Source organism: Nocardioides sp. Root682 (assembly GCF_001427795.1).
Classification (GTDB): domain Bacteria; phylum Actinomycetota; class Actinomycetes; order Propionibacteriales; family Nocardioidaceae; genus Nocardioides.
This window is the reverse complement of record NZ_LMHJ01000005.1, coordinates 228,894-317,822: the sequence shown is the minus strand read 5'-3', so window position 1 is coordinate 317,822 and position 88,929 is coordinate 228,894. Positions and strand designations below refer to the sequence as shown.

General features: G+C 69.4%; 93 protein-coding genes, 1 tRNA gene and 1 pseudogene (1 of these 95 cut by a window edge). 60 read left to right on the top strand and 35 right to left on the bottom strand.

Annotated features, from left to right (window positions below; translation table 11 throughout):
• Positions 1–169: 169 nt before the first annotated feature.
• The 3 genes from ASD84_RS24305 to ASD84_RS24295 form a co-directional block, all read right to left on the bottom strand.
• A complete protein-coding gene (locus ASD84_RS24305) occupies positions 170–508 on the bottom strand; it encodes a hypothetical protein (protein ID WP_056716863.1) in 339 nt (112 codons plus the stop codon).
• A 97-nt stretch (positions 509–605) separates the two neighbouring features.
• The gene (locus ASD84_RS24300) at positions 606–1,145 is read right to left on the bottom strand and encodes a DinB family protein (protein ID WP_056716860.1); all 540 of its coding nucleotides are present in this window, start codon (positions 1,143–1,145) and stop codon (positions 606–608) included.
• 32 nt (positions 1,146–1,177) lie between these two features.
• Entirely contained in the window at positions 1,178–1,675 is a 498-nt protein-coding gene (locus ASD84_RS24295; RefSeq protein ID WP_200954712.1) for an SRPBCC family protein, read from the bottom strand.
• Positions 1,676–1,716: 41 nt separating this feature from the next.
• Between ASD84_RS24295 and ASD84_RS24290 the strand changes: the two genes are divergently transcribed.
• The gene (locus ASD84_RS24290; protein ID WP_056716858.1) at positions 1,717–2,331 is read left to right on the top strand and encodes an acVLRF1 family peptidyl-tRNA hydrolase; all 615 of its coding nucleotides are present in this window, start codon (positions 1,717–1,719) and stop codon (positions 2,329–2,331) included.
• Between the two features lie 18 nt (positions 2,332–2,349).
• Here ASD84_RS24290 and ASD84_RS24285 read toward each other — a convergent pair whose 3' ends face one another.
• Positions 2,350–2,814 (bottom strand): GNAT family N-acetyltransferase, encoded by a 465-nt coding sequence (locus ASD84_RS24285; RefSeq protein WP_056716856.1) that lies wholly within the window; start codon positions 2,812–2,814, stop codon positions 2,350–2,352.
• 99 nt (positions 2,815–2,913) lie between these two features.
• Here ASD84_RS24285 and ASD84_RS24280 point away from each other — a divergent pair, with 99 nt between their 5' ends.
• From ASD84_RS24280 to ASD84_RS24270, 3 genes are read left to right on the top strand one after another with little or no spacing between them, the layout of a single operon-like run.
• Positions 2,914–3,831, top strand: coding sequence for an ATP-binding cassette domain-containing protein (locus ASD84_RS24280; protein WP_056716853.1), 918 nt, complete (start codon positions 2,914–2,916; stop codon positions 3,829–3,831).
• Positions 3,828–5,402: an ABC transporter permease gene (locus tag ASD84_RS24275; protein WP_056716851.1), complete on the top strand. Its 1,575-nt coding sequence runs from the start codon at positions 3,828–3,830 to the stop codon at positions 5,400–5,402. Before ASD84_RS24280 ends, ASD84_RS24275 begins: the two co-directional genes overlap by 4 nt.
• Before the next feature lie 10 nt (positions 5,403–5,412).
• Positions 5,413–6,318 (top strand): phosphotransferase, encoded by a 906-nt coding sequence (locus ASD84_RS24270; RefSeq protein WP_056716849.1) that lies wholly within the window; start codon positions 5,413–5,415, stop codon positions 6,316–6,318.
• A gap of 29 nt (positions 6,319–6,347) precedes the next feature.
• Here ASD84_RS24270 and ASD84_RS24265 read toward each other — a convergent pair whose 3' ends face one another.
• Entirely contained in the window at positions 6,348–7,301 is a 954-nt protein-coding gene (locus ASD84_RS24265) for a neutral zinc metallopeptidase (RefSeq protein ID WP_235531253.1), read from the bottom strand.
• Positions 7,302–7,378: 77 nt separating this feature from the next.
• Here ASD84_RS24265 and ASD84_RS24260 point away from each other — a divergent pair, with 77 nt between their 5' ends.
• Complete coding sequence (locus ASD84_RS24260) at positions 7,379–8,977, top strand: ABC-F family ATP-binding cassette domain-containing protein (RefSeq protein WP_056716848.1); 1,599 nt, start codon at positions 7,379–7,381, stop codon at positions 8,975–8,977.
• A 57-nt stretch (positions 8,978–9,034) separates the two neighbouring features.
• Here the strand turns inward: ASD84_RS24260 and ASD84_RS24255 are convergent, their stop codons facing one another.
• Genes ASD84_RS24255 through ASD84_RS24240 form a run of 4 tightly spaced genes read right to left on the bottom strand, consistent with a single transcriptional unit; the run spans position 9,035 to position 14,149 of the window.
• Positions 9,035–11,578, bottom strand: a complete 2,544-nt coding sequence (locus ASD84_RS24255) for an ABC transporter permease (RefSeq protein WP_056716845.1) — start codon at positions 11,576–11,578, stop codon at positions 9,035–9,037.
• 1 nt (position 11,579) lies between these two features.
• Positions 11,580–12,359, bottom strand: coding sequence for an ABC transporter ATP-binding protein (locus ASD84_RS24250; protein WP_056716843.1), 780 nt, complete (start codon positions 12,357–12,359; stop codon positions 11,580–11,582).
• A 31-nt stretch (positions 12,360–12,390) separates the two neighbouring features.
• Complete coding sequence (locus tag ASD84_RS24245; RefSeq protein ID WP_056716841.1) at positions 12,391–13,464, bottom strand: S-adenosylmethionine:tRNA ribosyltransferase-isomerase; 1,074 nt, start codon at positions 13,462–13,464, stop codon at positions 12,391–12,393.
• On the bottom strand, positions 13,451–14,149 hold the full coding sequence (locus ASD84_RS24240) for an SDR family oxidoreductase (protein WP_056716839.1): 699 nt from the start codon (positions 14,147–14,149) through the stop codon (positions 13,451–13,453). The genes ASD84_RS24245 and ASD84_RS24240 overlap by 14 nt, the downstream gene beginning before the upstream one ends.
• A gap of 99 nt (positions 14,150–14,248) precedes the next feature.
• Between ASD84_RS24240 and glpK the strand changes: the two genes are divergently transcribed.
• The 3 genes from glpK to ASD84_RS24925 are packed head-to-tail and all read left to right on the top strand — an operon-like array spanning position 14,249 to position 18,290.
• A complete protein-coding gene (gene glpK / locus ASD84_RS24235) occupies positions 14,249–15,766 on the top strand; it encodes a glycerol kinase GlpK (RefSeq protein WP_056716838.1) in 1,518 nt (505 codons plus the stop codon).
• Entirely contained in the window at positions 15,766–17,532 is a 1,767-nt protein-coding gene (locus tag ASD84_RS24230) for a glycerol-3-phosphate dehydrogenase/oxidase (protein ID WP_056716835.1), read from the top strand. The genes glpK and ASD84_RS24230 overlap by 1 nt, the downstream gene beginning before the upstream one ends.
• Positions 17,532–18,290 carry an SDR family oxidoreductase gene (locus tag ASD84_RS24925; protein WP_082574253.1) on the top strand — a complete coding sequence of 253 codons (759 nt, stop codon included), beginning with the start codon at positions 17,532–17,534 and terminating at the stop codon, positions 18,288–18,290. The genes ASD84_RS24230 and ASD84_RS24925 overlap by 1 nt, the downstream gene beginning before the upstream one ends.
• Here the strand turns inward: ASD84_RS24925 and ASD84_RS24220 are convergent.
• Positions 18,176–19,087 carry an SURF1 family protein gene (locus tag ASD84_RS24220; protein ID WP_056716829.1) on the bottom strand — a complete coding sequence of 304 codons (912 nt, stop codon included), beginning with the start codon at positions 19,085–19,087 and terminating at the stop codon, positions 18,176–18,178. The two genes, ASD84_RS24925 and ASD84_RS24220, sit on opposite strands and share 115 nt — an antisense overlap.
• 68 nt (positions 19,088–19,155) lie before the next feature.
• Between ASD84_RS24220 and moaA the strand changes: the two genes are divergently transcribed.
• A complete protein-coding gene (moaA, locus tag ASD84_RS24215; RefSeq protein WP_056716827.1) occupies positions 19,156–20,148 on the top strand; it encodes a GTP 3',8-cyclase MoaA in 993 nt (330 codons plus the stop codon).
• 38 nt (positions 20,149–20,186) lie between these two features.
• Here moaA and ASD84_RS24210 read toward each other — a convergent pair whose 3' ends face one another.
• The 3 genes from ASD84_RS24210 to ASD84_RS24200 all read right to left on the bottom strand — a co-directional run bounded on the left by ASD84_RS24210 (position 20,187) and on the right by ASD84_RS24200 (position 21,754).
• On the bottom strand, positions 20,187–21,110 hold the full coding sequence (locus tag ASD84_RS24210; RefSeq protein ID WP_056716825.1) for a type IV toxin-antitoxin system AbiEi family antitoxin domain-containing protein: 924 nt from the start codon (positions 21,108–21,110) through the stop codon (positions 20,187–20,189).
• Positions 21,111–21,282: 172 nt separating this feature from the next.
• On the bottom strand, positions 21,283–21,471 hold the full coding sequence (locus ASD84_RS24205) for a hypothetical protein (RefSeq protein WP_056716822.1): 189 nt from the start codon (positions 21,469–21,471) through the stop codon (positions 21,283–21,285).
• Positions 21,461–21,754: a DUF3099 domain-containing protein gene (locus ASD84_RS24200; RefSeq protein ID WP_235531252.1), complete on the bottom strand. Its 294-nt coding sequence runs from the start codon at positions 21,752–21,754 to the stop codon at positions 21,461–21,463. Before ASD84_RS24200 ends, ASD84_RS24205 begins: the two co-directional genes overlap by 11 nt.
• Before the next feature lie 37 nt (positions 21,755–21,791).
• Here ASD84_RS24200 and ASD84_RS24195 point away from each other — a divergent pair, with 37 nt between their 5' ends.
• The 3 genes from ASD84_RS24195 (at position 21,792) to fabI (ending at position 23,617) form a co-directional block, all read left to right on the top strand.
• Complete coding sequence (locus ASD84_RS24195) at positions 21,792–22,007, top strand: dodecin (protein WP_056716818.1); 216 nt, start codon at positions 21,792–21,794, stop codon at positions 22,005–22,007.
• A 94-nt stretch (positions 22,008–22,101) separates the two neighbouring features.
• Positions 22,102–22,812 carry a beta-ketoacyl-ACP reductase gene (locus tag ASD84_RS24190; protein WP_200954710.1) on the top strand — a complete coding sequence of 237 codons (711 nt, stop codon included), beginning with the start codon at positions 22,102–22,104 and terminating at the stop codon, positions 22,810–22,812.
• 1 nt (position 22,813) lies between these two features.
• A complete protein-coding gene (fabI, locus tag ASD84_RS24185) occupies positions 22,814–23,617 on the top strand; it encodes an enoyl-ACP reductase FabI (RefSeq protein ID WP_056716813.1) in 804 nt (267 codons plus the stop codon).
• On the opposite strand, the gene ASD84_RS24180 is transcribed toward fabI, so the two are convergent.
• Positions 23,546–24,295: a TIGR02206 family membrane protein gene (locus tag ASD84_RS24180; protein WP_056716810.1), complete on the bottom strand. Its 750-nt coding sequence runs from the start codon at positions 24,293–24,295 to the stop codon at positions 23,546–23,548. The two genes, fabI and ASD84_RS24180, sit on opposite strands and share 72 nt — an antisense overlap.
• A gap of 38 nt (positions 24,296–24,333) precedes the next feature.
• On the opposite strand from ASD84_RS24180, the gene ASD84_RS24175 reads away from it, so the two are divergent.
• Complete coding sequence (locus tag ASD84_RS24175) at positions 24,334–24,837, top strand: SixA phosphatase family protein (RefSeq protein WP_056716935.1); 504 nt, start codon at positions 24,334–24,336, stop codon at positions 24,835–24,837.
• On the opposite strand, the gene ASD84_RS24170 is transcribed toward ASD84_RS24175, so the two are convergent.
• Positions 24,834–25,835, bottom strand: a complete 1,002-nt coding sequence (locus tag ASD84_RS24170; RefSeq protein ID WP_082574242.1) for an IS481 family transposase — start codon at positions 25,833–25,835, stop codon at positions 24,834–24,836. The genes ASD84_RS24175 and ASD84_RS24170 overlap by 4 nt on opposite strands.
• A 215-nt stretch (positions 25,836–26,050) precedes the next feature.
• Here ASD84_RS24170 and ASD84_RS24165 point away from each other — a divergent pair, with 215 nt between their 5' ends.
• A complete protein-coding gene (locus ASD84_RS24165; RefSeq protein ID WP_056716808.1) occupies positions 26,051–27,544 on the top strand; it encodes a SidA/IucD/PvdA family monooxygenase in 1,494 nt (497 codons plus the stop codon).
• On the opposite strand, the gene serB is transcribed toward ASD84_RS24165, so the two are convergent.
• Positions 27,519–28,766 carry a phosphoserine phosphatase SerB gene (gene serB / locus ASD84_RS24160; RefSeq protein WP_056716806.1) on the bottom strand — a complete coding sequence of 416 codons (1,248 nt, stop codon included), beginning with the start codon at positions 28,764–28,766 and terminating at the stop codon, positions 27,519–27,521. The genes ASD84_RS24165 and serB overlap by 26 nt on opposite strands.
• Before the next feature lie 29 nt (positions 28,767–28,795).
• Positions 28,796–29,545, bottom strand: coding sequence for a hypothetical protein (locus ASD84_RS24155; RefSeq protein ID WP_056716805.1), 750 nt, complete (start codon positions 29,543–29,545; stop codon positions 28,796–28,798).
• Between the two features lie 33 nt (positions 29,546–29,578).
• Here ASD84_RS24155 and ASD84_RS24150 point away from each other — a divergent pair, with 33 nt between their 5' ends.
• The 4 genes and pseudogenes from ASD84_RS24150 to ASD84_RS24135 all read left to right on the top strand — a co-directional run bounded on the left by ASD84_RS24150 (position 29,579) and on the right by ASD84_RS24135 (position 32,613).
• A complete protein-coding gene (locus tag ASD84_RS24150) occupies positions 29,579–30,376 on the top strand; it encodes an ABC transporter ATP-binding protein (protein WP_056716802.1) in 798 nt (265 codons plus the stop codon).
• 9 nt (positions 30,377–30,385) lie between these two features.
• Positions 30,386–30,850 carry an NfeD family protein gene (locus tag ASD84_RS24145; protein ID WP_056716800.1) on the top strand — a complete coding sequence of 155 codons (465 nt, stop codon included), beginning with the start codon at positions 30,386–30,388 and terminating at the stop codon, positions 30,848–30,850.
• An 11-nt stretch (positions 30,851–30,861) separates the two neighbouring features.
• Positions 30,862–31,752: pseudogene (locus tag ASD84_RS24140) on the top strand (SPFH domain-containing protein); the annotation flags it as partial.
• 39 nt (positions 31,753–31,791) lie between these two features.
• Positions 31,792–32,613 carry a sulfite exporter TauE/SafE family protein gene (locus tag ASD84_RS24135; RefSeq protein ID WP_056716797.1) on the top strand — a complete coding sequence of 274 codons (822 nt, stop codon included), beginning with the start codon at positions 31,792–31,794 and terminating at the stop codon, positions 32,611–32,613.
• A gap of 18 nt (positions 32,614–32,631) precedes the next feature.
• Here ASD84_RS24135 and ASD84_RS24130 read toward each other — a convergent pair whose 3' ends face one another.
• The gene (locus ASD84_RS24130) at positions 32,632–32,997 is read right to left on the bottom strand and encodes a DUF4267 domain-containing protein (RefSeq protein ID WP_056914096.1); all 366 of its coding nucleotides are present in this window, start codon (positions 32,995–32,997) and stop codon (positions 32,632–32,634) included.
• A 36-nt stretch (positions 32,998–33,033) separates the two neighbouring features.
• On the opposite strand from ASD84_RS24130, the gene ASD84_RS24125 reads away from it, so the two are divergent.
• Positions 33,034–33,489 carry a DUF4190 domain-containing protein gene (locus ASD84_RS24125; RefSeq protein ID WP_056716794.1) on the top strand — a complete coding sequence of 152 codons (456 nt, stop codon included), beginning with the start codon at positions 33,034–33,036 and terminating at the stop codon, positions 33,487–33,489.
• Positions 33,490–33,513: 24 nt separating this feature from the next.
• On the opposite strand, the gene ASD84_RS24120 is transcribed toward ASD84_RS24125, so the two are convergent.
• Positions 33,514–34,470: an alpha/beta hydrolase gene (locus tag ASD84_RS24120; protein WP_235531250.1), complete on the bottom strand. Its 957-nt coding sequence runs from the start codon at positions 34,468–34,470 to the stop codon at positions 33,514–33,516.
• A gap of 104 nt (positions 34,471–34,574) precedes the next feature.
• Between ASD84_RS24120 and ASD84_RS24115 the strand changes: the two genes are divergently transcribed.
• The 4 genes from ASD84_RS24115 to ASD84_RS24100 all read left to right on the top strand — a co-directional run bounded on the left by ASD84_RS24115 (position 34,575) and on the right by ASD84_RS24100 (position 38,411).
• On the top strand, positions 34,575–35,324 hold the full coding sequence (locus ASD84_RS24115) for a PP2C family protein-serine/threonine phosphatase (protein ID WP_156392283.1): 750 nt from the start codon (positions 34,575–34,577) through the stop codon (positions 35,322–35,324).
• A 112-nt stretch (positions 35,325–35,436) separates the two neighbouring features.
• Positions 35,437–36,558: an LLM class flavin-dependent oxidoreductase gene (locus ASD84_RS24110; RefSeq protein ID WP_056716930.1), complete on the top strand. Its 1,122-nt coding sequence runs from the start codon at positions 35,437–35,439 to the stop codon at positions 36,556–36,558.
• The gene (locus ASD84_RS24105; protein ID WP_056716791.1) at positions 36,558–37,229 is read left to right on the top strand and encodes an FMN reductase; all 672 of its coding nucleotides are present in this window, start codon (positions 36,558–36,560) and stop codon (positions 37,227–37,229) included. The genes ASD84_RS24110 and ASD84_RS24105 overlap by 1 nt, the downstream gene beginning before the upstream one ends.
• Positions 37,230–37,259: 30 nt before the next feature.
• Complete coding sequence (locus ASD84_RS24100) at positions 37,260–38,411, top strand: acyl-CoA dehydrogenase family protein (RefSeq protein ID WP_056716788.1); 1,152 nt, start codon at positions 37,260–37,262, stop codon at positions 38,409–38,411.
• Between the two features lie 42 nt (positions 38,412–38,453).
• Here the strand turns inward: ASD84_RS24100 and ASD84_RS24095 are convergent, their stop codons facing one another.
• Positions 38,454–38,981 (bottom strand): YbhB/YbcL family Raf kinase inhibitor-like protein, encoded by a 528-nt coding sequence (locus ASD84_RS24095; protein ID WP_056716786.1) that lies wholly within the window; start codon positions 38,979–38,981, stop codon positions 38,454–38,456.
• A 69-nt stretch (positions 38,982–39,050) separates the two neighbouring features.
• On the opposite strand from ASD84_RS24095, the gene cobA reads away from it, so the two are divergent.
• The 4 genes from cobA to ASD84_RS24075 are packed head-to-tail and all read left to right on the top strand — an operon-like array spanning position 39,051 to position 42,757.
• Positions 39,051–40,283, top strand: a complete 1,233-nt coding sequence (gene cobA, locus ASD84_RS24090) for a uroporphyrinogen-III C-methyltransferase (protein ID WP_056716784.1) — start codon at positions 39,051–39,053, stop codon at positions 40,281–40,283.
• 7 nt (positions 40,284–40,290) lie between these two features.
• Positions 40,291–41,094: a TrmH family RNA methyltransferase gene (locus ASD84_RS24085; protein ID WP_056716782.1), complete on the top strand. Its 804-nt coding sequence runs from the start codon at positions 40,291–40,293 to the stop codon at positions 41,092–41,094.
• Between the two features lie 60 nt (positions 41,095–41,154).
• Positions 41,155–42,264, top strand: coding sequence for a dihydrodipicolinate reductase (locus ASD84_RS24080; RefSeq protein WP_056716781.1), 1,110 nt, complete (start codon positions 41,155–41,157; stop codon positions 42,262–42,264).
• 1 nt (position 42,265) lies between these two features.
• On the top strand, positions 42,266–42,757 hold the full coding sequence (locus tag ASD84_RS24075; RefSeq protein ID WP_056716779.1) for a carboxymuconolactone decarboxylase family protein: 492 nt from the start codon (positions 42,266–42,268) through the stop codon (positions 42,755–42,757).
• A 24-nt stretch (positions 42,758–42,781) separates the two neighbouring features.
• Here the strand turns inward: ASD84_RS24075 and ASD84_RS24070 are convergent, their stop codons facing one another.
• From ASD84_RS24070 to ASD84_RS24060, 3 genes are read right to left on the bottom strand one after another with little or no spacing between them, the layout of a single operon-like run.
• Entirely contained in the window at positions 42,782–43,696 is a 915-nt protein-coding gene (locus ASD84_RS24070) for an alpha/beta hydrolase (RefSeq protein ID WP_056716777.1), read from the bottom strand.
• A 37-nt stretch (positions 43,697–43,733) separates the two neighbouring features.
• Positions 43,734–44,354 carry a peptide deformylase gene (gene def, locus ASD84_RS24065; protein ID WP_082574240.1) on the bottom strand — a complete coding sequence of 207 codons (621 nt, stop codon included), beginning with the start codon at positions 44,352–44,354 and terminating at the stop codon, positions 43,734–43,736.
• Positions 44,355–44,383: 29 nt separating this feature from the next.
• Positions 44,384–45,907, bottom strand: a complete 1,524-nt coding sequence (locus tag ASD84_RS24060) for a hypothetical protein (RefSeq protein ID WP_056716775.1) — start codon at positions 45,905–45,907, stop codon at positions 44,384–44,386.
• A 178-nt stretch (positions 45,908–46,085) separates the two neighbouring features.
• Here ASD84_RS24060 and ASD84_RS24055 point away from each other — a divergent pair, with 178 nt between their 5' ends.
• From ASD84_RS24055 to ASD84_RS24030, 6 genes are all read left to right on the top strand, one after another.
• On the top strand, positions 46,086–47,648 hold the full coding sequence (locus ASD84_RS24055) for a hypothetical protein (RefSeq protein ID WP_056716773.1): 1,563 nt from the start codon (positions 46,086–46,088) through the stop codon (positions 47,646–47,648).
• A 68-nt stretch (positions 47,649–47,716) separates the two neighbouring features.
• The gene (locus ASD84_RS24050; RefSeq protein WP_056716771.1) at positions 47,717–49,081 is read left to right on the top strand and encodes an acyl-CoA dehydrogenase family protein; all 1,365 of its coding nucleotides are present in this window, start codon (positions 47,717–47,719) and stop codon (positions 49,079–49,081) included.
• Complete coding sequence (locus tag ASD84_RS24045; protein ID WP_056716770.1) at positions 49,081–50,295, top strand: acyl-CoA dehydrogenase family protein; 1,215 nt, start codon at positions 49,081–49,083, stop codon at positions 50,293–50,295. The genes ASD84_RS24050 and ASD84_RS24045 overlap by 1 nt, the downstream gene beginning before the upstream one ends.
• A gap of 106 nt (positions 50,296–50,401) precedes the next feature.
• A complete protein-coding gene (locus tag ASD84_RS24040) occupies positions 50,402–50,914 on the top strand; it encodes an RNA polymerase sigma factor (protein WP_082574238.1) in 513 nt (170 codons plus the stop codon).
• Positions 50,907–51,515 carry a hypothetical protein gene (locus ASD84_RS24035; protein WP_056716767.1) on the top strand — a complete coding sequence of 203 codons (609 nt, stop codon included), beginning with the start codon at positions 50,907–50,909 and terminating at the stop codon, positions 51,513–51,515. Before ASD84_RS24040 ends, ASD84_RS24035 begins: the two co-directional genes overlap by 8 nt.
• Positions 51,516–51,528: 13 nt before the next feature.
• Positions 51,529–52,074: a carboxymuconolactone decarboxylase family protein gene (locus ASD84_RS24030; protein WP_056716766.1), complete on the top strand. Its 546-nt coding sequence runs from the start codon at positions 51,529–51,531 to the stop codon at positions 52,072–52,074.
• Here the strand turns inward: ASD84_RS24030 and galK are convergent.
• Complete coding sequence (gene galK / locus ASD84_RS24025; RefSeq protein WP_056716764.1) at positions 52,049–53,188, bottom strand: galactokinase; 1,140 nt, start codon at positions 53,186–53,188, stop codon at positions 52,049–52,051. The genes ASD84_RS24030 and galK overlap by 26 nt on opposite strands.
• Positions 53,189–53,229: 41 nt before the next feature.
• Here galK and ASD84_RS24020 point away from each other — a divergent pair, with 41 nt between their 5' ends.
• Complete coding sequence (locus tag ASD84_RS24020; protein WP_056716762.1) at positions 53,230–53,790, top strand: nucleosidase; 561 nt, start codon at positions 53,230–53,232, stop codon at positions 53,788–53,790.
• Positions 53,791–53,799: 9 nt separating this feature from the next.
• Here the strand turns inward: ASD84_RS24020 and ASD84_RS24015 are convergent, their stop codons facing one another.
• Entirely contained in the window at positions 53,800–54,393 is a 594-nt protein-coding gene (locus ASD84_RS24015) for a LysR family transcriptional regulator substrate-binding protein (RefSeq protein WP_056716760.1), read from the bottom strand.
• 37 nt (positions 54,394–54,430) lie between these two features.
• On the bottom strand, positions 54,431–54,706 hold the full coding sequence (locus tag ASD84_RS24010; RefSeq protein WP_056716757.1) for a hypothetical protein: 276 nt from the start codon (positions 54,704–54,706) through the stop codon (positions 54,431–54,433).
• Positions 54,707–54,853: 147 nt separating this feature from the next.
• Between ASD84_RS24010 and ASD84_RS24005 the strand changes: the two genes are divergently transcribed.
• Positions 54,854–54,942 (top strand) — tRNA-Leu (locus ASD84_RS24005).
• Positions 54,943–55,146: 204 nt separating this feature from the next.
• On the opposite strand, the gene ASD84_RS24000 is transcribed toward ASD84_RS24005, so the two are convergent.
• Positions 55,147–56,010, bottom strand: coding sequence for a class I SAM-dependent methyltransferase (locus tag ASD84_RS24000; RefSeq protein ID WP_235531249.1), 864 nt, complete (start codon positions 56,008–56,010; stop codon positions 55,147–55,149).
• Positions 56,011–56,058: 48 nt separating this feature from the next.
• Entirely contained in the window at positions 56,059–56,622 is a 564-nt protein-coding gene (locus tag ASD84_RS23995; RefSeq protein WP_156392281.1) for a hypothetical protein, read from the bottom strand.
• Positions 56,623–56,780: 158 nt separating this feature from the next.
• Between ASD84_RS23995 and ASD84_RS23990 the strand changes: the two genes are divergently transcribed.
• Positions 56,781–57,302, top strand: coding sequence for an ester cyclase (locus ASD84_RS23990; RefSeq protein WP_056716753.1), 522 nt, complete (start codon positions 56,781–56,783; stop codon positions 57,300–57,302).
• A gap of 86 nt (positions 57,303–57,388) precedes the next feature.
• On the top strand, positions 57,389–58,720 hold the full coding sequence (locus ASD84_RS23985) for an amidase family protein (protein ID WP_056716751.1): 1,332 nt from the start codon (positions 57,389–57,391) through the stop codon (positions 58,718–58,720).
• Between the two features lie 3 nt (positions 58,721–58,723).
• Here the strand turns inward: ASD84_RS23985 and ASD84_RS23980 are convergent, their stop codons facing one another.
• Positions 58,724–59,401, bottom strand: a complete 678-nt coding sequence (locus tag ASD84_RS23980) for a hypothetical protein (protein WP_056716750.1) — start codon at positions 59,399–59,401, stop codon at positions 58,724–58,726.
• A 41-nt stretch (positions 59,402–59,442) separates the two neighbouring features.
• Here ASD84_RS23980 and ASD84_RS23975 point away from each other — a divergent pair, with 41 nt between their 5' ends.
• Positions 59,443–60,789, top strand: a complete 1,347-nt coding sequence (locus ASD84_RS23975; protein ID WP_056716748.1) for a M20/M25/M40 family metallo-hydrolase — start codon at positions 59,443–59,445, stop codon at positions 60,787–60,789.
• 27 nt (positions 60,790–60,816) lie between these two features.
• Here the strand turns inward: ASD84_RS23975 and ASD84_RS23970 are convergent, their stop codons facing one another.
• Entirely contained in the window at positions 60,817–61,053 is a 237-nt protein-coding gene (locus ASD84_RS23970; RefSeq protein WP_414858609.1) for a DUF5703 family protein, read from the bottom strand.
• Between the two features lie 8 nt (positions 61,054–61,061).
• Positions 61,062–62,015: an aldo/keto reductase gene (locus ASD84_RS23965; protein ID WP_056716744.1), complete on the bottom strand. Its 954-nt coding sequence runs from the start codon at positions 62,013–62,015 to the stop codon at positions 61,062–61,064.
• Positions 62,016–62,087: 72 nt separating this feature from the next.
• On the opposite strand from ASD84_RS23965, the gene ASD84_RS23960 reads away from it, so the two are divergent.
• A complete protein-coding gene (locus tag ASD84_RS23960) occupies positions 62,088–62,930 on the top strand; it encodes an undecaprenyl-diphosphate phosphatase (RefSeq protein ID WP_056716742.1) in 843 nt (280 codons plus the stop codon).
• Positions 62,931–62,945: 15 nt separating this feature from the next.
• Here the strand turns inward: ASD84_RS23960 and corA are convergent, their stop codons facing one another.
• Positions 62,946–63,926 carry a magnesium/cobalt transporter CorA gene (gene corA, locus ASD84_RS23955; RefSeq protein WP_056716740.1) on the bottom strand — a complete coding sequence of 327 codons (981 nt, stop codon included), beginning with the start codon at positions 63,924–63,926 and terminating at the stop codon, positions 62,946–62,948.
• 94 nt (positions 63,927–64,020) lie between these two features.
• Between corA and ASD84_RS23950 the strand changes: the two genes are divergently transcribed.
• The 4 genes from ASD84_RS23950 to mshC are packed head-to-tail and all read left to right on the top strand — an operon-like array spanning position 64,021 to position 67,345.
• Entirely contained in the window at positions 64,021–64,737 is a 717-nt protein-coding gene (locus ASD84_RS23950) for a histidine phosphatase family protein (protein WP_056716738.1), read from the top strand.
• A gap of 23 nt (positions 64,738–64,760) precedes the next feature.
• Entirely contained in the window at positions 64,761–65,315 is a 555-nt protein-coding gene (locus ASD84_RS23945; RefSeq protein ID WP_056716736.1) for a DUF3090 domain-containing protein, read from the top strand.
• Between the two features lie 9 nt (positions 65,316–65,324).
• Positions 65,325–66,068, top strand: coding sequence for an SCO1664 family protein (locus tag ASD84_RS23940; RefSeq protein ID WP_056716734.1), 744 nt, complete (start codon positions 65,325–65,327; stop codon positions 66,066–66,068).
• A 41-nt stretch (positions 66,069–66,109) separates the two neighbouring features.
• Positions 66,110–67,345: a cysteine--1-D-myo-inosityl 2-amino-2-deoxy-alpha-D-glucopyranoside ligase gene (mshC, locus tag ASD84_RS23935; RefSeq protein ID WP_056716732.1), complete on the top strand. Its 1,236-nt coding sequence runs from the start codon at positions 66,110–66,112 to the stop codon at positions 67,343–67,345.
• Here mshC and ASD84_RS23930 read toward each other — a convergent pair whose 3' ends face one another.
• Positions 67,346–68,188 (bottom strand): PAC2 family protein, encoded by an 843-nt coding sequence (locus ASD84_RS23930; RefSeq protein ID WP_414858608.1) that lies wholly within the window; start codon positions 68,186–68,188, stop codon positions 67,346–67,348. It abuts the gene before it with no gap.
• A gap of 131 nt (positions 68,189–68,319) precedes the next feature.
• On the opposite strand from ASD84_RS23930, the gene metH reads away from it, so the two are divergent.
• Together metH and ASD84_RS23920 are read left to right on the top strand one after the other, a co-directional pair.
• Positions 68,320–72,051, top strand: a complete 3,732-nt coding sequence (gene metH / locus ASD84_RS23925; protein WP_200954709.1) for a methionine synthase — start codon at positions 68,320–68,322, stop codon at positions 72,049–72,051.
• A gap of 1 nt (position 72,052) precedes the next feature.
• Positions 72,053–72,691: an HAD family hydrolase gene (locus ASD84_RS23920; protein ID WP_235531248.1), complete on the top strand. Its 639-nt coding sequence runs from the start codon at positions 72,053–72,055 to the stop codon at positions 72,689–72,691.
• Here ASD84_RS23920 and ASD84_RS23915 read toward each other — a convergent pair.
• Entirely contained in the window at positions 72,660–73,646 is a 987-nt protein-coding gene (locus tag ASD84_RS23915) for a RecB family exonuclease (protein WP_082574234.1), read from the bottom strand. The genes ASD84_RS23920 and ASD84_RS23915 overlap by 32 nt on opposite strands.
• 68 nt (positions 73,647–73,714) lie before the next feature.
• Between ASD84_RS23915 and ASD84_RS23910 the strand changes: the two genes are divergently transcribed.
• The 4 genes from ASD84_RS23910 (at position 73,715) to arc (ending at position 78,422) form a co-directional block, all read left to right on the top strand.
• Positions 73,715–74,458 carry a GTPase domain-containing protein gene (locus ASD84_RS23910; RefSeq protein ID WP_056716727.1) on the top strand — a complete coding sequence of 248 codons (744 nt, stop codon included), beginning with the start codon at positions 73,715–73,717 and terminating at the stop codon, positions 74,456–74,458.
• Positions 74,459–74,467: 9 nt separating this feature from the next.
• Entirely contained in the window at positions 74,468–75,592 is a 1,125-nt protein-coding gene (locus ASD84_RS23905; protein ID WP_056716725.1) for a site-2 protease family protein, read from the top strand.
• A 9-nt stretch (positions 75,593–75,601) separates the two neighbouring features.
• Positions 75,602–76,555 (top strand): tRNA (adenine-N1)-methyltransferase, encoded by a 954-nt coding sequence (locus tag ASD84_RS23900; RefSeq protein ID WP_056716723.1) that lies wholly within the window; start codon positions 75,602–75,604, stop codon positions 76,553–76,555.
• 97 nt (positions 76,556–76,652) lie between these two features.
• The gene (gene arc / locus ASD84_RS23895) at positions 76,653–78,422 is read left to right on the top strand and encodes a proteasome ATPase (protein WP_056716921.1); all 1,770 of its coding nucleotides are present in this window, start codon (positions 76,653–76,655) and stop codon (positions 78,420–78,422) included.
• 30 nt (positions 78,423–78,452) lie between these two features.
• Here the strand turns inward: arc and ASD84_RS23890 are convergent, their stop codons facing one another.
• A complete protein-coding gene (locus tag ASD84_RS23890; protein WP_056716721.1) occupies positions 78,453–79,292 on the bottom strand; it encodes a DUF1206 domain-containing protein in 840 nt (279 codons plus the stop codon).
• A gap of 93 nt (positions 79,293–79,385) precedes the next feature.
• On the opposite strand from ASD84_RS23890, the gene dop reads away from it, so the two are divergent.
• The 11 genes from dop to ASD84_RS23835 all read left to right on the top strand — a co-directional run.
• A complete protein-coding gene (gene dop / locus ASD84_RS23885; protein ID WP_056716719.1) occupies positions 79,386–80,894 on the top strand; it encodes a depupylase/deamidase Dop in 1,509 nt (502 codons plus the stop codon).
• A gap of 17 nt (positions 80,895–80,911) precedes the next feature.
• Complete coding sequence (locus tag ASD84_RS23880) at positions 80,912–81,109, top strand: ubiquitin-like protein Pup (RefSeq protein ID WP_056716716.1); 198 nt, start codon at positions 80,912–80,914, stop codon at positions 81,107–81,109.
• Positions 81,110–81,116: 7 nt separating this feature from the next.
• Positions 81,117–81,998, top strand: a complete 882-nt coding sequence (gene prcB, locus ASD84_RS23875; protein WP_056716715.1) for a proteasome subunit beta — start codon at positions 81,117–81,119, stop codon at positions 81,996–81,998.
• Between the two features lies 1 nt (position 81,999).
• A complete protein-coding gene (prcA, locus tag ASD84_RS23870) occupies positions 82,000–82,803 on the top strand; it encodes a proteasome subunit alpha (RefSeq protein WP_056716712.1) in 804 nt (267 codons plus the stop codon).
• A 9-nt stretch (positions 82,804–82,812) separates the two neighbouring features.
• On the top strand, positions 82,813–84,174 hold the full coding sequence (pafA, locus tag ASD84_RS23865) for a Pup--protein ligase (protein WP_056716710.1): 1,362 nt from the start codon (positions 82,813–82,815) through the stop codon (positions 84,172–84,174).
• Positions 84,175–84,207: 33 nt separating this feature from the next.
• The gene (locus ASD84_RS23860) at positions 84,208–85,335 is read left to right on the top strand and encodes an FKBP-type peptidyl-prolyl cis-trans isomerase (protein ID WP_056716708.1); all 1,128 of its coding nucleotides are present in this window, start codon (positions 84,208–84,210) and stop codon (positions 85,333–85,335) included.
• Positions 85,336–85,359: 24 nt separating this feature from the next.
• Positions 85,360–86,322 carry a helix-turn-helix transcriptional regulator gene (locus ASD84_RS23855; RefSeq protein ID WP_056716706.1) on the top strand — a complete coding sequence of 321 codons (963 nt, stop codon included), beginning with the start codon at positions 85,360–85,362 and terminating at the stop codon, positions 86,320–86,322.
• Positions 86,319–87,338 (top strand): helix-turn-helix transcriptional regulator, encoded by a 1,020-nt coding sequence (locus ASD84_RS23850; RefSeq protein ID WP_235531247.1) that lies wholly within the window; start codon positions 86,319–86,321, stop codon positions 87,336–87,338. Before ASD84_RS23855 ends, ASD84_RS23850 begins: the two co-directional genes overlap by 4 nt.
• A gap of 77 nt (positions 87,339–87,415) precedes the next feature.
• The gene (locus ASD84_RS23845) at positions 87,416–87,652 is read left to right on the top strand and encodes a Sec-independent protein translocase subunit TatA (protein WP_082574266.1); all 237 of its coding nucleotides are present in this window, start codon (positions 87,416–87,418) and stop codon (positions 87,650–87,652) included.
• A 70-nt stretch (positions 87,653–87,722) separates the two neighbouring features.
• Complete coding sequence (tatC, locus tag ASD84_RS23840) at positions 87,723–88,490, top strand: twin-arginine translocase subunit TatC (protein WP_156392278.1); 768 nt, start codon at positions 87,723–87,725, stop codon at positions 88,488–88,490.
• Between the two features lie 25 nt (positions 88,491–88,515).
• Positions 88,516–88,929, top strand: the 5' portion of a protein-coding gene (locus ASD84_RS23835) for a diacylglycerol kinase (RefSeq protein ID WP_082574226.1). It continues 456 nt past the right edge of the window; the window shows 414 of its 870 coding nt (coding positions 1–414); it begins with the start codon at positions 88,516–88,518; its stop codon lies off the right edge, out of view.

Here is an 88,929-nt window from a genome sequence, read left to right as displayed (position 1 = left end):
CCCACTGCTCGACCGACCTACGCGAACCAATCCCAGACACTGGTCTCATCACAACGCTCCTCAAAGGTTTACGTTGCTTAGACCGATTGAACCTGCCGCCGAATTCACGACACGTTCGTCAGGTACGACGCGCCGAAACGAGCACGCGCCCAGGCGATCGTGCGCGCCATCAGCGGCGAACCGCGCGCGTGCCCTTCTTCAGGGCGGCGGCGCCCGCGCCGACACCACGACGGATAACCCGCTGCGGCTTGCGGTTCGCCAGGTCGACGAGGGAGTCGGCGATCCCCCAGGTGAGCTTGCCCTCGGACAGCTCGACCAAGGTCTCCAGCGGAAGACCAAGGGTGAGGTCCTCCAGCTCCTGACGCTCCTTCTCGGTGGCCACCGGAGGGAGCTGGCGCACGATCATCGCCTTGAACGCGCGACCGGGCATCGTCGAGGCCAGTTCGAGCACGGTGGACTGACGCGTGAAGGGCCGGACGATCTTCGACGGGCTCGGGTCGTGGGGCATGGGGTCTCCTGTCAGGGCATGGGGCCGCGGCGCGGCACGGCGCAACGTACCGCGGATCCTGCCCGCGGAGCGGCGTGGTCAGAACTCTGTGGGATGGCTATTCGCCGGTGGCTCCGTCGATGGACTCGCGAAGCAGGTCGGCGTGGCCGTTGTGACGGGCGTACTCCTCGATCAGGTGGCACAGGATCCAGCGCAGCGAGATCTGGTTCCCGTACTCCTCCTCGGCGGAGAGGGTGGCCAGGCCCTCCGGACCGGCCAAGGCATTTGCGATGACCCGGTCGGAGACCGCGATCGACTCGTCGAACCAGGCGAACAGCTGCTCGGGGGTGGCATCGGCGGCAGAGGTGAAGGACCAGTTCCGGTCATCCGGGTCCCGCTCGTCGAACCACGACGGCTTGGCGACACCACCCGCGAAGAACTGGTTCAGCCATCCCGCCTCGACCACGGCCAAGTGCTTCACCAGGCCCGCCAGGGTCATCGTCGTCGGTGCCAGAGAGGTCGCGAGCTGATCGACCGTCAACCCCGAACACTTCCACCGCAGCGTGTCCCGCTGGTAGTTCAGGAACCCCAGCAGCGTCGCTGCTTCGTCGGAGTTCACGGGTGGGTCGGTGCGGTCCTCGGCGCGGAAGCTCGTCATCCAGCCGAGATTACCCACGGACAGTCGCCGGATCAGGCGAACCGTTCGTCGGTGTAGCGCCTCAGGTTGGCCAGGAACCGGCGGAAGGTCGCGTTCATCACCGGCTTGCCCAAGGGCATCCCCAGGCGCGAAGGGCCGCGTACGTCGAGCGCCAGCGTCCAGGTGAGCCGGCAGCCGTCGGCGGTCGGTACGACGTCGTACCGCTCGGCGAACGCCTTGACGGTCCGCGTCGACGACTGGTTGAACCGGAACGACATCGTGGTGGGCGGGTCCCAGGAGAGGAACTCCTCGTCACCGATCAGCCCGCCCCGCATCGTCACGGTACGGCGGGTCCCGACTCCGATCGGCTCGGGCGTCGTCCACACGACGCCGGTGATCACCTTCGCCCACCGCGGCCAGGCGCCGGCGTCGGCGAGCACCTCGAAGACCTGTTCCGGCGTGATGGCCAGGTCGACACTGTTCGTGTAGCGGTACGGCGCCGTGTCGACGAAGTCGATCCCGACGGGGGAGCTGGGGTGCATCGTGGGCATGCACCGAGACTAGAACAGGTTCTCGTCTGTAGCGTCGTCCCGTGCCCGACGTCTTCGTTCCCGTTGCCCGCTGGCCGCGGTGGGTCGCCAACTTCGCGGCATCCCACGGCGAACCGGCGCTGAGCGTCATCGACGGCGCCCTGGTCGGGGAGGCGCCCGACGGTTCGCACTTCTCGGCCCACCTCCCCTTCTCCATCGGGTACGACGACCTGCCAGACCCCGCGACCTTCGGGACTGCCGTTGCGCCACCCGGACGGTGGGGAGTGCTCCTGGTGCGCAAGGGCGGCTTCGCCGTGGCGAGCCTCGCGGGCCCGACGCTGGGGGAGTCGAAGGTCGGCCAGCGCCACGTGCAGGGGCGCACCAAGGCCGGCGGGCAGTCGCAGCAGCGCTTCGCACGCCGCCGCGGCAACCAGGCCCGCGCTGCCTACGAGGCTGCCGCCGACCATGCGGCGCGCATTCTGGGCACGGTGGACGTGGTCGTGGCGGGCGGCGACCGCACTGCAGTCAGCGAGGTGCTGACCGACGCGCGCCTCGGCAACGTGCAGGTCGTGGGTGCGTGGCACGCCGTACCGGACCCGCGCCGGGCCGTGCTCGACAAGGTCATCGCCGACGCGCAGGCGATCCAGGTCGAGGTCGAGAACGCACCGCCCTCCTGAGACTGCTCCGCAGATCCCTCAGAGAGCCAGGGTCAGGAACACGCTGTTCGGGTCCAGGACGTAGCCCTCGAACGGGCCGCACTCCGTGAAGCCGCGCGTGGCGTAGAGCGTCCGAGCCGGCGCGAAGTAGTCCTCGGCACCGGTCTCGAGGCTGATCCGGTGGTGGCCGCGTTGCCGGGAGGTCGCCAGGACGTGGTCGAGGAGGCGGGCGGCGACACCACGGCGGCGTGCGGCTGTCGCCGTGCGCATCGACTTCAGCTCGGCATGGTCGTCGGTCAACCGCTTGAGCGCGGCGCAGCCGAGCAGGATCCCGTCTTCGCGTGCGGTCCAGAACGAGACGCCCGGCTGGGCGAGTGCATGCGGGTCGAGCGCATGCACGCTCTCGGGAGGCGACGTCGCATACATGTCCGCCAGGTGCTCCTCAAGGAGCGCGAGGACGTCACCGCGGTGGGGATCGTCGAGCTCGATCTGCATGACGGTCATTCTCCCGATCGACCAAAGGTCCGCGGCCTCGGGAGTCCTTGGTCCCGACTCCGCCCTGTCGCGCCCGATCGCCGCGAGCTCGGGTCTAGCCTCGAAGTCGTGGACAACGAACACGTCGGCGCGGCGATCGAGATCCGCGGCCTGGTCAAGACCTTCGGCAGCTTCCGGGCGCTCGACGAGCTGGACCTCACCGTCGAGCCCGGCGAGGTCCACGGCTTTCTCGGGCCCAACGGAGCCGGCAAGTCGACTGCGATCCGGGTGATCCTCGGTCTGCTGCGCAAGGACAGCGGTGAGGTGCGGTTGCTCGGCGGCGACCCGTGGGCCGACGCTGCGGAGCTGCACCGCCGCCTGGCCTACGTGCCCGGTGATGTGAGCCTCTGGCCGAACCTGAGCGGCGGGGAGACCATCGACCTGTTGATCCGGATGCGTGGTGCAGATCCCGCGACCTCCCGTCGCGACGAGCTGATCGAGCGCTTCTCGCTCGACCCGACCAAGCGGGGCCGGGCCTACTCCAAGGGCAACCGCCAGAAGGTTGCGCTGGTGGCGGCGTTCGCCACGAACCCCGACCTGCTGATCCTCGACGAGCCGACGTCGGGGCTGGACCCCCTGATGGAGCAGGTCTTCAACGACTGCGTGGCCGAGCACACGGCGCGCGGAGCCACGGTGTTGCTGTCCAGCCACATCCTGTCCGAGGTCGACCGGCTGGCGGACCGGGTGACGATCATCCGTGAGGGACGTGTGGTCGAGTCGGGGCGGATCAGCGACCTGCGCCACCTGAGCCGGAGCAAGATCGTCGCCACCCTCACTGGCGCGGTCCCGGACCTGGCGGGAACCGCAGGCGTCCACGACCTCTCCGTCGACGGCCGTCACCTCAGCTGCACCGTGGACCCGGACGGCCTGCCCGTGGTGCTCACGGCGCTCACGCAGGCCGGGGTCGAAGCGCTCACCAGCACCCCGCCCACGCTCGAGGAGCTCTTTCTCGACGCCTACCGCGACCGGGCGGGCGCTGCCCGATGAGTCGCCCGTACCGCCCCGCGACGACCGGCTGGCCACTGCTCCTGCGGATCGCGCTGCGCCAGGACCGGATCCTGGCGCCGGTGGCCATCGGAGTCCTGGTACTGATGAGCGTCGCCTCGGCGGCAGCGACGCCGGGCCTGTACGCCGACGAGGCGGACCGGGTGCACGCGGCGCTGGCGATCAATGCCAGCCCGGCCATCGTCGCGCTCTACGGTCCGGTCCTCGACGTCACCAGTGTCGGCGAGCTCTCGATGACCAAGATGACCGTGCTCTACGCAGTGTTCGTCGCGGTGCTGTTCGTGGTGCTCGTGCGCCGCCACACGAGGGTGGACGAGGAGAACGGCCGCACCGAGCTCGTGGGCGGGACCGCCGTCGGACGCGACGCGCCGCTCGCCGCAGCGCTGCTGGAGGCCGTCGTGCTGGCCCTGGCGCTCGGTGTCCTCATGGCCGGTGGCAACGCGCTCTCCGGTCTCGACGCAGTCGGTTCGCTCGCCTTCGGCGCCGTCTGGGCCGGTACGGCGCTCGTGGCCTCGGGGATCGCAGCCGTGGCCGCTCAGCTGTCCGCCAGCGCGCGTACCTGCGCGGCCTTCGCAGCCGGAGCCGTCGGGGTCGAGTTCGTGGTGCGAGCAGTCGGCGACACGGGGCCCGGATGGCTGAGCTGGTGCTCGCCGCTGGGCTGGAACACCCAGGTCCGTGCGTACGGCGACCAGCGGTGGTGGTTGTTGCTCCTCTATCCGGCGCTGTCCGTCGTGCTGGTCGGCGTCGCAGTCACGCTGCGTGGTCGTCGCGACCTCGGCTCCGGGCTGGTGGCGGCCCGTCCGGGCCCGGCCACCGGCTCGCCCAGGCTGGCCGATGCACTGTCCCTGTCGATCAAGGTGCACGCGACCACGATCGTGCTGTGGAGCGTGGCCGCCGGGGCGATGGGCGTGGTCTTCGGCATGATCGCGCCGGGCATCGGCGACCTGCTGGACTCCGAGACCGCCCAGTCGATCATCGACGAGCTCGGCGGCGCCCTGGTCGCCGCGATCCTCTCCGTCGTGGCGGTCGTGCTGAGCTACTTCGCGGTGACGGTCGTCAACCACGCGGGACGCGACGAGGCCGACGGCCGGGCCGAGATCGTGCTGGCCACCGCCACGAGTCGCACCCGGTGGTTCGCGGCATCCGCGGTGGTCGCGCTGGTCGGTACCGCCTGGCTGCTCGTCGTGACTGGCGTCGGTCTGTGGATCGGGTACGTCGCGGCTGACGGCCCCGGCATCGGCAACCTGCTCGTCGCGGCACTGGCCTGGGTGCCCGCCGCTTGGGTCGTGGGCGCGCTCGCCGTACTCACCCTTGCCCTCGGGGTGCGGTGGACAGGGCTGGTGTGGGCCTGGCCGGCCGGCTTCCTGACCCTCACCCTCATCGGTGACCTGGTCGACCTGCCGGGCTGGGTGAAGGGTCTGTCGCCGTACTCCCACGTCCCGTCCGTGCCCGCGGACAGCTGGAGCTGGGGGAGTGCCGGTGGCCTGACCGCGGTGACCGCTGTGCTGCTCGCTGTGGCGTGGTGGCGGTTCCGCGAGCGCGACATCGGCTAGTTTCAGCCTCATGTGGCGGCCGGAGCCGGACTGGGTGGCGCTGCCGGGTGGGTCCGGTACGTCGACGGTGGGCGTGTGGCGGACGGCGCTCGGCGGTCGTCCCGTCGTGGTCAAGCGCCTCGGCGCACCGCAGCCCGGCGATCCCGCCGTGCTGTCCGATCGCGGGCACATCGGGTACTGGCGCCGCGAGGCCGACGTGCTGCTGACCGGCCTGGCCAGCGGCACTCCCGGCCTCCGGGCGGCCGGCGCCTCGGTCGAGGAGGACGAAGAGGGCGTCACGATCGTCCGCGACTGGGTGGAGGACGCGGCCTCCAGCGGCCTGTTCCTCGCGATGTCCGTCGGCCGCTTCGCCGGCGCCCAGCTGGGGCACCCCCAGTTCCTCGCCGAGCACCTGATGGCGGACCGGCTGGCCCGGGTCGCGCGACGTGGCGGTTGGCCGACCCTGGCGCGGACCACGGTCGCCGACGTCGCCGACCATCTCTGGACCCACCGCGAGACCATGCTGACCCTGCTCGACGGGCTGCCGCAGGTCGCCCAGCACGGCGATCCCACGTCGCTGAACCTGCCGGGACGCTCAGGTGACGAGGCGCTGGCCATCGACTGGGGAACGGTCGGCCACGGTCCGGTCGGCGGCGACCTGGGCTACCTCTCGCTGTCGGCCCGCGAGGAGTTCGAACCTCTGCTCGACGCCTACCTGCTCGGCCTGTCCGAGGGGATCGCGCACCGCGACGACGTGGTCCTCGGGGCCCGGATCGTCGCTGTCTACACGGCCCTCAGCCGCGCCGAATGGGCGCTGGCCCGGGTCGCCGGGGGAGAGGGCGCTCTCGCTGGCAAGTACCGCCACCCCGCCGTCGCGCCCCACCTGCGGGCGCTGCAGCGCACGTTCGGGCACATGGAGGCTTTGCTCGAGCTCTGAGCGCAGGAGACGCGCTCGGACCAGACAGTTCAGACCCGGTCAGCGGAGAACGTGTCGCAGGCGTCCAGGCTGCCTTGCTCGTAGCCGACCATGAACCACTTCTTGCGCTGTTCCGAGGAGCCGTGCGTCCAGGCTTCCTCGTTGACCCGGCCGCCGCTGCGCTTCTGGATGTAGTCGTCGCCCACGGCCTTAGCAGCCGCGATCGCCTCGTCGATGTCCTGCTGGGTCAGGTCGAGGATCAAGACCTCACCCGACGCGTCCTCTGTCTTGGTGGCGTGGTTGGCCCACAGCCCGGCGTAGCAGTCGGCCTGGAGCTCGAGGCGTACGCCGTCGCTCTGCGGACCGGTGCCGCCCTTGACCTGGCCCATGAAGCCGAGCAGGTTCGAGATGTGGTGGCCGTACTCGTGGGCCAGCACGTAGAACTCGACGAAGCTGCCGTCGGGGCCGCCGAGCTGGCCCTCCAGCACGTCGTCGAAGAAGGTCGTGTCGAGGTAGATGCTCTCGTCGGACGGGCAGTAGAACGGGCCGACGTTCGAGGTCGCGGCGCCGCAGCCGGTGTCCACGGAGCCGGAGAAGGTGACCATCGCCTCCTCGGGCCGGAACTTGCCGCCGAGCTCGGAGTCCCAGTAGTCGGTGAGGGAGTTCTCGATCGCGACGCGCGCGCAGTCCTGTGAGTTGTTGGCGTCCTCGCCGGTCTTGCAGTCGGCGTAACGGTCGCCACCTTCCTGGGCGTCACTCAGCCGGGTGGGCGAATAGACCTGGGCTGCGCCACCGAGTCCGAGGTCGACGCCTGCACATCTCGCCACCAGGAAGAGGATCACCAGGATGACGAGCGTGCCGATGCCGCCGCGGCCGGTCGGGATGGGCAGTCGCATGCCGCCGCCACCGAGGCCACCGCCACCGAGGCCGCCACCTCCACCGCCACTCCCTGCATCACGAACACGGGACTGGTCGAGGCGGGCCTTGGGATTGAATCGCACCACGGCAGCACCCTAGGGCAAGAAGAAGGCCGCTCGGCGTTTTCAGTGCCGTCGTCGCGTCGTGGGAGACTCGGGCAGTCATGATCACGGTGCACCAGATCGAGGTCCGCGTCGGTGCCCGTCTCCTCATGGAGAACGTGAGCTTCCGCGTCGGCCCCGGCGACAAGATCGGCCTCGTCGGCCGCAACGGCGCTGGCAAGACGACCCTCACGAAGGTCCTTGCCGGTGACGTCCTGCCTGCTTCCGGAACCGTCGGCAACAAGGGCGAGCTCGGCTACCTGCCGCAGGACCCCCGCGTCGGTGACCCGGAGGTCATCACCCGCGACCGGATCCTCTCCGCACGAGGCCTCGACGACGCCGTACGACGTCTTCGCGCGGCCGAGGTCGAGATGGGCTCCGAGGACCCGGACGTGCTGGAGAAGGCGATGCGTCGCTTCCAGCGGGCCCAGGACGAGCTCGACGCCGGTGGCGGCTATGCCGCCGAGACCGAAGCCCTCCAGATCGCGCAGAGCCTCGGCATCCCCGACCGCCTGATGGACCAGCCGCTCGGCACCCTGTCCGGTGGCCAGCGCCGGCGCGTCGAGCTCGCGCGGATCCTGTTCTCGAGCGCCGAGGTGCTGATCCTCGACGAGCCGACGAACCACCTCGACGCCGACTCCATCAACTGGCTGCGCGAGTGGATGAAGACCTACAAGGGCGGCTTCATCGTGATCTCCCACGACAACGCCCTGCTCGAGGAGACCGTCAACAAGGTCTTCCACCTCGACGCGAACCGTGGCGTGATCGACATCTACAACATGGGCTGGAAGAACTACCTCGTCCAGCGCGAGACCGATGAGGCCCGTCGCAAGCGCGAGCTGATGAGCGCCCAGAACAAGGCCAAGACGCTCACCGACCAGGCCAACAAGATGCGCGCCCGCGCCTCCGGTGCCAGCGCTGCACAGCAGATGCTCAAGCGGGCCGAGAAGCTGCTCGGTGGCGTCGAGGGCGAGCGCCAGTCCGACAAGATCGCGGCGATCAAGTTCCCCACGCCGGCGGCCTGCGGGAAGACGCCGCTCATGGCCAAGGACCTCTCCCGGTCGTACGGCGCCCTGGAGATCTTCACTGCCGTCGACCTGGCCATCGACAAGGGCTCGCGCGTGGTGATCCTCGGTCTGAACGGCGCCGGCAAGACCACGATGCTGCGGATCCTCGCGGGCGTCGACGAGCCCGACACCGGGCACGTCATCGCCGGCCACGGGCTCAAGGTCGGCTACTACGCGCAGGAGCACGAGACCCTCGACGTCGGTCGCACCGTGCTCGAGAACATGCAGTCCGCCGCGCCGGCCCTGACCGACACCGAGGCACGATCCGTGCTCGGCTCGTTCCTGTTCAGCGGTGACGACGTGCACAAGCCGGCCGGCGTGCTCTCCGGTGGCGAGAAGACCCGGCTGGCGCTGGCCTCCCTCGTCGTCTCGCAGGCGAACGTGCTGCTGCTCGACGAGCCCACGAACAACCTCGACCCGGCTTCTCGTGAAGAGGTCCTCAACGCGATCCGTCGCTACGAAGGTGCCGTCGTCCTGGTCACCCACGACGAGGGAGCGGTCCACGCCCTCGAGCCCGACCGGGTGCTGATCCTCCCGGACGGTGTCGAGGACCTGTGGAGCCAGGACTACGCCGACCTGGTCGAGCTCGCGTAGGTCTCGAGACGGTTGCTGCGCAACCTCCTCGACCACCGCGGCTTCGCTGCGCTCGCCTCACTCGGTAGAGATGGCCTCCAGGACGTTGAGCCGGGAGGCCCTGATCGCCGGGATCACGGCCGCCAGCACCCCGACGACGACGGCGATCACGAGGAACGCCACGAGCTGACCCAGGGGCAGGCCCAGGCTGGTCAGGTCGTCGGACAGCGCGTTCTGGAGCAGGATCCCGATGGCCAGGCCGAGCGCCATGCCGAGCACGGCGCCCAGCACGGCGATCCCGATCGACTCCAGCGTGATCATGCGGCGCAGCCGGACGCGACTCATGCCGATCGCGCGGAGCAACCCGATCTCGCGGGTCCGTTCGATCACGCTGAGGCCCAGGGTGTTGATGATGCCGATCACCGCGATCACGATCGCGAGGGTCAGCAGGCCGTAGATCATGTAGAGCAGCTGGTTCACCTGGCCGCGGATCTCCTCGGAGAAGCCCGCCTTGTCGTAGACCCCCACGATGGGCGCGGACTTCGCGGCGGCGTCGACGTCGTCGCGCACCGTCGCCGCGTCGGCGCCGGGTGAGAACAGGATGCTGATGGACGTGTCCTGACGCAGCACGCCAGCGGCGACGAGCTGGTCGAGCGGAACGTTGACCTCGCCGACCACCTCCGAGTCCTCCACGACGCCGACGACGGTCGGGGTGAGCGTCGTACCGCCCTGGAACCCGAGGTCGAGGGCGTCACCGACCTTGACGCCGTTGTCCGTCGCAAAGCTCTCGGTGACGAAGGCCTCGGCGCCGGAGAGCCGCTGCCGGCCGTCGACGACCTTGAGGTGGTAGACGTCGTCGAACTTGTCGTCATTGCCGGTCAGGTAGATCGACTCGTCGTCGTACTGCGCGGTGGTGAACTGCTGGCGGCTCATCGTGCCGACGCCGTCGACCCCGGCGATCCGGTCGCCGACCTCGGTGGAGAACGGCAGGAAGTTGGTGCTCTGCACGAGCAGGTCGGCGGTGAACTGCTCGTCGACGACGTCGTCGACGGACTTGTTCAGGGACGCCGCGAGGACGCCGATGGTCGAGACCAGGGCCAGACCGATCATCAGGGCCGAGGCGGTTGCGCCGGTACGTCGCGGGTCGCGCAGGGCGTTCTCGCCTGCCAGCTGCCCGGCGGCGCCGAACAACCGGGCGAAGATGGCCCGGCACAGCGCGAGGACCGGCTTGCCCACGACGGAGCTGAGGGCGGCGACGGTGAGGATCCAGAGCACTGCACCGACACCGATCCATGCGGCGTCGGATCCCGGAGCTCCCCGGACACCTGCGATCGCGACGCCGGCACCGATCACGAGGACGATCGTCCCGATGACGGTACGACGGTGCAGGGACGCGCGTTCGACCGAGATGTCGGCTCGCATCGCCGCGACCGGCGCGATCCTGCTCCCGCGCCGGGCAGGCAGGTAGGCGGCGACCATCGTCATGCCGATGCCGACCGCGTAGCTGGTGATCACCGTCCCGGAGGTGAGGTCGAGCGCGTTGCTCGCGATGTCGAGCCCGATCGACCGGAAGATCCCCGCCAGGCCGCGGGCGAGGAGCAGGCCGAGGCCGATCCCGAGCGTCGAGGCGACGAGGGCGAGGACGAACGCCTCCAGGAGCACCGACCGGGTGACCTGGGCGCGGCCGGCTCCGAGTGCGCGCAACAGCGCGAGCTCACGGCTGCGCTGGGCCACGAGGATCGAGAAGGTGTTGACGATGATGAACCCGCCGACGATCACCGCGATGATCGCGAACACCAGCAGGAACGTCTTGATGACCCCGAGGAAGCCACCGACCGCGTCCTGGGACTCGGCGGCCACCTGGTTGCCGGTGACGGCCTCGAAGCCCTGCGGGACGACCTTTCCGGCTGCCTTCGCGAGGTCCTTCTGGGTCACCCCGTCGGCCGCGGTGAGGCTGATCCGGTTGTAGACGTCCTTGCCGCCGAGGAAGAGCTGTTGCGCCGCCTCGGTCGAGAAGATCAGCAGGGTCGCGCCCGCCGTACCGCCGCCGTTGAACTCGGCGGTGCCGACCAGCTTCGCCGTGCGCTCCAGGGTCCCGAAGGGGGCGAGTAGCTTGACGTCGTCGCCGACCTGGTAGTCGCCGGCCTTGACGGCTGCCTCGTCGAGGACGATCTCGGCGGTCCCCGTGGGCCAGCGCCCCTCCTCGAGGATCAGGGCCGAGTCGCCGTCCATGTTCGGGCCGTCGTGGTAGTTGAAGGCCAGCGTGGGTGCGCCTGTGCCGCCGACCAGGGTGCCGTCGCTCGCCAGCAGGCTCATGCCGAAGCCGACGACGTCCCCGTCGGCGCGGGCCACCTCGGGCAGAGCAGCGAGCTCCGCGACGACCGCGGGGGACAGCGACTGGTCCGTCTGGCCGGAGAACCCGCCGTCGAACTCCTCGGTGTCCTGCGCACGCACGGCTCCGTCGGGGGTGGAGCCGTAGATGATGGAGTCGAAGGTCGACGAGAGTCCGTTGCTGAAGACCAGGACGCCGGACAGGAACGCGACACCGAGCACGATGGCGAGTCCGCTCATGAAGAGCCGGACCTTGCGGGCAAGGATGTTGCGCAGCGTGAGCCGCAACATGTCAGGCCTTTCCGCGCGCAGCGGCAGCCTGCAGGGCAGTCATGTGCTCAAGAATCTGCTCGCGGTCGGGCTTGTTGATCTCGTCGACCACCCGGCCGTCCGCGAGGAACACCACCCGGTCGCAGTACGACGCGGCGACGGCGTCGTGGGTGACCATCACGATGGTCTGTCCGAACTCGTCCACGCTGCGGCGCAGGAAGGACAGGACCTCCGCGCCGGAGGTGCTGTCGAGGTTGCCGGTGGGCTCGTCGGCGAACACGATCGACGGCTTGCTCACCAGCGCTCGCGCGCAGGCAACTCGTTGCTGCTGGCCGCCGGACATCTCCGCGGGGCGGTGCTTGAGGCGATCGCGCAGCCCGACCGTGTCGACCACGGTGTCGAACCAGGCCTGGTCGGGCTTGCGGCCGGCCAGGCTCAGTGGCAGCAGGATGTTCTCCTGGGCCGTGAGCGTCGGGATCAGGTTGAAGGCCTGGAAGACGAAGCCGACCTCCTCGCGTCGCAGCGTGGTGAGTGCCTTGTCCTTGAGGCGGGACAGCTGCGTCTCGCCCACCATCACCTCGCCCGCTGTGGGGGTGTCCAGTGCGGCCAGGCAGTGCATGAGGGTGGACTTCCCCGACCCCGAGGGGCCCATGATCGCGGTGAACTGGCCCTGGGCCAGCGTGATCGTCACACCGTCGAGCGCGCGGACCTCGGAGTCGCCGGACCCGTAGGTCTTGTGGAGATCGATGGCGCGGGCCGCGGCCGGGAGGCTGGGGGAGACCTGATGGGGGGCGGTCGTCATGGCACCACCTTGCCCGATGACCGTTCGCGGGTCATCGGGATTTCCCCTGACTCCTCCCTGAGGTCGGCAGCAACAGGCAGGAATCGCCGAACTCGTGCCAGAGGTAGCCCGATGCGGCGGCTGCCGTGTAGGCGCGCCGGGTGAGCTGGGTGCCGGCCACGGCCTCCACCAACAGCAGGTGGGACGCGTTCGGATCGTGCCAGCCGGTGACGAGGCCGTCCGTCACGCGCGGTGGGTCGGCCGGGCTGATGATCCGGCTGGTCCAGCCGGATGCGGGTACGACGTGAGGCCCGTCCCGGTCGACCTCGACCGCCGACTCGAGGGCACGGGTGGCTGTGGTCCCCACCGCGATCACCCGCCCGCCGGCAGCACGGACGGCGTTCACGGCGGCCGCCGTCGCGGGCGGCACCTCGAAGCGCTCCGCCTGCGGTGCCTCACCAGCCTCCTGCGAGGAGACCCCGGTGTGCAGGGTGATCGGAGCGACCAGCACGCCCTTCGCGACGAGCCTGGTCACCAGGTCCGCGCTGAACGGCCGACCTGCCGAGGGCATCTCCGCGCTGCCCGGGCGTTGCCCGAAGACGGTCTGGTAGTCGGCCAGCGGGTAACGGGCGTCGAGGTAGCCGTAGGCGATCGGTCGGCCGAGACGCCGCGCCACGGCCAGGGGGTCCCCGACGGCGGCTGCTCGCCACAACCGGTTGCCGGCACCGGTGGGCGAGGACCCGGGAGCCGGGTACGGCTCGAGCAGCTGGACTGTGGCCGCCCCGCCCACGAGGTCGATCCGGTCACCGGCCTGCGCATCGAGTACCGCTCGTGCGGCATCGGGCGGGCGTCGTACCTCGACCACCCAGGTGGCGTCGTCGAGCGGCGTGGCCAGGTGGAGGACAACGGGTCCGTGCCGGTCGGACACGGCGTCGACCGCGGCGGCGACGGTCGCGGAGTTGTTGACGACCACGACGTCACCGGGATCGAGGTGCTCGTCCAGCCGGTGGAAGCGGGTGTGGGTGATGCCCCGGTCGGTGGCCACCAGCAGCTGGACCTGGTCGCGGGCGAGTCCGCGGCGCTCGGCCGGCGCCGGCGCGAACTCCTGCGCCTCAAGCTGCGACATCACGGGCCCGGTACCGACCGGACGGCGCCGGACCGTCGAGCAGCGCCAACAGGTGCGGTACGACGGTCTCGGGCAGCGGACGGTCGGAGATGTCCTCGCCGGGGAACCAGTCCTGGTGCATCTGCGTGCGCATGTCGCCCGGGTCCACGGCGTAGGCGGTGATCGTCGGGTTCTCGGCTGCGACGGTCAGGGTGAGGTGGTCCAGGCCGGCCTTCGACGCGCTGTACATGCCCCAGCCGGCGTAGTGCTCCAGCGCCGCGTCGGAGGAGATGGACAGCAGGGTCCCTCCCGATGCTGCGAGGTGGGGGATCGCGAGGGTCGTCAGCGCGAGGGGTGCGCCGACGTTCTGCCGCCAGACGTGGCCGATGTCCTCGATGGTGAGGTCGGCGAGCAGCCGGTGGGGGTTGTCCCCGGACACCGGGCCGAGGATGCCCGCATTGTTGACGAGCAGGTCCAGCTGTCCGTGCTTCTCAACAGCAGCCATGAGGTCGTTGCGGTGGTCCTCGTCGGCGATGTCACCCTGCACGGCCGTCACCGTCCCGGGTGGGGCTGCTGCGGCGGTCGCCGCGAGTCGGTCGGGGTTCCGGCCGTCAGTGATGACGTGCCAGTCCTGATGGGTGAGAGCGAGGGTCAGCGCGCGGCCGAGGCCGGCGCTCCCGCCGGTGATGATGGCGATCCTGGTCATGCGTCCATGGTTGAACCTCAACTGCAGTTGAGGTCAAGCAGGTGGCCTGATCGTGCGTGTTCCGAGCACGTGCGGGGCGTGACGTGTCAGAGTTGGCGCATGGCGAGGTACGTGGGGGCGATCGACCAGGGCACCACCAGCACGCGCTTCATGGTTTTCGACCACGCGGGGCGCGAAGTGGCCCGGCACCAGCTCGAGCACCAGCAGATCCTGCCGCGCGCCGGCTGGGTCGAGCACAACCCGGTGGAGATCTGGGAGCGCACGTCTGCCGTGGTGCAGACGGCCCTCGGCAAGGCACGCCTTGATGCCAGCGACCTGGCTGCCGTCGGCATCACCAACCAGCGCGAGACGACGATCGTGTGGGACCGCCGGACCGGCCGTCCGCTGCACAACGCGATCGTCTGGCAGGACACGCGCACGGACGCGATCGCCGCCGCACTGGACCGCGACGGCCGGGGTGACGTGATCCGCCACCGCGCGGGCCTGCCACCGGCGACGTACTTCTCCGGCGGGAAGCTGCAGTGGATCCTCGACGAGGTCCCGGGCGCACGCGAGCTCGCCGAACGCGGCGACGCCCTGTTCGGCACCCCGGACACCTGGGTGCTGTGGAACCTCACCGGAGGACCGGACGGCGGCGTGCACGTCACCGACGTGACCAACGCGAGCCGGACCATGCTGATGGACCTGGAGACGCTGGACTGGGACGACGAGCTGCTGGGCTTCTTCGGCGTCCCACGCGCGATGCTCCCCGAGATCCGCGAGTCGTCCGCGACGACGCCGTACGGCACGACCCGGCTGCACGGACCGTTCGGCGGCGAGGTGCCGATCACCGGCATCCTCGGCGACCAGCAGGCCGCGACCGTCGGTCAGGTGTGCTTCGCCCCCGGCGAGGCCAAGAACACCTACGGGACCGGCAACTTCATGCTGCTCAACACCGGCACCGAGATCGTGCGCTCGAAGGCAGGGCTGCTCACCACTCCCGCCTACCGGTTCGGCGACGAACCCTGCGTGTACGCGCTCGAGGGATCGATCGCGGTGACCGGGTCGGCCGTCCAGTGGCTTCGCGACCAGCTGGGCATCATCAGCGGTGCCTCGGAGTCCGAGTCGCTGGCCGGTCAGGTCGAGGACAACGGGGGCGTCTACTTCGTGCCTGCGTTCTCGGGCCTCTTCGCGCCGTACTGGCGGTCCGACGCCCGGGGCGCCATCGTCGGCCTGTCGCGCTTCAACACCAACGCCCACGTCGCCCGGGCGACGCTCGAGGCGATCTGCTACCAGTCGCGGGACGTGATCGAGGCGATGTCGTCGGACTCCGGGGTCACCCTCGAGGTGCTCAAGGTCGACGGCGGCGTCACCGCCAACAGCCTGTGCATGCAGATCCAGGCCGACGTGCTCGGCGTACCGGTGAGTCGACCGGTGGTTCCCGAGACCACCGCTCTCGGCGCCGCCTATGCCGCCGGGCTCTCGGTCGGCTACTGGGCCAACACCGACGAGCTCCGCGAGAACTGGCAGGAAGACACCCGCTGGGAACCGCACTGGAGCGAGGAACAGCGTGCCGCGGGCTACGCCCAGTGGCAGAAGGCCGTACAACGAACCCTTGACTGGGTGGAGGTCAACTGATGAATCCCGCTCCACTCTCGCCGCGCGGCCGCTCTGCGGCCCTCAAGCGGATGGCCAACCAGCACCTCGACGTCCTGGTGATCGGCGGGGGAGTCGTCGGCTCCGGCGCCGCCCTCGACGCCGCCACCCGTGGCCTCGCGGTCGGGCTGGTCGAGGCTCGCGACTTCGCCTCCGGCACGTCCAGCCGCAGCTCCAAGCTGATCCACGGCGGCCTGCGGTACCTCGAGATGATGGACTTCCGCCTCGTCGCGGAGGCGCTGAAGGAGCGCGGCCTGCTCATGCAGCGGCTCGCGCCCCACCTCGTGCGCCCGGTGCCCTTCCTCTACCCGCTCACCGGTCGCGGCTGGGAGCGCTGGTACGCCGGCTCGGGGGTCGCCCTGTACGACGCGATGTCCAAGGCCAGCGGGTACGGCGACGGCGTGCCGTTGCACAAGCACCTCACCCGCCGCGGGGCACGCAAGGCGTTCCCGTCGTTGCGCAAGGACGCCCTCGTGGGGGCGATCCGGTACTACGACGCCCAGGTCGACGATGCCCGGCACACCATGTTCCTCGCCCGCACCGCGGCGACCTACGGGGCCGCGGTCGCGTCCCGCACCCGCGTGCTCGGCCTGATCAAGGAGAGCGAACGCGTGGTCGGCGCCGAGGTGATCGACCTCGAGACCGGCAACCGCTTCGAGATCCGCGCGTCGCAGGTCATCAACGCCACCGGCGTCTGGACCGATGAGACCCAGGGCATGGCGCGCGAGCGCGGCCAGTTCAAGGTGCGCGCCAGCAAGGGCATCCACCTCGTCGTGCCCCGGGACCGGATCCGCGGTGAAGCGGGACTGATCCTGCGCACCGAGACATCCGTGTTGTTCGTCATCCCGTGGAAGCGGCACTGGATCATCGGCACCACCGACACCGAGTGGGAGCTGTCGAAGGACCACCCGGCGGCGAGCTCCAGCGACATCGACTACCTGCTCGACAACGTCAACAAGGTGCTCGAGGTCCCCCTCACCCGTGACGACGTCGAGGGTGTGTTCGCCGGCCTGCGGCCGTTGCTGGCAGGGGAGTCGGCGGCGACGTCGAAGCTGTCCCGCGAGCACGCCGTGGCGCACAGCGTGCCGGGTCTCGTGGTGGTGGCCGGCGGGAAGTACACCACCTACCGGGTGATGGCGGCGGACGCCGTCGACGAGGCCGTCCACGGCCTGGAGAGCGTGCTGGGTCGCAAGGTCGGCGAGTGCGTGACCGAGCGGATCCCACTGGTCGGTGCCGACGGCTACCAGGCCCTCTGGAACCAGCGCCGCACCCTCGCCACGCAGTCCGGCCTCGCGGTCAACCGGATCGAGCACCTCCTGGAGCGCTACGGCTCGCTCGTGCTCGAGGTGCTGGACCTGATCGCCGCTGAGCCGGACCTGGCCGAGCCGCTGCCCGGGGCCGAGGACTACCTGCAGGTCGAGGCCGTGTACGCCGTGACCCACGAAGGCGCCCGGCACCTCGACGACGTGCTGACGCGGAGGATGCGGATCTCGTTCGAGACCTTCGACCGCGGCGTCGCCGCAGCCCCGCACGTGGCCGACCTCGTCCGGGGGTACCTCGGCTGGGACGCCGACCAGCGGGAGCGGGAGGTCCAGCACTACCTCAAGCGGGTCGAGGCCGAGCGCGAGAGCCAACGCCAGCCCGACGACCACACGGCCGACGCCGCGCGCAAGGGCGCACCGGACGTCGTACCGGTGTCCCGGATCGCTGAGTCCCTCGAGTCGATGGAAGTGCTGGAAGCCCCCTGATGGACCTGTTCCTCGATGAACGCGTGTACGTCGTCACCGGCGCCACCCGCGGCCTGGGCCGTGCCTCCGTCGAGGCGCTGCTGGCCGATGGCGCTCGCGTCGTGCTGTCCGGCCGTCACCAGGCGGGCGTGGACCAGGCGGTGGCCGAGCTCGGCTCGCCCGACGTCGTGGGGGTGGCGGTGGACAACTCCGACCCGTCCGCCCCCGCCCGCCTGATTGCCGCTGCACACGAACGCTGGGGCCGACTCGACGGCGCCCTGATCAGCGTCGGTGGACCGCCCCTGGGCACCGTCGCCTCGGTGACGGACGACCAGTGGGAGCAGGCGTTCGGCTCCGTGTTCCTGGGGACGGTGCGCCTGGCCCGCGAGATCGCCGCCGTGCTGACGGACGGCGGCAGCATCGCCTTCGTCCTCTCGATGAGCGTGCGACAGCCGATCGCGCACCTGGCCGTGTCCAACGGACTGCGCCCCGGTCTCGCGATGGTCGCCAAGACGCTGGCCGATGAGCTGGGGCCACGCGGGATCCGGGTCAACGGACTGCTGCCCGGCCGGATCGGTACCGAACGGATCGTGGAGATCGATGCCGCCAGCGGTGACGCCGAGGCGTCGCAGGCGGCGGCTCGTGCACAGATTCCGCTGGGTCGCTACGGAGATCCGGTCGAGTTCGGCCGGGTGGCGGCGTTCGTGCTGTCGCCGGCGGCGTCGTTCGTCTCGGGCGTGATGGTCCCGGTCGACGGCGGGATGGGCCGCTCCCTCTGACGTTCCCGGCCCGAGAACGGACCGCCGGACCTCTTCTTCGCGGTCGTCCGCGAACCCCGGGCGCCGTGCTTGCGTTCGTCCCAGGCGAGGTAGCCGAAGCCACCGATCGCCAGCACACCGAAGAACCACCACTGCAGGCCGTAGAAGAAGTGCGGGCCCTCGCCCAGCTCGGGGAGCTCGACCGGCTCGAGCTGTTCGGCGGGCTCCGGGTCCTCGGACTTCAGCGCCACGAAGCCCGTGAACACCTCGCGCTCGATGGCCTTGCCGATCGGACCGCTCGCAATGCTTCGCGTGGAGTGCCCGTTGACCTGCGTGCTGCCTCCGGTGCCGTCGCTGCGCACCCAGCCGGTGACCGTCACCTCGCCTTCCGGTGGTGTCGGCAGGTCGTCGTGGGTGATCTCCGGGTTGTCCGTGGCGAACCAGCCACGGTCGACGAGGGCGGTCGTCCCGTCCGGCGTCACGAGCGGTACGACGACCTCGACCCCCTGGGCGGACCTGCGGGTGCGGTACCGGACGACCACGGTGTCATCGACGTCGTACTCACCGGTGACGGTGATCAGGCGCCATTCGTCGGACTCCGCGACCGCGCGCCCGGGGGCCAGCACGTCGGCGAGGGGCACCGGGTCACGGTCCTCGTTGGCGCTGACGATCGTGTTGCGCTCCTTGCGGTCCTCCAGACGTCCGAACTGCCATTCGCCCAGCCACCACGTCGCATAGCCCACGAGCAGGATCGCCAGGAAGAACAGCACCCAGCGACGGCTCAGCAGGAAGCGCCAGGAGGACAGCCACGATTGCACGGGTCAACGGTAGGTCCCCGGTGTGGTCGTCGCCGCGTCGCCCCTCAGCGGCGACCTATGCTGGGGGGATGCAGCCGCTGATCGATCGCCACGGCCGGGTCGCCACCGACCTGCGCGTCTCACTGACCGACCGCTGCAACCTGCGCTGCACGTACTGCATGCCGCCCGAGGGCCTGGAGTGGCTGCCTGCCGACGACCAGCTCAGTGATGACGAGATCGTTCGCCTGATCGGGATCGCCGTCCAGCGCCTCGGCGTCAAGGAGGTCCGCTTCACCGGTGGGGAACCGCTCGTCCGGCGCGGCCTCGTCGACATCGTCGGCAGGGTCCGCGCGCTCGACGCCGACGTCGAGATGTCGATCACGACCAACGCGCTGGGCCTGGCGAAGACGGCGGGTGCGCTCGCAGCGGCCGGGCTCAACCGCGTGAACGTCAGCCTCGACACGGTCCGCAGCGACACGTTCCACGAGATCACCCGTCGCGACCGGTTCACCGACGTGGTCGAGGGCCTGGCCGCCGCCGAGGCCGCCGGGCTCGGCCCGGTCAAGGTCAACGCCGTGCTGCTGCGCGGAGTCAACGACGACCAGGGCCCCGAGCTGCTGCAGTGGTGCCTGGACCGTGGCTACCACCTGCGCTTCATCGAGCAGATGCCGCTGGACGCCCAGCACGGCTGGAACCGCGACTCGATGGTCACCGCCGACGACATCTTCGCCTCCCTGGCAGGGTCATTCACGTTGACGCCGGCGCGTGAGCCGCGCGGCAGCGCCCCCGCCGAGCTGTTCCTCGTCGACGGGGGACCGGCGACCGTCGGCGTCATCGCGTCCGTCACCCGCCCGTTCTGCGGCGACTGCGACCGGGTGCGCCTCACCGCCGACGGCCAGGTGCGCAACTGCCTCTTTGCCCGTGAGGAGTCCGACCTGCGCCGTGCGATGCGTGCCGGCGCGACCGACGACGAGCTCGCCGACCGCTGGCTCACCGCGATGATCGGCAAGGCCCCCGGTCACGGCATCGACGACCCGACGTTCCTCCAGCCCGATCGCCCGATGTCCGCGATCGGCGGCTGACCGCGAGTTGGGGTTTGTCACCAGCGAGTTGGGGTTTGTCACCAGCGGCGGTTCGTGTACGACGGCGCGAGTGCCGCACGTAGCTCACGAATCCAGCGATCGAGCGCTGCGCCGGTGAAGTCACCACGCCGGACCTCGATCAGCGTCCATCCGTTCTCGCGGAGCCACGTCCGTCGGATCTGGTCGGCGTCACGCTTTTGCTGGGTCCGGTCGTGGTAATCCGCACCTTGATACTCGACGTAGACCCGGGCATTCACGTAGGCGAAGTCGAGGCGGTAAGTGGGTACCTCGTCGATCTCGATCCAATGCTGCGGTTCAGGCAAGGGCAGGCCCGCGTCGTGGATGGCGATCAGGACCCATGCCTCCCGAGGTGACTCGATCCGCTGGTCGACCAGCGGGACCAATCCACGGCACTGAATCACTCCGCGCCGCCCGCGGAAGCGAGGCACTTCGCGCGCAAGGTCGAGGGCGGTGAACCCGTGCAGGCGCGCAAGGGTCGTCATGGCAGCGAAGGCCTCGCGCCGGCGGAGGTTGCAGCCAAGATCCATCGCAGTGCGTAGCGGCGAGGTCACCCTGAGGCCGTGCGCCTCGATGATGTCGTGAGGTGCGAGGTCGCGGGTGCGACCGTCGGCCTCGGGTCGTCGCGTCGGGTTCCTCCCGCGGAGTGCGCACGTCTCGATCGGCGGCAACAGGTCGTGCTCGCTCATGACGTGCATGTCGACCCCGAGCAACCATGCGGCCGTCCGGTCACGGATGACGTGGTGGTTCGATGCGGCGAGGGCGACCACCGCCGCCCGCAGCTCGACCGAGTCAGGAACCTCTGCACGGGCGTAGACGCCGCGCGCCCACCGGGTCAGTACGCCGTCTCGGGCGTCGAGCTCGAGCCGTCGATGCGAGACACCCAGCGCGGCGGCCTCGGCTGAGGTGAAGGGATGCTCCGGATAGTGGCTGGTCGTCGTCATGGGTACGACGATGAGCCGACCCTGGGCGAAGGTGGGGGTGCAACCACAGCGACTGTGGAGAGGCGCCACCTCGCGACGTACCTGTGGATGGTTGGTGGCGCCAAAAGGCGACGACAAACCCCAACTCGCGGGTGACAAACCCCAACTCGCGGGTGACAAACCCCAACTCGCGCTACTGGTGGGGGACGGTGTCCTTCAGGAAGCCGCGGGCGCCGAGGAAGAGCTCGAGGGACTCGCGGTGCTCGGGGCAGGCGAGCCAGATCTTGCGGCGTTCGGGGGTGTGCAGCTTCGGGTTGTTCCAGAGCAGCTGCCACACGGCGGGCTCGCGGCAACCGCGGGCCGAGCAGAGGTCAGGCTCCATGCGAGCCGGGTCCGAGCTGGCGCTGGGCGTCGCCGCCGCCGGTGAGCGGGAGCTCGGTCGAGCGGCTGTCGCCGGCGTTGGCCAACACCACGGCGACGTACGGCAGGAAGACGGCACCGACGATCAGGATCGGCCACAACCAACCGACGCCGGCCACGCCCGCGATCACCGCACCGATGAAGCAGAGCGTCCGGATCGTCATCGCGATGGCGTACTTGCGCTGCCGACGGGCCAGGTCTGCCTGGGGGCTGTCACCGGCGGTGGTGATCCGGATGGCATCCATACCCCGCATCCTACGTCCTCGTGAGTAGGCTTCTGCCATGTCCAACCGCACCTACCGAGTCAGCGAGATCGTCGGCACGTCGCCCGACGGGATCGACCAGGCCGTACGCAACGGCGTCGAGCGCGCCGGCCAGACCCTGCGCCACCTCGACTGGTTCGAGGTGACCCAGGTCCGCGGCCAGATCAAGGACGGCCAGGTCGAGCACTTCCAGGTCACGATGAAGGTCGGATTCCGCCTCGAGGACGACGAGTAGCCAACGCATTTGTCGGGGTCCTACAAGTGATCACGGCGATCTTGGTGCCCGCTGCGGGCGAGCGCTTGTGGCCGGCCCCCGTAGCGTCGTGAGCGTGAACTCACCACGCTCCGTCCTCGTCACCGGAGGCAACCGCGGCATCGGCCGCGCGATTGCCGAAGCGTTCCTCGCTGAGGGCGACCACGTCGCCGTCACGACCCGCAGCGGAGGCGCCCCCGAGGGCGCGCTCGAGCTGAAGGCCGACGTCACGGACTCCGTGGCGCTGGACGCTGCCTTCGCCGCTGCCGAGGCCGCGCACGGCCCGATCGAGATCCTCGTCGCGAACGCCGGCATCACTGCCGACACCCTGTTGCTGCGCATGTCGGACGAGGACTGGGACTCGGTCATCGCGACCAACCTGACCGGCTCGTTCCGCCTCGCCCGCCGCGCTGCCAAGGGCATGATGCGCCAGCGCAAGGGCCGGATCATCTTCATCTCCAGCGTGGTCGGCCTGCTCGGCTCGCCGGGCCAGGTCAACTACGCCGCGTCCAAGTCCGGCCTCGTCGGCATGGCGCGATCGTTGGCCCGCGAGCTCGGCCCGCGCAACATCACCGCGAACGTCGTTGCGCCGGGGTACGTCGACACCGACATGACCGCCGTGCTGAGCGACGAGCAGAAGGAAGGCATCCGCAGCCAGGTCCCGCTCGGTCGGTACGCCGACCCGGCGGAGGTCGCGGGCGCGGTGCTGTGGTTGGCCAGCCCGTCGGCGGCATATGTCACCGGCGCTGTGATTCCCGTAGACGGCGGACTTGGAATGGGGCACTGACATGAGCGACACGAACATCAACCCGAACGGCATCCTCGCCGGCAAGAACATCCTGGTCGCGGGGGTCACCCTCGACACCTCGATCGGCTTCGCGGTCGCGAAGTTCGCGCAGGAGCAGGGCGCCAATGTGCTCATCTCCAACTTCGGCCAGGCGCTGCGGATCACCCGCCGGATCGCCAAGCGCCTCCCCGTGCTGCCGCCGGTGCTCGAGCTGGACGTGACCGATGAGGAGCACCTCGCCGGCCTCCCGGACCAGATCCGTGAGCACCTCGGTGCGGACGCCGTGCTGCACGGTGTCGTGCACTCCATCGCCTACGGCAACCCCGAGACCCTCCTCGGCGGCAAGTTCCTCACCGGTCCGTCGAAGGACGTCGCGCAGGCGGTCGAGGTGTCGGCGTTCTCGCTCAAGTCCCTCGCTGTCGCCTGCCACCCGCTGATGTCCGAGGGCGGCTCGGTCGTCGGGCTGACCTTCGACGCCTCGGTGGCCTGGCCGGTCTACGACTGGATGGGCGTCGCCAAGGCGGCCCTCGAGTCGACCTCGCGCTACCTCGCCCGCGACCTCGGCGCCGACGGCATCCGGGTCAACCTCGTGTCGGCCGGCCCGCTGCGGACGCTCGCTGCCAAGGCGATTCCCGGCTTCGAGGAGCTCGAGTCGATGTGGAGCACCCGCGCCCCCCTCGGCTGGGACAACGTCGACCAGGAGCCGACCGCCAAGGCTGTCTGCGCCCTGCTGTCAGACCTGTTCCCGGCCACGACGGGCGAGATCGTCCACGTCGACGGCGGCTTCCACGCCATGGGGGCCTGACCGGCTGCTGTCGGTCCCGAAGGCCCGCTGGGCGGCCAGCGTCATCAGCGCCCAGGCCAGGAACACGATCGCGATCTCCTCGGCGACGTACCACGGCCACGGGCCGAGCAGGTCGAGCACGGACGTGCGTGGCTTGCGCAGCAGGTAGCCGTAGTTGGTGTCCGCGAGCACGTTGAAGGTGTACGTCGACGCGGCCCACACCACGGTCGTGGCGACCGCTGCGCCGAAGTCCCGCCAGCGCGGTGCCTTCCGCAACCCGATCACCAGGTAGATCGCCGCCCACACGACGAGCAGGTGCAGCGCCCAGAACGCGAAGTAGCGCGGGTGGGGGAGGTCCTCGTTCAGCGAGGGCGTGACGACGCCCTGGATCGTCAGCGTCAGCCCCCAGAAGAACGTCAACGCCACCGGGAACCGTCGGTGCGTCCACAACGCCCACGTCGCGGCGATCCAGGCCAGGTCGCACAGGTGGAGCGGCAGGGTCACGTCGACGTCGAAGTTGTAGACCAGGTCGATGACCTGGAACGGCACCGTGACTGCGGGGATGAGCAGGGCGCAGGTCCGGCTGAACCCGGTCGGCCCGTCGGCGACGGCGTGCCGCCGTCCCAGTCGTACGGCGAGCACGACCCCCACGACGAACACGGCCAACGGGATCAGGTGGGTCGGTCCGTACTGGGTCACGGTTCCAGCATGGGGCCTACGATGCTGGTGTGAACAGCATGCGGCGACTGGTGGTCGTGCGTCACTCGAAGGCGGAGCAGTTCGCACCGAGTGACCTGGAGCGGGTGCTGAGCCCGCGCGGGCGTGCCGACGGCAAGGTCCTGGGCCAGTGGCTCGCGGAGCAGGGGATCACCCCTGGTACGGCCTACGTGTCCTACGCGGCCAGGACCCGCGAGACCTGGCAGGTCGTGGCTGAAGGCGCCGGTTGGGAGATCGAGCCCCACATCGACGGCTCGCTCTACGGCACCGACGAGCTGGGGGTCCTCGAGCTCGTCCACACCACGCCGGAGGACGTCGACACCGTCGTGGTGGTCGGCCACAACCCGACGATGGAGATGCTTGCGCAGCAGCTCGACGACGGCGAGGGCGCCGCGACGGGGTCGGTGGAGATGGGGACGTTCCCGACCAGCACCGCTGCGGTCTTCGAGGTCGAGGGGGCGTGGACCGAGATGGCTCCGATGCAGGCGCGCCTGCAGGCCTTCCACGTCGGCCGCGCTGACTAGATGTAGTTCCCCGTGAGGTTGTGGACGCGGTCGGCGGGGACGAGGCCTGCGATGCCGGTGTGGGGTCTGTGGTGATTGTAGGTGTGGAGCCAGTCGGCGTAGGTCGCTGCGCGGTCCTCGTCTGAGAGGTAGACCTTGACGTAGGCCCACTCGGCGCCCAGGGTGCGGTTGAAGCGCTCGACCTTCCCGTTGGTCTGTGGCCGGTAGGGCCTGGTGCGGCGGTGTTTGACGTCTTCGCCCAGCGCTGCGGCGAAGGCGTGGGATCGGTAGCAGGCGCCGTTGTCGGTCATGACGGCGCTGACAGCGATCCCGGCGTCGGCGAAGAATGCGCGTGCTCGTTTCCAGAACTCGGCGGCGGTCTCCTTCTTCTCGTCGGTGAGGATCTCGGAGTAGGCCAGGCGCGAGTAGTCATCGACGGCGTGGTGCAAGAACGAGTAGCCGCGTGATCCTGGTGCTCCTGCACGGGCTGCCTTGTCCCTTGCCGCGCCGGCGCGGCGGTCCTGGGCTGATCCCCGGTCGTGGGCCCACCAGCCGCCGCCGTCGGGAATGCGGCCGAGCTTCTTGATGTCGACGTGCACCAGCTCGCCGGGTGCAGCGGCTTCGTAGCGTTGCGGTTTGGGTTTGCGGACCGGGAGACCGGTGGCTTGGTCGAGGTGCGCGAGCAGTGGCATCTGGTAGCGGGCAAGGACGCGCCCGACCGTCGAGCGGGGGATTCCGAGGTGGTAGCTGATCCGGTGTGGTCCCCACCGACGAACGTGGCGCAGCTTGATGATCCGACGCTCGGTCCGCACCGGGATCCGTGTCGGGCACGACCGTGGTCGTGAGGGCCGGTCAGTCATGGGCTGTTCTGCCCGGTAGCGAGCAGCCCATTTGGCTGCTGTTGAGGGCGACACCTGGAACCGTTCGGCTGCTCGGCGGACCGGCCAGCGGTCAAGAACTATCAACTCGGCGAGACGGCGTCGTCCCACGGGAGTCAGTGGCGCGTTAGCGTGAGTCACGAAGACCTCCGGGTGAGGGTTGGTGTGGTAACCCCCTCCGTACCGGAGGTCTTCGTCTATCCGTTCACGCCACGCTGTTCGCAACCTGCCGGGGAACTACAGCTAGACCTCGGATCTGGCGACTGGCGGCCAGGCAGCAACGGCGGGAGAATCAGGGCCTCGGGGTTCTGCGGGCGCCGTACGACGAGGTGGGCGCCCACGACCAGGGGGCCCGCATGGCCACAACTGACATTCCTCTCGAGTACGACGCCTGCGTCATCGGCGCCGGGGTGGCCGGTCTGAACGCGGTCCATTCTGCGACCTGTTACCTCGGGCCGAGCGACCGGATGGCGCTCATCGACGTACGCGACGGTCCCGGCGGGATGTGGCGCGACACCTATGACTTCGTCCGGCTGCACCAGCCGCATCCGATGTTCACGGTCGGCGACATTCCCTGGCGGCGGAAGTTTCCGCCTGAGTACCTGGCCAGCAGGTCCGAGGTGCAGGAGCAGTTCGAGCACTGTCTGACCGAGCTCGCGGACAGGGTCCCCCTCGACACCCGCTTCGGGCACCGCTACCTCTCCCACGAGGAGCACGCGGACCACGTCACGGTCACCTTCGAGCGCATCGAGGACGGCGCTCGGCTCGAGCTGCGGACGAAGCGGCTGATCAAGGCGATCAGCTACGACGTCCACCCCTCCCAGCCGCTCGCGTTCACGAGCGACCGGGTGCGCTCACTGACGCCCCACGACCTGACCGGCGAACCCGGGACGGACGACACACCGGTCGTGATCGTCGGCGGCGGCAAGACGGCGATGGACACCGCGCACCACCTGATCAAGCGTTTCCCGGGCCGGGACGTCCGGATGGTCATCGGCGACGGCGTGATCTTCCTGAACCGGGACCTGATCTATCCCGTCGGACGCAGGCGCTGGACCCGCGGCACGCTTCCCGCAGCCTGCTTCCTGCTGCTCGCAGGCGCCTACGACGGGACCGATCCGGCTGTCCCGATAGACCGGCTCCGCAAGTGGGGCGGGCTGGCCATCAACGAGCACCCGCGCCAGTTCCAGTTCGGCAACATCTCTCCGGCCGAGGTCGACGTGATCCTGCAGGGGGTGTCCAGCGTGACCGAGGACCGCCTGGTCGACGTCGTGGACGACGGCGACGGTGCGGCCCTCCAGCTCCGTGACGGGCCGCTGGTCCCCGTCCCGGCCGGCACCTGGATCGTGAACTGCACCGGCTACATCTTCCGCAGCGGGGCAGGACCCGTCGAACCCTACGTGTCCGTGGGAGGCAAGGTGCTCTCCATCAACGGCACCTCCACCGTCATCTTCCTCGGCAGCTTTGCCGGCTACTTCCTGACCCATCTGATGTTCCGGGGTCTCCTCGACAAGGTCCCGCTCTACCAGATCCCACTGGACCACCTCGCCCGCGACGCCAAGGAGAACGTCGGTGCCGCCGGCTCGTCGCAAGCAGTGCTCAACCAGCTGCTCCTGCTGAAGGCGCTGCCCCTCAAGGTGTTCCAGGACTGCCGGCTGGACTACAACCAGTGGTACCCGCTGCCTCGCCAGCTCCCGGTCCTCGCGAGGCAGATGATCAACAGCCGTCGCTACCAGGCCCAGTGCCGCGAGGCGCTGGACGAGCTCGGCAGGCGAACGGGCCTGGACATCGGGCCGCTCGCCCACGTCGTGGCGCGCAGCGCCGCTAGCCCAGTGGGGGAGCCGGTGTGATGATCCCGTCGGCTGCGTCGGCCGCCACGATCTCCTCGCGGCTGATGCCGAGCAGGTACATGATCGTGTCGAGGTAGGGCACGTTCAGCGACGTGTCCGCGGCCTCCCGGACGACCGGGCGGGCGTTGTAGGCGATGCCGAGTCCGGCAGCGTCGAGCATGTCGAGGTCGTTCGCACCGTCGCCGATCGCGATCGTGGCCTCCTCCGGGACACCGAGGTCGGCGGCGAACTCGCGCAGCGCGCGGGCCTTGCCGGCACGGTCGACGACGTCACCGACAACGGCTCCGGTGAGCTTCCCGTCGATGATCTCCAGCGTGTTCGCTCGCGCCCGGTGGATGCCGAGGTCGGCGGCCAGGCGGTCCGTGATCTGGCTGAACCCGCCCGACACGATCGCGAAGCGGTACCCGAGGCGGCGCAGCGTCCGGACCATGGTGCGGGCACCGGGATTGACCACGATGGCGTCGTACACCTGGTCGAGCACGGCGGCGTCCAGGCCGGCCAGCAGCTTCACCCGGGCGCGCAGCGACTGCTCGAAGTCGAGCTCTCCCCGCATCGCCTGCTCGGTGATCTCCGCAACCTCTGCGCCGTGCCCGGCGTGCTCGGCGAGCATCTCGATGACCTCGCCCTGGATCAGGGTCGAGTCGACGTCCATGACGATCAGGCGCATGCCGTGGCGCAGCAGGTTGGCCGGCTGGACGGCGACATCGATGCCGTGGACCGCTGCCTCGCTCGCGAGCAACGTCCGCAGCCGGTCCGGGCGAGCACCCGACACGTGGACCTCGATGGCGGTCACGGGGTAGCGGGCCATCCGCTCGATGCGGTCGATGTTGCCGCCGCAGTCGGCGATGCGCCCGGCGATGGCAGCCATCGCGGAGGCCTTCAGCGGACCTCCGATCACGGTGACGTGGGCTCGGTCCTGGGGTCGCGAGCGGTTGTCGCCGGAGCCCTTCTCGAACTCGACGTTCATCCCCAGGCCCTCCACGGTCGCCGTGACCGCCTTGCGGAGCTTCTTGCCGTCCCGGGGGGCGCTGACCAGGACACCGAGGACGAGACGACCGCGCATCAGGATCTGTTCGAGGTCGACGACCGCGACGGCGGACTGCGACAGGGTCTCGAGGACAGCTGACGTCACGCCGGGACGATCGGTACCGGTGACCGTGATCAGGAGCGTGTCGTCGGCCTCAGGGTGGGCCCCGGAGTGGGCATTGTCGTGTGAGCTCATCGCGGCTGAAGGCTATCGCTCCCCGGCCATCAGGACGGGGGAGGCCAGCCGTCAGGCGAGCAGGCAGCCGTCAAGGCCCTTCGGACGGCCCGGTCCAGCGGCTCCAGCGCAGCCCGACGGGCGGCCACTTCACTGACGGTGACGGCCCCACCGTCGTCCTCGAGCGCGAGCTCGACCACGGCGCCCAGGTGCAGGGCCCGGCCGGCGAGCTCGACGGCCCGGGTCGGGGTTCCCGCCGGGGCGGCCAGGGGTACGGCGGCGCGCAGGTCGTGCAGCTCGTCGGCCACCTCGGGCCGCCACCGGGCGACGTCGAGGTCAGCGAGGGCACCCGCGGCGACCAGCAGGGTCGTGCGCAGGTCCCGGTCGGCCTCCCCGAGATCCGGCGGCGGCCTCCGCTCGGCGGGGTACAGGGTCCACTCGACGGCGCGACCCACGCGGTACGGCACCAGACCCGCGTCGGCACCCAGCAGCAACACCGCCTCGGTCTGCTCGATGGCTGCCCCGGTGAAGTCGGCCGGGCCCCGCAGCCCGACGGGGTCTCCGGGCGCAGGGAAGGCTGCGGCGACCTGCTGCGCACCGCGGTTGCGTGCGGATGCGAGCTCGAGGAGCAGTGGTGCCGGCGCGTCCCCACCGACCACGACGTGCGCGACGTCGCGCTCCGCGTCGTCGGGATCGGACCCGCCGAGCACACCGTCGAGGCATTCGTCGGGTCCGATGCGTCCCTGCAGCCAGGCCGTGCCCCACCACGCGACGCGGGCGGATGCTGGCAGGTAGGTCACGGGGAGAGACTAGGACGTGGTTAGGGTTGCCCCATGTCCGCTGTGCTCGAGCTTGCCGAGGTGAGCGTGCGCCGTGGCCAGGCCACGCTCCTGGACCGGGTCAGCTGGGTCGTGCGAGACGGTGAACGCTGGGTCATCCTCGGCGCGAACGGCGCCGGCAAGACCACGCTGATGCAGGTCGCCGCCGCACAGATGTACCCGACCTCCGGTGCGCTCGGGATCCTCGGCGAGCTGGTCGGCACCATCGACGTGTTCGAGCTGCGCCCGCGTATCGGCGTGTCCAGCGCGGCCATCGCCGAGCGGATCCCGCGCGGCGAGACCGTTCGCGACGTGGTGATCTCGGCGTCGTACGCAGTCCTCGGCCGCTGGCGTGAGGAGTACGACGACATCGACCACTCGCGCGCCGACGCGCTGCTCCGTGAGGTCGGGGTCACCCATCTCGCCGACCGCACGTTCGGGACCCTGAGCGAGGGTGAGCGCAAGCGGGTGCAGATCGCCCGCGCCCTGATGACCGACCCCGAGCTGCTCCTCCTCGACGAGCCCGCCGCCGGCCTCGACCTCGGCGGCCGTGAAGACCTGGTGTCCACGCTGTCGGTCCTGGCCTACGACCCGTCCTCACCGGCCACCGTCCTCGTGTCCCACCACGTCGAGGAGATCCCGCCGGGCTTCACCCACGTCCTGATGCTCCGCAACGGAGCCGTGGTCGCCGAGGGCCCGCTCGGCTCCACCCTGACGCCCGAGGCACTCTCGGCCACCTTCGGAATGCCGCTGACCCTCGAGGAACACGACGGTCGCTACGCCGCCCGGCGCAAGCAACGGCACCGTGGCTAGAGTCTGAGCATGGACTGGCTGCGTGACCACCTCTGGGAGACGTGGCTGATCGTCGCGATCCTGCTGGGCGTCGCGGAGACGCTCACGCTCGACCTCTTCCTGCTGATGCTGGCCGGCGGCGCGTTGGCGGGCATGGGGAGCGCGCTCGTGACCCACAACGTGATCCTGTCCGTGCTGGTCTCGGCAGGCGCCGCGCTGTTGCTCCTCGTCGGCGTACGCCCACCGCTGGTGAAGCGCCTCCACAACGGTCCCGAGCTGGTGCTCGGCCACGCCAACCTGATCGGCACCCGCGGTGTCATCACCCAGGCGGTCGAGGCCCACCACCCCGGCCGCGTGAAGCTCGGTGGCGAGAACTGGCTCGCCGTGTCCACGGGCGCCGAGACCGACATCAGCGTCGGGCGCAGTGTCGAGGTCGTCCAGATCACCGGCGCGACGGCACACGTCCGACCCGTCTCAGACCCGGAAGTCGGCTGAAGGAGACACCCATGGAAATCCTGATCGTCCTGATCGCACTGCTGCTCTTCGTGATCGTCATCGTCGCCAAGTCGATCCGCGTGGTGCCCCAGGCGTACGCCGGCGTGGTCGAGCGGTTCGGCAAGTACAAGGAGACGCTGCCTGCGGGCCTCAACTTCGTGGTGCCGTTCGTCGACAAGGTGCGGTACATGATCGACCTGCGCGAGCAGGTGGTGAGCTTCCCGCCCCAGGGTGCGATCACCGAGGACAACCTGACCGTCGACATCGACACGGTCATCTTCTTCCAGATCACCGACCCCATCGCCGCGACCTACGAGATCTCCAACCACATCCAGGCGATCGAGCAGCTCACCATGACCACCCTGCGCAACGTCGTCGGTGGCATGGACCTCGAGCAGACGCTGACCAGCCGCGAGTCGATCAACAGCGGGCTGTCCGCCGTGCTCGACGAGACCACCGGGCGCTGGGGCATCAAGGTCAAGCGGGTCGAGATCAAGGGCATCGATCCGCCGCCGTCCATCAAGGACGCCATGGAGAAGCAGATGCGTGCCGACCGCGACAAGCGGGCGTTCATCCTGACGGCCGAGGGCCAGCGCCAGTCGGCGATCCTCACCGCGGAGGGCAACAAGCAGTCCGCCATCCTCAACGCCGAGGGCGAGCGCGAGGCCGCGATCCTGCGTGCCCAGGCAGACCGCGAGGCTGCGATCCTGCGGGCCCAGGGTGAAGGCGCGGCGATCACCACCGTCTTCCAGGCGATCCACGACGGACAGCCGGACCAGGGCCTGCTGGCCTACCAGTACCTCCAGATGCTGCCGAAGATCGCGGACGGCCAGAGCAACAAGCTGTGGATCATCCCGAGCGAGGTGGGCAAGGCGCTCGAAGGACTCGGCTCGGTGCTGAACCCCGCGGATGCGGACGCGCTGCCGCCGACCGCTCCGTAAGTGAGTCCGCTGGAGATCGCCGCGATCCTGATCGCCGGCATGGGTGCCGGCACGATCAACGCCGTGGTCGGCTCGGGCACCCTCATCACCTTCCCGACCCTGCTCGCCATCGGCATCCCGCCGGTGACGGCGAACATGTCCAACAGCCTCGGGCTGGTGCCGGGGTCGGTCGCGGGTGCCGTCGGCTACCGCCGCGAGCTCGCCGGCCAGCGCGGGCGGGTGCTCCGGCTCCTGGTGTGGTCGACCTCGGGAGGCGTGCTCGGCGCGATCCTGCTCCTCGTGCTGCCCCCCGGCGCGTTCGAGGCCGTCGTACCCGTCCTGATCCTGCTCGGCGTGACGCTCGTCGTCCTGCAGCCGCGCCTGTCCGCCCTGGTCGCGGCCCGCGCTGAACGGCGCGGTACGCCGGCCGACTCGCCGGCAGACTCCCAGGCTGAGCCCCTCAGCGGTGCCTGGTGGGTGCCGGTCGCGGTCTTCGGGACCGGTGTGTACGGCGGCTACTTCGGCGCCGCGCAGGGCGTGATCCTGATGGGCATCCTCGGCATCGGCGTCACCGACGCTCTCCAGCGCCTCAACGGGGTCAAGAACGTCCTGGTGGCCGTGGTCAACGGGATCGCGGGCCTGATCTTCGTCGCGGTCGCCGAGCTCGGCCTGTTCGGCATCGAGGCCGACGTCGACTGGCTGGTCGTCGCCGTGATCGCCGTGGGTGCCGTGATCGGCGGGTTCCTCGGCGCGCACTTCGGACGCAGACTGCCTCCCACCGCCCTGCGGGGCATCATCGTCGTGGTCGGCCTCGTCGCGGTCACCGTCATCGTCCTCCAGTGACCTGACGGGCTCGACGAGCTACTTGCCGCGACCCAGCACCAGCCCGACGACGCCTGCTCCCACGGCGCCGACTGCGCCACCGATCAGCATGATGCCGCTGAGCTTCGAAACCGTCTGCGACGTGAGCTCGGCCGCACCGCTCGCGGCGTCCGCACTGTCGACGGCCATCCCGACCAGCGTGAGGTTGCGCCGCAGAGCGCCCTTCGAGACCAGCGTGACAGCGCCCAGCGCGATCTCGCGGGCCCCGAACATCCGGCCGAAGTAGCCGAGCTGCGGGTTGTTGGTCGGGTCGAGTCCGAACGCCTTGGCGGTCGGCGCGGGGGCAACGAGGGCGCCGACGCCGATGGCGATGCGGCCGAGGGAGAGTCCAGTCACGGGATCCATGGGACCGACACTAGAGCAGCATGAAAGAGTTGGGGCATGACGACTCCGACGTGGGGCCAGCAGCCCGACGAGCAGCCCCTGCCGCCGCCGCAGCAACAGCCCTACGCTCCCTATGGCCAGCCCGTGGGCCAGCCCGTCGCCTCGCCGTACGGCCAGCCGGTCGGCCCGCCGCAGCCCTATGTCTTCACCCCGCCGCGCCCGACCAACGGCATGGCGATCGCGTCGCTGATCGTCAGCATCCTGTCCCTGTCGGTGTGCGTGGGTGCGACCGGCTTCATCGGCGCGATCCTCGGTCACATGGCCAAGGGCCAGATCCGCCGCAACGACGAACAGGGTGGCGGGATCGCCACCGCCGGCATCCTCGTCGGCTGGGCCGGGTTCGCGATCTTCGTCATCGGCGGCGGCATTCTCGTGGCGCTCCTGATCTGGGCAGGTGAGTCGGTCGACGACTACTGCTACACGGACTCCTCAGGCACCTACGTCTGCGACTGATCCAGGGTTCCTGCGGGGCGCCCGTCAGGTGACGTAGGTCCCCAGCCAGCGATCGATCTCGGCGTAGGCGACGGCACGCGGAGCGCTGCGCGACAGGATGACGTCGTGCAGTGCTCCGGGGATGGCCACGTAGGTCACGTGGCTCCCGATCGCCGTCGACCAGCGCCGGATCTGGCGGACGTCGAGGACGATGTCCGTGCTGAAGACGTCGTCGCCCATCTCCGACGGCGCGCCGCTGCGGTCCGAGGACAGCACGAGCACCGGCGCCGGCACCGCCAGGCCGGCCTGCACGCGTCCGTGGCCCTGGCGGATCGCCCGCAACCAGCCGAACCGGAGCGGGAACGACGAGACCGGTTTCCAGGTGAGGTCGAAGTCCCACTCGCCGTCGTGTTCGCGATGCAGGCTGCGCACGTAGAAGCCGTTCACGTCGCGCGGCAGCTCACGCAGTGGCTGGCGCTGCCCGACGCGGTCGAGGACGGCGTTCGCGACCGGGGTGCGCAGGACGGCCTTGCCCTGCAGGTCCAGCCACGGTGAGTTCAGCAGCAGTCCGGCGAGCTCCTTCGGCGCCCGGGCGTCTGCCCACAGCGCCACGATGAGTCCGCCGGTGGAGTGCCCGGACAGCACCACGCGCGTGTGGCCGTCGCGCACGGTGATCCGTTCCCAGGCAGCGTCGAGCTCCTCGAAGTAGTCGTCGAGGTTGGCGACGAAGGTCACCGACTGGTGGGGCCGGATCGAACGGCCGTACTTGCGCAGGTCCAGGCCGTACATGTCGTGACCGCGCTCGAGCCACCAGTCGGCGTACTCGGTGTGGAAGAAGTAGTCCGAGAACCCGTGGACGTGCAGGGTGGCCAGCGTGGTCGGGGAGTCGAGCCGCCGGCTGACGAGGGTGGCGACGACCTCGCCCTCGAAGTCATCGGCGAGCGGGATCGTCTCGGCCCGCCACGGCTCGCCGAGGATGTCGATCTCAGGCCCGTCGCCCAATGGATTCTCCTCGGTCAATGGCACGAGTGGGCGGACCCGGTCCGGCCAAGGGGGGTTGGTCGGACCGGGCCCGCGGACAGGCTACCCCTGCGTAGGCTGGGGTGATGGAACAACCGGTGTCCGGCGTGCCGTCTGCCGCGGACGGCGAGCAGGTGCTGCTGGCCGAGCTCCGGGCCCGGCTGCAGGCCCGTGGCAAGGTTCCTGTGCTGCCGGCGGGCTGGCAGCACCAGTCCGCGATGCTCGCGGCGGAGGGTTTCGAGTACGGCGGAGACTTCATCGTGGCCAACCTCGACCCGCAGGGGCGGGTGCTGCAGATGGTCCTCGTCGACGTGTGCGGCCACGGCGTCACCGCGGTGCCGGTGGCCCTTCAGTTCGCAGGTGCGCTGCAGAGCCTGATCACGGTGGTCCGGCCAGCCGACCTGCTCGGCGCGGCCAACGCGTACCTGCTGCGCCAGCCTTCGGACGAGAGCTTCGCGACTGCCGTCCACGTGGAGGTCGACCTGAGGTCGGGGCGCTACCGGATCCGCAGCGCCGGCCACCCTCCCGCGCTGCGGTGGAATGCGACCGGCGAGGGCTGGGACATCGACAATGCTCGCGGCACCGCGCTGGGCGTCTCGGAGACTCCCGAGGTCCATCGCAGTGTCGGTCGGCTCGCGCCGGGGGAGGCGTTGTTGTTCTACACCGACGGTGTCGTCGAGTCCCGTTCCGCCGACATCGGTGACGGGATCGACTGGCTGCGCGACACCGCGCGCGAGGCCGTGCAGGACACGTGGGACGGTGCTGCGCGGCGGATCATCGACCTGGTCGAGCGCGGCGAGGACGACCGGGCCGTGCTCATCCTCCAGCGTTCCTGAGGACAGGGACGTCCCTGGAGACGGCGCGGAATACCGGGACGAGCCGCTCGGTTGGAGATAGGTGACACGGCAACTGATTGTCGTCACGAGGAGAGGAAGAAGCGCCATGGGCATCCAGATCGGGATCTTCAGCGTCGGGGACGTCACGGCTGACCCGACGACGGGCCGCACCCCGAGCGAGCACCAGCGGATCAAGGACACCGTCGCGATCGCGAAGAAGGCCGAGGAGGTCGGCCTGGACGTCTTCGCCACCGGCGAGCACCACAACCCGCCGTTCATCGCCTCGAACCCGACCGCGACGCTCGCCTACATCGGCGCCCAGACCTCGACCCTGTTGCTCTCGACCGCCACGACGTTGATCACCACGACCGACCCCGTGCTGATCGCCGAGGACTACGCGAAGATCCAGCACCTCACCGACGGCCGGGTCGATCTCATGCTCGGCCGCGGCAACACCGGGCCCGTCTACCCGTGGTTCGGCAAGGACATCCGGCAGGGCATCAACCTCGCCATCGAGAACTACGCGCTGCTGCGCCGCCTGTGGCGCGAGGACGTCGTCGACTGGGAGGGCCGCTTCCGGACGCCGCTCCAGGGCTACACGTCGACCCCGCGCCCGCTCGACGGCGTCGCGCCGTTCGTGTGGCACGGCTCGATCCGCAGCCCCGAGATCGCCGAGCAGGCTGCCTACTACGGAGACGGCTACTTCCACAACCACATCTTCTGGCCGGCTTCGCACGCAGCGCAGATGGTGCGGCTGTACCGCGACCGCTTCGCCCACTACGGCCACGGCACTCCGGAGCAGGCGATCGTGGGCCTCGGCGGCCAGATCTTCATGCGCAGGAACAGCCAGGACGCGATCAACGAGTTCCGGCCCTACTTCGACAACGCCCCCGTCTACGGACACGGCCCGTCGCTGGAGGACTTCTCGGCGCAGACCCCGCTGACCGTGGGCTCGCCGCAACAGGTCCTCGAGCGGACCCTGTCCTTCCGGGACTACGCCGGCGACTACCAGCGCCAGCTGTTCCTGGTCGACCACGCCGGACTGCCCCTCAAGACGGTCCTGGAACAGCTCGACCTGCTGGGCGAGATCCTGCCCGCGATGCGCGCCGGGTTCGCCGAGGGGCGACCGGCCGACGTACCGGACGCACCCACGCACGCGTCCCAGCTGGCCGCCCTGACCAGCAACAGCCAGGTCAGCAACGACAACAAGGAATCGAAGGAAGTGACGATCTGATGGGTTTCGACAAGCTCAACCACCGGAAGGTGGTCGTGGTCTCGGCCGGGCTCTCCGTGCCGTCGTCGACCCGCCTGCTCGCCGACAAGCTCGGCGCGGCCACCGAGCGGGCGATTGCGGCCCGCGGCGAGGAGGTCGAGGTCCGGCACGTCGAGCTTCGTCCGCTCGCGCACGCGCTGGCCGACCACCTGCTGACGGGATTCCCGACCGGCGACCTGGCCGGCGCGCTCGACGCGGTGCGCCACGCGGACGGCGTCATCGTCGTCACGCCGGTGTTCTCGGCGTCGTACTCGGGGTTGTTCAAGACGTTCTTCGACGTGCTCGAGCCGGGCGCGCTGGACGGCAAGCCCGTGGCGATCGCGGCGACAGCCGGAACGGCTCGACACAGCCTCGTGCTCGACCACGCCCTGCGGCCGCTGTTCGCCTACCTGCACGCCGTGGTGGCGCCGACCGGTGTCTTCGCCGCGAGCGAGGACTTCGGGGAGTCGAGCGACGGCGAGAGCTCGCTCGACAAGCGCGTGGACCGCGCTGCGTCCGAGCTGGCGGCCCTCGTCAGCGGGACGGCGGGGGCGACGCAGGTTCCTGCGCGACGCACGGTCGACAGCGAGTTCGCCGCGCCCACGCCTTTCGAGCAGCTTCTCCGCGAGGCTGGGGGCAATACGGCACGATGAGGGTCCCAGCACCGTCGTGACAGGAGCGTCATGCGCCGTACCGTCTTCTCCGAGGACCACGAAGCCTTCCGCAAGACCCTGCGATCCTTCATCGAGGCAGAGGTCACGCCGCACTACCAGGAGTGGTACGACGCCGGCATCGTGCCGCGCGACTTCTACCTGAAGCTCGGCGAGCTCGGGGTGTTCGGCATCGAGGTCCCCGAGGAGTACGGCGGTGCCGGCATCGAGTCGTTCAAGTTCGCCGCCGTCCAGTACGAGGAGACCTCGCGCGCGGCGGTCAGCTTCGGCGGTTCCGGTGTGCACGTCGCACTGTGCCTGCCGTACCTGCTCAAGCTCGGCACACCCGAGCAGCTGGCGCGCTGGATGCCCGGGTTCGTGTCCGGTGAGGAGATGTTCGCGATCGCGATGACCGAGCCCGGCGCCGGGTCGGACCTCGCCGGCATGCGGACGACGGCCCGCAAGGACGGCGACGGCTACGTCCTCAATGGGGCGAAGACGTTCATCACGGGCGGCGTCAACGCCGACCGCGTCATCGTCTGCGCGCGGACCTCGCCGCCGCTCGAGAACGACCGCCGGTTCGGCATCTCGTTGCTCGCGGTCGACACGAAGTCCGCGGGCTACACGGTCGGTCGGAAGCTCGACAAGATCGGCCTGCGCACCTCCGACACCGCTGAGCTCGCGTTCAACGACGTGTTCGTCCCGGCCTCCGACCTGCTCGGTGAGGAGAACCAGGGCTTCAAGTACCTCGGGCAGAACCTCCCGCAGGAACGCCTCGGGATCGCGTATGGCGCCTACGCGCAGGCCGCCGCGGCCGTCCGCTTCGCCCAGCAGTACGTCGAGGAGCGGGTCGTCTTCGGGACACCGGTCGCGTCGTTCCAGAACACCAAGTTCGAGCTCGCGGCCTGCCAGGCCGAGGTCGATGCCGCCCAGGCCGTCGCCGACCGGGCCCTGGAGGCCCTCGACGCCGGCGAGCTGACTCCTGCGGATGCCGCGTCCGCCAAGCTGTTCTGCACCGAGGTGGCCAGTCGCGTCATCGACCGCTGTCTCCAGCTGCACGGTGGCTACGGCTACATGAACGAGTACCCGATCGCCCGGTTGTACGCCGACAACCGGGTCAACCGGATCTACGGGGGCACCTCCGAGGTGATGAAGCTGATCATCGCCAAGCAGATGGGCCTTTAGGTCGCAGGTCGAGGAGGTTGCGCAGCAACCGTCTCGAGACCCTCAGAACGCGTACGTGCCGGTGAGGATCGCGCGGCCGAGCGTCTTGAACGCCAGGTTGAAGCTCACGACGGCAGGCGTCGCCGTGGCGTCGACCCCGAGCTCAGGCTCCTTCACGGCGTGGACGACGAAGAAGTAGCGGTGCACCTGGTCGCCCTCGGGCGGGGCAGCGCCGCCGAACTCGGCGGTGCCGAAGTCGTTGCGGACGTGGAAGGCGCCGGCCGGCAGGGTGGCGTCGGAGTCGCCGGCGCCGGTCGGCAGGCTGGTCACGTCGGCCGGGATGTCGACCACGACCCAGTGCCAGAAGCCGCTGGGGGTGGGGGCGTCAGGGTCGAAGCAGGTGACGACGTAGCTCTGGGTGCCTTCGGGCCCGGGCTCCCAGGTCAGCTGCGGCGAGGTGTTCCCGTCGGCGTGGACCTGTGCCTCGGTGAGGGGTTGTCCGTCGATGACGTCGGTGCTCGTGACGCCGAAGGACGCGGTGGCGGGGAGCAGCGGGTAGGGGTCGGGGGTGACCGGACGCTCGAGAGTCATGGTGGCGAAGGTAGTCCGTCGACCGACCCGTGTCACAGGTCCGGACGGGCGACACGCGAGAATGGGCCCGTGAGCGACTTTCCTCCGTACCCGTCCGGTCTTCGCCTGGCCGGACGCCGTGTCCTCGTCGTCGGTGGAGGTCACGTCGCCCAGCGCCGCGTCCCGCAGTTGATCGCGGTGGGTGCCGACGTCCACGTCGTGTCGCCCGACGTCACGATGGCGATCGAGGGCCTCGTCGGTTCCGACGAGATCACCTGGCACCAGCGCCCGTTCACCGACAGCGACCTGGACGGCGCCTGGTACGTCATCGCGGTGACCGACGACCGCGAGGTCAACGACCACGTCTCGTTGCTGTGCGAGCAGCAGCGGATCTTCTGCGTGCGCTCCGACGACGCCACGCTCGGCACCGCCTGGACGCCTGCGGTCGGCCGCGAGGCCGGCATCACCATCGCGGTGATCGGCAACCGCGACCCGCGGCGCTCGGTCGCCGTGCGTGACGAGATCCTCGCCGGACTCCGGGACGGGACCATCGCCGCGCCGCACCACCGCGAGGGCCTGCCGGAACGCACACCCGGGGTGACCCTGGTCGGCGGGGGACCCGGCGACCCCGAGCTCATCTCTATCGCTGGCCGCAAGGCCCTGATGGCTGCCGACGTCGTGGTGGCCGACCGACTTGCTCCTCGTGAGCTGCTGGGCGACCTGCCCTCCGACGTCGAGCTGATCGATGTCGCGAAGCTGCCGCGTGGGCGGTCCGCGCAGCAGGAGGAGATCAACCGCGTGATCGTCGAGCGGGCCCTCGCCGGCAAGCGGGTGGTGCGGTTCAAGGGCGGCGACAACTTCGTGTTCGGTCGTGGCTACGAGGAGATCCTGGCCTGCCGCGCGGCGGGAGTGCCGGTCACGGTGATCCCCGGACTGACCTCGCCCGTCTCCGTGCCCGCGGTGGCCGGCATCCCCGTCACCCATCGTGGTGTCACCCACGAGTTCACCGTCGTGTCCGGACACCTGCCGCCCGGGCACCCCGAGTCGCTGGTCAACTACGCCGCGCTCGGAGCCATGCAGGGCACCGTCGTGGTGATGATGGGCGTCGAGAACGCACCGAAGATCGCCGAGGCGCTGATCGCGGGCGGGCGCCCCGAATCCCTTCCGGTTGCGGTCATCTGCGACGGCACGATGCCCACCCAGCGCACGGTCCTCGCGACGCTCGGGACGCTCGCCACGCGCCTCCAGGAGGAGTCGGTCAAGCCACCCGCGATCATCGTGGTGGGCCAGGTCGTCGCCGTCGCCCATCCCGACGCCTACTGAGTCCCGCGTGGCCCACCTGGTCGAGATCACCGAGGCCGGCGACCCGCGTCTGGCGGACTACCGCGACCTGCGCGACGTCGAGCTGCGCAAGAACCTCGAGGCCGAGCACGGACTGTTCCTCGCCGAGGGCGAGAAGGTCGTCCGTCGAGCCATCGAGGCGGGCTTCGCCGCCCGGTCCTTCCTGATGGCTCCGCGCTGGCTGGACGGCCTGGCCGACGTTCTCGACCGGTCCGAGGCGCCGTGCTTCGTGGTCGCCGAGGACCTGGCCGAGGAGGTGACCGGCTTCCACGTGCACCGGGGCGCGCTCGCCTCGCTCGAACGCCGGCCGCTCCCGCCGGTCGAGGACGTCCTCGAGGGAGCCCGGTCGGTCCTCGTGCTCGAGGACATCGTCGACCACACCAACGTCGGCGCGATCCTGCGCTCGGGTGCGGCCTTCGAGTTCGATGCCGTGCTCTTGGCCCCGCGCTGCGCGGATCCGCTCTACCGCCGTTCGATCAAGGTCGCCATGGGCGCGGTGTTCACGATGCCGTGGACCCGCCTTCCTGACTGGTACGACGCCCTGCCGGCCCTGGGTCGCGCCGGCTTCACCACCGTGGCGATGACGCTCGCGCCGGACGCCGTACCGATCGAGGAAGCGGTGCAGGGCCTGGACAAGGTGGCCCTGGTCCTCGGGTCGGAGGGTCATGGCCTCTCCTCCCGCTGGGAGGAGTCGGCCGACCGGCGGGCGATCATCCCGATGGCCCCCGGCATCGACTCCCTCAATGTGGCTGCGGCCACGGCGGTCGCGTGCTACGTGACTGCCCGACGCTGACCTCGACCCTGACACGGTGTAGCACTTTCTTCCGCAGCCGTGGGGGCCTACCCTCCACCCATGGCAAATGAGAACACGTTCTACACGCCGGTCCCGGTCGTGGTCTGGGGCACCGGCAACATGGGACGCGCATCCATCCGAGCGGTCGCTGCCCACCCGGATCTCGAGCTGGCAGCGGTGATCGTGGCCGACGAAGCCAAGGTCGGCCGCGACGCCGGGGACCTCGCCGAGCTCGGGCGCGTCCTCGAGATCGCCGCGACCAACGACATCGATGCCGCGCTGGCGACGCTCGGCGGCGGGGGAGCGGTCGCCTACGCGGCGTCCGGCGAGCTGCGCCCGGACGAGGCAGCCGTCGACATCGCCCGTGCTCTCACTGGCGGTGCCGTCGTCGTCACGCCCTCGATCTATGCCCTCTATGACCACCGCAGCGCCCCGGACGAGCTCCGCGAGCCGCTCGAGAAGGCCTGCGCCGAGGGTGGCTCGGCCCTGTTCGTGAGCGGGATCGATCCGGGCTGGGGCAACGACCTCCTGCCCGCCCTGGTGAGCGGCCTATCCTCGGAGATCGACCAGGTTCGCTGCCAGGAGATCTTCGACTACTCGACGTACGACGCCGAGGAGTCGGTGCGCTACATCGTCGGCATGGGCCAGCCGATGGACTACGAGCCGATGATGGTCGCGGCCGGGATCCCGTCCATGGTGTGGGGCGGCCAGGTCCGCCTGATCGCCCGCGCGCTCGGGGTCGAGGTCGAGGAGCTGCGGGAGACCGTCGAGCGGCGCGCGCTCGACGGCGACGTCACGACGGCGCTCGGGGACTTCCACGCCGGCACCCAGGGCGCGCTGCGCTTCGAGGTGCAGGGCATCGTCGACGGCGAGCCGTTGATCGTCATCGAGCACGTCACCCGGATCAGCGCCTCCTGCGCCTACGACTGGCCCATGCCGCCCGACGGCGGCGACGGAGCGCACCGCGTGATCATCGAGGGCCGTCCGCGCATCGAGATCAACGTGGAAGCCACCGACGAGGGCGGCAACCGGGCCGCCGGCGGCAACGCCACCGCCGCGAACCGTCTCGTGAACGCGATCCCATGGCTTCGCGCCGCGACGCCCGGCCTCTACGACGGCCTCGACGTGCCGCTGCAACCGAGCGCGTACCTGCGCGGAAAGGGGAAGTGACGTGTTCATCGACATCCCCGAGGGCAAGGACCCGATCCTCTACGTCTGGGGTGAGCTGGTGCCCGGCATCGGCCCCGCCGCCTCCGCGTTCGCGATGAGCATCTACGAGCACAGCACGCTCGGACTGCGCGAATTCGAGGCAGCCCGCCTGCGGATCGCCCAGATCAACGGGTGCCTGTTCTGCCAGGACTGGCGCACCGAGCGCGACGGCGCGAAGGTCGAGGAGACCTTCGACGAGGCGGTCGCCCAGTGGCGCACGACTCGTGACTTCGACGACCGCACCCGGCTCGCGGCCGAGTACGCCGAACGGTTCGCGCTCGACCACCACGGACTCGACGACGGCTTCTGGCAGCGGATGCGGACGTACTACAGCGACCGGGAGATCGCCGAGCTCTCGATGTGTCTCGGGTCGTGGATCAGCTTCGGCCGGCTGAACCGGGTGCTCGGGCTGGACACCGCGTGCGTCCTCCCCAGCCACGCCGGGCGCAGCTGAGCAGCTCGGGTCAGGCGGCTCCGGTCAGGGGCGCAGCAGCGAGGCGAACAGGGCGATCGACTCGTCGATCGCCTGCTGGCAGGCGGTCGACCACGGCCCCATGTCGAAGAACCCGTGGATCAGGCCGGGGTAGGTGTGCTGGTGGACCTGGACGCCGGCGGCCACGAGCGCTTCGGCGTAGGCGATGCCCTCGTCGCGCAGCGGGTCGAACTCTGCGGTGATCACCACCGCTGGAGGCTGGCCGGCAAGGTCTCCGTGCAGCGGCGCGATCCGCGGGTCCGCCAGGTCCATGCCTTCGGCGGAGAACTGGGTCAGGAACCACAGGAGCGTGTCCGCGTCCAGGAAGTAGCCCGTCGCGTTCTCCTCCCGCGACGGGAAGTCGCCCACGATGGCGGTCGCCGGGTAGACGAGGAGCTGCGCAGCGATTCCCGGGACGTGCTGGGCGGCGACGGCGGACAGGTTCCCGCCGGCAGAGTCGCCCGCCACCGCGATGACCTCGCTGCCGCCGTACTCACTCAGGCGCGACTGGATGTCCCGGACGGCGGCGATCGCGTCCTCGGCCGCAGCCGGGAACTTCGCCTCGGGGGCCAGGCGGTAGTCGACAGCAACGACCACGGACTGGGTGTCCCGACAGATCGAACGGGCCATGGCCTCGTGGGTGTCGAGGTCCCCGATCACGAAGCCGCCACCGTGGAAGAGGACGACCGTGGGGACCGGGCCGGTCACCTCAGGGCGGTAGACGCGGGCCGCCAGCGAACCCTCTCCACCGGCGACCTTGTCGTCGGTGACGGAGGCAACCTCCGCCATCGTGCCGGGAGGACGGAAGTCGACCGTGAGCTTGCGGAACGAGTCGCGAGCCTCCGTGGGGGAGAGCTCGGAGAGCGGTGTCCCCGCCGCGATCAGTGACAGGAGCGGGGCGAGCTGTGGGTCAACAGGCATGCCCCGAAAGGTAGCCGAGATCCGGTCGCGCCCGGTCTCAGGTCGGCCAGTTGGACGGGAAGTCGTCCGCCGCCGCTTCGTGCTGCTTGCGCAGCTTCTTCAGGGCCTTCGCGGCGATCCGGTCACCGAACACCGTGCCCAGCGTGTGGTCGGTCTCGTGCTGCAGGCACTTGGCCAGCAGTCCGTCACCTTCGAACCGCACCGGCTGGCCGTCCAGCCCCTGGCCTTCCACCACCGCGAAGTCGGGTCGGGCGCACGGGACGAAGGCTCCCGGGAAGGACAGACACCCCTCCGAGCTGTCGTCGAGATGACGGTCCTTGCCCTCGGGCAGGACCAGCGTGGGGTTGCAGACCACGCCGAGGAAGCGCTCGCCCTCGTCGTTGGGACAGTCGAAGACGAACATCGCGACGTCCTCACCGATCTGGCACGCGGCCAGCCCGACCCCGTCCGCGGCGTACATCGTGGCGACCATGTCGGCGGCAAGTGCGGTGAGTGCGTCGTCGAACACGGTCACCTGCTGCTGGGCGCGGTGCATGACGGGCGTTCCCCACCGAGTCATCGGCCGGACGGAGCCGCCCCGGGGCAGGGGTCCGTACGGCGCCACCACCGTCTCGACAGGCTGCTCGTCGTTGCTGTCATCGTCCTTGCCCCACGCCATGGGGCAATCCTAGGAGTGCCGCGACGCAGTCAGCCGCGGCCCTGCATCACGGGCACTCCGGGCGGTGGCGGTGTGAGGACCACGGGGCCACCGACAGGCGTCGGCTCACCAGCAACCAGAGTAGACACCCGGTGAGCGTGCGGCTTCCCGTCTCCGGGCACGTAGACCGGCGGCGGATCCACTGGAATCGAATTGATCACCGTGACAGGCGTGTAGGTCGGCGCGGGGTTACGCACCACCGTGATCACCACGCTCGGCGACACGTTCGCCAGGTTTCCACGAGCGGCGACGACGTGCACCCGGAGCCTCTTTCGTCCGATGGTGCGTGCCAGCGCTGTCAGTCGGTACTTGCCGCCGGTGGTGGTCGTCCTGGTGCTCAGGGTGCGCCAACGGCCGTCGACCAACCGCTGGAGCCTGACGGTGACGCCCGCGTCCTGCGGGAAGATCGTTCCGGTCACCACCATGGTCCGCCCTCGCCGGATTTGGGTGTCCTCTGCTCGCGCCCTCACCCGGCGCTTGACGGTCACGAGAAGCACCTTCGAGCTGCTGGCCTCGAAGGCGGAGCTGGGCAGGGATCGGATCTGGTAGTAGGTCTGCCGCGCAGGATGGATGTGGAATCCCGCATAGGTGCTGGCGAGGTAGCTGACGCTGCTGCCGCCGACGTAGACGGATGAGCCATACCGGCGCTCGTAGAGCCGCGCCACACCGTCGACGTAGTCGCCCTGCACATGGCCGGGCGCGAGATAGCCGCCACCGACGATGCTCGTACCGTCGCCCAGGAGGTGATGGTCCTGGCCGTAGATGAGGTCGAGCCGCGTCAGGTCGCGGGTCACGTCATCACTGAAGTGGGTTGCCGTCGCCGAGATGTACGTCCTCGAGAGGGCGCCCTCGAAGTCATAGGTCCTCGACGTGGATCCCGATGACATCGTGAACTCGTCCATGTAGTAGTCCCGGGCGTCACACCCGAACTCGAAGCCGATGTAGGCACCGCTGCCGTTGCCCCCGTGGTTTGCTGCGAACTCGGCGAGAGTCGAGGCACCAGCAACCGGGGTCCCGTCCAGATGCCGCCAAACCAGTTCGGCGGCGGCCATGTTCGACCACTCGCCCCATCCCGTGACCTGGGTGTCGAGGGCGAAGTAGCCCTCGTAGTAGTCGCCGTCGAAGTGATTACCCGAAGGGTCGTAGAGAACGCGGTAGTAGCCGTCGGGCTCGGGCTCCTCGAGAGACGCCTCCGGATGATAGGTCGAGAAGGACACCCATTCCAGAGCCGTGGGGTCCGGGACCCACGACTGGACGCCGGCCATCCAGTCGAAGTCACTGAAGCCCATCCCGGTCGCGTGGGTGCCCACCGTTCCGCCTTGCCGATACAGCCGCTGGAGAGCGGGCTTGACCCCGTCAGGCGTGCACCTCTGCTCGATGTACCCGAGCGGGGCCGGGTAGGCGAAGCCGTTCACGACCGTCACGGTGGCTGCATGTGCCGCGGACACAGGCGCCAGCGAGAGCAGGGACCCTGCAGTGGCGGCGACGAGGAGCCTGCGAACGATCCGCTTCATGATCCCCCCACGGGACTCGGCGATGAACGGCCGCCCGAGCGGACATTTCGAACGCTACGACGCCCGCGACCCGATGTCAGGAGGAGTCCGTCGGACCATCGGAATCGCGGACACCCGCCGCCCGGATCGTCCCTCGGATCCGCGGACGCGACCCCGGCGAGCGTGCCAACCTGACCGTGTGTCGATCCATCGCGAGCTGGCCGCTCTGGTGCGGCAGGCAGGCCCCGGCGTCCTGCTCGACGCCAGCGAGTTCCGTGCTGCCTTCGACGACTTCGTGCTCGAAGGCTCAGCGTCGGAGGGCGACGTCAACCTGCTGACTGACGCCGTACGACTCGGTGCCCTGGGCCGGGTGGTCGACCAGATCGGCCAGGGAGCGGATCCGGCGCTCGCCGTGCAGACCCAAGGTGTGCGGTTGGCCCAGCAGCGCGGAACCAATGAGGCAGCAGGGGCACAGTGGGCGCTCGCTGTCCTTGCGTTCGCGCGTGGAGACCTCGACGAACAGTCGCTCGTGACTCGATTCCGCGCACCCGTGGACTCGTTGCCCCGCCCCGGTTTCCTTGCCGCTCCGCCCCGTGCGCCAGCGCCAGCGCCAACCGTGCCACCGCCGACCGTTCGTCCGCCGAGCGCCCCGCCGGTCCCGGCACCTACCGAGGTACAGGTTCTCGCCCGCACCGAGGTGCCGGTCGCGAGAACCGCACACGCGGCGCCACCGAGCCCGCCTGGCGCACCTCCTCAGGAGCGGAGACGCCGGTGGCGTCGTTGGGTGGCTGCCGCGAGCATCGTCGCTCTGCTCGGCACGGGCACGTTCGTCGTACTCGCCTCTGGCCACGAACCGGACAGCAGACCGCCGGCCGGAGACAGCCCCGATAGTGACGCCAAGACGATCCCCAGGGGAACGTTGGTGGCGACCGACCAGGTGACCCCGGCACCGCTCCCGGAGCCGGCTGCGATGGCTGGTCTCGCCGGTGGGGTCAAGGTGGTCGCACTGGAGGAGGTCCAACAGGTCGGCACCGGAGCCGACGCGGAGGTCGCCGAACCAGACGGCCGGCTGGTGGCGTTCACCCTGGCAGCAGGACCTTGCCAACGCGCCAAGTGCGACAGCTGGCAGGAACTCGGGTTGCAGGTCCTGGTCGGAAGCACCCCGGTCGCCCTCCCCGCAGGGGGTCCGACCTTCCTCGTTTCAGCGCTCATCGACGAGTCGGTCCAGCTCCAGTACGACGCCCTCGGCTTCAACCAGCTGCTGAACCTGGCTGATGGCGCACCCACCGGCGAGAACATCCTCGTCCTGACTCGTGAAGAGCGGACTGTCGACGTACGCGGTGACAAGTCGATGCGACCCGCGACCACGGACCCCCGCGTCAACCTGCCGACGAACCTGGTCTGGAAGGTGAAGGTCGGCAAGGCCGAGCTCTTCTTCTTCGACGGGAACAAGGCTCCGTCTCGAACGGATCGCGCGTATCTACGCATTGACGCCTACTACGTGGAGCCGGACGGCGACGAGTGGGAGTTCTTCGACGACGAGCTGAGGCTTCTCGGACCAGACGGCAAGGAACTTCCCCGTCGCAATCTCGGCACTTCGACCGACACCGATCCGGTGTTCGTGGTTCCAGCCGCCTTCACCAGGGGAACGATGGAGATCGGCGGGATCCGCGACGACTTCGCGAGGGGCTCCGACGGCAGCGAGATCTCGTACAAGTTGAACCTGCCGCGCACGTCGTTCGACGTCACCTTCCCGGACTGAAGCGTGGATCACACCCCGATTCCGCGGAAGATGTAGCGCAATGTGTAACTCACAGTTACATTAACGGCATGTCCCTGATCAGCAACCTCAAGCCGGGCGGCAAGCACGGGGTTCCGAGCACCGAGAACCGAGACCCCATCGGTTACCTCGTCGCCGGCCTCAACAGGCTCGCCCAGAGCGATCTCCTCGACAAGGTCGGCCTGCGCAAGCAGACCGAGCAGGTCGTCTTCAACGTCACCCGCACCGGGTTCAAGACGATGACGAGCGCCAGTCGGACCTTCTCCAAGGCCGGCAAGAAGGGGCAGCCGGGCACCCGTCCCGCGTCCGCGCCGTCGACCGGTGTCTTCGACCTCACGCCGACCGAGGACGAGCAGATGCTCGTCGACCTCGTCGTCGAGTTCGCTGAAGAGGTCGTCCGCCCCGCCGCGTCCGCCGCTGACGCGGCCTGTGCAGCGCCCGACGAGCTGCTCAAGGCCAGCCTCGAGATCGGCCTCCCGATCCTGGGTCTGCCCGAAGAGCTCGGTGGCGTCTCCGAGGAGCGCTCGGCCATGGCCGGCACGCTCGTCGCCGAGGCCCTCGCCAAGGGCGACATGGGTCTGGCCGTCGCCACCCTGGCGCCCGGCTCGGTCGCCACGGCCCTGGGCCTGTGGGGCACCGACGCCCAGCAGCAGACGTACCTCCCCGCCTTCACCGGCGACGAGGTTCCGGCCGCTGCCCTGGCGCTCAACGAGGCCACCGTCCTGTTCGACGTGCTCAACCCGAAGACCACCGCCACGAAGAACGCTGACGGTTACGTCCTCAACGGCACCAAGAGCCTCGTCGTCCGCGGCGAGAGCGCAGAGCTCTTCATCGTCGGTGCTTCGCTCGACGGCAAGCCGGTCCTCTTCCTCGTCGAGTCCTCGACGAAGGGCCTCAGCGTCGGCGGTGACCCCGCCATGGGTGTCCGCGCCGCGTCGATGACCACGCTGAACCTCGAGGACGTCCAGGTCCCGGCTGACGCCGTGCTCGGCGAGACCGACGGTTCGACGTACACCGAGTGCGTGCGCCTCTCGCGCCTTGCCTGGTGCGCCCTGTCCCTCGGGACCGGCCAGGCCGTGCTCGACTACGTCACGCCCTACGTCAAGGAGCGCGAAGCCTTCGGTGAGCCGATCGCCCACCGCCAGTCGGTGGCGTTCATGGTCGCCAACATCGCGATCGAGCTGCAGGCCATGCGCCTGCTGACCTACCGCGCCGCCTCGCGCGCCGCAGCCGGCAAGGACTTCTCCAAGGAGGTCGCGCTGGCCCGTCGCCTGTGCACCGAGAAGGGCATGCAGATCGGCAACGACGGCGTGCAGCTCCTCGGTGGGCACGGATTCGTCAAGGAGCACCCGGTCGAGCGCTGGTACCGCGACCTGCGTGCCATCGGCATCATGGAAGGAACGGTGCTGGTCTGATGGCCATCAACCTGGAAGTTCCCCGGAAGCACCGGGCGCTCATCGATCAGGCCCACCAGGTCGCGATGAACATGCTGCGACCGATCTCCCGCAAGTACGACATCGCGGAGCACGAGTACCCCAAGGAGCTCGACGTCCTCGCCGCGATGATCGACGGGCTCTCCGAGTCCGGCGCGAGCGAAGGCGCCGGCGCGACCGGCGTCCGTCGCGACGACATCGTGGACGACAAGACCGTCAAGAACGGCGCCAACCTCGCCTCGGTGACCTCGGTCGCCGAGATGTGCTGGGGCGACGTCGGCCTGATGCTGTCGTTCCCGCGCCAGGGTCTCGGCAACTCGGCCATCGCGTCGGTCGCCAACGACGAGCAGATGAAGCGGTTCGAGGGCAAGTGGGCCTCGATGGCGATCACCGAGCCGGCCTTCGGGTCCGACTCCGCGCAGGTGTCGACCACCGCGGTCCTCGACGGCGACGAGTACGTCATCAACGGCGAGAAGATCTTCGTGACCTCGGGCGAGCGCTCCGACTGCATCGTGGTGTGGGCGACGCTGGACAAGTCCCTCGGCCGCGCGGCGATCAAGTCGTTCGTCGTCGAGAAGGGCACCCCCGGCGTCAAGGTGGAGCGGCTCGAGGAGAAGCTCGGCATCCGGGCCTCCGACACGGCGGTGATCACCTTCACTGACGCTCGCGTGCCGAAGGAGAACCTCATGGGTTCTCCCGAGATCAACGTGGAGCAGGGCTTCGCCGGCGCCATGGCGACGTTCGACAACACCCGTCCGCTCGTCGCGGCGATGGCCGTGGGCTGTGCCCGCGCGTCCCTCGACCTGACCCGCGACCTGCTCAAGCAGGCCGGCGTCGAGATCGACTACGACCGCCCGGCATACCTGCAGCACGCCGCCGCGGCGAAGTTCCTCCAGCTCGAGGCCGACTGGGAAGGTGCGCGCCTGCTCACCCTCCAGGCCGCGTGGATGGCGGACAACCGCAAGCCGAACTCGCTCGAGGCCTCCATGGCCAAGGCGAAGGCCGGCCGCGTCGGTTCCGACGTGACGCTCTCGTGCGTCGAGCTGTGCTCGTCGATCGGCTACAGCGAGACCGAGCTCCTCGAGAAGTGGGCGCGCGACTCGAAGATCCTCGACATCTTCGAGGGCACGCAGCAGATCCAGCAGCTGATCGTGGCCCGCCGGGTGCTGAACCTGTCGAGCGCCGAGCTCAAGTGACCTGAGCCGGTCTGGTCGGCCCGTCCCGCAGTCTGCGGGGCGGGCCGTCCGCCATTTTCGGATCCGTACGTGACACCGTGGTGCCGACACGCGAAGGAGGAGCGGAATGCAGCAGGCCTCCGCCGGCGAGTTCGCCGAGGTGTACGCAGAACACGTGACGCCCGTGTGGCGTTACGTGCGGTTGCGGCTGCCCAGCGACACGGATGCGGAGGACGTCACGAGCCAGGTGTTCGAGCGAGCGATGCGGTCGTGGTCCGGGTACGACGTCAGCCGGGGCCGCGTCGGCGGCTGGCTGATCGGGATCGCTCGCCACACGATCGCCGACTGGTGGCGGCGCACCGGCCGGGAGTTCCCGACCGATCTGGCGGCCAGCGGGTTGGGGGAGGGTGTGGCCGAGGACGACCCCGAGGGCGAGGTGCTCCGGCGCCTCGGCGCCGACGAGGTGCGACGCCGGCTGGGCGTGCTGACCCCACGCGAACGCGAAGCCGTGGCCCTCCGGTTCGGCAGCGAGCTCAACTCGACCGAGATCGCGGAGATCCTCGGTGTCACACCGAGTGCTGCGCGGATGTTGTTGCACCGCGGAATCGGGCGGTTGCGGGAGGTGATGGGCGATGTCTGAGGACTTCGACGCCGACGCGCTGGACACGTCGATCGATGACGTGCTGACCGGCCGGGTGGGCTCCGACGCCGATCCCGGCCTGCTGTGGCTCGCCGCCGCCTCACGACCGACACCGCCGGCTTCGCTCCTGGCGCGCATCGACGCACAGATGCAGCCCGCCGCCGTACCGGAGAGGATCCCGGCGCGCCAGCGACCCTTCCGGGACGACCGACCGAGCCTCTTCCTGAGTGCGGTCGCCGCTGCCCTTTCCTTCGCGTTCGTGTTCCAGGCGATGGGGAACATCGTGGCGGGGGACTGGATCGCAGAGAACCTCGGTGAACCGCACGGCCCGCACGCCTACTTCGAAGGGGCGCTGGCGATGACGGCAGCCGCGGTGTGCGCGCTGGCTGCCGCCGTGCGGCGCTCGTGGGCGGGCGTCTCCGTGCTCTCGTGCTCGCCGTTGGCCCTGAGCCTGGGGATCCACGGTCTCGGCGAGATCGGGCAGTTCGCCGCCGGAGCGATCCTGCACGTCATCGAAGGCACCCTGGGCCTGCTGTTGATCGGTGCCTGGTGGTGGGATCGACGTGACACCTTGCGCCGTGCGCGCGAAGAACTGACATGACGAAGGACATGGCATGGGCATCCTGAAGCGGATCTGGGTCTACCTCAAGGTGATGCGCAAGGCGAAGCGCAACCGCGGCGACCTCTACGGCTGGCTGGTACGACGCCCGCAGCTGCTCGTCGCCCAGGGCACCTACGAGTCGTCCCTGCTGCTGATGGGCCGGCTCCCGGCCGCGCTCAAGACGCTGGCCGTCGCCAAGGCTGCAATGATCGTGAACTGCGAGTACTGCCTCGACATCGGCGCCGAGATCGCCCGCACGGAAGGCATCTCGGACGAGAAGCTGGCCGCGCTCCTGGAGCCCGACGGCAATCCCGTACTGACCGAGGACGAGCAGCTGGTCGTCGCCTTCTCCGCAGCGATCTCGTCCTCGCCCGCGGTCGTGCCCGAGGAGCTCCGCGGGCGTCTGGATGCCCGGTTCAGCCGAGCACAGCTGACCGAGCTCGCGGCCGAGATCGCCTGGGAGAACCAGCGAGCACGACTCAACCAAGCGCTCGGCGTCCGACCGTCGGGCTTCTCGGACGGATCGTTCTGCCTCATCCCTGAGCCGGCGCGGACCTGACCCCCGCACCGGCGGACGGCACCAGCTCGTGGTGCAACGGCGGTTGCCAGGCGCGCAACGCGTAGGTGTGGTCGATGGCGAGCTTCACCTGCTCGACATCGCCGACGCGGACCAGCGCGATCGAGCAGCCCCCGAAACCGCCGCCAGTCATTCGTGCACCCAGGGCGCCCGAGCGAAGCGCGGCATCGACCGCGACGTCCAGCTCGGGACACGAGACGGCGAAGTCGTCGCGCAACGAGGCATGCGACTCCTCGAGCAGGCGTCCCAGCGCGACCCAGTCCTGGGTCTCGACTGCGGCGACCGTTCCGCGAACTCGAGCGTTCTCCGTGACGACGTGCCGGGCCCGGGCACGCTGGACCGGATCGTCCAGGTACTCGAGATCGGCTGTGGTTGCCTCTCGCAGGGATCCCATGCCCAGCGTGGTGGCGGCCGCTTCGCACTCGGCGCGCCGCTGTGCATAGCCACCATCACCGTCGGCCAGGGAGTGACGCACACCCGTGTCGGTGACGACGATCGTCAGTCCGGCTGCGCCCAACGGCAGCGGGACGGGGGTGGCCGTCGGGCCGGATGCGTCGGCGAAGTCGATCAGCACGGCCTCGTCGACGGCACCGAGCAGGCTCGCGAGCTGGTCCATGCCGCCGGTGGGGGCGCCGACGTACTCGGTCTCGGCACGGCGGCACGCCTCCGCGAGGTGCAGGCGTCCGGCAGTGTCCAGGGGCCGGCCCAGGACGCCAGCGAGGCCGACGGCGACCGCGCACTCCAGCGCAGCAGAGCTGGAGAGGCCGCCGCCGAGCGGGATGGTCGAGGAGATCGAGATGTCGAGGCCGGGCACCTGCCAGCCCTCCTGGCCCAGCGCCCAGATCACCCCGGCGACGTACGACGTCCAGCCGGTCACGGTGCGGGCGTCGACGTCGTCCAGCGACCCTGACCACGGCTCGCCCTTGTCGCTGGCGATGGTGAGTCCCCGGTCCTCGCGGACCGTGAGCGCGGCGGTGCACGCCAGCGGGATCGCGTACGGGAGGCACAGGCCGTGGTTGTAGTCCGTGTGCTCGCCGATCAGGTTCACCCTGCCGGGCGCCACGGCGGTGACGGAGATGGGCGTCGAGGAGGTCACGGGGTCATCCTGCCCGGTCAGGGGTGGCTAGATTGTCTGCCGTGCCGCGCCCCCTGATCGTTGCCGCGACCGCGGCCGAAGCCGTCCATGTTCCCGCCGGGTTCGAGGTGCTCGTGACCGGCCTCGGCAAGACTGCCGCCGCAACCTCGCTCGCGCGGCACCTGGCCGGCCGTTCCGACCTGGCTGACCTCGTGCTCGTCAACATCGGCACCGCCGGTGCGTTGCACGACGTCTTCGACGACAACATCGACGGCCTCTTCGAGATCGGGACCGTCCTCAATCACGACATCAACGCCGATGCCATCCGTGCCCTCGGCTACGACCCGCGCGAACGCATTGTCGTGGGGGACAACCCGACCGTGCTCGCGACCGGCGACGTGTTCGTGACCGACCCCGTGGTGCGCGTCCGGTTGGCGAAGCAGGCGCACCTGGTCGACATGGAGGGATACGCGTACGCCTACGCGGCGCAGGAGTTCGGCGTGCCGATCCAGATCATCAAGCACGTGTCCGACAACGCCGACGAGACGGCGCTCGAGTGGGTCGCGATGGTCGACCGGAGCGCCCGAGCGCTGGGTGCATGGGTCGCGGCCCACCTGAGCTGACGCGGAGGGTCAGCGGCTGCTGCTGGGGCGCCGGCCCCGCGACACACCCACGAAGTCCTGGTGAACGTCGCTGTCGGCCGAGCGGAGCCACAGCAGGGCCACGCTCGTCGGCTCCAGGTCTACGGGCCGCTGGACCACGTCCTTGCGGTGGAAGAGGCGCGCCACCGACATCGGCACGATGACGATCCCGGTGCCGGAGGCGGCGACCTCGATGGCGTCCTTGACCGACATCGGCGGGAACGCGAGCTGTTCGACCGTGGGCGTCCAGCCGGACGGGTGCGGCAGGACCAGCTGCTCCTCGCCGAGGTCCTCGACCGGGATCGGCGAGTCGGGATCGGCAGCCGCCACGAAGTGGTCCAGGCCCGCGACCACGACCGGCACTTCGTCGTACAACTTCACGCAGTGGAGGGGGGTCGGGGACTCGAGGTCGACGGGGAGGCGAGCAATGACCATGTCGGCCGTGCCGTCGTCGAGCACCGCGCGCTGCTGGTCCTGCTCGATCGGCTGCAGCTCGAGCCGGATCCGGGGGTTGCGCTCGCGCCACGCACGAGCCCACTTGTCGGGGGTCACGCCGGAGACGAAGGCGACACGCAGCTGCTGCATGCGCCCACGATCCCAGACGTGACCCCCTGGGGGAGGATCAGGCCTGCGCCATCAGCCCGAACTGCACGGCGCCGGTGTCGTCCACCCCGGCGTCGAGCACCATCGCATCGAGCTGCTCGGCCGCCGTCGGGTCGAGGAACACCGTGGCGCCGTCCTGCTCGACGACGCGGTCACCGGCCGCTGGTTCTTCACTGGCCACCACGGTGAATCCCGCCTCGGCGGCGCTTATCCGCAGCCCAGCGGTGTCCGGCACGGTGGACACATCGGTCATCTGCTTGACGATCGTGCAGGCGTTCTCAGTCAGGGTGAGCATGAATTGCCTTCCCGGTTCGAGGTCAGAGACCTGTCCCAAGGTTGCACGCGCCCCGGCATCGTTCAAGGCGACCTCGTGGATCGGACGCCGGAAGGGGGTCCCGATGCGGTGTCCGCGGCCACCCTTTGCTAACGTTTCCACGCACTCGTCCGGGTGGCGGAATTGGCAGACGCGCTAGCTTGAGGTGCTAGTGCCCGTATTAGGGCGTGGGGGTTCAAGTCCCCCCTCGGACACCAAGTGATGTGGCCCCTGACCTGCGGAAACGCAGGAGGGGCCACACTGCTTTTGGTTGGCAGAGTCGCTCGCGTCCAGGAACGCCGGGGACGGAGTCGACGCGTTCGGACGAGCGTCGGCTGACTGGCCGGACTGGGACGCGCGGGCTCGGGACCTGATGTGCTCGGCTGTGGATTCGCGCGGAACCGCAGCTAATGGATCGTCGTTCACTGACAGACGAAGGTGACCGTCCGGATCCGGTCCTCGTTGAGGTTCGCCACCTGATTGCGGGCCATCTGGGCAAAGTCGCTGCCCAGGAATGCTGCGAACGTCACTGGCGGCGGTCCGGACTCGGCGATGCGAGCCGCCATGGCTGTGAACCATTCGCGGCTCTCGTGTGAAGAGTCGGTCTCGGAGACCACCGAGAATCCAGCATCGGCGAGCAGGCCCCGCATCTGCTCGGTCGTTGCGAGGTGGCTGGTCGATGCGTCGTGGGCCCAGGGCACCGGAAAGTACACGTCCCCGCCCGGACCCTGGAGCACGTCGTACACGACGAAGCGTCCAGCGGGCTTCAGAACTCGGCGGGCTTCCCGGTACATCGCCGCCTTGTCGGCGATGTTCATCGCCACGTGCACCGTTGTCGCCGCGTCGAATGAATCGTCGGCGAACTCAAGCGCCGTGGCATCGCCGACGACAAAACGCGTTCGATCGCCCAAGCCAGTCCATTCCGACAACACGGCGGCTGTCGCGCAGAACTCCGGGGTCAGGTCGATCCCTGTGACGCGGCAACCGATGACCTCGGCAAGCGTGCGTGCCGGGCCACCCAGCCCACTACCGATGTCGAGGACCGACGAGTCCGCGTCGACCGCCAGCGCCTCGGCGATCTCAAGCGTCGCTGCCCTTCCGCGGACGTGGAACTCGTCGACGGGCGCCAGAGCGATGGTGGAAATGCCATCGACGGCAACGCCGGCGTTGGTCAGTGCGTCGTGAATGGCGGCGGCCAGGTTCCCGGCGCCTGCATAGTGCGATACAACGTCACTCATGGCGCGAACGTAGCGCCATTCCAGCCCGTCCGGAACGAAAGTGCACACCGCATCGACAACTGGTCGACGACGTGCCAGTGCTCGGCCAGCCTTTCGTCACCGCATGAGCATGTGCACGTAGAAGTCTTCGATCCAGGCTTCGAACTGGTCTGGACTGAAGGCGCGACCGAGCGTGAGGCTGCGAAAGGTGGCGGGCTCGATACCCATCCAGAAGACCTGTTCGGCGTAGGACTGGCGAGTGCTTCGCGGTAGACCGGACTTGGTGAGAAGAGTCCTGGCGGCCCATCGAGCGCCAAACCGACGCCCGTCGAGCAGTTGCGACCAGAGCACTGCGGCGTCCTCATCGGCCTGCGCTGCGTGCTCGGCCACCCAGAAGATCCCAGCCGAGCGCACGGCGATGGCTCGCACGTGCCGTGCATGCAGCTTGAGCATCTCGGTCGCCGTGCCGGCCTCCTTCATCGCGGTGATCGATTCTCGGGGAGCTGTCGGGACGTCGACCACCTGGCCGGCGATCGCGTAGTAGACCACGTCCTTCAGCAACGCTGCCTTCTTGCCGTAACGCGCCTCGACCGTCTTGATCGACACAGACGCCTGCTCTGCGATGCACCCCATCGTCGCCCCCGACCAGCCGAGCCGCACGAACGCATCCGCCCCGGCCACGACGATCGCCTCGCGAGTGCGAGCAGCAGCGGCGTCCCGCTGCGGAGCCCGATACGTCCGGCGGGAGGGATTGACGGATTGGGCCACGGCTCCTACTTTCGTTTCTATCGACTTCACTAGGGCATCACCCTATCTAATTTGGTTCAAGGAGGACCATCATGCCGACCAACGTTGACGCCACCGAGCTCTGCATCAGCTCGATGCATCTCATGACAAACGGAAGCCGCGCAGACTTCGACCGTGTCTACGCGCCCGGCTCGATCAATCGCGAGGCAGTCGACGAGCCGCCAGACACGCGGACGGCGGGGCCGGAGGGCTTCTTCGCGACAGCCGAATGGCTCCGCGCAGCCTTCTCCGACCTCACGTTCGAGGTTCACGACTCAGTGGCCGCAGGCGACCTCGTGGTGCTGCACGTGACCATGTCCGGGCGCCACACCGGCGACTTCGTCACCTACAAGCGCGACACGGACGCCATCGATGCCGCCATGCCCGCGACCGGCAAGCCCTTCGCGATCACCCAGACCCACTGGTTCCGCACCCAGGACGGATTGATCACCGAACACTGGGCCAACCGTGACGACCTGAACATGGCGAAACAGGCGGGATGGGTGCCGCCGACGCCTGCCTTCTTGGTGCGCATGGCATGGGCCAAGCGACGCGCCAACAAACGAATGAGCTGAAGCCACTTCGGTCGCGCCCGATCGAACAGGTGAGGCCCTCGGGGGCTTCCTGCCTCAGTGACCGCGCTCGCAGTTAGCCTTCCGGGATGACCCTGACCGCCACCGAGATCGCGGCGTCCGTCCGCGGCGGTGAGACCACGGCACGCGAGCACGTCCAGTCAACGCTCGACCGCATCGCTGAACTCGACGGTCCGGTCGGCGCCTTCCAGGTGGTGCGTCGGGAACGCGCGCTCGCCGAGTCCGATTCGGTGGACAGCAGTGCCGATCGATCGCTACTTCCTCTCGCTGGTGTGCCGATCGCGATCAAGGACAACGTGCCGGTCGCGGGAGAACCAATGCGAGACGGCTCGGCCGGTAGCGACCCGGGTCCGCAGGACACCGACCACGAAGTCGTACGTCGCCTGCGCGCGGCTGGTGCTGTCGTCGTCGGACTCACCCGGGTGCCAGAGCTGTGCGTCTTCGGTGCCACGGACTCGACCTTCGGCGTGACCCGCAACCCGCTCGACCTGAGCCGGACACCCGGTGGATCCTCCGGAGGGTCGGCTGCGGCGGTCGCGGCCGGAATGGTGCCGGTCGCCCACGGCAACGACGGCATGGGTTCGATCCGGATCCCGGCCGCGTGCTGTGGCCTCGTGGGCATCAAGCCCGGCCTCGGCGTCGTACCCGCCGACCTCGGCAACGGCTCGTGGTTCGACATGTCTGAAAACGGACCCCTCGCCACCACGGTGGCCGACGCCGCTCTCGTCCTGTCGGTCATGGCAGCCACGCCGGACCTCGCGGAAGTGCGCGAGCCCACCACGCTGCGCATTGCCCTGTCCACGAAGGTGCCGATGCCGTTCAACCCGCTGCACGAGGACTGGCGCGGAGCCGCGCGGTCAACCGCCGAGCTCCTGCGGACCGCCGGCCACAGTGTCACGGAGGCCGACCCGGTCTACGGTCAGACTCTGGCCGCGAGTGAGATCGCGCGGTGGACCGCAGGGACGGAGCTCGATGCGCAGTGGCTACAGGATCGCGGCCGGCTGGCGAAGCGCACGCGACGGCATGCAGCCGTGGGTCGGATGGTTCTCAAGGCCGGCTTCCCGACGGACAAGGGGCGTGCTGCCTGGACCAGTCGGGCCGAGCGGCTCTTCGCTGACCACGACGTGTTGTTGACACCGGCCCTCGCGCGCTATCCGAAGTCGTCAGCAGCCTGGTCTGAACGGGGGTGGCTCGCCAACACGCTCTCGGATGCGCGCCACGCGCCGTTCGCCGCGCCCTGGAACCTCGCGGGGTGGCCCGCGATCGTCGTACCAGCGGGCATGGGGAGCGGGAGCACACCTCTCGCCATCCAGCTCGTCGCCCGGCCTGGTGGCGAGGGTCTCCTGCTCGGTCTGGCTGCCCAGCTCGAGGCGATCCGCCCCTGGCGCCGCCACCTCTAGGTTTCAGTCCTCGCTGCGGTCGACCTCATTGCCCTCAAGGTCGTAGTTGATGTACTTGCTCTGGCTGAACTCGTTGGAGACGTACGCCGAGATCCAGGCGTTGGCACGGTCGGGGAAGGTGTCGTCCGGCTTCTCGATGATCAGGTAGCAGTCGCCGGGCTCGTCGATCAGGGCGGACACCTCGGCGCACATCCCGGCGAACTGTGCGGCGTCGACCACCGTCAGGTCGAAGACCTCATCGTCGCTGGTGCCCTTCGTGGACTCGCTGAGGCCACCGTCCCAGTAGTAGCTGATCTCGCGTTCGTCGTTCGCCGCGACCGGTACGTCGACGACGGCGTACTCGGGATAGACAACGGCTCGGAAGACGTCGGTGGAGCCGGTCTCGTCCTCGAGGTCTTCGAGCAGGTTCGCGAAGCCCTCGGCGGTCTGCGGTTCGCCGCTCCCGACCGCAGCCTTGACGATCGCCACGACGCCCCACCCGACCAGGCCGATGGCGACGACCGCGCCCAGGAGCGGCAGGACCGGACTCCGGCGCTGCCGGATGGTGCGCTGCTGCAGGGTGCGTGGCGCGACCGGCGTGGTCGGCGGTGCTGGTGGTCGGTACGGCTCGACCTTCCCGGACGGCTCCTCATCGGGAGATGAGTCCGGGTTGTAGGTCGTCCACTCATCGGGAGGCGTCACGCTCCCACGGTATCGCTCCGGTGCCGTGCAACGATGAGGTCATGGACGGTCTTCACCGCGCCGATGGCGCCCTGGATGTCGCTGGTGAAGTCGTCGAGCTGTGCCGTGAGCTGATCCGGATCGACACCTCGAACTACGGTGCCGAGGAAGGTCCGGGGGAGCGCAAGGCCGCCGAGTACGTCGCCGGTCTGCTCGACGAGGTCGGGATCGCTGCGGAGATCATCGAGACCGCACCCGGCCGGGCGAACGTCGTGGCGCGGTGGGGCGGCACCGGCGACCGAAGCGATGCACTGTTGCTGCACGGCCACCTCGACGTCGTACCCGCGGCCGCCGAGGACTGGCAGATCCATCCGTTCAGCGGCGAGGTGCACGACTGCCCTCAAGCTGGGCTCAGCGTCTGGGGCCGCGGCGCCGTCGACATGAAGGACTTCGACGCGATGCTGCTGTCGGTCGTCCGTGCGCGCCAGCGCGCGGGCCGCATCCCCGAACGACCCGTCGTCCTCTGCTTCACCGCCGACGAGGAGGCGGGTGGCCACCAGGGCGCCGAGCTGCTGGTCCGCGACCATCGCGAGTGGTTCGAGGGCTGCACCGAGGCTGTCGGCGAGGTCGGAGGGTTCAGCACGACGGTGCGCGGACAGCGGCTCTACCTGATCGAGGTCGCCGAGAAGGGCATGGCGTGGATGCGCCTCACGGCTCGCGGCCGCGCCGGACATGGCTCGATGATCAACCACGACAACGCCGTCACCCGGCTCGCAGCCGCCGTGGCCCGGATCGGTGCCCATGACTGGCCGGTCCGCCTCACGCCGACGATGAAGACCTTGCTCGCCACTGTCGCCGACATCGCTGGCACCGAAGCCACGCCCGAGAACGCGCAATCGCTGGTCGAGGAGTTCGGCGGTGCCGCCCGTATGCTCGGTGCGGTCCTGCGCAACTCGACGAACCCGACGATGCTCGACGCCGGCTACAAGGTCAACGTCATCCCGACCGAGGCCAGCGCCCACGTCGACGGCCGTTTCCTGCCCGGTTTCGAGGACGAGTTCTTCGCGACGCTTGCCGAGCTGACCGGCGAAGGCATCGAGATCGACTACCTCTCGAAGCAGCCACCCTGGGAGATGCCGTACGACGGCCCGCTGGTCGACGCGATGACCAGGAGCCTGCTGGCGGAGGATCCCGGCGCGATCGTGGCGCCGTACCTGATGAGCGGCGGCACTGACGCCAAGCACTTCACCAAGCTCGGCATGCGTTCCTACGGGTTCGCCCCGCTGCGGCTGCCCGAGGACCTCGACTTCACCGCGTTGTTCCACGGCGTCGACGAGCGGGTCCCGGTCGACGCACTCGAGTTCGGTGCGCGCGTGATGGACAGGTTCCTGTCGGAAGCCGGTGGTTGAGGTGCGAGCGAAGCGAGCCTCGAAACCCTAAGCCGTTCGCACGGCCCGGATGATCTTGCGGCGCAGCACGATCCGGCGCTTGCCGTCCGGGCCGATCTGCACCCGGTCCAGCTCCCAGCCGCCGTGCTCGGCGCGTTCCACGAGCAGCTTCGCCACCACGTTGCGGGAGAAGTCCCGGTCGAAGACCACGCGATCGAACTCCCACTCCACCCCACGGCCGAGCCCGCGCATCAATCCGGGTCGGAGCAGGCTGGACTGCTTCATGGGGACGCTCACACGGCCGATCCGGAGACGTCGTCCAGGGCGGCGCGGATCTCGGGCGGCAGGGTCTTGGCCTCGGCGTCGAGGGCGACCTTGAGCTGGGTCGCGGTGCGGGCGCCGACGATCGGAGCCGTCACTCCGGGCGAGTCGCGCACCCAGACGAGGGCGACCTCGAGCGGCGACCAGCCGAGACCGTCGGCGGCACGGACGACGGCCTCCACGATGCCGCGGCTCCGGTCGTCCAGGTAGGCCTCGACGAATCCCGCGAAGACGGGCGATGCCGCTCGGGAGTCCGACGGGGTGCCGGTGCGGTACTTGCCGGTCAGCACGCCGCGACCGAGGGGGGACCAGGGGAACACTCCGAGTCCGAGCGCTTCGACGGCCGGCAGGACCTCGCGTTCGATGCGGCGGTTCACCAGGGAGTACTCCACCTGGGTCGACGCGATGCGGGCCCGGCCGGGGACCGCCTCCTGGAGCGTGACCGCGCGCGCGGTCTGCCAGCCGTTGTAGTTCGAGATCCCGACGTACGACGCCCGGCCGCTGGCGACGGCGTGGTCGAGCGCGCCGAGCGTCTCCTCGAGCGGCACGACGTCCGTCCAGATGTGCACCTGCCACAGGTCGACGTGATCGGTGCGCAGGCGCTTGAGCGAGGTGTCGAGACCGCGCAGCAACGCGCCGCGGGAAGTGTCGGTGATCCGTTCGTTCCCGCGCCGCGAGATCCCGGCCTTCGTCGCCAGCACCACCTCGTCGCGTCGTACGACGTCACCCAGCAGGGAGCCGATCAGCTCCTCCGAACGACCGTCGGTGTAGCCGGCCGCCGTGTCGATCATGGTGCCGCCGGCCTCGACGTACGCCGTCAGCTGGTCGCGCGCCTCGTGCTCGTCCGTGTCCTTGCCCCACGTCATCGAGCCCAGGGCGAGCCGCGACACCTGGAGTCCGCTGGCGCCGACGTACCGCTGCTGCATGACGGACAAGGTATCCGCCCAGCCGAGGGTCGCGTGCTCGGGCACGCCGAGAGATACCTAGGATGCTGCGTTGTGGAGGACTTCCTGCAAGCTGTGTTCCTCGGTGTCCTCCAGGGGCTGACCGAGTTCCTGCCCATCTCGAGCAGTGCCCACCTGCGGTTCTTCCCGGAGCTGTTCGGTTGGGGAGATCCGGGTGCGGCCTTCACGGCCGTGATCCAGATCGGCACCGAGCTGGCGGTGCTGCTGTACTTCCGCAAGGACATCTGGCGGATCGCCAAGGCGTGGACGCTGTCGCTGTTCAAGCCGGAGTACCGCGGCGCCCTGGACGCCCGGATGGGCTGGTACATCATCGTCGGCTCGATGCCGATCGTGATCCTGGGAGCGCTCCTCAAGGACGTGATCGAGCGGGACTTCCGCAACCTGTGGATCATCGGTGCCGCGCTCATCGTGATGGGCCTGCTGCTCGGTCTTGCCGACCGGATCGGCAAGACTGACCGCCAGGTCAAGCAGATGACGCTCCGCGACGCGGGCCTGATGGGTGGCGCGCAGGCGCTGGCCCTGATCCCCGGCGTCTCCCGCTCCGGCGCCACGCTCTCGATGGGCCGGCTGCTCGGCTACGACCGCGAGGCCGCCACCCGCTTCGCGTTCCTGCTCGCCATTCCGGCTGTCGTCGGTGCCGGCCTGTTCGAGCTCGGAGAGATCTCGGACGTGGGCAAGGCCCACCCGGGCGAGGCCGACTACGGCTGGGGCCCGACGATCACCGCCCTGGTGGTGTCGTTCCTCGTGGGGTACGCCGCCATCGCGTGGCTGCTGCGCTACGTCAGCAAGAACTCCTACACGCCGTTCGTGGTCTATCGCGTCCTGCTCGGGACCGCCGTGCTGGTCCTGCTGGGCGCCGGCGTCGTCAACGCCTGAGCCTCACCGACCGGTCTAGAGCCATCCGGAGCGCTTGAAGAACAGGAACAGCGCGAACGAGGTGCCGAACATGAGCAGCATCGCGAACGGGTAGCCGAACAGCCAGTGCAGCTCGGGCATGTGGTCGAAGTTCATGCCGTAAACGCCGGCGATCAAGGTCGGTACGGCTGCGAGACCGATGCCGGCCGAAATCTTGCGCATGTCGTCGTTCTGCTGGACGGCGACCCGGGCCAGGTGGGCGTCGAAGGCCGTGGACAGCAGGCCGTCCAGGGTGTCGATCTCGTCTGCAGCTTGCTGGAGGTGGTCGCTGACGTCACGGAAGAACGGGGCTGACTCGGGCTCGATCAGGCTCACCGCGCCGGCCGTGAACCGGCGCATCGGCTCGCGCAGGGGGAGCACCGCGCGTCGTACCTCGGAGAGCTCACGCTTGAGGATGTAGATCCGGTTCGCATCACTGGTGCGGCTGTTGGAGAACACGGACGTCTCGACCTCGTCCACGTCGGTCTGCAGCTCAGCCACCACGCCGGTGTAGCCGTCGACCACGGCATCACAGACGGCGTAGACGACAGCCGACGGACCGTGGTCCAGCACCGCCTGCTTCTGCTCCAGCGCGCGCCGCGCATCGCTGAGCGAGGATCCCCGGCCGTGCCGGACCGTGATCACGAAGTCGGGACCGATGAACATGTTGATCTCGCCGGTCTCGACCGCGTCGTCCTCGTCGACGTACCAGAGCGTCTTGAGCACGAGGAAGAGGCTCGACTCGTACTGCTCCAGCTTCGGACGCTGGTGGGCCACGACCGCGTCCTCGACGGCCAGCGGGTGCAGCCCGAAGGCATCTGCGATCTCCGCCAGCTCGATGTGGCTCGGTTCGTAGAGACCGACCCACACGAAGTCGTGGCGGTTCTTGGCAGCCTCACGGAGCGCTTCGTAGTCGTGCGGCGTGCATTCGACGGGCACGCGTTGCCCGTGGCGGTAGACGGCGCTGTCGACGATCACGAAGCCGACGCTAGCGCGTCTCGCAGCGCAAGGACTGCAGGTCGGTGGTTGAGGTGCGAGCGAAGCGAGCCTCGAAACCCCTAGGCTCGCCGACATGGCCACCCTGCTCCTCGTCCGTCACGGGCGCACGACCGCGAACGCGTCGGGAGTGCTCGCCGGCCGCACGCCCGGTGTCGTCCTGGACGACAGGGGCGTCGAGCAGGTCGAGGCGGCAGGTGGGCGGATCGCCGCCGTACCGATCGTCCGGCTGGTCACCAGTCCCCAGGAGCGCTGCCGCCAGACCGCGACAGCGGTGGGCACGGCCCAGAAGGCCGCCGGCCACACGACGCACCGGGCCCGGACCGAGCGCGCGCTGGCCGAGTGCGACTACGGCGACTGGCAGGGCCAGGCGATCAAGGAGCTCCTCAAGGAGCCGCTGTGGCGCACCGTCCAGCAGCACCCGTCCGCCGTGACCTTCCCCGGCGGCGAGTCGATGGTGGCCATGCAGCACCGCGCCGTCTCGGCCGTACGACGGCTGGACGCTGCCGTGACCGAGGAGCACGGCCCGGACGCGGTCTGGGTGGCCGTCAGCCACGGCGACATCATCAAGGCCGTGCTCGCCGACGCCCTCGGCATGCACCTGGACCTCTTCCAGCGGATCAACGTCGATCCTGCCTCGATCTCCGTCATCCGCTACGCGCCCGATCGGCCCTACGTCCTGGCGACCAACACCCACGCCGGCGACCTCTCCTGGCTGGCCTCGAGTCCGGGGAAGTCCGGCGCCGGAAGAGCGTCCGACGCTGTCGTCGGAGGCGGCGCGGGTCCGGCCTGACCGGGCCTCGATAGGGTTCCTCCATGCCGATCGTTCACTCCTTCGACCCGCCCGGACGCTTCATCGCCGGCACCGTGGGCGAGCCCGGCAGCCGCACCTTCTTCATCCAGGCGGTCGATGGCAACCGGATCGTCTCGGTCGCGCTGGAGAAGCAGCAGGTGGAAGCGCTGGCCCAACGTGTCGACGAGCTGCTCGACGAGGTGATCGCGGACGGCACCGCCCGCGTCGTCGTACCCGCGGTCGCGCCGTTGGCCCTCATCGACGACGCGCCACTCGCCCTGCCCATCGAGGAGGAGTTCCGTGCCGGCACCATGACGCTGTCGTGGGACCCCGAGGACGAGCGGGTCGTCATCGAGGTGTTCCCGATCGGCGAGGAGCCTGCGGAGCTGGCCGACGGCGAGGACCCCGTGGAGATGCTGCTCGTCCGCCTCGAGCCCGGCCAGGCGCGCGCCTTCGTGAAGCGCGCCGAATCGGTCATCGGTGCGGGTCGCCCGTCGTGCCCGTTCTGCGGTCAACCGATCGATCCCGACGGCCACCTGTGTGTGCGGGCCAACGGGTTCAAGCGACGCGACCCCTGATCCCGCGCCGTGGGTGAGCTGACGATCAAGGGCCGGATCATGCCGGCCTCGAATGCGACCTTCCTCGGCGACCTCGACGGCCAGGAGGTCGTCTACAAGCCGGTCGCGGGGGAGCGCCCGCTCTGGGACTTCCCCGACGGCTCGCTGGCCCACCGGGAGATCGCGGCGCACCTCGTCTCCGTGGCCAGTGGCTGGGACATCGTGCCCCGCACATGGTGGGACGAAGGGCCGCACGGTCCCGGCATGTTCCAGGAGTGGCAGGAGGTCGACCCGGAGCACGACGCCGTGACCCTCGTCGGCGCGGGGGAGACACCCGACGGATGGATCGCGGTGATGGAGGGGCTCGACGAGCGCGACCGGCCGATCACCCTCGTGCACGAGGACACCGCCGCACTCCGCCGGATGGCCGTCTACGACGTCATCGTCAACAACGCCGACCGCAAGGGCGGGCACGTCCTGGCGATGTCCGACGGTCGCCGTCTCGGGGTCGACCACGGAGTCGCCTTCCACCATGATCCGAAACTCCGAACCGTCCTGTGGGGCTGGGCCGGCTCCGCCCTGACCGAGGACGAGACGGCCGTCGTACGCGCGGTGCTGGCCGACATCCGCGGTGACCTCGGGGAACAGCTCGGGTTCCACCTCGCCGAGCACGAGATCGCCGCCCTCGAGCGCCGTACCCACCGGCTCCTCGCCACGGGCGAACTTCCCCGGCCGACCCCTCACGGCCCCGCAATTCCCTGGCCCCCGTTCTGACCAGTGCAGGGGGCGCTGGTTCCAGCAACTAGCATCAGCCCATGCGCGCATGGAACGCACCGGGCATCCCGGTCCTACCGGTGACCGGCCCCCCGGTCGTCCTCCACGACACCTCCTCGGGCGGCAAGGTGGAGACGAGTCCCGAGGGTCCCGCGCGCCTCTACGTCTGTGGCATCACGCCGTACGACGCCACGCACATCGGGCACGCCAACACCTATGTCGCGTTCGACCTGCTCAACCGCGCTTGGCGCAGCGCCGGACACGACGTCCGCTACGTCCAGAACGTCACGGACGTCGACGACCCGCTGCTCGAGCGCGCCACCAAGGTCGGGGTCGACTGGGTCGAGCTCGCCGAACGCGAGACCGAGCTGTTCCGTCACGACATGGAGGCCCTCCGGGTGCTGCCTCCGGCTGAGTACGTCGGCGCGGTCGAGTCGATCCCGCTGGTGATCGAGCTGCTCCAGCGCCTGGACGCGGGCGGCTCGCTCTACCGCGTCGAGACCGACCTCTACTTCTCCGTGACCGCCGACCCCGCCTTCGGCGAGGAGTCCCGCTACGACCGCGAGACCATGCTCCGCTTCTTCGCCGAGCGCGGCGGCGACCCCGACCGGCCGGGCAAGAAGGACCCGCTCGACTGCGTGGTCTGGCGCGGCGAGCGCGACGGCGAGCCGTCCTGGGACAGCCCGTTCGGCAAGGGCCGGCCGGGCTGGCACATCGAGTGTGCGGCCATCGCCCTGCAGCACCTCGGCTCCGGGTTCGACGTCCAGGGCGGCGGCAGCGACCTCGTCTTCCCGCACCACGAGATGTGTGCCGGCCACGTCCAGGTGGCCACCGGCGAAGCCTTCGCCAAGGCCTACAGCCACGCCGGGATGGTCGCCTACGACGGCCAGAAGATGTCGAAGTCGCTGGGCAACCTTGTCTTCGTCTCGGCCCTGCGCAACAGTGACATCGATCCGATGGCCATTCGGCTCGCTCTCCTGCGGCACCACTACCGCAGCGACTGGGAGTGGACCGACGACCAGCTGTGGACCGCGGTCGACGACATCGCCAACCTGCGCCGTGCCCTCGCGCTGGGCGACGGCGCGCCAACGGCTCCGGTCGTCCAGGAAGTGCTGACGGCGCTCGCCGACGACCTCGACGCGCCTCGCGCGGTCGCCGCGATCGATGCCTGGGTCAAGGCGACCCTGGGCACCGACGGGCTCGCCGACAACAGCGACACCGAGGCCTCGATGACCCTGCTCCCCGTCCTCGACGCAGCGCTGGGTCTCTCGCTCTAGTCAGTCGTCGTCGCGACGCTTGAGGTACCGCTCGAACTCCCGGGCGATCGCCTCACCTGACGCCTCGGGCAGGTCGACGGTGTCGCGCGACTCCTCGAGCTCGCGGACGTAGTCGGCGATGTCCTCGTCCTCCTCGGCGAGCTCGTCGACGCCGCGCTCCCAGGCCCGGGCCTCCTCGGGGAGGTCGCCCAGCGGGATCGGTGTCTCGAAGAGGTCCTCCAGCCGGACCAGCAGGGCCAGGGTCGCCTTCGGGCACGGCGGCTGTGCGACGTAGTGAGGCACGGCTGCCCAGAACGACACGGCGGGGAGGTCGATCCGGGCGCAGGCGTCCTGCAGCACTCCAACGATGCCCGTCGGTCCCTCGTACGTGGACTGCTCGAGGGAGAGCTGGTCCATCAGGTCCGGCTCGGTCGAGGAGCCGGACACCGGGATCGGCCGGGTGTGCGGGCTGTCGGACAGAAGCGCTCCGAGCGTGATCAGCAGCTCTGCGCCGAGGTCGTCGATGGTCGCGAGAAGCTCGGCCGTGAACTGGCGCCAGCGCATGTTCGGCTCGATGCCGCGGATCAGGATGACGTCGCGATCCAGGTCCGGCGGTGAGGCCACAGCGACGTGCGTGCTGGGCCAGTTGAGCTTGCGGAACCCGTTGTCGTCGATGCCGACGACCGGGCGGTTGACCTGGAAGTCGTAGTACTCGTCGGGATCGATCACCGCCACGACCCGCGCGTCCCACACCTTCATCAGGTGGTCGACCACGGCTGTTGCGGACTCTGCGGCGTCGTTCCAACCCTCGAACGCGGCGATGACCACCGGCCGTACGAGGTCGGGCACCGTCTCGATCTCCATCACAATGCCGAGCCTAGTGCCCGGTTCCCGGTAGCATTCGTAGAAGTCGAGAGGCGTTGCAACGGATGCAGATCACGAGGTCTGGTCCGCCACGCTCGGCCAGAGCAAGGACGCCTTCCGTTATGGAAGGAATGTACGTGGACGTCTGGGAGCCGAACATCCGCCCTGATTGCACCGACGAGCTCACGCGCGCGCTCGGCGAGCGGATCCTGGTCATCGACGGAGCCATGGGCACGGCGATCCAGCGGGACCGGCCCGACGAGGCCGGCTACCGCGGCGAGCGGTTCAAGGACTGGCCCAGTGACGTCCAGGGCAACAACGACCTGCTGACGATCACGCAGCCGGAGATCATCGCGGGCATCCACCGCGAGTACCTCGAGGCTGGCGCGGACATCCTCGAGACCAACACGTTCAACGCCAATGCCGTCTCGCTCGCCGACTACGACATGGCCGACCTCGCCTACGAGCTCAACTACGCCGGTGCCGCACTGGCCAGGGTCGAGTGCGACAAACTGAGCACGCCGGAGAAGCCGCGCTACGTCGCCGGCGCCCTCGGCCCGACGACCCGGACGGCGTCCATCTCCCCGGACGTCAACGACCCCGGTGCCCGCAACGTCTCCTACGACCAGCTGGTCGCGGCGTACCTCGAGGCCGCCAACGGCCTCGTCGACGGCGGCTCGGACCTGATCTTCATCGAGACGATCTTCGACTCGCTCAACGCCAAGGCCGCGATCTTCGCGGTCGAGACCCTGTTCGAGGAGCGCGGCCGTCGCTGGCCGGTCGTCATCTCGGGCACGATCACCGACGCCTCGGGTCGGACCCTCTCGGGTCAGGTCACCGAGGCCTTCTGGAACGCCATGCGGCACGCCAAGCCGCTCGCCATCGGCCTGAACTGCGCGCTGGGCGCCCCCGAGATGAGGCCGTACATGGCCGAGATCTCCCGCATCGCGGACACCTTCGTCTCGAGCTACCCGAACGCCGGGCTGCCGAACGCCTTCGGTGAGTACGACGAGTCGCCCGAGCGCCAGGCCGGCTACATCGAGGAGTTCGCCTCCGCTGGTCTCGTGAACCTCGTCGGTGGTTGCTGCGGCACCACGCCGGCGCACATCGCCGAGATCGCCAGGGTCGTCGAGGGCAAGAGCCCGCGCGTCCTGCCGACGATCGACGTCGCTACCCGGCTGTCCGGCCTCGAGCCGCTGAACATCACCGAGGACTCGCTGTTCGTCAACATCGGTGAGCGCACCAACATCACCGGCTCCGCGCGGTTCCGCAACCTGATCAAGGCCGAGGACTACGACACGGCCCTCTCGGTGGCGTTGCAGCAGGTCGAGGTCGGTGCGCAGGTCATCGACATCAACATGGACGAAGGCATGATCGACGGCGTCGCCGCGATGGACCGGTTCACCAAGCTGATCGCGGCCGAGCCCGACATCAGCCGCGTCCCCGTGATGATCGACTCCTCCAAGTGGGAGGTCATCGAGGCCGGCCTGAAGAACGTCCAGGGCAAGCCGATCGTCAACTCGATCTCCATGAAGGAGGGCGAGGAGAAGTTCGTCCGCGAGGCGCGCCTGTGCCGCAAGTACGGCGCGGCCGTGGTCGTGATGGCCTTTGACGAGCAGGGCCAGGCCGACAACCTCGAGCGCCGCAAGGAGATCTGTGGCCGCGCCTACCGGATCCTGACCGAGGAGGTCGGGTTCCCGGCCGAGGACATCATCTTCGACCCGAACTGCTTCGCGCTCGCGACCGGCATCGAGGAGCACGCGACGTACGGGATCGACTTCATCGAGGCCTGCGCCTGGATCAAGGAGAACCTGCCCGGCGTCCACATCTCCGGAGGCATCTCGAACGTGTCGTTCTCGTTCCGGGGCAACAACCCGGTCCGCGAGGCGATCCACGCGGTGTTCCTGTTCCACGCCATCAAGGCCGGCCTGGACATGGGCATCGTGAACGCCGGCGCCCTGGTTCCCTACGACTCGATCGACCCGGAGCTCCGCGAGCGGATCGAGGACGTCGTCCTGAACCGCCGCGAGGACGCGGCCGAGCGGCTGCTGGAGATCGCCGAGCGGTTCAACAACGCAGGCGACCCCAAGGAGGAAGCCGCGGCCGCTGAGTGGCGGAGCCTGCCGGTGCGCGAGCGGATCACGCACGCCCTGGTGAAGGGCATCGATGCCGACGTCGAGGCCGACACCGAGGAGCTCCGCGCGGAGATCTCCGCTGCGGGCGGTCGCCCGATCGAGGTGATCGAGGGGCCGCTGATGGACGGCATGAACGTGGTCGGCGACCTCTTCGGTGCCGGCAAGATGTTCCTGCCCCAGGTCGTGAAGTCCGCCCGGGTCATGAAGAAGGCCGTCGCCTACCTGCTGCCGTTCATCGAGGCGGAGAAGCAGCCCGGCGACGCCGAGACGACCAACGGCACGATCGTGATGGCGACCGTGAAGGGCGACGTCCACGACATCGGCAAGAACATCGTCGGCGTGGTCCTGCAGTGCAACAACTACACCGTGATCGACCTCGGTGTGATGGTGCCTGCCCAGAAGATCCTGGACGCCGCCAAGGAGCACAACGCGGACATCATCGGCCTCTCCGGCCTGATCACGCCCTCGCTCGACGAGATGGTGAACTTCGCCGTCGAGATGGAGCGCCAGGGCCTCGAGATCCCATTGCTGATCGGTGGCGCAACCACGTCGCGCGCCCACACCGCGGTCAAGGTCTCGCCCCGTCGTACCGGACCGGTGGTCTGGGTCAAGGACGCTTCGCGTTCGGTCCCGGTGGCTGCGGCCCTGCTCGACGACAAGCAGCGCCCGGCCCTGCTCGAGGCGACCGAGAAGGACTACGCCTCGTTGCGGGAGCGGCACGCCCAGAAGCACGAGCGGCCGACCGTCACGCTGGAGAAGGCCCGGGTCAACCGGACGCCGATCGACTGGGAGGGCTACGTCCCGCCCGTCCCGCAGCAGCAGGGTGTTCGCGTCTTCAACGACTACGACATCTCCGAGCTGCGGGAGTACATCGACTGGCAGCCGTTCTTCAACGCCTGGGAGATGAAGGGCAAGTTCCCCGACATCCTCAACAACCCGGCGTCCGGCGAGGCTGCGCGCCGGCTGTACGACGACGGCCAGGACATGCTCGACCGGCTGATCAAGGAGAAGTGGCTGACCGCCAACGGCGTCATCGGCTTCTTCCCGGCCAACGCGGTCGGTGACGACATCGAGGTGTACGCCGACGAGGAGCGCACCCAGGTCCTCCAGGTGCTGCGCAACCTGCGCCAGCAGGGTGAGCACCGCGAGGGCATTCCGAACCGGTCGCTCGGCGACTTCGTCGCACCCAGGGCCACCGGCGCCCAGGACTACGTCGGGGCGTTCGCGGTCACCGCCGGGCTGGGCAGCCAGACCAAGATCATGGAGTTCAAGGAAGCCCTCGACGACTACAGCGCGATCCTGCTGGAGTCCCTCGCCGACCGGCTCGCGGAGGCCTTCGCCGAGCGGATGCACGAGCGGGTCCGCAAGGAGTTCTGGGGCTACCAGCCCGACGAGGAGCTCACCAACGAGGCGCTCATCGGTGAGCGGTACGTCGGCATCCGCCCCGCGCCCGGCTACCCCGCCTGCCCGGAGCACACCGAGAAGCAGACCCTCTGGGAGCTCCTCGACGTCACCACGAACACCGGCATCGAGCTCACCGAGTCGATGGCAATGTGGCCCGGTGCCGCCGTCAGCGGCTGGTACTTCTCGCACCCGCAGTCGCAGTACTTCGTGGTGGGCCGTCTCGCCCAGGACCAGGTCGCCGACTACGCCACCCGCAAGGGCTGGACGCTGAAGGAGGCCGAGCGCTGGCTCGGCCCCAACCTCGGCTACAACCCAGAGGACTGACGTGAAGGCAGTCCTCTGGGACATGGACGGCACCCTCGTCGACACCGAGCCGTACTGGATGGCCACGGAGTCGGAGATCGCCGAGACCCACGGCGGGACCTGGACCCACGAGGACGCGATGCACCTGGTCGGCAACGACCTGCTGGTCTCGGGGGAGTACATCAAGGCAAAGCTCGGGCTCTCCCAGTCGGCCGAGGAAGTGGTGGAGATGCTGCTCGACGGTGTCGTCGAGCAGGTCCGCCATGCCGTGCCGTGGTGCCCGGGCGCCCGTGAGCTGTTGCTGGCGCTGCGCGACGCAGGGGTGCCGTGCGGCCTCGTCACGATGTCCTACCAGCGGTTCGTGGCGCCGATCCTCGAGCACCTGCCCCCGGAGACCTTCCGGGTGATCGTGACCGGCGACATGGTCAGCCAGGGCAAGCCGCACCCGGAGGCCTACCTCACCGCGGCGGCAGCCCTCGGAGTCGACCCGGCGGACTGCATCGCCATCGAGGACTCGCCGACCGGAGCACGGTCGGCCGAGGCCGCCGGGTGCCGGGTCCTGGTCGTGCCCAACCACGTGCCGGTGCCCGAGGGCCCGGGACGGACGTTCGTGGAGACCCTCGAGGGACTCACTCCGGAGGCGCTGAGCTCACTGCTGTGAGGGGGACCACCGTGCCGGCAGCGCGGCGGGAGGGCTCGGCTGGCAGCTTGCTGCCCGCAGCTGGGCCGGAGACGCGCTCGGCCAATTCATCGAGCGGGAACGGCGGGGGCGTGCCGTCGTACGACGGACAGAGCGACTGGTGTGCGCACCAGCGGCAGCCGTAGCCGGGGCGCGACTCGAATTCACGCTTCTCGGTGGCCAGCTGGATCGCCTGCCACACCGCCTGCACCTTGCGTTCGGTGGCGAGCAGCTCCTGCTCGTCGGGCTCGTAGCGCAGGACCTGGCTGTCGCCGAGGTAGACCAGCTGGAGCATCTTGGGGACGACACCGCGGGTCCGCCACAGGACCAGCGCGTAGAACTTGAGCTGGAAGAGGACCTTGCCCTCGAACATCTCGCTGACGGCGTTCCCGGTCTTGTAGTCGACGATCCGGATCGCACCGTCGGGTGCGACATCCACCCGGTCGATGACGCCGCGGAGCAGCAGCTTCGTGTCGGTGAGCGTCTCGACGTAGAGCTCGCGCTCAGCCGGCTCCAGGCGCGTCGGGTCCTCGAGGTCGAAGTACTTCACCAGGGTGTCGCGGCAGGACACCAGCCACTCGGTGATCTCGGGACCGTCCACCGGGAACATCGTGGTGACGGCCGGTTCGGCCTCCTGCAGGTCCGCCCATGCCGGCGCCAGCATCGACTCGGCCTGCGCCGGGGTGCGCTCGGCCGCGGGCAGGTCGAACAGTCGCTCCAGCACCGTGTGGATCACCGTCCCGCGCACGGCGGGAGGCGACGGGGGCTCGGGGAGCCGGTCGATCGTGCGGAACCGGTAGAGCAGGGGGCAGGACAGGAAGTCACCCACCCGCGACGGCGACAGCGCACCGAGCACCTCGACGCCGTCGACGCGGGTGCCGCCGCGCTCGGACGGGTCGGCCGGCTCGAGACCGGTCGGGGCTGGCTGTGTCGTCATGTCTCCGACCCTAGGCGAGGGCTCCGACATCGGAAGGCGGCGCCTCGCGCGACACATAGGCTTGGTCCATGACTCGATCGCACGAAAGCCTCCGGCGACGCCTGGCTGCCACGCCGGAGCGGGTCGGACACGTCGTCCGCAGACGTTTTCCCATCGTTGCGGTCACCGGGATGACCGGTGTGGGCAAGACCCAGCTGACCGATCGCCTGTCCGGAAGTCCGGACGGGACCGTCGCCGAGGTCGGCTCCGCTGTCATGGAGCGGCGCACCCGACGCTCCTCAGGACTTCGCGGCTTCCGGTTCCGCGTGGTCCCGGGCGACAACGCCGCAACCCGGCTGGGCGCGCTCGACGAGGTCTTCCACGACGAACCGGTCGACGGAGTGCTGCACGTCGTCGCCAACGGCTTCGCCACCGCACGCCGTACGGCGGGTACGAGCGGTGGAGCCGACGCGAGTCGCGAGGAGCAGCTCGTCCAGGAGCTCGAGGACTGGGCGATCACCTCCCACCGGATCGCGTCGATGGCGGTGCGCCGCGAGAAGCCGATCTGGCTGGTCATCGTGGTGACCAAGGCCGACCTGTTCGCCGACGAGCTCGACGAGGTCGTCCGCTACTACTCGCCCGGCAGCGGCTCGGCGTTCGGCAACAGGGTGGACGAGCTGCGCGCGCTCGCCGGGGGAGCGAAGCTCTCGATCGACGTCCTGCCGGTCAGCACCCAGGGTGGTGACCGCAAGTCCGCCATGTCTGCCAAGCGGAGTGCGCAGCTCGTCGATGCCCTGGCCACGCGCCTCGAGCAGCTGAGCGGCCACCGGTAGCCTCGGGGTATGTCCGAACCTGACGTCCCGCACCGGACACCCGCGCCTCGGGGGATGATCAGGATCGGCCGGATCGCCGGTAGCGACGTCCTCGTCGCGAACTCCTGGTTCCTGGTCGCCGCGCTGATCGCCTACATCATGGGTCCGCGCGTCGACGAGGTGCAGTCCGGCCTGGGTGGCTGGAAGTACGTCGTCGGGCTCGCCTTCGCGATCGCGCTGTACCTCGCGATCCTGCTCCACGAGGCGTCCCACGCGGTCGTGGCCAAGAGGTTCGGCTTCCGGGTCGAGTCGATCACCCTCCACTTCCTCGGGGGAGCGACCTCCATCGTCGGAGAAGCCCGCCGGCCACGCCAGGAGTTCTGGATCGCGGTGGTCGGGCCGATCACCTCGCTGCTGGTCGGAGTCGTCGCGCTGGCCCTGTGGTTCGTGACCCCGCCCGGCGTCGGCCGACTGGTGATCGAGGGACTCGCCGGCGCCAACCTGATGATCGGCGTGCTGAACCTGGTGCCCGGCCTGCCGCTCGACGGCGGTCGGGTCCTCAAGGCCGGCGTCTGGGCCGCCACCGGCCGGGTGCACACCGGCACCATCGCGGCTGCGTGGGGTGGCCGGGTGACCGCCCTCCTGGTGGTCGTCTGGGCGGTCTTCAGCGCGCGCGACGGCAGTGTGGTCAACCCCGTCATCCTCGCCATCGTGGCCGTGTTCCTCTGGACCGGCGCCAGCCAGTCGCTGGCGGCGGCGAAGGTCGTGCGACGCCTGGGAGAGGTCGTCCCGCGCGACCTCGCCCGCCGCACCCTCTCGGTTCCCGACGACCTGCCGTTGGCCGAGGCCGTGCGTCGCGCCGAGGAGGCCGGGGCTCGCAGCATCGTCACCGTCGCCTCGGACGGTCGCCCCGTGGGTGTAGTCGACGAGCAGGCGGTCAACGCGATGCCGGACGACCGGAAGCCCTGGGTGGCCGTCTCCACGGTGGCCCGGAGCCTGGCCGGTGGGCTGGCGCTGCCCGTGTCCGTCAGCGGTCCGGACCTGATCGCAGCGCTGCGCAGCACCCCGGCATCGGAGTACGTCCTGATCGACGAGGACGGCAGCGTGTACGGCGTACTGTCGGCCGCCGACGTCGCCCGCGCAGTGCACCGATAGATTGCGCCGGTGAGTGACGCAACTTCCGACGTGCCCCCGGAGGCCTGGTCCGGTGTCCATCGCGGTCCGCTACGCGAGGGCGAATGGGTCCGACTGGTCGACGGCAAGGGCCGGCGCCACAACTTCGCGCTCGAAGCCGGCAAGCGGTTCTTCTCGAACAAGGGCCACCTCGAGCACGACGAGCTGATCGGCCGCGAGGAGGGCTTCACCGTCGGTTCCTCGGTCGGCGGCGAGTACCTCGTCTTCCGCCCCCTGCTCTCCGAGTACGTCGTCTCGATGCCCCGTGGTGCGGCCGTGGTCTACCCGAAGGACTCGGCCCAGATCATCGCGATGGCCGACATCTTCCCGGGCGCCCATGTGGTCGAGGCCGGGGTGGGGTCGGGCGCGCTCACCTGTTCGCTGCTCCGTGCCGTCGGGCCCTACGGGCGGGTGTCGTCCTTCGAACGGCGCGAGGAGTTCGCCGACGTCGCGCGCCGCAACGTCACGCAGTTCTTCGGTGCGCCCGACGGCGAGACCCACCCCGCCTGGCGCCTCACCCTCGGCGACCTCGCCGAGGCGTTGCCGGCATCGGGGGAGCGCTGCGATCGGATCATCCTGGACATGCTTGCGCCCTGGGAGTGCCTCGGCGCCGCGGCCGATGCCCTGTTGCCCGGCGGGATCGTCTGCGCGTACGTCGCCACGACGACCCAGCTCTCGAAGTTCGTCGAGGCAGTGCGGATGCACGGCGGGTTCACCGAGCCGTCGCCGTGGGAGTCGTTGGTGCGTGACTGGCACGTCGAGGGCCTCGCGGTCCGGCCCGGCCACAAGATGATCGGGCACACGGCCTTCCTGGTCACGGCTCGGCGCATGGCCCCGGGCCAGCGCGCTCCGCTCAAGAAGCGCCGTCCGGCCCCCGGTGCCTACGGTCCCGACTACGACGGCCCGCGCCCTCCCGGCGTGCCGGAGCTTCCCACCGACGACTGAGGCGTTACAGAAACGTTCGCGAACCACGTGTCGCGAACCACTTCCTCGCTGCACCGGTCCGAGTAGGGTCGGATTCAGGAGGTGTGCCATGACGAACATGGGAGAAGGCGCTTCGGGAAGCCACCGGTCCCAGAGCCAGCAGGAGCTCGAAGACCAGGTCCGTTTCCTCGAGGACGAGATCAACGAGCTGCGCCGACGGCTGATCGACACGCCCGGGAGCGGAGCTCGCTCCGTGGACATGCGTCTCGCCGACACCCAGCGTTCGCTGGCTGCGGTCACCGCGCAGAACGAGCGGCTCGCCAGCACCCTGCGCGAGGCACGCGACCAGATCCTCAAGCTCAAGGAGGAGGTCGACCGGCTCGCCCAGCCGCCGGCCGGCTTCGGCACCTTCCTCCAACGCAACGAGGACGACTCCGTCGATGTCTTCACCGGCGGCCGGAAGCTGCGCGTGAGCGTGAGCCCGAACGTCGAGCTCGACTCGCTCCGCCGCGGCCAGGAGGTCATGCTCAACGAAGCGCTCAACGTCGTCGCCGCGTTCGAGTACGAAACGGTCGGCGAGGTCGTCATGTTCAAGGAGCTGCTCGCCGACGGCGAACGGGTCCTGGTCATCGCGAACGCCGACGAGGAACGCGTCGTCCGCCTGGCTGACCCGTTGCTCGACGAGACCCTGCGCGCCGGCGACTCGTTGCTGCTCGACTCCCGCGCCGGTTACGTCTACGAGAAGGTTCCGAAGTCCGAGGTCGAGGAGCTCGTCCTCGAAGAGGTCCCGGACATCTCCTACGAGTCCATCGGTGGCCTCGGCAACCAGATCGAGATGATCCAGGACGCTGTCGAGCTGCCGTACCTCTATCCCGAGCTGTTCGCCGAGCACGAGCTCAAGCCGCCGAAGGGGATCCTGCTCTACGGTCCTCCGGGCTGCGGCAAGACGCTCATCGCCAAGGCGGTCGCCAACTCACTGGCGAAGAAGGTCGCAGCCAAGCACGCGGTGGACGGCAAGGGCCATGAGGTCAAGTCCTACTTCCTCAACATCAAGGGTCCCGAGCTGCTCAACAAGTACGTCGGCGAGACCGAGCGGCACATCCGGCTGGTCTTCCAGCGGGCAAGGGAGAAGGCCAGCACCGGTACGCCGGTGATCGTGTTCTTCGACGAGATGGACTCGTTGTTCCGGACCCGTGGCTCGGGTGTCTCCTCCGACGTCGAGAACACCATCGTCCCGCAGCTGCTGAGCGAGATCGACGGCGTCGAGCTGCTGGAGAACGTCCTGGTCATCGGTGCCTCCAACCGCGAGGACATGATCGACCCCGCGATCCTGCGTCCGGGGCGCCTGGACGTGAAGATCAAGATCGAGCGTCCGGACGCCGAGTCGGCGCGCGACATCTTCAGCAAGTACCTCACCACCACGTTGCCGTTGCACGCCGAGGACGTCGCCGAGTTCGGCGGCGACCGCCAGGCCACCATCGGCGGGATGATCCGCGCCACGGTCGAGCGGATGTACACCGAGACCGAGGAGAACCGGTTCCTCGAGGTGACCTACGCCAACGGCGACAAGGAAGTCCTCTACTTCAAGGACTTCAACTCCGGAGCCATGATCCAGAACATCGTGGACAGGGCGAAGAAGATGGCGATCAAGGACTTCATCGACCACAGCCAGAAGGGGTTGCGGGTCTCGCACCTGCTCCAGGCGTGTGTCGACGAGTTCAAGGAGAACGAGGACCTCCCGAACACGACCAACCCCGATGACTGGGCGCGGATCTCCGGGAAGAAGGGCGAGCGGATCGTCTTCATCCGCACGCTCATCACCGGCAAGCACGGCACCGAGCCGGGCCGCTCCATCGACACGGTCTCGGACACGGGCCAGTACCTCTAGCCCGAGTGCGTTCCACCTGCGCCCGAACGCTCAGCTCGGACGCAGGTAGAACGCGCGGACCATGTGGAACGCGCCGTAACAGGCGAAGCCCGCGACGATCACGAGGATGACCCACGGTCCGTACGGCTCGTCACGGAACCGCACGATGGCCTGGTCCAGGCCACCGGACTTGTCGGGGTCGTGGGTGATGCCTGCCCACGCGAACAGCCCGGCGAGCACCACGAAGGCGATGCCACGACAGACGTGGCCGGTGCGCGCGAGCAGGGCCACGGGTCCGGAGATCGTCCCGGACTGTCCGTCGGCGTCCAGCCCCTTGCGCCAACGGTCGGTCACACCCCTGTGGACGGAGATGACGCCGAGGGCTGCCACGCCGACTCCGACCGCCACGACCAGCGCCGGTCCCAGCGGCTGCCGCATCAGCTCGCCCGTGAGGCCTCGGGCGTCGTCGCCGCCACCCCCGCCGTCACCGCCGCCGCTGCGGTTGACGGTGCGGACGGCGAGCATCGTGAGCACGACGAACACGACGGCGCGCCCGGCCGAACCAGCGCGAGCGAGCCAGCGTCGTACGCCGTCGTCGGTCCGGTGTCCGCCGACGGCCTGGCAGACGTGCCAGATCGCCAGTGCGGCGAAGCCGCCGGCGGACAGCCACGTCGCCAGGGCTCCGAGCGGTTGCTGCGCGACCTCGTGCAGCGCGCCCTTGCCGGAGGCTGACCCGGAGGGGTCGTGAAGTGCCAGCTGCGCGCCCAGCCAGGCCACGACGAGGTACATCACGCCGTAGGCGAACATCCCGACACGGGCGGCGCGATCAAGCGCAGGATGCTCCCGCGCCTCACGCGCCGCGTCCTCCACCGAATCGTGCACCGCGCTCATTCGCCCTCCTCCACCGTCGTTACCCGATCGGACGGTTCGCATCCCACTACGCGACAGCCCACCATCGGCGGGTTCACGCCGTAGGCTGGACGCATGAGCGTGCGTCGCGTGATGGGCACCGAGATCGAGTACGGCATCTCGGTCCAGGGACAGCCGACGGCCAACCCGATGGTCGCGTCGTCCCAGGTCGTCAACGCCTACGCCTCGGCGACGGTGCGGGCGAGGCGCGCGCGGTGGGACTTCGAGGAGGAGTCACCGCTGCGTGACGCCCGCGGCTTCGACATGGCGCGCCAGGTCGCCGACCCCAGCCAGCTCACCGACGAGGACCTCGGGCTCGCGAACGTGATCCTGACCAACGGCGCGCGGTTGTACGTCGACCACGCCCACCCGGAGTACTCCACGCCCGAGGTGATCACCCCGCTCGACATCGTCCGCTGGGACAAGGCGGGGGAGCAGGTGATGCTCGACGCCGCTCGGCTCGCCCACCAGCTCCCGGGGAGCCCGTCGATCGCCCTCTACAAGAACAACACCGACAACAAGGGTGCGTCGTACGGCGCCCACGAGAACTACCTGATGCGCCGCTCGACGCCGTTCGCCGACATCGTGCGGCACCTCACGCCGTTCTTCGTCAGTCGCCAGGTGTTCTGCGGAGCCGGACGTGTGGGCAAGGGCCAGGACGGCCGCGGCACGGGTTTCCAGATCAGCCAGCGGGCGGACTTCTTCGAGGTCGAGGTGGGCCTCGAGACCACCTTGAAGCGCCCCATCATCAACACCCGCGACGAGCCGCACGCCGACCCGGAGAAGTACCGCCGGCTCCACGTGATCATCGGCGACGCGAACCTGTCCGAGATCGCCACGTACCTCAAGGTGGGCACCACCTCCCTGGTGCTGGCGATGATCGAGGACCGCTTCATCAGCCCCGACCTCACCGTCCGCACCCCGGTCGCGGCCCTGCGCGCCGTCTCCCACGACCCGGGACTCGCCCACCAGGTCACCCTCACCGATGGCCGCACGCTCACCGGCATCCAGCTCCAGATGGAGTACCTCGACCTGGCGAAGAAGTACGTCGAGGACCGGTACGGCGCCGATGCCGACGCACAGACGATCGACGTCCTGGCCCGCTGGGAAGACGTGCTGAACCGCCTCGAGACCGACCCGATGTCGCTGTCCGACCAGCTCGACTGGGTCGCCAAGCTGAAGCTGATCGAGCAGTACCGCTCCCGCGACGGCCTCGACTGGGACGACGCGAAGCTGCAGCTGATCGATCTGCAGTACTCCGACATCCGCCCGGACAAGGGTCTCTACCACCGCCTCGTGAAGGCGGGCCGGATCCAGCGGCTCCTCACCGACGGCGAGGTCGACGCCGCGATGACGAACCCGCCCGAGGAGACGCGCGCCTACTTCCGCGGCCGTTGCCTGGAGAAGTACGCACCCGACATCGCCGCGGCGTCCTGGGACTCGGTGATCTTCGACCTGCCCGGCCGGGAGTCGCTGCAGCGCGTTCCGACCATCGATCCGCTGCGCGGCAGCAAGGCCCACGTCGGCGAACTGATCGACAACTGCGAAACTGCAGAGGCATTGGTCCGCGCACTCAGCCGTTGAGTGGCTAGGGTTGAGGTATGGCCCAGGAGCAGAAGCAACCGCGCAAGTCGGACGACACCGAAGAGACGACCCAGGTCGCTCCGGAGTCCGACGTCGCCGAGCGCAAGGACGCGATGGACGACGACGTCGACGCGATCCTCGACGAGATCGACGAGGTCCTCGAGTCCAACGCCGAGGACTTCGTGAAGTCGTTCATCCAGAAGGGCGGGGAGTAGCCCGCACATGACTGGTGATGCACGGATCCCGGCTGCCTTCCTGCGCCCCGGGACCTCCTCCTTCAGCGACTTCATCGGCGAGAACGCGCCGGACCTGCTGCCTGCGCGACGGTCCCTGCCTGCCGGAACGGCGGCCGACCTCGCCCCGCACGGCACCACGATCGTGGCGGCGACCTTCCCCGGTGGTGTGGTGATGGCCGGTGACCGGCGCGCCACGATGGGCAACGTCATCGCCCAGCGCGACATCCAGAAGGTCTTCCCGGCCGACGAGTACTCCGTCGTGGGCATCGCGGGCACCGCCGGGCTGGCCGTCGAGATGGTCCGCCTCTTCCAGGTCGAGCTCGAGCACTACGAGAAGATCGAGGGCAGCGTGCTGTCCCTCGACGGCAAGGCCAACCGGCTCTCGGCCCTGATCCGCGCGAACCTCGGGATGGCCATGCAGGGCCTGGCCGTGGTCCCGATGTTCGCCGGGTTCGACCTCGACAGCGAGGTCGGGCGGATCTTCGGCTACGACGTCACGGGCGGGCGTCACGAGGAGGCCGCGTTCTTCACGGTCGGCTCCGGATCGCTCTTCGCCCGCGGCGCGCTGAAGAAGCTCTACCGCGAGGACCTCAGCCAGGACGACACCGTCCGGGTCTGCCTCCAGGCCCTGTACGACGCCGCGGACGACGACTCAGCCACGGGTGGGCCGGACATGGCCCGCCGGATCTTCCCGATCGTGTGGGTGGTGACCGCCGAGGGTGCGCTCGAGCTGACCCAGGAGGACATCGGAGCGCTTGCCGACGAGGTCGTGGCGGCCCGGTTCGCCCGCCCGGACGGCCCGCTCGCCCCCCTGCCCGGCGGCGACAGCTCCACCGGCAGTGCCGGCGACAACGGACAGGAGGCCTGAGATGAGCACCCCGTTCTACGTCTCGCCCGAGCAGCTGATGAAGGACCGCGCCGACTTCGCCCGCAAGGGCATCGCCCGCGGCCGTTCGCTCGCAGCCGTCCAGTACGCCGACGGCGTCCTGCTCGTCACCGAGAACCCCTCCAAGGCACTGCACAAGGTCTCCGAGCTGTACGACCGACTCGCCTTCGCGGCCGTCGGTCGCTACAACGAGTTCGAGAACCTCCGCATCGCGGGCGTCCGGCTGGCCGACATGCGCGGTTACGCCTACGACCGCCGTGACGTCACGGGTCGCGGGCTGGCCAACGCCTACGCACAGACCCTGGGCACGATCTTCTCCTCCGGCGGCGAGAAGCCCTACGAGGTCGAGATCTTCGTCGCCGAGGTCGGCAAGACCGCGGCCGACGACCAGATCTACCGCCTGACCTACGAGGGCCGGGTCGCCGACGAGCACGGCTACGCGGTGATGGGCGGCGACGCCGACACCGTGGCCTCGTACCTCAAGGAGCACTACACCGACGGCGCGAGCCTCGACGCAGCGCTCGCGGTCGCGGTGTCGGCCCTGGGGCACTCCAGCGACGAGCGTGGTGAGGCGCAGGACCGGGTGATCCCGGTCGAGGACCTGGAGGTCGCGGTCCTGGATCGCACCCGGTCGCAGCCGCGCAAGTTCCGCCGCATCCTCCCGGGCAAGCTGACCGAGCTGCTGGGAGAGCGCGGACCGGCCGAGGCGGCCCCGGAAGCGCACGTCTCCGAGACTCCGACCAATGGGGGTACCGAAGAGCCCCCGGTGGCACCTCCGCTCGCGTAGGGTTCCATCATGGACCGCCGAATCTTCGGTATCGAGAACGAGTACGGCGTCACCTGCACGTTCCGGGGTCAACGCAGGCTGAGCCCCGACGAGGTGGCGCGGTACCTGTTCCGCAAGGTGGTGAGCTGGGGCCGCTCGAGCAACGTGTTCCTGCGCAACGGCGCCCGGCTGTACCTCGACGTCGGGAGCCACCCGGAGTACGCCACGCCCGAGTGCGACGACATCGGCGAGCTCGTGACCCACGACAAGGCGGGGGAGCGGGTCCTCGAGGGCCTGCTGCTCGACGCGGAGCAGCGGTTGCACGACGAGGGCATCGCCGGCGAGATCTACCTCTTCAAGAACAACACCGACTCCGCCGGCAACTCCTACGGCTGCCACGAGAACTACCTCGTCGGTCGCGCCGGCGAGTTCAGCCGCCTGGCCGACATCCTGATCCCGTTCCTGGTGACCCGCCAGATCATCGTCGGTGCCGGCAAGGTGACCCAGACGCCGCGCGGGACGTCGTACTCCATCAGCCAGCGCGCCGAACACATCTGGGAGGGCGTCTCCAGCGCCACCACGCGCAGCCGTCCGATCATCAACACCCGCGACGAGCCGCACGCCGACGCGGAGAAGTACCGCCGTCTCCACGTCATCGTGGGTGACTCCAACATGAGCGAGACGACGACGATGCTGAAGGTCGCCTCGTGCGACCTGGTGCTGCGGATGATCGAGGAGGGCGTGGTGATGCGCGACCTCACCATGGAGAACCCGATCCGCGCCATCCGCGAGATCTCCCACGACGTCACCGGACGACGCAAGATCCGCCTCGCGAACGGTCGCGAGGCCAGCGCGCTCGACATCCAGGGCGAGTACCTCGCCAAGGCGCGCGACTTCGTGGACCGCCGCGGCATCAGCACGCCCATCATCGAACGCTCCCTCGACCTGTGGGAGCGCGGACTGAAGGCCGTCGAGTCCGACGACCTGGGCCTGGTCGACCGGGAGATCGACTGGGTCATCAAGTGGAAGATCATCGACCGCTACCGCGCCAAGCACGGCCTGCCGATGAGCCACCCCCGGATCGCACAGCTCGATCTCGCGTACCACGACATCCACCGCGGCCGGGGCCTCTACTACCTGCTGGAGAAGCAGGGGTCCGTCGCTCGCGTGAGCACCGACCTGAAGATCTTCGAGGCCAAGTCGGTGCCGCCGCAGAACACCCGTGCACGACTTCGTGGCGAGTTCATCCGACGCGCCCAGGAGCGCCGCCGCGACTTCACCGTCGACTGGGTGCACCTCAAGCTGAACGACCAGGCGCAACGGACCGTACTGTGCAAGGACCCTTTCCGGGCCTACGACGAGCGGGTGCAACGCCTGATCGATGGCATGTAGGGAGTCCTCAGGACCAGTGGGTAAGGTTTGCGCGTGCTCGACCGCCTGCGCCCTGTGATTGCGCGTCCCACCGCCCTGCTGCTGACCGCCCTGCTCCCGGCGAGTCTCGCGCTCGCCGCCTGCGGAGGCGATGACGAGGAGCTCAAGGGACTCGACGCGGTCTCGATCAGCGGCGCCATCGGTTCGACTCCGAAGCTCGACTGGAAGGGCACTCTGGCCGCGGGCAAGTCCGACGCGAAGGTCATCACCAAGGGTGACGGACCCAAGATCGCCAAGGACGACGTGGTGCGGGTCGACTTCACCCTCGCGAACGGTTACACCCACAAGGTCACCTACGACACGTACGACGACTACACCGTCGGCACGCTGCTCAAGGTGGGCGCCAAGAAGGAGCCGGCGAGCGTCGCGGACGTCCTGGTCGCCGGACTCGCCGACCAGATCAAGGCGGGCCAGACCATCGGCAGCCGGATCGCCGTCACGATCAGCAGCGAAGACGTGATCGGCGACTACCTCGGCAACGCCCAGGCTGCCCAGGCGTTCGCCAGCCTCGACATCGGCAACGAGGACGGTCTCCTCTACGTCGCCGACCTCACCGCCCTCGCCGGCCCGGAAGGCGCCGAGGAGAAGGCTCCGGCGTGGGCGCCGGCCATCGTCGAGAAGGACGGTGTCCCGTCCAGCCTCGACTTCAAGGGCACGCCCGCAGCCTCCGGCAAGCTCGAGGTCGCCACGCTGATCAAGGGCACGGGCCCGACGGTGAAGAGCGGTCAGAAGATCCTGGCGAGCTACCTCGGCCAGCTGGCGAAGGGCAAGGAGCCGTTCGACCAGAGCTACACCGACGGTCGCGGCCTCGAGGCCACGCTCGGCGGCGAGCTCGCGTCCGTCGTCGAGGGCTGGTCGAAGGGCCTGGTCGGCCTTCCGGTCGGTAGCCGCGTCCTGCTGCAGATCCCGCCGAGCCTGGGCTATGGCAAGGAAGCGCAGGGCGAGGACATTCCCGCCAACTCGACGCTCTACTTCATCGTCGACATCCTCGACGTCGCCGACCCGGAGCCGCTGCCCGAGCCGACGGAGACTGGCTCCCCGAGCGGATCGCCGAGCGCCACGCCGAGCGGGAGCGCGACCGGTAGCGCTTCCACCGAGCCGACCGACGGGTCCTCGGAGTAGCACCCACCGGGCAGAATCAATCCCATGCCTGCTCCCAAGAGCGAGCGCCTGCTCAACCTGCTGATCATGCTCCTGGTCCAGCGGCGACCCATCGCCAAGGACCGGATCCGCGAGCTGCTGTACCCCGACTCGCGGCCGGACGCCTTTGAGAAGATGTTCGAGCGTGACAAGGACGAGCTGCGCAGCCTCGGCGTGCCCGTCGAGGTCGCCTCGATCGACCCGCTGTTCGAGGACGAGGTCGGTTACCGGATCCCGCCCGAGGCGTTCGCGCTGCCCGACATCGAGCTGACGTCCGAGGAAGCGGCGGTGGTCGGCATCGCGTCGCGGGTCTGGCAGCACGCGACCATGGCCCAGGCCACCACCGATGCGGTCCGCAAGCTCTCCGCCGCAGGCATCGACGTCGACCTCGACGCCCTCGAGATCGCACAACCGCTGCTCACGGCCGAGGAGCCCGCCTTCGAGACCTGTTGGGTCGCGGTGTGCGAGCGCACGGCCATCGAGTTCGACTACAAGCGCCCGGGTGCCGACAGCGCGCTCACCCGCCACGTGCAGCCGTGGGGCGTGGTGCGCTACTCCGGTCGCTGGTACGTCGTCGGCCACGACGCCGACCGCGGCGCCGAGCGCGTCTTCCGGCTCTCCCGCGTGCAGGGGCCCGTCCGGACCGTCGGCCCGCCGGGTGCGTACGACGTCCCGCCGGACACCGACGTGCGCGAGATCGCGCGGCGACTGGCTCCGCCGACCGGCACGGAGCACGCGGTGCTGCTGGTCCGGCACGGCGCCGGCCACGCATTCCGTCGTACCGCCGACCGCATCGAGTCGGGCGTCACCGGCCCCGACCACCGCTCCGCCTGGGACCGCGTGGAGATCACCCGTCCGGCGGTCGGTCTCGCCGACGACGTGCTCGCCCAGGGTGCCGACGTCGTGCTCCTCGAACCGGTGGCCATCCGCCAACGGATCATCGCCCGCCTCGAGCAGGTGGGCAGGTGACCACCACCCGCGCCACCGGCGCCGGCGCACGCGACCAGGTCGCCCGGCTGCTGATGCTGGTGCCGTTCCTGCACCACCGCGACGGCGTACGACTCGAGGAGGCAGCGGCACTGCTCGGCACCTCCTCCGAGCAGGTCCTGCGCGACCTCAAGGTGCTGTTCATGTGTGGACTGCCGGGCGGGCTGCCCGGTGACCTGATCGACGTCGATCTCGATGCGATCGAGACTTCGGAGGGCAGTCCGGTCACGGAGGGCGTGATCCGGGTCGAGAACGCCGAGTACCTCGCCCGACCCCTGCGCCTCAGCGCCACGGAGGCGTCCGCCGTGATCGTGGCGTTGCGCATGCTGCGCGACACGTCGACGGGGGAGACTCGGGCTCTCGTCAAGCAGGTGCTGCGCAAGATCGAGAAGGCGGTCAGCACGGCCGGCGCCAATCACGTCGACGTGACCCCCTCGCCGCACGACGCTGTCCAGGTCGCCCAGGTGGAGCTGACCAGGGTGCTCAACGAGGCGGCCGTCGCCGGACGCCAGGTGCGGCTGGCGTACTTCGTCCCCTCTCGTGGCGAGGAGACCGAACGCGTCGTGGATCCCCTGGGGGTGGTCAACCATGGTGTCTTCGCCTATCTCGACGCGTGGTGCCACCGGGCCGATGCCGATCGTCTCTTCCGCCTCGACCGGATCGCGAAGGCAGAGGTCCTGGACTCCGCGACCAGCACGCCGCGCCGTGCACCCCGCGACCTCGACGGCGGGCTGTTCCGCGACGCGGACCAGCCCGGCAGCGCGGTGGTGACGCTCCATCTCGGTCCGGAGGCCCGTTGGGCGACCGAGTACTACCCGATGCGCGAGGTCAGGCCCCAGGCCGACGGATCGGCTGTCGTGGAGCTCGTCGTGGTCGACCCCCGGTGGCTCACGAGGCTCCTGATGCGATTGGCTCCGCATGCCACGGTGGAAGGACCTCAGGAGTTCACCGAATCTTTCATGGCCACCGCACAGGAGACCCTCAGTCTCTACCGGTGAGGTGGGCGTAGCATGGGGCCTGTCCCCAGAGTCTGAGCTGTGAGAGTTGGTCGCCCCAAATGATCCCCCTGATCGGAATGCCCCAGGGAGCCGAGTGGCTCATCATCCTGGCGATCGTGGTCCTCGTGTTCGGTGCTGCCAAGCTCCCCGACCTGGCCCGTGGAACAGGTCAGGCGCTGCGCATCTTCAAGGCCGAGACCAAGGGCCTGCGTGACGACGATGCAAAGCCGGCCGCTCCCAAGGCCGAACTGAACCCCGCCGACGACGTGGCCGAGGGCGAGATCGTCGACGAGCGCCGCGAGAACAACGCCTGAGTTGTCCCTGCTCGGAGTCGCAAAGCTTCTCGTCGGCACACCAGTCCATCCGGTCGGTGCCGACGGGCGGATGGCCCTTTCGGACCATCTACGGGAGTTGCGCGCCCGCCTGCTGAAGGCGGCGTTCGTGCTCGTCGCGGGTTTCGTCGTCGCGCTGTTCTTCTTCGACCCCATCTTCGCGGTGGTCAACGATCCCTACCAGCAGGCGCGAGAGGCGCTCGGCAAGGATCGGACGGTCGCGACGACCAGCGGCGCCGCAGGTGGCTTCCTGCTCTACCTCAAGCTCTGCGGCCTGGCCGCGGTGGTCGGGACGAGCCCCGTCTGGCTCTACCAGATCTGGGCGTTCATCCTGCCCGGGCTGCACCGCAACGAGAAGAAGTGGACCGCGATCTTCGCAGTCATCGCGGGCCCGCTGTTCCTCAGCGGCATCGCACTGGGCTACCTCACGCTCCCCAAGGGGCTGGAGATCCTGATCGGCTTCACGCCGGGCGATCTCACCAACCTGGTCGAGTTCAACGACTACCTGACCTTCTTCACGCGCACCCTGCTCGGCTTCGGCATCGCCTTCGAGATCCCGGTGTTCGTCGTACTGCTGAACTTCGCCGGGGTGATCAAGGGCAAGAGCCTCGGCGCCCACCGGCCGTGGATCATCGTCGGGTCCTTCATCTTCGCGGCCGTGATGACCCCGTCGGGTGACCCCTTCACGATGAGCTTCATGGCGATCCCGATGGTGATCCTGTTCCTCATCTCCGAGGTGATCGCACGGGTCAACGACAACCGGCGCGGCAACAAGTCGATCAACGCAGGTCTCTCGCCCGACGAGGCGAGCGAGATCTGAGTTGACGGTCCTCTAACCTTCACCTGTGCCACGCGCGGTCGTCCTCACCAACCCGACGTCGGGAAAGGGTCGCGGTGCGCGCATGCGTGACGAGGCCCTGCCGCGGTTCCACGGTGCCGGTTGGCGCACCACCTCGCTGTACGGACGGGACGCCGAGGAGTCCCTCGACCTGGCCCGGGCCATCGTCGCCGAGGAGCCCGACGTGCTGGTCGTGTGCGGCGGCGACGGCATGGTCAACCTCGGCCTCCAGGCAGTTGCCGGCACGAGCGTGCCGATCGGCATCCTCCCGGCGGGGACCGGCAACGACATCGCCCGCTCGCTCGACATCCCGCTGCGTGACGGTGCCGCAGCCGCGGCGACGATCATCCACGGCGGGCCGCGCAGCATCGACCTGGCCCGGGTCGGTGACCGCTGGTTCGGTGGAGTCCTGGCCGCCGGT

What these genes read in the sequence shown, in the direction of transcription:
- arc (WP_056716921.1), top strand. Translation starts at nt 76,653, where the DNA reads ATGGGAGAAGGCGCTTCGGGAAGCCACCGGTCCCAGAGCCAGCAGGAG.
- ASD84_RS23950 (WP_056716738.1), top strand. Translation starts at nt 64,021, where the DNA reads ATGGCCACCCTGCTCCTCGTCCGTCACGGGCGCACGACCGCGAACGCG.
- ASD84_RS24115 (WP_156392283.1), top strand. Translation starts at nt 34,575, where the DNA reads ATGGAACAACCGGTGTCCGGCGTGCCGTCTGCCGCGGACGGCGAGCAG.
- moaA (WP_056716827.1), top strand. Translation starts at nt 19,156, where the DNA reads ATGCAGCCGCTGATCGATCGCCACGGCCGGGTCGCCACCGACCTGCGC.
- ASD84_RS24080 (WP_056716781.1), top strand. Translation starts at nt 41,155, where the DNA reads ATGGCAAATGAGAACACGTTCTACACGCCGGTCCCGGTCGTGGTCTGG.
- ASD84_RS23855 (WP_056716706.1), top strand. Translation starts at nt 85,360, where the DNA reads ATGCCTGCTCCCAAGAGCGAGCGCCTGCTCAACCTGCTGATCATGCTC.
- ASD84_RS24130 (WP_056914096.1), bottom strand. Translation starts at nt 32,997, where the DNA reads ATGGATCCCGTGACTGGACTCTCCCTCGGCCGCATCGCCATCGGCGTC.
- fabI (WP_056716813.1), top strand. Translation starts at nt 22,814, where the DNA reads ATGAGCGACACGAACATCAACCCGAACGGCATCCTCGCCGGCAAGAAC.
- ASD84_RS24150 (WP_056716802.1), top strand. Translation starts at nt 29,579, where the DNA reads ATGTCCGCTGTGCTCGAGCTTGCCGAGGTGAGCGTGCGCCGTGGCCAG.
- ASD84_RS24100 (WP_056716788.1), top strand. Translation starts at nt 37,260, where the DNA reads ATGCGCCGTACCGTCTTCTCCGAGGACCACGAAGCCTTCCGCAAGACC.
- glpK (WP_056716838.1), top strand. Translation starts at nt 14,249, where the DNA reads ATGGCGAGGTACGTGGGGGCGATCGACCAGGGCACCACCAGCACGCGC.
- ASD84_RS24035 (WP_056716767.1), top strand. Translation starts at nt 50,907, where the DNA reads ATGTCTGAGGACTTCGACGCCGACGCGCTGGACACGTCGATCGATGAC.
- def (WP_082574240.1), bottom strand. Translation starts at nt 44,354, where the DNA reads ATGGCGTGGGGCAAGGACGATGACAGCAACGACGAGCAGCCTGTCGAG.
- ASD84_RS23915 (WP_082574234.1), bottom strand. Translation starts at nt 73,646, where the DNA reads ATGACGACACAGCCAGCCCCGACCGGTCTCGAGCCGGCCGACCCGTCC.
- mshC (WP_056716732.1), top strand. Translation starts at nt 66,110, where the DNA reads ATGCGCGCATGGAACGCACCGGGCATCCCGGTCCTACCGGTGACCGGC.
- ASD84_RS24200 (WP_235531252.1), bottom strand. Translation starts at nt 21,754, where the DNA reads ATGGATGCCATCCGGATCACCACCGCCGGTGACAGCCCCCAGGCAGAC.
- ASD84_RS24275 (WP_056716851.1), top strand. Translation starts at nt 3,828, where the DNA reads ATGAGTCGCCCGTACCGCCCCGCGACGACCGGCTGGCCACTGCTCCTG.
- ASD84_RS24015 (WP_056716760.1), bottom strand. Translation starts at nt 54,393, where the DNA reads ATGCAGCAGCTGCGTGTCGCCTTCGTCTCCGGCGTGACCCCCGACAAG.
- ASD84_RS24125 (WP_056716794.1), top strand. Translation starts at nt 33,034, where the DNA reads ATGACGACTCCGACGTGGGGCCAGCAGCCCGACGAGCAGCCCCTGCCG.
- ASD84_RS24095 (WP_056716786.1), bottom strand. Translation starts at nt 38,981, where the DNA reads ATGACTCTCGAGCGTCCGGTCACCCCCGACCCCTACCCGCTGCTCCCC.
- ASD84_RS24030 (WP_056716766.1), top strand. Translation starts at nt 51,529, where the DNA reads ATGGGCATCCTGAAGCGGATCTGGGTCTACCTCAAGGTGATGCGCAAG.
- ASD84_RS23975 (WP_056716748.1), top strand. Translation starts at nt 59,443, where the DNA reads ATGGACGGTCTTCACCGCGCCGATGGCGCCCTGGATGTCGCTGGTGAA.
- ASD84_RS23970 (WP_414858609.1), bottom strand. Translation starts at nt 61,053, where the DNA reads ATGAAGCAGTCCAGCCTGCTCCGACCCGGATTGATGCGCGGGCTCGGC.
- ASD84_RS23990 (WP_056716753.1), top strand. Translation starts at nt 56,781, where the DNA reads ATGCCGACCAACGTTGACGCCACCGAGCTCTGCATCAGCTCGATGCAT.
- ASD84_RS23880 (WP_056716716.1), top strand. Translation starts at nt 80,912, where the DNA reads ATGGCCCAGGAGCAGAAGCAACCGCGCAAGTCGGACGACACCGAAGAG.
- ASD84_RS23930 (WP_414858608.1), bottom strand. Translation starts at nt 68,188, where the DNA reads ATGGAGATCGAGACGGTGCCCGACCTCGTACGGCCGGTGGTCATCGCC.
- dop (WP_056716719.1), top strand. Translation starts at nt 79,386, where the DNA reads ATGAGCGTGCGTCGCGTGATGGGCACCGAGATCGAGTACGGCATCTCG.
- ASD84_RS24240 (WP_056716839.1), bottom strand. Translation starts at nt 14,149, where the DNA reads ATGACCAGGATCGCCATCATCACCGGCGGGAGCGCCGGCCTCGGCCGC.
- ASD84_RS24060 (WP_056716775.1), bottom strand. Translation starts at nt 45,907, where the DNA reads ATGAAGCGGATCGTTCGCAGGCTCCTCGTCGCCGCCACTGCAGGGTCC.
- ASD84_RS23945 (WP_056716736.1), top strand. Translation starts at nt 64,761, where the DNA reads ATGCCGATCGTTCACTCCTTCGACCCGCCCGGACGCTTCATCGCCGGC.
- ASD84_RS24255 (WP_056716845.1), bottom strand. Translation starts at nt 11,578, where the DNA reads ATGTTGCGGCTCACGCTGCGCAACATCCTTGCCCGCAAGGTCCGGCTC.
- ASD84_RS24070 (WP_056716777.1), bottom strand. Translation starts at nt 43,696, where the DNA reads ATGCCTGTTGACCCACAGCTCGCCCCGCTCCTGTCACTGATCGCGGCG.
- ASD84_RS24270 (WP_056716849.1), top strand. Translation starts at nt 5,413, where the DNA reads ATGTGGCGGCCGGAGCCGGACTGGGTGGCGCTGCCGGGTGGGTCCGGT.
- ASD84_RS24210 (WP_056716825.1), bottom strand. Translation starts at nt 21,110, where the DNA reads ATGACGACGACCAGCCACTATCCGGAGCATCCCTTCACCTCAGCCGAG.
- ASD84_RS24245 (WP_056716841.1), bottom strand. Translation starts at nt 13,464, where the DNA reads ATGTCGCAGCTTGAGGCGCAGGAGTTCGCGCCGGCGCCGGCCGAGCGC.
- ASD84_RS23890 (WP_056716721.1), bottom strand. Translation starts at nt 79,292, where the DNA reads ATGAGCGCGGTGCACGATTCGGTGGAGGACGCGGCGCGTGAGGCGCGG.
- ASD84_RS24925 (WP_082574253.1), top strand. Translation starts at nt 17,532, where the DNA reads ATGGACCTGTTCCTCGATGAACGCGTGTACGTCGTCACCGGCGCCACC.
- ASD84_RS24300 (WP_056716860.1), bottom strand. Translation starts at nt 1,145, where the DNA reads ATGACGAGCTTCCGCGCCGAGGACCGCACCGACCCACCCGTGAACTCC.
- ASD84_RS24040 (WP_082574238.1), top strand. Translation starts at nt 50,402, where the DNA reads ATGCAGCAGGCCTCCGCCGGCGAGTTCGCCGAGGTGTACGCAGAACAC.
- ASD84_RS24260 (WP_056716848.1), top strand. Translation starts at nt 7,379, where the DNA reads ATGATCACGGTGCACCAGATCGAGGTCCGCGTCGGTGCCCGTCTCCTC.
- ASD84_RS24010 (WP_056716757.1), bottom strand. Translation starts at nt 54,706, where the DNA reads ATGCTCACCCTGACTGAGAACGCCTGCACGATCGTCAAGCAGATGACC.
- ASD84_RS23910 (WP_056716727.1), top strand. Translation starts at nt 73,715, where the DNA reads ATGACTCGATCGCACGAAAGCCTCCGGCGACGCCTGGCTGCCACGCCG.
- ASD84_RS23985 (WP_056716751.1), top strand. Translation starts at nt 57,389, where the DNA reads ATGACCCTGACCGCCACCGAGATCGCGGCGTCCGTCCGCGGCGGTGAG.
- ASD84_RS24230 (WP_056716835.1), top strand. Translation starts at nt 15,766, where the DNA reads ATGAATCCCGCTCCACTCTCGCCGCGCGGCCGCTCTGCGGCCCTCAAG.
- ASD84_RS24145 (WP_056716800.1), top strand. Translation starts at nt 30,386, where the DNA reads ATGGACTGGCTGCGTGACCACCTCTGGGAGACGTGGCTGATCGTCGCG.
- ASD84_RS24305 (WP_056716863.1), bottom strand. Translation starts at nt 508, where the DNA reads ATGCCCCACGACCCGAGCCCGTCGAAGATCGTCCGGCCCTTCACGCGT.
- ASD84_RS23845 (WP_082574266.1), top strand. Translation starts at nt 87,416, where the DNA reads ATGCCCCAGGGAGCCGAGTGGCTCATCATCCTGGCGATCGTGGTCCTC.
- ASD84_RS24165 (WP_056716808.1), top strand. Translation starts at nt 26,051, where the DNA reads ATGGCCACAACTGACATTCCTCTCGAGTACGACGCCTGCGTCATCGGC.
- ASD84_RS23965 (WP_056716744.1), bottom strand. Translation starts at nt 62,015, where the DNA reads ATGCAGCAGCGGTACGTCGGCGCCAGCGGACTCCAGGTGTCGCGGCTC.
- tatC (WP_156392278.1), top strand. Translation starts at nt 87,723, where the DNA reads ATGGCCCTTTCGGACCATCTACGGGAGTTGCGCGCCCGCCTGCTGAAG.
- ASD84_RS23905 (WP_056716725.1), top strand. Translation starts at nt 74,468, where the DNA reads ATGTCCGAACCTGACGTCCCGCACCGGACACCCGCGCCTCGGGGGATG.
- ASD84_RS24250 (WP_056716843.1), bottom strand. Translation starts at nt 12,359, where the DNA reads ATGACGACCGCCCCCCATCAGGTCTCCCCCAGCCTCCCGGCCGCGGCC.
- ASD84_RS24285 (WP_056716856.1), bottom strand. Translation starts at nt 2,814, where the DNA reads ATGACCGTCATGCAGATCGAGCTCGACGATCCCCACCGCGGTGACGTC.
- ASD84_RS24105 (WP_056716791.1), top strand. Translation starts at nt 36,558, where the DNA reads ATGGGTTTCGACAAGCTCAACCACCGGAAGGTGGTCGTGGTCTCGGCC.
- pafA (WP_056716710.1), top strand. Translation starts at nt 82,813, where the DNA reads ATGGACCGCCGAATCTTCGGTATCGAGAACGAGTACGGCGTCACCTGC.
- ASD84_RS24045 (WP_056716770.1), top strand. Translation starts at nt 49,081, where the DNA reads ATGGCCATCAACCTGGAAGTTCCCCGGAAGCACCGGGCGCTCATCGAT.
- ASD84_RS24295 (WP_200954712.1), bottom strand. Translation starts at nt 1,675, where the DNA reads ATGCCCACGATGCACCCCAGCTCCCCCGTCGGGATCGACTTCGTCGAC.
- prcB (WP_056716715.1), top strand. Translation starts at nt 81,117, where the DNA reads ATGACTGGTGATGCACGGATCCCGGCTGCCTTCCTGCGCCCCGGGACC.
- metH (WP_200954709.1), top strand. Translation starts at nt 68,320, where the DNA reads ATGTACGTGGACGTCTGGGAGCCGAACATCCGCCCTGATTGCACCGAC.
- ASD84_RS24050 (WP_056716771.1), top strand. Translation starts at nt 47,717, where the DNA reads ATGTCCCTGATCAGCAACCTCAAGCCGGGCGGCAAGCACGGGGTTCCG.
- serB (WP_056716806.1), bottom strand. Translation starts at nt 28,766, where the DNA reads ATGAGCTCACACGACAATGCCCACTCCGGGGCCCACCCTGAGGCCGAC.
- ASD84_RS24205 (WP_056716822.1), bottom strand. Translation starts at nt 21,471, where the DNA reads ATGGAGCCTGACCTCTGCTCGGCCCGCGGTTGCCGCGAGCCCGCCGTG.
- ASD84_RS24195 (WP_056716818.1), top strand. Translation starts at nt 21,792, where the DNA reads ATGTCCAACCGCACCTACCGAGTCAGCGAGATCGTCGGCACGTCGCCC.
- ASD84_RS24175 (WP_056716935.1), top strand. Translation starts at nt 24,334, where the DNA reads ATGCGGCGACTGGTGGTCGTGCGTCACTCGAAGGCGGAGCAGTTCGCA.
- prcA (WP_056716712.1), top strand. Translation starts at nt 82,000, where the DNA reads ATGAGCACCCCGTTCTACGTCTCGCCCGAGCAGCTGATGAAGGACCGC.